Genomic DNA, 115,343 nt, shown 5'->3' with positions numbered 1-115,343 from the left:
TCAACAGCAGTGGCGTGTTGACCAACATCGACAACAAGCCGAAGCTGGAAAAAGAATAACCAACAAAAAAGGTGCCGAAAGGCACCTTTTTTTTGGCTACTGATGAGCGGTTACTTCTTAGCGGCTTGTTCTGCTCGCTGGCGTCTTAGCTCTTTCGGATCTGCAATCAGTGGACGATAAATTTCTACCCGATCCCCCTCATTCACCGTGTCGGTCAATTTTACCGGACGACTAAAAATACCCACTTTATTCTTCGCCAGATCGATATCCGTGCGCAGTTCAAGAATGCCTGACGCGGTAATGGCCTGCTCAACCGTCGTCCCCTCAGCAACTCTGACCTTGAGCAAATACTGCTTTTCAGGCAGCGCGTAAACCACTTCAACCTTGATATCAGGCGACACTGTAGACCTCTTTGGCACGAACGGTAAACGCCTGAACCATGTTCCCGGCTAACTCTTTGAAGATACGGCCAAACGCCAACTCGATAAGTTTATTCGTAAACTCAAAATCGAGCTGGAACTCAATACGACAGGCTTCGGCACTCAGCGGCGTAAACTTCCAGCCTCCCATCAAAGACTTAAATGGCCCATCGACAAGATGCATCAGAATGCTTTGATTACTGGTAAGCGAGTTACGGGTAGTGAAAGTTTTGCTGATCCCCGCCTTGGAAACATCGACCGCCGCCGTCATCTGATCCTGCGACGCGTCAAGGATCCGACTGCCCGTGCAACCCGGTAAAAAGTCAGGGTAGGATTTCACATCGTTAACTAATTGATACATCTGCTCCGCGCTGTAAGGCACTAACGCAGTACGGGTAATCTGAGGCATAGCATTTCCTGAGAGTCACAAAACACGCAAATAATACCATTTATCATCAAGCAAAGAAAAACTCTTAGCCCTGAGCCGTGCTAAGATATGCCTTCATCCTCGCAGCGAAGCGGGGTGTATTTGAACTCCTGGATTACTTATACTGAGCAGCACTATGACAAAGAAAAAAGCATACAAACCAGGTTCAGCCACCATTGCGCAAAACAAACGCGCCCGCCATGAATACTTTATCGAAGATGAGTTTGAAGCGGGACTCGTGCTACAAGGCTGGGAAGTAAAATCTCTGCGTGCCGGCAAGGCCAATATCGGTGATAGCTACGTCATTTTGATTGATGGCGAAGCCTTCTTGTTTGGCGCAAACTTTACCCCGTTAAACGTGGCTTCAAGTCATGTGGTCTGCGACCCAACCCGTACCCGTAAACTCCTGCTGAACCAACGGGAGCTGGATAATCTTTATGGGCGTATTAACCGTGAAGGTTATACCGTTGTCGCTCTGTCAATGTACTGGAAAAATGCCTGGTGCAAAGTGAAAATCGGCGTGGCAAAAGGTAAGAAACAGCACGACAAACGCAACGATTTGAAAGACAAAGAGTGGGCAGTAGATAAAGCGCGTATCATGAAACACGCGGGTCGCTAAGCACTTCTTATCCCCCCAAATAGCTTTATTGGTCCTTCTTGCGAAGGGCCAATAATCAAAAAATAGTTCAATATTTAATTAATAACTCTTCTAATTAATATTAATTAGTTTCGGAAAGTAATTCTCAGATAATATGACCTTCCTATTTATTAAACTTCTGCTACTCGCTAAAAAAAATTAAAAAGATTAGGTATCTTTCACAATCACAGATCCCACACACCTTCACAATATAAGAATATTTTGTATGATTTTTGGCGAAACTGACGTATCAAGCGTATGGCTTTCGCCCATAAAACCATAGCTAAAAATGAACTAAAGCCTATTTATATCTGACAACTCTACCCCTTCAGTGATATTTCTTTATTCCCGATAATTTATTTATAATCAAGCAAATAAACCCAAATTACATTCACTGCTGGTCATAACAAAAAATTATGCATCAACACTGATTTAACGGGCTCCATCCCTGCTCTCCTGTCACTCTGCACCCGATTTGCGCTTTTGTGCTTTCCTGTCTATATCTTCAATATCCTAAAAGAGAAATCATAAGAAAGTATGAATTTGACCTTCTTATAAATTGGCTCCGAAAGAGAAAACTCAACACTAATCATAACGTAAATCATCAGGTTTATCTGATGTCGGCATTCGCTCGCTTGAAATTCGTTAAATGCTTTAGGTTATTTAAATATTTCACAACTTCAAAATAGTTGGGATCTATTAACACTTTATTCCGGGGATTATTTGAACATTTAAGTACTGCTAACGACTACACCCACGTTTATACCGAATGGAGTGATAATTATGCGTTCAATATCAATCATCTCAAAACTGACCGGCGTAACCAATAATGTAGAAACATCTGTAGTCACACTGAATTCTCCTTCCATAGTTGAACTCAGAGCTGACCGCACGGATATCGCCAGTATTGTTCGCACAAATAACGATATGGTTATCACTCTTCGCGATGGTGAAGTGATTACCGTTAAAAATTTCTATGCATACGCCGACCAGGGCGGCAGCCAGTTGGTACTCGAAGATGATAATGGCGCGTTATGGTGGGTGCAGGATACAGACTCTGCTTTCCACTTCGAACACATCGCCAATATTGACGAGTTGATGGCTGCGACGGGTGCGCAATCCGATGGCGGCGGCGCGATTTGGCCATGGGTGTTAGGTGGTGTCGCCGTGGCGGGGGGGATCGCCCTTGCAGCAGGTGGCGGTGGTGGCGGAGGTGGTGGCGGAGACAGTTCTAATGACAATGGTAACGGCGGCTCTGGCAATCCCGCACCACCGACTGGCGACAACACGCCACCAGCAGCACCAACCAATCTGAGTGTTGCAGCAGATGGCAAAACCATTACCGGCAGCGCTGAACCCGGCAGCACTGTGACGATTACTGACGGCGCGGGTCAGGTTATCGGAACGGGAACGGCAGACGGCAACGGCAATTTTTCTATCCCACTGACTAACCCACAAATTAACGGCGAAGAACTCACAGCGCATGCGACCGATCCGGCAGGAAACACGGGCCCCGATGCTACGGTCACCGCGCCGCTTATTCCAGAGCCTGTTGAACCGGTGGTGACCAGTGTCAACGATGACGTAGAGCCGACCACCGGCCAGGTGCTTTCCGGGGAATCTACCAACGACAATACCCCGACCATTGAAGGCTACGCGCTCGAGAATTCCATTATCCGCATTTTTGATAATGGGCAAGAAATTGGCACCGTTGTCGCGGATGCCACTGGTCACTGGAGCTTTACGCCAGCCACTCCCCTTTCTGATGGAACGCATGATTTCACTGCCACCGCCTCGAATATAAAAGGGGAAAGTGAGCAATCCGGCAGTTATACCGTCACGATTGATACTCAAGGCCCAGCCGCCCCTGAAAATCTGGATACGTCAGCTGACGGCGCGACAGTCACCGGCTTCGCCGAAGCGGGCTGCACAGTGATTATTAGTGACGCCAATGGCAGTCAGCTTGGCGTGGGAACGGCAGATGCCACTACGGGCGCCTTTACCATCACCATCTCTCCGGCGCAAACCGCAGGTGAAACGCTCGTCGCGGTTGCCATCGACCCCCTGGGGAATATCGGTGTACAAGCGCAGTTCACCGCTTTCGACGCCCTTCCACCATCGGCACCGGTAATTACCAGCGTGGTGGATGATGTTGAAGGCATCACTGGTAACCTGACAAACAGTCAGCTGAGTAATGACCCTCGTCCGACCATTAATGGCACCGGCGAAGCCGGCAGCACCGTAACGATTTTCGATAATGGAACCATACCGCTCGGCACAACACAGGTTAACGCCGATGGAACATGGAGTTTCACGCCCGGTGCAAATCTGAGTGATGGGATCCATATTCTCACTGCCATCTCCTCAGATGCCGCAGGCAATCAGGGCGGAGCATCGTCAGATTTTGAAGTGCAAATAGACGCAACAGCGCCGGAGTTACCGTCAATTACCAATGCCTATTACGATAACGGCACGCTTCAAACGCCTATTCTTGCCGACCAACAAACTAACCATGATCGCCCATCTCTCAATGGCTTAGCGGAACCTAATACCACGCTAACCCTGAAAGATAACGGTGTTGAGATTGGTACGATTACCGTTGATGGAAGTGGTAACTGGAGCTATACGCCCACCGCTCCGCTGGGAAATGGCAGCCATAATTTGACCCTTACCGCGACGGATGAAGCGGGCAACGTCAGCCAGCCGTCCGCAGGTTTCGCCTTTACGATTGACACCATACCTCCTGACGCTCCGGTCATTTTAAATGCCGACGATAACGCAGGCGACCTTCAGCAATCGGTGACGAGTGGTGATGTGACAGACGACACCACGCCAACGTTCCACGGCACCGGTGTCGATGGCGATATTATCAATCTTTATAACGGCGCCACCCTGCTTGGCACCACCACGGTGTCAGGGGGAGTCTGGAGTATTACACCAACCACGCCGCTGCCCGTCGGTACACTCAATCTCACCGCCACCGCAACAGATCCTGTAGGTAACGTCAGCGATCCTTCGGCTAATTTCGCCTTAACCATTTACACCACGCCGCTCACCGAACCGGTCATTACGGGGATTGCGGATGACCAGGGGGCGATCCAAACGCCGCTTACCGATGGCAGTGTGACGGACGACAAGACGCCAACCTTTAACGGCACAGGCACCGCTGGCAGCACCATCAATATTTATGATAACGGCGGGACCACGCCGATTGGCACAACCACCGTTGCCCAGGATGGTAGCTGGTCCATTACGTTGCCAGAACTTAGCGAAGCGCAGCATTCACTGACGATTGGTGCGACCGATCCCGCAGGTAATTCCGTCGGGCCATCGGCACCGATTTTGATTACTGTCGATAACACGCCGCCGCCTGCGCCTGATATCACTGAACCCGTTGAAATCACAGGAACGCGAGTCAGTGGGACAGCCGAAGCGGGCAGCACGGTCATTATTAAAGATGCAGGTGGGGTCGAAATCGGCAGAGGCGTTGCGGACAGCAGCGACGGTTCGTTTACGATTGTTATTTCCCCGGCGCAAACCGCTGGGGGAACGCTGACTGCCATTGCTCAGGATCCTGCCGGCAACGCCAGCGGTGAAACTGGATTTACCGCCAGCAATTCTGGCCTGCCGCAGCCACCTGTTATTCTGCTGCTGGTGGATGATGTGGACCCGGTCAGTGGGAATGTCACTAACGGGCAATCCACCAATGACGCACTACCAAACGTTCACGGAACCGCCACTCCGAATGCCACCGTGAATCTCTATGTGGATGACAACCCGGTTCCGATAATCATCCCGGTGGGGCCTGACGGCACCTGGACTTACCAATACCTGCTGCCATTGCCAGAAGGCCAACATACCTTCTCAGCAACTCAGACAACCGGTGGCGAAACCAGCGGATTTACCGCCGACTTCACCGTCACTATTGATATCACCTTGCCGGACGCCCCCGTCATTTCCAACGCGACGGATGATGTCACGCCAGGAGTTGGTGAGCTGACAGGCGGCGCTACCACCAACGACTCGCGCCCAACCCTCAACGGCACCGGTGAAGCCGGAACCACCGTAACGATTTTTGACAATAACAACCCGTTGGGTACCGCGGTCGTCGCGACCAACGGAACATGGACTTTCACGCCAGGCAGTGATTTGCCTGATGGCCCGCACTCCTTTAGCGCCAGCGCCACAGACTTAGCGGGTAACGTCGGCCCTGTATCGCCTGGTTTTGTGATAAATATTGATGCGACAGCCCCTGTTGCACCGCTAATTACCGGTGCGGTTGACGATGATGGTACAACGCAAACCCCGATTTTATCCGGCCAGTCAACCAACGACACCCAACCGATAATCAACGGAACGGCAGAGCCAGACTCCATATTGACCATCACTGATAATGGCACCGTACTTGGAACGATCCCGGTCGATGGATCAGGTAACTGGAGCTATACGCCAGGCACACCGCTTGGCGAAGGCAGCCACGAATTTACATTTACCGCAACGGATGCACTGGGCAACCAAAGCCCGGTATCCAGTACCTTTACCGTGACGGTTGATACCCAGGCCCCGGCAGCACCTGGCGGCCTGCAAGTTTCCGCCGACGGCCTGCATGTCACCGGCACGGCGGAACCGGGTAGCCTTATCACCGTCACCGATGCCAATGGTGTGATACTGGGAACCGGAACGGCGGATACCGGCGGAGCATTTGATGTCACCCCGCTGACCACCGCACAAACTAACGGTGAAGCGCTACTGGTCAATGCAACCGATGCGGCGGGTAACGAAGGTCCGAATACTGGCGTGCTCGCCCAGGACAACACCGACCCTCTTGCGCCAACGGATGTGGATATTAATATCGAAGGCACCGTCGTCACGGGTAACGCTGAACCGGGTAGTACCGTGACGGTCAAAGACAGCGACGGGGATCCGCTTGGCGATGGGAAAGCGGGAGATGACGGCAGCTTTAGCGTGACCATCACCCCACCGCAAACCAACGGCGAAACGCTGAATGTCTCGGCTACCGACAATGCAGGTAATACCGGTCCGGACGCACCAGTTGTGGCCTATGACACCACTGCACCTGCGGTTCCGGTTATCAGCGAGGTGATTGACGATACCGACAATCCTGACGAAAATCTGAACAGCGGCGATACCACTAACGACGATAAACCCACGCTTCAGGGCACAGCCGAACCCGGTTCAACCATTAACATCTATGACAACGGCGGGACTACGCCAATTGGCACCGTCAATGCCGACCCTGACGGCAACTGGAGTTTCACGCCTGGTACAGCGCTGGGGCAAGGACTGCATAACCTGACGGTCACCGCGACCGATGCCGATAACAACACCAGCCCTGCTGCAACATTTACGCTGACGGTGGACTCCGTCGCTCCGCTCGCGCCGACGATTACCCTGGTGAGCGATGATGTCGGAACTCTGACCGGCCCGATTGCGAATAATGGCGTGACCAACGACACGTTGCCGACCCTAAACGGAACAGGTGAACCAGGCTCGACGGTCACGCTGACTCTCGATGGCACGAGCGATCTGACGACATTCACCGTCGACTCATCCGGCACCTGGAGTTATACGCTGACGACGGAACTCGGCGAAGGCGATCACAGCTTCACAGTCACCGCCTCCGATGCCGCCGGAAACGTCACCGCCACGTCTGACGAATTCGTGATTAAGGTTGATACCAGTGCGCCGAATGCCCCCGCCTTTAGCAATGCGAATGACAATATTGGCAGCATCACCACCGATCTGGGCAATAATTCTTCGACTGATGATACCCAGCCACAATTGAACGGAACCGGGCCAGTTGGCTCGACCATCACGCTTTACGATGGCGCTATCGCCATCGGGTCATTTGTCGTTGGTAACGATGGTCTGTGGAATATTACGCCAACACAGCCTCTCACCGAAGGAACGCACGCGCTGCGGGCGGTGGCCACTGATGCGGCGGGCAATGCCAGTACAGACGCCACCTTTACGCTGACGGTAGACACCACGCCGCCACCAGCACCGTCGATTATCAACGCGCAAGGTGTCGTCGGTGAAGCACCCGCAACACTCACCAGCGGTGGCAGCACGCAAAACGGCACGCCAACACTGTCAGGAACCGGGGAAGTTGGGGCGACCATTAACATTTACGATAATGGCAATCCGACGCCGATTGGCACAGTGACCGTTCCGGATGGCGGCAACTGGACATTTACCCCAGCACCGGCATTAGCGGAAGGTGCTCACAGCCTCACCGCCGTGGCGACCGATCCGGTCGGTAACGTCGGTCTGCCTTCTGCTGTATTTACGTTGACTGTGGACACGATTGTCCCGGTAGCGCCTGGCATTCCAACAGTCACCGACGATCAAACGCCGGGCCTGGGCACTATCGCCAATGGCGGCAGCACAAACGACACCACGCCAACTATCTCCGGTACCGGAACAGCTGGCGATACCATCACGATCCTCGATAACGGTGCACCACTGGGCACCACCACCGTCAGGGCTGATGGCAGCTGGAGTTTTACGCCAGCAACAGAACTCACCAAGCCAGACCATTCGATTACCGTCATTGAAAGCGATGCAGCAGGCAATAAAAGTGCGCAATCCGGTGCCATCGAATTCACGCTGGATACCGAAATCCCCGATGCACCCACCATTGATTTTGCAGAGGATGACGTAGGCGCTAAGACAGACCCGCTTGTTAGCAACGATGTGACCGATGACAACATTCCTGTCTTCCACGGCACCGGTGTTAATGGCGATACCATTACGCTGTACAACGGCAACACCGTGCTTGGCACCGCTGTCGTCGCCGGCGGCGTGTGGACAATTACGCCAACCGCAGCATTGCCGAATGGCACGCTGAATATTACCGCCACCGCGACCGATCCGGCGGGTAACGTCAGCGATCCGACCACAGCCTTTACATTAACGGTTAATAACACCCCACTTACGGCTCCGGTGGTGACGGAAATCACAGACGACGTCGGCGTCATTCAAACGCCGCTCACCAGCGGCAGCGTCACTGACGATACAACGCCAACCGTCAATGGCACCGGTACCGTGGGCAGCACGATTAATATTTATGATAACGGCGGCACTACGCCAATTGGCACGACGACCGTCGATGCTGATGGCAACTGGTCCATTACCCTGCCCACACTGGATGAAAATGGTCACTCGCTGACGATTGGCGCGACCGATGCGGCGGGTAACTCGGTTGGTCCGTCCGCGCCAATTCTGATTACCGTTGACACGAGTGTGCCATCCGCACCGACTATCGCCACACCGCTTGAAGAGACAGGGACATTGATCAGCGGGACGGCTGAAGCAGGCAGTACGGTAATTATCCGTGACGCAAACGGCGTTGAAATTGGCAGAGGATTAGCCGATGGCACGACTGGCGCGTTTACTGTCACTATCTCGCCTGCACAAACTGCTGGCGAAGCATTAACCGCAATTGCCCAGGATACGGCGGGCAACCAGAGTCTCCCGGCGGATATTATCGCCACCTCGTCAGGCATTCCTCACCCGCCAACGATTGAAGTGCTGGATGATATCACGCCAAATACTGGCAATCTGACGAGCGGGCAAAGCACCAACGATAACTTGCCAACGCTCAGCGGCCAGGCTGCCGACAACGCTATCGTCACGCTTTATATTGACGGCATCCCGCAAGCACCGATTACCGCCGGGGTGAATGGGGCATGGAGCTACCAGTTTACTGCGCCATTAGACGATAACCTGCATACCTTCGCCGTCAGCCAAACTGTCGGCGGCGTCACGAGCGGCATATCACCAAACTTTGTTATTACCGTCGATACCACGTTGCCGACAACACCAACCATCACCACTGTCACCGACGATGTTGGATCGGTCACGGGTGCCGTCAGCAGTGGCCAGGTGACCAACGACGCGCGTCCAACCATGACGGGTAATGGCGAAGTGGGTTCGACGATCACCATACTTGATAACGGCTCGTCCATCGGCACCGCCGTGGTCGGGGCAAATGGCACCTGGACATTTACGCCAGGGGCCGATTTGGTTAGCGGCATCCATCCGATTACCGTCACCTCTACCGACGCTGCCGGCAACGTCAGTGCGCCGTCCGCTGGATACTCGCTAAACCTCGATACCCTCGCGCCGAATGCACCCGTTATTACTACCGTGACCGACGACGGCACTACGCCGGGAGCCGTGACATCTGGCGTACCGACGAATGACACCACGCCAGTCTTTAACGGAACCGTTGAACCGAATACCACGCTCGTTATCAGCGATAACGGTACGGTGGTTGCGACTATTCCGGTTGATGCAACGGGGAACTGGACATGGACGCCAAACCCGGCACTGACCGAAGGCAGCCACACGCTGACACTCACCACCACCGATTTGGCGGGGAACGTCAGCCCAGTCACCACCTTTAATGCCATCGTCGATACCAGTGCGCCGATACTTCCGGCGATCACCCTGGTGGTCGATGACCAGACGCAAGCGAATACCGATTTGCCGTTAACCAGCGGGCAATCAACAAAAGACACGCTGCCAACGTTAAGCGGCACCAGTGAAGCCAATGCCATTATTACTCTCAGAGATGGCAATACGATTATTGGTACGACGACGGCGAATAGTGCTGGCGAGTGGTCACTGGATCCGACTACCGCACTTGGCCAGGGCAACCACAATCTGACCGTCACCGCTACCGACGCTGCCGGAAACGTCAGCAATCCATCCGGGGTGTTCGCGGTGGTCATCGACTCGGTTGCCCCGACCGCGCCGCTGATTGTGACCGTAACCGACAACACCGCGCCAAACATTGGCCCCATTACCAGCGGGCAGCCAACCAATGAAACGCGGCCTGTCATTACCGGTACCGGCGAAATCGGGTCAACCATTACCGTTTCTGACGGCAATCAGGTGCTTGGCACCACAACCGTTGGCGCTGGTGGAACCTGGAGCTTTACGCCGGGAACACCGCTGGGAATCGGCTCGCATAACTTAACCGTCACCGCCACGGACACAACAGGTAACGTCAGCGCACCATCCGCAGCCTTTAACGTGTTGGTGGATTTAGCCGCCCCAACCGCACCGGTGATCACCACTGTTTCTGACGATATAGGTTCAACAATCGGTGATTTGGCTAACAACCAGGTGACGGACGACACGCGTCCGGCGCTAAGTGGCACCGCAGAAGCAGGCTCAATCGTCAATATTTACGATAACGGCACCTTGATTGGCACCGTGACGGCAACGGGCGGCGTGTGGAACTTCACCCCACCGGCCATCGCGCCACTGGGTACCGGCAGTCATGCGTTTACGGTGACCGCCACCGATGCCGCAGGCAATGTCAGCGGCGTGTCTAACACGTTTAATATTGTTGTCGATACCACCGCGCCAAGCGCACCTATCGTGATTCAGGCGTTCGATGATGTCGGCCCGGTCACAGGCGCCCTGGTTAGCGGGCAAACAACCAACGACAACCAGCCATTGCTGAGTGGCACTGCGGAAGCCAACTCGATTGTCAGTATTTCCGACAATGGCGTATTCCTCGCGACGGTCACTGCCAGCCCGACCGGAACCTGGAGCTACACACCGCCAGTCCGGCCTGATGGAAATCACGTCTTTACGGCAACGTCTGCCGATGCGGCGGGTAACGTCGGGGCGGTATCAGGCACCTTTACGCTGACTATCGATACCGGTACGCCGAATACGCCAGTGCTCACGTCCGTGGTGGACGATGTGGCAGGTGGCGTATTTAACACCCCCCTCGGCAACGGGCAAGTCACCAACGACACACGCCCTACGCTGAACGGCACGGCAGAAGCGGGCAGCACGCTGGCCATCTTTGACGGTGCTACACAAATTGGTACCGTCACGGTGCCTGTTGGCGGCAACTGGTCATTCACCCCCACCACTCCTCTGGGTGCGGGTTTGCATACCTTCACGATTACCGCCACCGATGCGGCGGGTAACGTCAGCACCGCCACCGGCGGATTTGCCATCACCGTTGATGCGACCGCGCCGAACGCGCCGGTTATTACCTCGATTGTTGATGATGTTGCCGGAGGCGTATTCAACGGTTCGCTCGCGAATAACCAGGCCACTAACGACCGGCTGCCAACGCTTAACGGCACGGCTGAAGCCAACTCGACGGTGAACATTTATGACAACGGCGTGCTGTACACCACGGTGAATGCCGACGCGAATGGGGTCTGGACATATACACCAACCGCGCAACTGTCCGAAGGCACTCATTCCTTCACGGCGACGGCGACCGATTTAGCAGGGAATATCAGTACCAATTCGCTGCCTGCGGGGATTGTTGTGGATGTCACTGCGCCAACGCCGCCAACCGGGCTTGCCGTTAACGCAACCGGCACCTCCGTAACGGGAACCGCCGAAGCGGGTAGCACCGTCACCATTACCAACAGCGGCGGAACGGTGCTTGGCACCGCGACGGCTGATGGTACAGGTGCATTCACCATCGCCATTTCCCCGGCGCAAACCAACGCGCAAATCCTGCAAGCCTTTGCTCAGGATGCTGCGGGCAATACCGGCACATCAGCAAGCGTAACCGCACCTTCCACCGCGTTGCCGGGCGTACCGGTTATCACAAGCGTCGTGGATGACTTCGCCGCCATAACCGGAAACGTGGCAAACGGGCAAAGCACTAACGATGCCACACCAACCATCAACGGCACGGCGGATGCGGGCGCGACCGTCAACGTCTACAACAATGGCGTCCTGATGGGCACCACGGTTGCGGGCATCGGCGGCGTCTGGAGCTTTACGCCAACAGGCTTGTTGAGTGAAGGTTCCCACGCGTTTACCGCGACGGCGACCAACGTCAACGGCACCGGCGGCTTCTCCACTCCAGCAACGGTGATTGTGGATACCATCGCACCGCTTGCGCCAACAGCCACCATCAGCGGCGATGGCACAACCATCAGCGGCACGGCTGAAGCCAATAGCACCGTCACTATCACACTGCCTGGTGGGACAACCGTCACCACCACCGCCACCGCTGGCGGCACTTATAGCCTGACGTTACCGACCCGTGAAATTGGCGGTGAAGTCCTTTCCGTCAGAGCCACGGATGCGGCAGGCAATAGCTCGCCAACGATTACGGCTACCGCGCCGGTGCTACCGCTGGCGGCAGACGACAACGTGGTGAACCTCGCGTTAACCACCGACGCGCAAATCACGACGTCGCATGTCAGCGACTATGGCGTGCTGCTGGTCGGCGCACTGGGCAATGTGGCGTTAGTTCTCGGCAATGACACCGCGCAGGTCAGCTTTAACATCGCCACAGGAGGAAGCGGCAATATCACTATTGATGCCTCCGCCACCGGCGTGGTGCTTTCGCTGCTCAATACCCTGGAAGTGGCGGTTCAGAAATACGATTCAGCGACCGGGACATGGAGCACCATTATCGACTCGTCGATGCCGCAGTTTGCCAACTTGCTTACGCTGGGTGCCAGCGGCGTCACGATGAATATCACCGGGCTGGCGGAAGGCTCATATCGTGTTCTGAGTTACAACACCAGCCTGCTGGCGACCGGGTCGCTGACGAACCTTGATGTTGCTATCGTGCAAACCAGTGCGGGAACCATCACCGGCGGCACCACGCAGCCGGGGAACGTGATTACCGATCCAGGCCCGACAGGCAGCGAAGATACGGCCCCAGCAGGTACGGTGGTGAGTTCCATCACCAATGCACAGGGCGTCACCACGCCGATTGGTGCGGGCGGAGCGGATATTCAGGGTCAGTATGGCGTGCTGCATATCAACCCGAACGGCAGCTACACCTACACGCTGACTAATACTTCCGCCACCGTGCTTGGGCATACGGAAAACTTCACCTACACCATCACCCAGAACGGCGTGAGCAGTTCAGCGCAGTTGGTCGTCACGCTGGGCAATGGCGCTGCGGCCAGCACCGTCACCGCCACAGATAACACGGCGGCACTGACCTACAACACCGATGTGGAAGCGATCAATCACGGGGCATCGTCGCAAAGTGGCTTCTCGGTAGTGGGCGTCGGCCTTGGGCAGGTGTTGAATCTCAATGTGCTGGCGAACATGTCGAACCCAATCATCTTTGATGTTGATGACGGTTCGACGCGCACCATGACGTTGCAGGCAAGCGTTGGCGGCGTGGCGCTGCTCTCAACGTTCGACCTGTATATCTACAAGTTCAACGATGTCACCCAGCAGTTTGAGCAATATAAAGTGGTGAATACCTGGCTTACCGCGCCGCTGTTGGGCGGGACTTCCGGGCAATTAACCTTAACGCTGCCGGGCGGCGAGTATCTGTTCCTGCTCAATAATGCCAGCGGTGTGACCGTGCTGACGGGCTACACGCTGAACATTTTGCAGGATCATACGTATGCCGTGGAAAGCACAACCGCCACCACCAACGGCAATGTTCTGGCAGACGATGTGGCTCCGGTTAACAGCCATATCACGCAGGTCAACGGTGTTTCTGTTGCGGCCAGCGGAACCACCACCATTGTTGGCGAATACGGCACGCTCACCATTGATGCGAACGGTAACTACACCTACAAATTGAATGCGGGTTTGGGCGCTGACAGCATCAAAACGCCAGACAGTTTCGTCTATACCGTGACCGCGCCAAATGGCGATACCGACACCGCCTCGTTGAATGTCACCGCGACGCCAACCCCGGTTAATGCGATTGACGATGTCAGCACGGCGATGGCGATAAGCACGGTGCAAACGACCGCGAACTACTCCGATATCACGGTGGGTTCTGCTGTCTGGAACGCCGCTTTGCTTGCATCGACCTCGAAAAGCGGCAGCGGGACATTTGTCGTCGGTGCGAATGACGTTTTGCACAATCCAGTTCTGCATTTCACCGTGAATTCAGTGCTTTCACTGGGTGGATTAAACGTGACGTGGAATATCACCAATGAGGCGGGAACGGTTATCAGAAGCGACTCGTTCAATGGCGGTTTATTGCTCGGTGGGTTAGTGAATATTAATTTGAGTGGACTGGATCTTCAGGCGGGGACCTACACCCTGAACTACACCGGAAGCATGGGGCCGCTGGGGCTGGGGCAAATCAGCATCACCCCAACCGTCACCGGTACCACCATCGATCTGGATAATTACTTAATGCAAAGCGCCAGCACCGTTCATGGCAATTTGTACGATGGTACGGACTCATCGGGTGCCATTGACCAGTTGGGAACGGTTCACACGCTGTTAAGCATTACTGGCTTTAACGGCAGCACCGCGACGCTTGATCCACTGACTAACAGCAGCGCCTCCGCCACCATTCAGGGGCATTACGGCACGCTGCAAATCGGCATCGACGGAGCGTATACCTATACGCTCAACAGCGGGATTAACCCGGCGTCGATAACCACCAAAGAAACCTTCACCTACAGCCTGAATGACCAGAACGGCCATACCGACAGCGCAACCTTAACCATCAATATGAATCCGCAGTTTGTCAGCACCGCGCAAAGCGATGTGATAACCGGTTCGGCGTATGGCGATACGCTGGTTTATGACCTGCTCAACAATGCCAATGCGACAGGCGGCAATGGCGCAGATACCTGGAAAAACTTCTCGCTTGCGCAGGGCGACAAGATTGATATCCACGATTTATTGGTGGGATGGAACCCGGCAAGCTCGAACATCGCCAACTACCTGAACGTCACCACCAGCGGTAATAACACGGTGATTTCCATCGACCGGGATGGCACCGGCACGACGCACAACCTAACCCCACTCGTGACTTTGGAGAACACGCACGTCACGCTCGATGAGTTGGTTCAGCAGAATCACATTATTACCTGATAGATAACTAAAAAACGGTGGATGACGCTGGCGCTTATCCACCCTACAAAATCAAAACAAATGTCGGAAAAATGAGGGGTCATCCGACATAAGCAACAACCGTAGGTCGGATAAGCGCAGCGTCATCCGACATAAACAATAACCGTAGGTCGGATAAGCGCAGCGTCATCCGACATAAGCAACATCCGACATTTTCAAGACGGCAATTACAAGACCTGTATGAACGTAGTGACATTTAAAAGGGATAAAATATGGGAAAATTACAGCCGTTTGCTCTATGGCTGGCATGCAGCCTATGTGTAGCCCAGGCGCATGCCGACGATACGCCACAGTACATCTCGACTGAGGGACTCGCTCAACAAGAGCTTCCCTCGCTTGATGGCTCATCTTCCCTGCCGTTAAACGCACCTGCGCCCGGCACGCTCACTTTCAACGATGCGGTAAACCGCGCGGTGAACTGGCACCCGAGCATTCATGAGGCCATCGGCAAACTTTACGGCCAGTCTGAACAGGTCAATGTCGCTAAATCGAAATACTATCCGCAAGTCACGGCGGGCGTGAATAACGGCTACAGCAACAGTTATACCGACAGCGGCTTTAGCCCGTCGATCGTGTTATCCATTTCTCAAATGCTTTACGACTTCGGCAAAGTTTCAAGCCAGGTTCGGGCCGAAAGCGCGGGTGTCGCGCAGGAACAGGCCAACGTGCTGGTCAGCATCGATAATGTCGGTCACGATACCGCCGTCTCCATGGTGCAGGTGCAGATGTGGCAGCAAATGGTGGAGGTCGCGAAAGAGCAACTCGATGCCCTGAGCGCCATTGGCCGTTTGACGCAGCAGCGTAACGATGAAGGTGCGACGTCGATGTCAGACGTGGTGCAAACCAACGCGCGTATTGAATCCGCACGCTCACAGTTAATTCAGTATCAGGCCAATCTTGACAGCGCTCAGGCCACGCTAATGAGTTGGTTAGGCTGGAATAACCTCAACGGCATCAGCAATGACTTCCCGAACAAACTCGCAAAAAGCTGCGATATCGAAAAGCCCGACGACCGCCTGGTCCCGGCAGTACTGGCTTCGTGGGCGCAAGCCAGCGTCGCACAGGCGAATCTCGATTACGCCAATGCGCAGATGACGCCGACGATTTCGCTCGAGCCGCAAGTCCAGCACTACCTGAACGATAAATACGCCAGCCATGAAGTGCTGGATCGCACGCAATACTCCGCCTTTATCAAAGTCGAAATGCCCCTCTACCAGGGTGGAGGATTAACCGCACGCCGCAACGCCGCAAGCCATGCGGTTGAAGCCGCGCAATCCGGTGTTCAGCGCACCCGTCTTGATGTACGCCAGAAATTGATGGAATCACGCAGCCAGGCGATGAGCCTGGTCGGTGCGGTACAGGTCATGAAACGCCAGGAAGAGTTAAGCGCGCGCACCCGCGAACTCTATCAACAGCAGTATCTGGACCTGGGTTCTCGTCCGCTGCTGGATGTTCTGAATGCGGAACAGGAGGTCTTTCAGGCTCGTTTTGCCCAGTTGCAAACCATCAGCCAGCTTCATCAACTGCAACTCAACTGCCTGTATAACAGCGGCCGGTTGCGTAACGCATTTGGCATGGAGCATCGCTCTATTCAATCACTGGAGATCCAGCCATGAGCAAAATCCCGCCTCCTGTTGATGAGCATCTGACCGAACAATCGCTGAGCCAGTGGGCGCAGCTCATTAGCCACGTCGCCGCGCATTACCGCGTGGTCTGCTCGCCCGGCACCATTCAGGCCAACGCGCCGTGGTTTAAAGACAAAAACATGCTTTCGGCGCTGACGCAGTTATCGCGCCAGGCGGGACTGTCATTTCATATCTTAAACGCCCCGGAACTGGCGATTGGACAATGGCGGTTGCCCATCGCGGCCAGTCTGAACAACGGGCAACTGGCGGTTATCGAGCATTTCGACGGCGACGATACGGTTGATATTTGTGTGATTGACGGCGAGCGCCAGACCAACCGCGTGTCGCTCAGCTCGCTGCTGCCAGAAATCCGTTTTGTGGCTGCACTTCGCCCGCTATCGGCGCTCAAAGACAGCCGTGTTGATAAGTATATTTCACGCTTCAGCCCGGACTGGCTAAAAGAACTGGTGATGCAGGATGTGCGCCCGTACGGGCCGGTGATGCTGGCGGCATTTTTGATCAACGTGCTTTCGCTTTCCGGCATACTTTTCTCCATGCAGGTTTATGACCGCGTGATCCCGGCGCAGTCCTACCCCACGCTGTATGTGCTGGCATCCGGCGTTATGCTGGCGGTGATATTTGGTTTTGTACTGCGCGTGGCGCGTGGCCATATTATGGACGTGCTCGGCAAGCGTGCGGATATGCGTGTTTCCGATCGGGTATTCAGCCACGCATTACGCCTGCGTAACAGCGCCATCCCCCGCTCCACCGGCAGCTTTATTTCCCAGCTTCGCGAACTCGAACAGATCCGCGAAATGATCACCTCGTCAACGATCTCGACGATCGTCGATTTACCGTTCTTCTTCATGTTCATCATCGTTCTGGGCATTATTGCCCCGCAACTGGCGTGGATCGCCCCCGTGGCGGCAGTATTAATGATTTTGCCCGGCCTTTTGCTGCAAAAGAAACTGGCGATGCTCGCCAACCAGTCGGCGCACGAAGCCACGCTCCGCAACGCCGTATTAGTGGAAAGCGTGCAAGGGCTGGAAGACATCAAGCTGATGCAGGCGGAAAACCGTTTTTTGCAGCAATGGAACAGCTACATCCGTATTACGGCGGAGTCCGGCCTGCGCACGCGCCAGCTTTCGCAAGGGCTGATCAGTTGGGGCATGACCATTCAAAGCCTGGTATATGCGGCGGTGATTTTGTTCGGCGCGCCGCTGGTTATCGAAGGCGATATGACCACCGGTGCGATGGTTGCCGCATCCATGCTGGCGTCACGCATGATTGCCCCGATGGCAAACCTGTGCGGCGTGCTGGCTCGCTGGCAACAGGTCAAAGCCGCGAAACAGGGGCTGGACAGCATTATGCAGTTGCCGGTGGAAACCCAGCGCGATGAAAGCCTGGTGCATCAGGATATTTTCCACGGCCACTATCTGTTTGAAAATGCGCAGTTTCGCTACCACAGCGAAGACCAGCGCATTCCTTTGCGCATTGCTCACCTCGAGATTAAACCAGGTGAACGCGTGGCGGTTTTAGGGCGCAACGGCGCTGGAAAATCCACGCTCCTTCAGGCGTTATCCGGCGGCGTCGATTTAATTAGTGGCGATGCGCGGCTCGACAACCTGAGTATGGCGCAAATTGATATGGCGGATTTGCGGCGCAACATCGGCTTTATGAGCCAGAACGCCCGCCTGTTTTACGGCACACTGCGCGAAAATCTCACGCTTGGTGCACCGAATGCCAGCGACGAAAATATCTTCGAAGTGCTCGAAATCAGCGGCGCGGGCAACTTTGTGAAGAGTCTGCCAAAAGGACTCGACCACGCGATTATGGAAGGCGGAGCGGGTTTATCCGGCGGGCAACGCCAGTCAATTTTGCTGGCCCGTATGCTGATGCGTTCCCCCAATATTGTGCTGCTCGATGAACCGACAGCCTCACTTGATGACCATACCGAACGCGAGTTCATCCAGCGCCTGGGGCTGTGGCTGGGTAATCGCACATTGATTGTCGCCACCCACCGCGTGCCGATGCTTGAGCTGGTGGAACGGGTGCTGGTTCTCAAGGAAGGGCAACTGGTGATGGATGCACCGAAAGCTCAGGCGCTGAGTAACAGTAACAACAGTCGCGCCACCGTGCAGCCAAACGGACGGGAGTGGAAAAATGAAAACCAATCAGCGTGATATCGCTATGGACGACCCGGATATTCGGCGCGAGCGCGAGTTTTCCGGTGCCAGCCGCATCATTATGATAAGCGTACTGCTGTTTATTTTACTCGGCGTGTGGGCATGGTTTGGCACGCTCGATGAAGTCTCAACCGGCACCGGGAAAGTTGTCCCAAGCTCGCGCGAACAGGTGCTGCAATCGATGGATGGCGGCATCGTCACCGAAGTGCTGGTACACGAAGGCGACAAAGTTGAAGCCGGACAAATCGTCGCCCGCCTCGACCCGACTCGTTCCGAATCCAACGTGGGCGAAAGTGCCGCACGTTACCGCGCATCCCTTGCCTCCAGCGTGCGACTTAACGCGGAAGTGAACGACCTGCCGCTCGTTTTCCCCGACTCGCTCAAAGCCTGGCCGGAACTCATCGCCTCCGAAACGCGCCTGTATAAAAGCCGCCGCTCACAGCTCAATGACTCCACATCAGACATCCAGGACGCGCTAGTTTCGGTCAATAAAGAGCTGGGGATTACACAGCGTCTGGCAAAAAGTGGCGCTGCGAGTCATGTGGAAGTGCTGCGTTTACAGCGGCAAAAAAGCGATCTGCAACTCAAAATCACTGACCTGCGCTCGCAATATTACGTGCAAGCTCGCGAGGCGCTTTCCAAAGCCAATGCAGAAGTGGATATGCTTTCGGCGATTATCAAAGGGCGCGAAGACTCAGTGACCCGCATGACCGTGCGCTCGCCGATGCGCGGGATCGTGAAAAATATCCAGGTGACGACGATTGGCGGCGTTATCCCGCCCAACGGTGAAATGATGGAAATCGTGCCGGTTGACGATCACTTACTGATTGAGGCTCGCCTCTCTCCGCGCGACATTGCATTTATTCACCCTGGCCAGCGCGCGCTGGTGAAAGTCACCGCCTACGATTACGCCATTTATGGCGGGCTGGAGGGCGAAGTTGAAACCATCTCACCGGACACCATTCAGGACAAAGTTAAACCTGAAATCGTCTATTACCGGGTATTTATCCGCACTCAGCAGGACTATCTGGTGAACAAAGCGGGGCATCATTTTTCGATATCGCCGGGGATGGTCGCCACCGTTGACATAAAAACCGGGCAAAAAACCATCGTCGATTACCTGATTAAACCGTTCAACCGCGCCCGTGAAGCGCTGCGTGAACGTTAGCGCAGATGAGGGGTAGTAAGTGGCGCTACAACTCTGTTATACTTACAAAACACTTGTGGGGCTGATTCTGGATTCGACGGGATTCGCGAAACCCAAGGTGCATGCCGAGGGGCGGTTTGCCTCGTAAAAAGCCGCAAAAAAATAGTCGCAAACGACGAAAACTACGCCCTAGCAGCTTAATAACCTGCTAAGAGCCTTCTCTCCCTAGCTTCCGCTCTTAAGACGGGGATCAAAGAGAAGTCAAACCCAAAAGAGATCGTGTGGAAACCTTGCCTGGGGTTGAAGCATTAAATCTAATCAGGATAGTTTGGTAATGGCGTGTCTACCCGCAGTTGCCCGGCGAATGCAAAGATAGACTAAGCATGTAGTACCGACGGCGTAGTAATTTCGGACGGGGGTTCAACTCCCCCCAGCTCCACCAAAATCTCCGTCAATGGTTACCAGAGCCACTTGATGAAGTCGAAAGCCCGCTTAACGAAAGTTACGCGGGCTTTTTTGTGTCTGTTATTTGGTGTGAGACGCTGAGAAAACCGCCTGAATTCAGTTAGTTGTAGGGCGGATAAGCGCAGCGTCATCCGCCGAAAATGTAGGGAACCGATGCCATTGCTGGGTAGGAAATGTCCAGGCAGGGGCTGTCATGCTCTAAGAGTACCGGCTGGACTATAAGAATTGGCACACGAAACAGGGAGCACAGACCAACCTGATGCTGACAAACGAGAGGAACTCCGACTCGCTACCCTGGTGCGATGACACCCTCACGATTTAATCTACATAACCGGCGCAAACCGGTTCTTTACGCCTGAACATGGTCGGGGTAAACAATCGACTGTTCACCCTTAACCGCATGCTCACCATCTAGCATCATGATTTTCTATAACAAAAATGCAGGGTGAACAGAGTGAGTATTTAGACGGAAAAAGAGATATTTTCTCGACGCACTTATTAGATTTGGTTAGATATCTTCCAATAGAATATTGAGAGCAAATTTCATACAGCCAATCAAATGTGAAGGCGTATATCAAAGCAAATCTTGACCATAAAAATATATAAAATTCATGAGATTAATGTTCAATCAACTCCTGAAGCCCGTACCAACATATATACAAATTGAAGCCCAATAATAATCGTATTAAATCAGCGCTTTAATTGGTAACTTGTTAAATCTGATTTTTTAACGGTATTACCAAGAGGATTAGTTTTGCTTTCTGATAATCAAAATCAAATTAAAACAATACTTAAAGATGCTAAAAATGTTGCTTTGAGGTATTACAAACTGACCAAGAAACCACTCGGTATCACAGGTGAAATTGCAGAGTATGAAGCAGCGACTCTTCTTGGGTTGTCTCTATGCGAGGCGCGACAGTCTGGATATGATGCGATCGAGGTTCTAAACGGAAAGGAATATAAAATCCAAATCAAAGGTCGTTATATGCCTGATCCAAAAAAAGTTTCTGCAAGGCTGGGGGCGATTGATATATCTAAACCCTTTGATTCCGTTCTTTTAGTCTTACTTGATGAAAATTATGATGCTTTGGCGATGTACGAAGCGCCGCGAGAAAAAGTCATTACAGCCTTAGAAGCACCAGGTTCAAGATCAAGAAACGAGAGAAGTCAGTTAGGTATAGCTAAATTCAAATCTATCAGCACTCTTCGCTGGTGCAAAACTATTAAGCCAAAGATCATTTAATTGGTATACGCTTAGGTATACGTTTGATAGTTGAATTAATAAAAAATCAATATAAACAATTAATTGAGTGAATTATTCAGCCCCCCTATCCCCAAAATCCTCCGTCAATGGTTACCAGAGCCACTTGATGAAGTCGAAAGCCCGCATAACGAAAGTTACGCGGGCTTTTTTGTGTCTGTGATCTCGACTCCTGCAACGTCTGCAACTCTAAAAAATTCTTTGGAAAACAACTCGCATTCCGACTATTAGCGGGTTGGTTAACACTTCCGATTTGCGTTATAGTCGCCACCGCTGCGGCAAAATCCGCAGCCGGGATTTGCACCCCGCCGAAAACTACAAGGATTCACTTAATGTTCATAATTAAGTGTTACGCCTCTGCACACCCGCTGTTTGAACAGTTTAAAAACTGTACTCACAACTTCAATGGTGGCTCAGGCAGGGCAATCTTCGGATTGGCCGGTTTCCTTGTAGCCGGTAGTGCAAACCCTGTCTGGGCTACCACCAAGAGATTTGCACCTCCGGTGGTAGTCGTTACCATTACAAGGAGATGTAAATGAAATTACCGCACAGCCCCACCTTCCTGCCTTTTCAACAAGACTGGCATCCAGCCGATATCATCGCCGCGCTAGGTAAAAAAGGCACTTCGCTGGCAGCCGAATCACGTGCTGTGGGTTTGAGTTCCTCAACACTTGCCAATGCGCTGACACGCCCGTGGGCAAAAGGTGAAATGCTCATCAGTAAAGCGATTGGCGTACCCGTCGAAGAAATATGGCCGAGCCGTTATTTTGATGCACAGACGCATGAGCCAATAGTCAGGCAGATGCGCAGGCGTAAGCCAAAAGCCGATACGCACGTATAAGCGGGATTAACAGGTGGATGACGCTGGCGCTTATCCACCCTTTAAAATATCAGTCATCCATAAACGGCAGCTTTCTGCGCGGTCTGAGTGCGGGCTTTGAAATGGCACTCGCTATAGCCGCACCAATATCTGCGCAAACGGTGAGACCCTGAACGAATGGCTGGTCGTGCATCAGATACGGCAACGCGCCAAAACCGATATGCCCGCGAGCGATAGACGGTTCCAACAAAATGTAATCGTGGCCGACATCAGGAATATCATCGCCATTAGCCTGAAGTTGCTGGCGCAAAGTTGGGAACGGCAGGTCTTTGGTCTTCAATGCTTTTTGCCCGCGAGCATCGATAAACACATCAAACTCATGTCTGTGGCCCTGGGCGGTAATCACGGTCTGATGCTCCTGCACATCCAGCTCATAATCATGCCCAAGCGTAAGAATGCTGATGATCCCCGCCTCGCGTAACGCCAGTAATCGACGAATCGATTGTGAAGGAATGGCGGCGTAATTATCGATAAATACACGTGCCAGCCCCGCGTCGAACCGCTTGCTGTCGGCCTCGTCGAGATGTGGAACAATCTCCTGCACCGCTTCATGTAAGCGAAGGATGACGTAGCGCCAGCGGACAGTTCGTTTGTCACGTTTGTTGTGTTCCACTTCCTGCAGATTGGATTCGGCCCAACTGAACGGGTTGTTTTGTTTCCTGTCGGCAAACCAGGTTTTGGTGAAACTGTCGGCATCCAGCGTATTCAGGGATATGCGTTCGCTCCAGGCCGGATCCGCCCGTTCGATTTCCTTAACCATCAGGCTGAATACTCTGTCGAGCAGGCCGTCTGAACCGGCCGCGATTTCGTTATTAATCGCCTGTTCGGTGGCAATCTCTAAAGGTTCATACGGAATCGGGCAGTAGAAATCCGCTTCTGGCAGGATACCTGAGCGCGACATCAGCACAATTTTCAGCCCGGCACTTTTTTCATCAAGATTGAACCGGCAGTGTTCCCCATCGTTTTCAATAAATTCACCATGCTGGATAACCACCGCCATGGCTGCGTCCAGGCCGCTTAATGACGTCCCCATAATTCCAACTTTGCTTGCAGGAATATGAGCCTCCATCAGTCCTGACCACGGGCTTGGAAAATAGCTTTGTGTCGAGGCATCTTCGTCAGGCCAGACGTGCCCCGTTGCGATGACAGCCAGATCAAACAAGTCAGGCACCGCCTCTCCTTGCGCCCATAACCTCACACCGTCGGGCGTTGCTTGCAGGTCAGTGACCTGACAAGACTCATGCACCTCAACCTCAAAACCTTGTTTTTTCGCCTGCTCTACCAGTTCCAAAAACTGGTCACGAAAATATTCGCCAAGAAGGATGCGCGGCAGGAATTGACGGACATGAAGCGAAGAATACTCGACACCATAACGCGCCAGATGCTGTTCGCTTTGGCGACGCAGCCAGTCAATATAGGTCGAAAAAATGGGCGGAATTTCGATGCTGGCAATATTCGCCAACATCATTCGCGAGTTGTCTTCATTGCTGTAAGGCATGCCGATGCCCGCTTCACGGGCTTGCTCATAGATAGAAACTGAAACAGGTATCTTGTTCTTCAGAAGGGAGAGAAAAGTATAAATCCCTGTTGGCCCTGCGCCGATAATTGCCACTTTTTTCATTACTACTCACCCTTTTGCTCACTTAGTCCATCTATTGAGATTAGGTTGAGCCAGCGAGTTCTGGCAACTTATGTGCGGTATTTCGGGATCCTGCCTCCTTTATTTTACGGTCGGTTACGCAAAGCGTGAGCCATTACCCTGTATGAGAACGCAGGACGTGGTTAATAGATAACTTCGCCAGAAATCAGGCTTATCTAACAGGATGCGGTATGGAAAATTACGCCAACAAAAGCGGTGATTCACAGGTCGTCAGCTTCCAGATTGATGCCAACTCGATAAAAGTCCGTTTTAAGAACAATCACGTCTATCTTTACGACATCTTCCACCCGGGGCCGGACCATCTGGAAAAAATGAAAGAGCTGGCACGTGCCGGATGGGGTCTGAATACCTATATCGAAAGTGAAGTTAAAAACGATTTTTCATCGAAGGTATTTTAAATTTCAATTCCTGACCTGGGGCGACAACCTCGCAAGGTGCGGGTACAAAACCTGTCTGGGCTACCATCACGAGATACACACCTCCGGTGGTAGCCGTCACGAATACAAGCAGTTGTTGAAAAAACTTCCCCCCCACCCCACCTTTAATCCCTGCTGCCTGGCTGGTATTTTGTATAACGCGTGCACAATCAAAAGTTGAGTTGATGACAAGCGATTAAATACATACAGTTACGTTGTTCATGCAGATTCCAGTAAATATCTTGCCCCTTAATCCGTGCATCCCCATCTGTGTTATTGGTACGAAAAGCGACTGAAATAAGGTATAAAGCCGCATGAAAATTCCAAATCGAATCCAACCTCTGGTTGATGACGGCCTGGTTGACGATGTGCTCCAGCGGCTGAAAAGCGGCAAAGAAGCCGACGTTTACACCGTTTTATGCGGTGACAAGATCCAGTGTGCCAAAGTGTACAAAGAAGCCATGCAACGCAGCTTTAAGCAGGCGGTGCAGTATCAGGAAGGGCGTAAAGTCCGTAATACGCGTAATACCCGAGCCATGCAGAAAGGCTCGAAGTTCGGGCGCAAGCAACAAGAAGAGACCTGGCAAATGGCAGAGGTCGAAGCGCTGTTCCGTCTGGCTAACGCCGGGGTACGTGTCCCGCAGCCTTATATGTGTATTGATGGCGTGTTATTGATGGAGCTGGTCACTGATGCTGAAGGTGCGGTTGCGCCACGTTTGAGTGATGTCACTTTAACGGAAGAGCAGGCGGTTGCTGATTTCCAGACGATGATCCGCAATATCGTGCGCATGTTGTGTGCAGGCCTTGTGCATGGCGATTTGTCGGAGTTTAACGTGCTGCTCGATGCCGAAGGGCCGGTGATTATCGACCTGCCGCAAGCAGTAGACGCTGCCGCAAACAACCATGCTGAAACCATGTTTGAACGCGATGTGAATAACATCACCGCGTACTACGGCCAGTTCGCGCCACAATTACTGAAAACACGTTATGCGAAAGAGATCTGGGCCATCTATGAAGACGGTAAATTAACCCCAGAAACGCCGCTAACCGGTGTTTTTGTCGAAGAAGTGCATGACGTGGATATGGATTCACTGATGGATGAAATCATCACGGCAGAAGATGATTATTACGAGCGTCAGCGTGCGGCAAGAGAGCGCGAACAAGAATAACAACGATAAGATAGAAAGCCCGCATCATAAAAGTGATGCGGGCTTTTTTGTGTCTGGATTACGCCCGGGAGATAAACGAACGGATGGCGATGCCGTGCGTTTCAAGCAAGCTGCGGATCTGGCTCGCCATGGTAATCGCCCCCGGACTATCGCCATGTACGCAGATAGAGTCGGCCTGAATCGGGGTGAATTTACCCTCGATTGATTGCACGCCACCTTCGGTAATCAGTTGCAGCATTCTTTCTGCCACCTGCCGGGCATCGTGCAGCACCGAGCCCGCTTCACGACGGGAAACCAGCGTGCCATCGGCGTGGTAGGCGCGGTCAGCGAACGCTTCTGAAATCGTCTTCAATCCTTTTTGCTGCGCCCATTTCAGCACCGGAGAACCCGCCAGCCCCACCAGCGGCAGATTTGGGTTAATCGCCAGAATCCCGTCGATAACTGCCATCGCCTGGCGCTCGTTATGGGCGATGGTGTTATACAGTGCGCCGTGCGGTTTGACGTATCGCACTTCGGTTCCTGCCGCCTGCGCCAGTCCTTGCAACGCACCAATCTGATAAATCACATCGGCGGTGAGTTCATCGCTTGCGACGTCCATGTTGCGGCGGCCAAATCCCACCAGGTCCGGATAAGCAACGTGCGCCCCAATCGTGACGCTCTGTGCGTTGGCGGCTTTCAGAGTTTCGAGAATGCCCGCAGGGGAACCGGCGTGGAAACCGCAAGCCACGTTAGCGCTGCTCACCAGTTTGAGGATGGCGGCGTCGTCACCCATATTCCACTGCCCGAAGCTCTCGCCCAAATCGCTATTGAGATCAATCGTTTTTAACATCTGTTATTCCTCAGACAACTTTTCAGGAAATCGAAAATAGCACCAATGCAGACATAAGATAGTCGCTATATTACGCGGCCTCGCCGTCATTTTCTTTTATATACTGTCATACATCTGCCGGAAGTGTAGGCTGCCACGCACCAACAATCATCCTGATATTCCATAATAAAGTGATGCCAATAGGGATAGTATTGGCATGTTAAAAGCCATTTTTTGTCTGTAAGGAGCAGCATGTCTATTCAGAGTATTTCCCCAGCCGAAGCCAAAGTTCTGGTGGCGAAAGGTGCCGCATTGATTGATATCCGCGAGCGTGACGAATATGCGCGTGAGAATATTCCCGAGGCTCATTTACTGTCGCTTTCAGCAATCGAACTTGGCGACAGACTTGGTCCCTTCGATCCTTTCGATACGGTGATTTTTTACTGTCAGTCCGGCACGCGTACCGCTCAAAATGCGCAAAAGCTGGCGGATGCGGTGGCACCAGCCAAAGTCCTGCTGCTTGAAGGAGGATTAACGGCCTGGAAGAAAGACGGGCAAGAAATACTCGCTGATAAATCACAGCCGTTACCGATAATGCGCCAGGTACAGATTGCCGCAGGGACACTGGTTCTCGCAGGCGTGGTATTAGGGTTTGCTCTTCACCCAGGGTTCTTTTTACTGTCGGGATTTGTGGGTGCGGGTTTGCTGTTTGCGGGTATCAGTGGTTTTTGCGGCATGGCTCGCTTACTGGCCATTATGCCGTGGAATAAGCGCTGAATCGCAGGTATAAAACCCGCCGCTTTGGGCTATGGTTAACGGTATACGTTGTTCATTTTTCTCAATTGAATGAGGCTCATTATGTTCAAAGTAGGTGATCTGGTGCAACCCAAGAAAGGTGGCCCAAAATATGAAGTGCTGGATATTCAAGGGGATATGCTGTTCTGCACGCCCCGGAATATTTTGTCCGGTGAAAAGGTCACGTTAAAAGCCGAAGACGTTGTGTTGTATAAAGAAGACGATGATTTTGGTGTGTGCTAATGCGTTTGTATTCAGGCGGGAAAGTATCACCCGCCTTGAAGCCCTTCAATAAGGTTCGCCCATTCTTGTAATCCCCCGCCCTCACCAACTGGTGAAACCAACCCCATGATTTACTTATAATTATCAATAGTGAACAGACAAAATCAGGAAACTCTGCCTGTTCTGTCTCATTTAGCGGATTTTATTGATAAATTGTCAGTAAATAAAAATTTATCACTAATTGTCCAATTTCAAGCAGCGATATAATCTAGTCGAATAAAATTAAGCCATTTATTAGCGCTGCCACAGACTCTCATTGGCAGTGTATATATCTAATTTTCATTCGGAGTCGGAATAATGTTTTCTCCTGAGTCACGTCTGCGCCATGCAGTCGCAGATACTTTTGCGATGGTAGTTTATTGCTCGGTCGTGAACATGATGATAGAGATCTTTCTCTCCGGCATGAGCTTCGAGCAGTCGCTCTCTTCGCGTCTGGTCGCTATCCCCGTCAACATTTTGATTGCGTGGCCTTACGGTTTTTACCGCGACGCATTTATGCGTTTTATTAAACGTTATAGCCAGGCTAACTGGACTAAAAATCTTGTGGACGTACTGGCTTACGTGACTTTCCAGTCACCGGTGTACGTCGTGATTTTGTGGTCGGTCGGTGCGGACTGGAACCAGATAGCGGCGGCTGTCAGCTCGAACATTATTGTGTCGATGCTTATGGGTGCAGCGTATGGCTATTTTCTGGATTATTGCCGTCGCTTGTTCCGCATCAGTGGGTATCGGAACGCGAAAGCGGGGGTTTGAGCTCGTTCAAAGGGGTTAGCGTTGCGCCGTGACGTGCAACAACGCCGGTTTCGATTAATGCTCGCCAAACAAACCAGACAAATAACGTTCCAGCGCAATGCGTGAACTAAAGCCGTGCGGAATACCGTAATGCTGGTGAATTTCCCCAGCCAGGTAGAGTGGAAATTGTTGGTAATGATCGCAAGTTTTAACGTCCGTCGCGGGTTCTGCCAGGGTCTGGCTTCTTTCTTTAAGCGTCGGGTGAATAATCAGCGCAGTTCGCCCCATACGCGCTTCGCGATTGACATAAACGTAATTATCGCCACGGCGATATCCGTACGTTTTCGGTGTGACAACATCCATGGTAAAACCGGCTTTTTCAAGAACGCGGGCCACCTCATCGGGTCGTAAATACATAATTTTTCCTCGTCATCTTCTATTGCAGCGCAACCTTACATTAACCAGCATTAGCAACGCTTTCAGATTAGTCCATAAAGACCGCGAAAGAGAGTGAACGCCCTCATTACTAAAAATTATGGTCTACACTGAGTAGTACATCGCAAAAAGGGAGAAACAAATGTTTAACCGCGTAAATCGAAATGATGTAGATGAAGGTGTTGATGATGTTAACCGTGACGTGAACCAACTGGCGGACACGCTAGAAGAGGTTCTTAAATCGTTCGGTAGCGATGTTAAAGAAGAAGGGGAAGCTGCCCGCAAAAAAGCGGAGTCTCTGTTAAAAGAGACGCGTGCTCGCCTTCAGGGTCGCACCAGAGTAAAACAAGCCGCTTGTGATGCGATGGGTTGCGCCGACACTTATGTGCGCGACAAACCATGGCAGAGCGTAGGTATTAGTGCCGCTGTGGGTATTTTCATCGGGGCGTTGTTAGCTTCCCGACGTTAGTCATAAAAGCGTAGTGATAACAAATATGCGTCTGACCCCGGAATTAATTCCGGGGTTTCTTGTTTTTAGGGGGATGAGCGAAAACGTCATCCAGTATTTACGCCTGTTGTGTCGGATGACGCTGTGCTTATCCGACCTACGGCACAATTATCCGACCTACGGTACTATCGCTTCACGCAGTTGTTTCGCGGCTTTCAAGGCCATTGCCTGCGAAGTCAGATTAGTAAAACTCATCAGAATCCCGCCTTCCCCTGTTGACTCCATACGCCAGTCACTGAGTGCCTGCACCGCAAGCCCGGCTTCACGAGCTTTCGCGACCCATGCGCGATCGTCGCCACTGACACGCATCACCAGTTGAATGCCTCCCGCTTGCGGAACAACATCAAAACCCTGCTCTCGCAACGCCTGTTCCAGCCAGACTCGTCGCTCGCTATAGCACAAACGCATTTTTTTCAGATGACGCCAAAAGTGGCCTTCACGAAGAAAATCGGCAATGGTTTGCTGAATCAATAGCGGTGCGGTGCAGGGCAAGAAATGAGTATGGCGTGAGAATGCCTCGACCTGCTGTTGCGGCACCACCAGCCATGCGACGCGCAGTGCCGGAAAAAGCGATTTGCTGAACGTTCCGGCGTAGATAACGCGCTGCGGACCATCGAGACTTTTTATCGGCGGTAAGGGTTTCCCGTGATAGCGAAACTCGCTGTCATAATCATCTTCAATCACCCAGCTTTGATTAGCTGCCGCCCAGTCGAGCAATTGATGGCGGCGTGCCAGCGATAACGCCACGCCGAGCGGGCTTTGGTGCGCGGGAGTCAGGAGCGCAAAACGCGCGTCAGGAAAATGTTCGATTCCGTAATCAATTTGCATCCCTTCGCCATCGACGGGCACAGGCTGCAACGTCATTCCCGCCTCGGCAAATGCCGGACGCACATAGCGGTAACCGGGATCTTCGAGCCAGATTCCGTCGCCCGGTTTTGCCAGCGTATGCACCACAAGGCGCATGGCGGCCTGAAATCCGGCGGTGATAAATATCTGCTCCGGCTGGCAGTCGATACTGCGCGAAAAACGTAAATAGTCGGCAATGGCCTGGCGCAGTGTCGATTCCCCGTTCGCTTCTGGCATCAGCAGGTCATAACGGGTTTGCAGGCGTAAGCGCCGCCCCATTACCCGCGCCCACAACGCACGGGGGAAGGCATCAAGTGCGGGCAATCCCATCTGAAACGGACGCGGCGCACCCTGTGGTTGGCTCAGGGCATTGGCAACGTTATTCGCCCCAGAAGTCACGGAAGGAGTGACGAAAGTTCCCGCCTGGCCACGTCTTTCCAGCCAGCCTTGTGCCACTAATTCACCATAGGCGTTTTCTACTGTCGCCCGCGCGACACCGAGCTCCAGCGCCATGGTGCGGCTCGACGGTAAACGGCTCCCAGCCATCAGCTCACCATCACTGATGGCCTGTTTGAGTTGCCTGGCGATTTGTTGATAACGCGGGATGGCGTGGTGAGCACTGACTACCAGTTCATTTGGCTTTGCCATTATGGTCTGCTTTATTAGTTAATTTATGGCTCTCTTGAGTGGTCCATCATAGTGCTAAATTGCTCGCACACCAATATGAGGAACCAAACCATGATCGAATTACGCCAACCCTATTTTGACCTGTCCCCTGCTGTGTTTAAGCCAATGCTTCAGGCGCTGAAAGGTCTGGAATCCAGCTCGCTGGGTTCAACAATGATTGAACTGGTTTTCCTGCGTGTCTCGCAAATTAACGGCTGCGCCTATTGCCTGGAAATGCACTCAAAAGCCTTACGCAAAGATGGTGTTGACCAGACCAAACTGGATGCGTTGGCGGGCTGGAAAGTAAGTCATCACTTCAGCGACAAAGAGCGCGCCGCACTCGCCTGGGCCGAAGCCGTGACGCTGATTACCGAAGGTGGCGCAGAAGATGCGGTGTACCAGCCGCTGCTGCAATTCTTCACCGCACAAGAGATTAGCGATTTGACGTTTACCGCGAGTTTGATGAATGCGTTTAACCGTCTGGCGATCAGTATGCGGATGTAGTATCTGCGCTTTCCCCTCACCCCAACCCTCTCCCCCAGGAGAGGGAGACATGAAGATTCCCTCTCCCTCAGGGAGAGGGCCAGGGTGAGGGTTGTTTACATCCCCGCCGCACTCATCACCTTTTCTATCCTTATCTAAAAATACTATATCTTGTATGGTTGATAATTTTCTCACCCACATCTAGTATTCATATTCTCAACCACAGAGAGAATAAGAATCATGCGCATTACCATATACACACGAAATGACTGTGTCCAATGCCACGCAACTAAGCGCGCAATCGAAAGCCGTGGATTCGCTTTTGACCTGATTAACCTCGATGTAAACCCTGAAGCAGCGGACGATTTGCGCGCTCAAGGATATCGCCAGTTGCCGGTCGTGATCACCGATGAGGAAAGCTGGAGCGGGTTTCGTCCGGATATGATCAACCGCCTGCGCGCTCGAGTCAGCGCATGAGCAATCTCGTCTACTTCTCGAGCGCATCGGAAAACACCCTGCGTTTTGTCGAACGCCTGGGACTACCCGCCGTGCGTATTCCGCTTGAAGTGAAACAGCGGCTTGAAGTGACGGAACCCTACATTTTGATCGTGCCAAGTTACGGCGGCGGCGGGATTGCTGGCGCAGTTCCCGCTCAGGTGATTCGATTTTTAAACAACCCGGCCAATCGGTCATGGTTGCGCGGGGTGATAGCCAGCGGAAATCGTAACTTTGGCGAAGGTTTTTGCCGGGCGGGCGACGTGATAGCCCAAAAATGCCAGGTACCGTACCTCTATCGTTTTGAGCTACTCGGCACCGAGCAGGACATCGAAAACGTGCGTAAGGGAGTCAAAGAATTTTGGCAAAGACAGAAGCTATCAGCGTAATGGCGACGGAAAGTGCGGATTATCATGCGCTCAACGCCATGCTGAATCTTTATGATTCGGAAGGACGCATCCAGTTTGAGAAAGATAAACTGGCAGTAGAACAATTCCATCAACAGCATGTGCTGCCCCGTTCACGCCACTTTCCCCATCAGCAGGCACGCCTCGAGTGGCTGGTGGCAGAAGGCTATTACGACAACGCGGTGCTACAACGTTACGAAAGTCGCTTTGTAGAGACGCTGTTTGAAAAGGCTTATCACAGTGGTTTCAAATTCCAGACGTTCCTTGGCGCGTGGAAGTATTACACCAGCTACACGCTGAAATCCTGGGACGGCAAAGAGTACCTCGAGCACTTCCCTGACCGGGTTTGCATGGTGGCGCTCACCCTTGCACAAGGTGATGAAAAGCTGGCAATTCAGCTGATGGATGAGATGCTCAGTGGCCGTTTCCAGCCTGCAACGCCGACTTTTTTGAACTGCGGAAAAATGCAGCGCGGCGAACTGGTTTCCTGCTTTCTGCTGCGCATCGAAGACAATATGGAGTCGATTGGCCGCGCAGTGAATTCTGCGCTTCAACTCTCCAGGCGCGGTGGCGGCGTGGCATTTTTGCTGTCTAATTTACGCGAAGTCGGTGCGCCAATTAAACGCATTGAAAACCAGTCATCCGGCGTTATCCCGATAATGAAAATGCTGGAAGATGCGTTTTCTTATGCCAATCAGCTCGGTGCGCGTCAGGGGGCGGGAGCGGTATATCTGCACGCCCATCATCCCGATATTTTACGTTTCCTGGATACCAAACGTGAAAACGCGGATGAGAAAATCCGCATCAAATCGCTCTCGCTTGGCGTGGTGATCCCGGATATCACTTTCCAACTAGCGAAAGATAACCAGCCGATGGCGCTCTTCTCGCCTTACGATGTCGAGCGTATTTACGGCAAGCCGTTTGGCGATATTGCGGTCAGCGAGTTGTACCATGAGATGCTGTCAGACGAACGCATCCGTAAGACTTTTATTAATGCGCGCGATTTCTTCCAGACCCTGGCGGAAATCCAGTTTGAATCCGGTTATCCGTACATCATGTTTGAGGATACGGTTAACCGCGCAAATCCGATTGCCGGTCGCATTAATATGAGCAACCTGTGCTCAGAAATTTTGCAGGTGAACAGCGCATCAAGCTATGACGAAAACCTCGATTATCAGCAGGTAGGGCACGATATTTCCTGCAATCTCGGTTCACTGAATATCGCGCACGCCATGGATTCTGCCGATTTCGGCCAGACTATTGAAACGGCTATTCGCGGGCTGACGGCGGTTTCCGATATGAGCCATATTCGCTCCGTACCCTCTATTGAAGCCGGAAATGCCGCCTCGCACGCTATTGGCCTCGGGCAGATGAATCTACACGGTTATCTGGCTCGCGAAGGCATTGCATATGGCTCCGCTGAAGGGCTGGATTTCACAAACTTCTATTTCTACACCGTGACCTGGCACGCCATTCGCGCCTCAAATTTGCTGGCTCGGGAGCGCAAACAGCGCTTTGCCGGTTTTGAACAGTCACGTTATGCGAACGGCGAGTACTTCCGCCAATATCTGCAAGAAAGCTGGCAGCCGAAAACCCAAAAAGTGCGCGAGTTATTCGCCAGCGCGGGTATCGATATTCCCACTCGCGAGCAATGGCAGCAGTTGCGTGACGATGTGATGGAGTTCGGTTTGTATAACCAGAATTTGCAGGCCATCCCGCCGACCGGCTCTATCTCTTATATCAATCATGCGACCTCGAGTATTCACCCGATTGTCTCGCCTGTTGAGATCCGCAAAGAGGGTAAAACCGGGCGCGTCTATTATCCGGCGCCGTTTATGACCAATGAAAATCTGGAGTTTTATCAGGACGCCTACGATATTGGCCCGGAAAAAATCATCGACACTTACGCGCAAGCCACACGTCATGTCGATCAAGGTCTGTCGCTGACGCTATTTTTCCGCGATACCGCCACCACTCGCGATATTAACAAAGCGCAGATTTACGCCTGGAAAAAAGGCATCAAAACGCTCTATTACATTCGCTTGCGTCAGATGGCGTTGGAAGGAACAGAAGTTCAGGGCTGCGTGTCCTGCGCTTTATAAGGAGAGAACATGATTCAGTTAAGCCGCGTAAGTGCCATCAACTGGAATAAGATCGAGGATGAGAAAGATCTCGAAGTGTGGAACCGTCTGACCACTAATTTCTGGCTCCCCGAGAAACTGCCGCTGTCGAATGATATTCCGGCGTGGCAGTCACTGACGCACGACGAACAGCAACTCACGATTCGGGTGTTTACCGGACTGACGCTGCTGGACACCATTCAGAATACCGTCGGTGCGCCGGTGTTGATGGCGGATGCTATCACCCCGCATGAAGAAGCGGTGCTGTCGAATGTCAGCTTTATGGAAGCAGTGCATGCCCGCTCCTATAGTTCGATTTTCTCCACCCTTTGTCAGACTAAGGATGTTGATGCCGCCTATGAATGGAGCGAACAAAACGCCGCGCTGCAACGCAAGGCGCAAATCATCCTTGCCCATTATCATGCCGATGACCCGCTGAAGAAGAAAATCGCCAGCGTATTTTTGGAGTCGTTCCTGTTTTACTCAGGCTTTTATTTGCCGATGTATTGGTCAAGTCGCGGTAAATTGACCAACACGGCTGACCTTATCAGGCTGATCATTCGCGACGAGGCGGTACACGGTTATTACATCGGATATAAGTTCCAGAAATCACTGGCGCAGCAAAGTGCAGAACGCCAAAGCGAATTGCACAATTTCGCCTTCGAGTTGCTGATGGATCTTTACGATAATGAAGTGGCCTATACCGATGCGCTGTACGGCGATGTGGGCTGGCAGGAAGAGGTCAAAACGTTCCTTTGCTACAACGCCAATAAAGCGTTGATGAATCTCGGTTATAGCGCCCTCTTCCCGCCTGAAATGGCGGAAGTGAATCCGGCTATTCTTGCCGCGCTATCGCCAAACGCGGATGAAAACCATGACTTTTTCTCAGGCTCAGGCTCTTCGTATGTGATGGGGAAAGCGGTGGAAACGCAGGACGAAGATTGGAATTTTTAAATTAGAAATTCACCTTAATTTAAGGCGGATAAGCACCGCGTCATCCGCCTTAAATTAACACAAAATTTGGTGGATGACGCTGTCGCTTATCCACCCTACATATTATTGAAGATCGCCTGCCATTCAGCCAAATTACCCATCCGCTTACAAAAAATATCATCTTTCTCTGATTTGCTCTCAGCCCTTTACTCACGGGAAATTTCGACCACATCCCCGGCGCGGATATTGCATATATCAGAAATCGAGGGTTGTCTCAGATTCTGAGTATGTTAGGGTATATGCAGTGAATATTTCCATCAGGAATTGTGTATAAATATATAAATACAGGAATAACTTTATTGCATGGCAATTAAACTTGAAGTAAAGAATTTATATAAAGTATTTGGTGAGCATCCACAACGCGCATTCAAATATATAGAAAAAGGTATTTCCAAAGCAGAATTACTGGAGAAAACAGGGCTGTCGCTTGGCGTAAAAGACGCCAGTCTGGCCATTGAAGAAGGCGAGATTTTTGTCATCATGGGGTTATCGGGTTCCGGTAAATCCACCATGGTTCGCCTTCTCAATCGCCTGATTGAACCAACCCGTGGACAGGTACTGATTGACGGCGTCGACATCGCCAAAATATCAGAAGCGGAACTGCGTGAAGTACGCAAAAATAAGATCTCCATGGTATTCCAGTCCTTTGCTCTGATGCCTCATATGACGGTGCTAAATAATACCGCTTTCGGTATGGAATTAGCTGGTATTCCGTTGAAAGAACGTCAGGAAAAAGCGCTTGATGCATTGCGTCAGGTTGGGCTTGAAAATTATTCCCACGCGTATCCCGATGAGCTTTCTGGTGGTATGCGTCAGCGTGTTGGTTTGGCCCGTGCTTTGGCAATTAATCCCGATATATTATTGATGGATGAAGCCTTCTCTGCCCTCGATCCATTAATTCGTACTGAGATGCAGGATGAATTAATTAAATTGCAGGCAAAACACCAACGTACCATTGTATTTATTTCCCACGATTTGGATGAAGCAATGCGTATTGGCGACCGAATTGCCATTATGCAAGGTGGTGAAGTTGTGCAAGTCGGTACACCGGATGAAATTCTGAATAATCCGGCGAATGATTATGTTCGCACCTTCTTCCGTGGTGTGGATATAAGCCAGGTGTTTAGCGCGAAAGATATTGCCCGTCGTAACCCGGCTGGCCTGTTGCGTAAAACTGCCGGTTTTGGCCCGCGTTCGGCGCTCAAGCTGCTGCAAGATGAAGACCGTGAATTCGGTTATGTCATTGAACGCGGACAGAAATTCCTCGGGATTGTCTCAACAGATTCTCTGAAAGCCGCATTAGCGGCAGGCCAGGGTCTGGACAATGCTTACCTCGAATCTCCAGCGGCAGTTTCCGCTGATACGTCACTGAGCGATCTGCTCACCCATGTTGGCCAGGCACCGTGCGCGGTTCCGGTTATTGGGGAAGAGAGTCAGTACGTGGGCATTATCTCGAAAGGGGTTCTGCTGCAGGCGTTAGATCGTGAGGGGGTAAGTCAATGAGTGCATCAAATCCGTGGGATACCGGCAGTGCTGCTGCCGACGCAACAACCAATCAGGCTGCATCTACCGCAGATGCGTGGGGTGGCCCGGCATCGACACCGGCGACAGGTAGCAGCGCAGACTGGCTGAATTCAGCTCCTGCACCGGCACCAGAGCATTTTAATATTTTGGATCCGTTCCATAAGACGCTTGTGCCACTCGATAGCTGGGTGACACACGGGATCGACTGGGTGGTCACACACTTCCGCCCGGTATTCCAGGGTATTCGTGTGCCGGTGGATTATATCCTCAGTGGCTTCCAGCACTTCTTGCTGGGGATGCCAGCGCCGGTGGCGATCATCCTGTTCGCGCTGATTGCGTGGCAGATGTCCAGCCTCGGAATGGGGATTGCGACGTTAGTGTCGTTGGTTGCGATTGGCGCGATTGGCGCATGGTCGCAAGCGATGGTGACGCTGGCGCTGGTTCTGACCGCCCTGCTGTTCTGCATGATTATTGGTTTGCCGCTGGGTATATGGCTTGCCAGAAGCGAGCGCGCGGCGAAGATAATCCGCCCGCTATTAGATGCCATGCAGACCACGCCGGCGTTTGTCTATCTGGTGCCTATCGTGATGCTGTTCGGTATCGGTAACGTGCCGGGTGTGGTGGTGACGATTATCTTTGCTCTGCCACCGATTGTGCGTCTGACAATTCTGGGGATTAAGCAGGTTCCGGAAGATTTGATTGAAGCATCACGTTCGTTCGGGGCAAGCCCGCGTCAGATGTTGTTCAAAGTTCAGTTACCGCTGGCGATGCCAACCATTATGGCGGGCGTAAACCAGACGCTGATGCTGGCACTTTCCATGGTCGTTATCGCATCAATGATTGCCGTTGGCGGTCTTGGACAGATGGTATTGCGTGGTATTGGCCGTCTCGATATGGGTCTTGCGACCGTCGGCGGCGTCGGGATTGTTATCCTGGCCATTATTCTCGACCGTTTAACTCAGTCCATTGGCCGCGATTCACGCAGCCGTGGCAACCGTCGCTGGTTTAACACCGGCCCAATTGGTCTCCTGACCCGTCCCTTCATCAAATAAACATGATGGCGGCATTCGTGCCGCCTCACGCCCCATCACCGAAAAGGAAGAATAACGATGCGACACACAACGCTACTCGCTACAGCCCTTGCGACTCTCGTAACCACCAGCACTTTTGCCGCAGATTTACCGGGCAAAGGCATGACGGTTCAGCCTGCACAAAGCACCATCTCAGAAGAATCATTCCAGACTTTACTGGTGAGCCGGGGCCTGGAAAAACTCGGTTATACCGTGAGTAAACCGAGTGAAGTGGATTACAACGTGGCTTACACCTCCATGGCCGCTGGCGATACCACGTTTATTGCCACCAACTGGAAACCACTGCACGACGATATGTATGCTGCTGCAGGGGGTGACAAGAAGTTTTACCGTGAAGGGACCTACGTTCAGGGTGCCGCACAGGGTTATCTGATTGATAAGAAAACTGCCGAACAATACAAAATCACTAATATCGCGCAGTTAAAAGATCCGAAGATCGCCAAATTGTTTGATACCAACGGCGACGGAAAAGCAGATTTAACCGGCTGTACGCCAGGCTGGGGTTGCGAAGCGGTGATTAATCACCAGATTGGCGCCTTTGGTCTGACCAACACCGTGGAACATAATCAGGGTAACTACTCGGCGATGATTGCCGACACCATTACGCGCCACAAGGAAGGTAAGCCGATTCTGTACTACACCTGGACGCCATATTGGGTGAGTGACGTGATGGTGCCGGGTAAAGATGTGGTGTGGCTGCAAGTGCCATTCTCTTCGATGCCTGGTCAGCAGAAAGATATGGACACCAAACTGCCGAACGGCGCGAATTATGGCTTCCCGGTGAACACCATGCATATCGTGGCCAACAAAGCCTGGGCGGAGAAAAATCCGCAAGCGGCGAAACTGTTTAGCCTGATGAAACTGCCACTGGCGGATATCAATGCCGAAAATGCGATGATGCATAACGGTAAAGCCTCAGAAGCGGATATTCAGGGTCACGTTGATGGCTGGATTAAAGCGCACCAGGCTGAGTTTGATGGCTGGGTGAACGAAGCGCTGGCAGTTAAGTAAGAGTTCATATTTAGCTAAGGACGCCCTCATCCCGGCCTTCTCCCCCAGGAGAAGGAGAAAACCGGACAGTTCCCTCTCCTGCGGGAGAAGGAGAAAACCGGATAGTTCCCTCTTCTGCGGGAGAAGGAGAAAACCGGACAGTTCCCTCTTCTGCGGGAGAAGGAGAAAACCGGACAGTTCCCTCTTCTGCGGGAGAAGGAGAAAACCGGACAGTTCCCTCTCCTGCGGGAGAAGGAGAAAACCGGACAGTTCCCTCTCCTGCGGGAGAGGGTTAGGGTGAGGGCGACCCAACCAAAACAAAACGCACAATCCGACTCCCACCTACATTAATTTTCGCTATTATTCCGGTTCTCTCATCACAAGCCGAAGAATTAGAATGAAAAATTCCACTCAAGGACTTAGCCCCGCGCTGATCGTCCTGATGTCCCTCGCGACGGGTTTAGCCGTTGCCAGTAACTACTACGCACAACCTCTGCTCGACACGATTGCGACTGCCTTTAACCTTTCGATTAACCAGGCCGGATTTATCGTTACCGCCGCACAGCTGGGCTACGCCGTAGGTTTGCTGTTCCTCGTACCTCTGGGGGATATGTTTGAGCGCCGTGGGCTGATTGTCTTTATGACGCTGCTGGCCGCCGGAGGAATGGTCATTGTGGCCCTGAGCCAGACACTGTGGATGATGATTCTTGGCACCGCCCTGACGGGTTTGTTCTCGGTAGTGGCACAAATTCTCGTGCCGCTCGCCGCAACACTTGCGGAGCCGGAGAAACGCGGCAAAGTCGTCGGCACCATTATGAGCGGCTTGTTGCTAGGGATTTTGCTGGCACGTACCGTGGCCGGGTTGCTTGCAAGCCTTGGCGGCTGGCGCACCGTTTATTGGGTCGCGAGTGTGTTAATGGTGATGATGGCGCTGGCCTTGTGGCGTGGTTTGCCAAAAGTGAAATCTGAAACCCATCTAAATTATCCTCAACTGCTCTCCTCGGTATTCGGCCTGTTTATCAAAACTCCGCTACTGCGTACCCGTGCGTTGCTCGGTTGCCTGACTTTTGCCAACTTCAGCATTCTCTGGACGTCGATGGCATTTCTGCTGGCGTCACCGCCGTTTAACTTCTCCGAAGGGGTGATTGGCCTGTTTGGCCTCGCGGGTGCGGCGGGTGCTTTGGGTGCGCGTCCAGCGGGCGGGTTTGCCGATAAAGGCAAAGCGCATCTCACCACGACTATCGGGCTGGTGCTGTTGCTGTTGTCGTGGATTGCCACCGCGATGGGGCAGTATTCCGTTATCGCGCTTATCGTTGGGATCCTGGTACTCGATTTAACCGTTCAGGGTGTCCATATCACCAACCAGACGGTTATCTATCGCATGATGCCGGAAGCGCGAAACCGTCTGACTGCCGGCTACATGACCAGCTACTTTATTGGCGGCGCGGCAGGTTCAGTGATTTCCGCAAACGCCTATCAACATGCTGGATGGAATGGTGTGTGTGCTGCGGGTGCGATAATGGCACTACTAAATTTAGTAGTGTGGTGGCGTGGTTATCACCGCCAGCCGTGATACCACTAATCCTTTACAACCATCAGGGATAATTTGGGGGTATTAAGGGTCGTACCAGTCTGTTAAGGTTATCCCTGTTGGTTCCTTCGAGTGATATTAACGTCAGAAATATATAAATATTCAATATGGATAGTCCTGCAACTGTTTCATCAGAAAACGATCAAAGCGATGCTACCTGGGCTGAAGGGCTGAAAGACAGTTTACCGATTGTCATCAGCTACATTCCGGTCGCATTTGCGTTTGGGCTTAATGCCACTAAGCTGGGATTCACTCCTCTCGAAAGCCTGTTTTTCTCCTGCATTATTTATGCTGGTGCCAGCCAATTCGTGATCACGGCTTTACTGGCTGCCGGAAGCTCTTTGTGGGTCGCCGCTTTAACGGTGATGGCGATGGATGTGCGCCACGTCTTGTATGGCCCTTCCCTGCGTCAACGAATTACACGCCAGTTGAGCAAACCTAAAACCGCAATCTGGGCATTCGGCCTGACCGACGAAGTTTTCGCAGCCGCCACCGCCAAACTGGTGCGTGATAACCGGCGCTGGAGCGAAAACTGGATGATAGGTATTGCCTTTAGCTCGTGGTTCTCTTGGGTTTTAGGCACCGCGCTGGGTGCATGGTCGGGTAACGGTTTGCTGGATAAACTGCCCGCAGTTGAGGCAGCGTTAGGGTTTATGTTGCCTGCGTTATTTATGAGTTTCCTGCTGGCGTCGTTCCAGCGGAAACAATCCTGGACAGTTACCGCCTCCCTTGCGGGTGCCTTGTTGGGCGTCACGCTGATTTCCATTCCCGCGTCCATTCTTGCAGGGATCGTTTGTGGCTGTCTGGCGGCATTAGTGCAGGCGTTTTATCAAGGAGAGCCCGAATGAGTACTCAGGTACTTTTGCTGGGCCTGCTGGTCGGGTGTGCCAACTACCTGTTCCGCTATTTACCCCTGCGTATCCGGGCAAACTCGACGCGTCCGGCCAAACGAGGGGCGACAGGCGTGCTACTCGACAGTATTGGCATCGCATCAATTTGTGCGTTGCTGGTGGTCTCGTGTGTGCCTGAAATCATGCACGACGCCCAGCGTCTGGTCCCGACGCTAATGGGCTTTATCATTCTCGGGCTGAGCTTTTATAAGACTCGCAGCATCATTATCCCGACACTATTAAGTGCTCTGGGTTATGGATTAACCTGGAAACTCATGATGGTGATATCAGTCTGACGAATAAAAAAACGTACAAACAATACATTTACTTTATTTGTCACCATCGTTATTATATCGACCGCAACTAATGAGGTTATGCCAAAATGGATAGTTCGTTTACGCCCATTGAACAAATGCTAAAATTTCGCGCCAAACGCTATGAGGAGTTCCCTTACCAGGAAATTCTTCTGACGCGCCTGTGCATGCATATGCAAGGCAAGCTTTTGGAAAACCGCAATAAAATGCTGAAAGCTCAAGGGATTAACGAAACGCTGTTTATGGCGTTGATCACTCTTGAATCGCAGGAAAATCATAGTATCCAGCCTTCAGAGTTGAGTTGCGCATTAGGTTCTTCACGTACCAATGCAACCCGAATTGCCGATGAGCTGGAAAAGCGTGGCTGGATTGAACGTCGTGAAAGCGAGAACGATCGCCGCTGCCTGCATCTGCATTTGACCGAAAAAGGTCAGGAATTCTTGCGTCAGGTGTTACCACCGCAGCACCACTGCTTGCATGAACTGTGGTCCTCGCTGAGTGGTTCGGAAAAAGAGCAGCTGGAACAGATCACCCGCAAATTGCTCACCCGCCTTGATGAAATGGATGAAAACCAGACGGTACTTGAAGCCGTGCGCTAAGTGCTGTCAACGCGTTATCGTCGTGTCACAAAGAAAAAAACACTGACAGGCCAGCAACTTACCTTGCTGGCCTGTTGGGTCTAACAGGTCGGCTCAGCCGATCACTATAATAAAAAAGTGTGGAGATAAGCATGAGCGCACATGCGGAGACTCAAACCCCGCAGCAGCCGGGAAACAAGAAAGGCAAACGTAAAGGTGCCTTGATTGTATTGACCTTGCTGTTTGTCATTATTGCTGTGGCATATGGGATTTATTGGTTTCTAGTGTTACGTCACTACGAAAATACGGATGATGCGTATGTGGCTGGTAATCAGGTGCAGATAATGTCCCAGGTTTCCGGAAGCGTAACCAAGGTCTGGGCAGATAATACCGACTTCGTTAAACAGGGCGATGTGTTGGTGACGCTGGACCAGGCGGACGCTGAACAAGCATTTGAGCAAGCACAAACGGTGCTGGCTTCAAGCGTGCGTCAGACTCGTCAGTTAATGATTAACAGTAAGCAATATCAGGCCAATATTGAGCTGCAAAAGACCTCTCTTGCACAGGCTCAAAGCGACCTTAACCGTCGCGTGCCGCTGGGTAACGCAAACCTGATTGGCCGTGAAGAATTGCAACACGCCCGAGATGCCGTCGCATCGGCTCAAGCGCAACTGGATGTTGCTATTCAACAATACAATGCCAATCAGGCAATGATCCTCGGAACCAAACTCGAAGAGCAGCCAAGTGTGAAACAAGCGGCAGCTGAGTTGCGTAACGCCTGGATGGCACTGCAACGGACTAAGATTGTCAGCCCAATGACCGGCTACGTTTCACGTCGCGTGGTGCAAGTGGGTGCGCAGATTAGCCCGACGACGCCACTGATGGCTATCGTGCCTGCGAGTGGTTTATGGGTTGATGCGAACTTCAAAGAAACCCAGCTTGCGCATATGCGTATTGGCCAACCGGCGACCATCGTCAGTGATATCTACGGCGATAAAATCGAGTACACCGGTAAAGTCGTGGGCCTCGATATGGGCACAGGTAGCGCATTCTCACTGCTGCCTGCACAAAATGCGACGGGTAACTGGATCAAAGTCGTTCAGCGTTTGCCAGTGCGTATTGAACTGGATGCAAAACAGCTTGAACAACATCCGCTGCGTATCGGGCTTTCCACGTTAGTGACGGTGGATACCAGTAACCGCGATGGCAGTATGTTGGCGAATGCAACGCGTAGCTCTCCGGTCTATGAAAGCAACGCGCGCGAGCTGAACCTTGCGCCAGTCAACGAGCTTATCAATAACATCATCCAGGCCAATGCGGGTTAACAAAGCGGAGCTTGTATGAAACAGCAAAAACCGCTGGAAGGGGCTCCACTGGTCATCATGACCATCGCCTTGTCATTGGCGACCTTTATGCAGGTGCTGGACTCCACCATCGCCAACGTGGCAATACCGACGATCGCCGGTAACCTTGGCTCATCACTGAGCCAGGGAACCTGGGTTATTACGTCGTTTGGGGTGGCAAACGCCATCTCAATTCCTATCACCGGGTGGCTGGCAAAGCGCCTGGGTGAAGTGAAGTTGTTCATGTGGTCGACGATTCTGTTCGTGCTGGCTTCATGGGCTTGCGGCGTCTCAAAAAGTCTGGAGATGCTGATTTTCTTCCGCGTTATCCAGGGGATTGTTGCCGGGCCACTGATTCCACTCTCACAAAGTCTGCTGCTCAATAACTATCCACCCGCGAAGCGAAGTATTGCGCTGGCGCTATGGTCGATGACCGTTATTGTGGCGCCCATTTGCGGGCCGATTCTCGGTGGTTATATCAGTGATAACTATCACTGGGGCTGGATCTTCTTTATCAACGTGCCAATCGGAGCGGTGGTGGTGTTGCTGACACTGCAAACGCTGCGTGGCCGTGAGACTAAAACCGAGAACCGTCGTATTGATGGTATCGGGCTTGCGTTGCTGGTTCTCGGCATTGGTAGCCTGCAGATCATGCTCGACCGCGGCAAAGAGCTGGATTGGTTTAACTCCACTGAAATCATCGTTCTGACTATCGTCGCGGTGGTGGCGATTAGCTTCTTGATTGTCTGGGAGCTCACCGACGATAACCCCATCGTTGATCTGTCGTTGTTTAAGTCGCGAAACTTTACCATCGGCTGTCTGTGTATCAGTCTTGCCTACATGCTCTACTTCGGCGCAATTGTTTTGCTGCCGCAGCTATTGCAGGAGGTATACGGCTATACGGCAACCTGGGCGGGTCTGGCGTCGGCACCGGTGGGTGTCATTCCAGTGCTGTTATCGCCCATTATCGGGCGCTTTGCTCATAAGCTCGATATGCGGCGGCTGGTGACGTTCAGCTTTATCATGTACGCGGTGTGCTTCTACTGGCGTGCTTATACCTTCGAACCGGGGATGGATTTCGGCGCGTCGGCCTGGCCTCAGTTTATTCAGGGCTTCGCCGTGGCCTGCTTCTTTATGCCACTGACAACCATTACGCTGTCCGGGCTCCCGCCTGAACGCATGGCGGCGGCGTCGAGTCTGTCGAACTTTACGCGTACTCTTGCCGGTTCGATTGGTACGTCCATCACCACGACACTTTGGACCAACCGCGAAGCCATGCACCATTCGCAGTTAACGGAGTCCGTTTCACCGTTTAACCCGAATGCGCAGCAGATGTACTCGCAGCTGGAAAATCTGGGGATGTCTACGCAGCAAGCCTCTGGCTATATTGCGCAGCAGATCACCAATCAGGGGCTGATTATTGCAGCCAATGAGATTTTCTGGATTTCAGCAGGGATATTTATTCTGTTGCTGGGTCTGGTGTGGTTTGCCAAACCTCCGTTTGGTGCCGGAGGCGGTGGCGGCGGTGCGCACTAAGTCAGAAATTTAAAGGGGCCGATTGGCCCCTTTTCTTTGTCTGTCATCTGGCGGTTTCACAGCACACGTTGTCAGTTTTGCGCCAGTACACCCGGCCTAAAGTCGTCACGATAAAGACTGACCCACGCCGAGGAAAACCAACATGCTGCACGATCCGTCGCAAAAATACCTGCCCCATCCCCCGATTCACCTGCCTGACCGCCAATGGCCAAACAAACATCTTACGCATGCCCCACGCTGGCTTTCCACTGACTTGCGCGACGGTAACCAGGCGCTGGCTGAACCCATGGACGGCCTGCGAAAACTGCGCTTCTGGGAACTGTTGATCCAATGCGGTTTTAAGGAAATTGAAGTGGCTTTTCCGTCAGCGTCTGAAACGGACTTCCAGTTTGTACGCCAGTTGATTGAAGAGCAGCGGATACCGCACGACGTCACAATCCAGGTGCTGACTCAGGCACGTAGCGATCTGATTGAACGCACTTTTGCTGCTCTTGAAGGTGCCAGTCACGCGACGGTGCACTTGTATAACGCCACTGCCCCACTTTTCCGCCGCCTGGTATTCCGCCAGAGCAAAGAGGAGATTATCCAGTTGGCCGTCAGTGCGACGCGCAGGATCCGCGCATTGTGCGAGGCAAACCCGCAAACACAGTGGAGCTATGAATACTCTCCGGAGACCTTCTGTTTCACCGAGCCTGATTTCGCGCTGCAAATCTGCGAGGCGGTGGCCGATGTTTGGGAGCCTTGCCGCGAAAGGCCGATGATTATCAACTTACCTGCGACCGTCGAAGTGAATACTCCGAACGTCTATGCCGACCAAATTGAGTACTTCTGTGGCCATTTCTCACGGCGCAGCGCAGTGTGTATCAGCGTCCATCCTCACAATGACCGGGGAAGCGGTGTGGCCAGTGCTGAACTGGCGATACTTGCGGGAGCCGACCGTGTAGAGGGCTGTTTGTTCGGCAACGGTGAACGCACCGGCAACGTCTGTCTGGTAACCATGGCGATGAATCTCTACAGCCAGGGGATCTTACCGCAGCTCGATTTCAGCGACATGAAGCATGTCGTCGAAGAGGTGGAGCAATGTAATCAGTTACCGGTGCACCCTCGCCATCCCTATGCCGGGAAGTTGGCATTTACCGCCTTTTCAGGCTCGCATCAGGATGCTATCAAAAAGGGTTTCACCGCCCGGCAGCAATCTTCTTCTCCGCTTTGGGAGATGCCATATCTCCCTGTAGACCCGAACGATATCGGCTGTAGTTACGAGGCGGTGATCCGCGTTAACAGTCAGTCTGGTAAAAGCGGCGCGGCGTGGATGCTCGAACAAAACCACGGGTTGGTATTGCCACGTGGGTTACAGCAAGACTTCAGCCGCCACGTTCAGGAACAGACCGACCGGGACGGTAACGAAATGACTCTTACCGCCCTCTGGCAGTTGTTCCGCAAGTTGTATGGGCCGCATCAACTCGCTGAACGGCAACTACTGGATTACCGCAGTGAAAGTCAGGCAGAAGGCGGACTTTCACTACAGGCGCGCATCCAGACACCAGGAGGAATATTGACGTTGCAGGGCAAAGGTAACGGGCTTCTTTCTGCCACCGCTGATGCTCTGGCATCACAGTTCAAGGTCGTTTTTTCTATCGAGGACTACCATGAGCATACGCTTGGAAGGCATAGCGAGAGCCGATCAGCTGCCTATATACGCTGTACTTTTGCCAATGGTGAAAGTCGCTGGGGGGTTGGTATAGACAATGATGTTGCGCGGGCTTCGTTACAGGCTTTGCTTAACGCCTTGCCGATACACGCCTCGAACTAGAAGTATTCACTTGGGGATACGCCCAAAGTCCGTCGGAACATGGCGCTGAATGCACTGTGGCTTTCATAGCCAAGATCCAGCGCCACCCGCAGAACCGATTGCCCTTGAGCCAGACGATTTAGCGCTTCCATTAGCCGTGCGCGTCGTACCCATTCGCTGAATGCCATACCTGTTTGCTCGCGGAAATGACGCAGTAAGGTTCGTTCACTCACGTTGAGCTGAGCGGCAGCCACTGCGGTGGTCCATGATTTGCCGGGTTCAGCCTGAACCTGACGGCATAACGCTTGCAGTGTGAAAGCCTGCGGTTCCGTGAGATTAAAAGGCAGAACTGTCATCACGCGGATTTCATCGAGGATCAATTCGTAGATCCTCTCCGCCCTGCTCCCTGCTTCGTACCATTCTGGTAGCGTCAGCGAGCATATGATCAACTCACGCAGTAACCCAGAAACCTGCACTACCTGACAGATCGAGGGTAAATCCGCGCGAGCAAAAGGATCGATAAACAACGTTCTGGCCGCGACATGTCCCGTGACCTGCAAACGATGACGTGTTTCCGCTGGAAGCCATACACCACGACTGGGGGGCACAATCCAATAACCTTGTTCCGTTTCTACTCGCACTACGCCACTTAAAGTATGCAGCAGTTGCGCGCAGTCATGGCTATGCCAGGGCTCCGTCGCGCCATGCGGATAATCATGGGCAAAGGGAACCAGCGGACGCGTCGCGAAGTTGAACTGAAGAGTGGTAGACATAGGATTATTTATGAGCGAAAAGATGAAGATAGCATAGCGCAGGAATAAAAAAAGGAGCCGATGGGCTCCTTTTTATAAGGCTACAGACTAGATGTGCAGCTCTTTAAGTGTCTCTTTTGGCAGAGCTAACTCTTCGTTGCTGTTCACGCTCACGCCATGCTCAAGGATATGACGCGCAATGTCTTGAGCTTCTTGCAGCGAGTGCATGTGGTACGTCCCACACTGATAAACATTCAGCTCTGGGATCTGGTTTTGCTCTTTCACCTTCAGAACATCTTCCATTGCCGCTTTCCACGCATCAGCAACACGAGTCTCTTCTGGCACGCCAATCAGGCTCATGTAGAAACCTGTACGACAACCCATAGGTGAAATATCGATAATCTCTACGCCGTTCCCATTCAGATGGTCACGCATAAAACCAGCAAACAGGTGTTCAAGAGTATGAATCCCTTTTTCTGGCATCACTTCCTTGTTCGGGATACAAAAGCGCAGATCAAATACAGTGATAGTATCGCCATGGGGCGTATGCATCGTTTTGGCCACACGCACTGCTGGTGCGCCCATGCGGGTATGGTCAACTGTGAAGCTATCCAACAACGGCATCTGATCACCTCCGATAAGTGATTTTTTTAAAAATAAAATGAACCTTTCTTTCCTACACCACTCTGAGTATATGAAAGACGCGCATTTATTATCATCATCCCTGATTCAGAGATGTATATTTTGGCCACACTGATTGTGGCCTTTTTCTTTTGTACTAAGAGTGACTTGCGAGCCAGACATCGAACGGCTCGGTATCCTTAGCTTCAATTTCCCGCTGACGTTGCCACGAAGCGTCATGCTCCTTCTGCAATACATCCTCGGTCAAAATCTCTAAAGGCTCTTGTATCAGCATCTGACGATATTGCTCAGCCAACGCAAGTCCTGTACCGCCAATGCCATTATCAATCATAGACCGCAGAATTCGCGCTGAGTACGTTAATTCAGGATTATCGAAACAGGCAACCAGTTGGTCACACACATCCTGATACTCTGTATTACCCGCAATACCATCCAGCGTTTCAGCAACACGACGCAAATCGGTAAACAAATCTTTGCCCACTTTTGCCAACGGATACTGCGCAGTTTCGCAACCCATACCCAGCGTCAGGCCAGGCTTACGCCCTTCCAGAATCACACGATTCCAGTTTTTGCGGGTGCAAAGCAATTCATCACTGCTCATTTCTGGAGCATCAGCCAGCACGCACCAAATCATGAACAGGTCGAGGAAGCGCACTTGCTGCTCATCCACACCGACCGGTGAGAAAGGGTTGATATCCAGTGAACGCACTTCGATATATTCAATTCCACCGCGCATCAGGGCGTCAGAAGGCGACTCACCTTCTGCTGTGACACGTTTAGGACGAATCGGAGCGTAGAGTTCGTTTTCGATTTGCAATACGTTGGTGTTGATTTGCAGACGCTTACCGTCTTTCTCAACACCCATCTTCGCGTACTCTTCCGATGGCGTTTTAATGGCACGTTTTAGCGCGGCGACGTAAGTTTCCAGGTCGTTAAACGTAATGCCCAGGTTGCTCTGAGATTTGTTGGTATAACCCAGGTCACTCAGACGCAATGAAGTCGCGTACGGCAGGTAATTCATACCGCATTCGGTTTTTTCGAACGGCAGAGAGCTCTCTTTCCCTTGCAAGAAAGATGAGCAGATTGCAGGCGATGCGCCGAACAAATACGGAATAATCCAGCCAAATCGGTAATAGTTACGAATCAGACGGAAGTACCCTGCTGAAATCGCTTCTTTACCGCTCTGGGCATCTTCTACGCCCAGACGTGCCTGCCAGAACTCCAGCGGCAACGAAAAGTTGTAATGCACGCCGGAAATGGTTTGCATCAACGCGCCGTAACGATTTTTCAATCCTTCACGGTATAGCGTTTTTAAACGCCCGTTGTTGGATGAACCATACTGCGCCAACTCAATATTCTGACCATCATCGATATAGCACGGCATGCTGAGAGGCCACATGCGCTCCTCACCCAAATTACGGGCGACATGGCGATGAATATCGCGCATGAATGTCAGCATGTGGTCAATATCGCCATCAACCGGAGTAATAAACTCTAGCAGCGCTTCAGCGAAATCCGTTGTTATCCATTTATGTGCTAGCGCTGAACCAAGGACTTCCGGATGACCTGTTGTTGCCAACTGACCATCTGGTGTGACTCGTAGCGTTTCACGCTCAAGACCACGTTTAATACCTTTTACTACTTGAGGATGCTGTTCCAGCCAGGCTAGCGCCTGTGATACGTTCGGGATCAAATTGACCTCCCGCCTGTCGATTTCATTTTTATTAAGCATAATTGTTTTAAATGGCGATGATAATTATACCCTTTAGATTTCGAGCTGCAGGAAGGCGGCAAGAGAGCAAATCCCCAGGAGCTTACTTGAGTAAGTGACTGGGGTTTGCGATTGCAGCCAACACACCTGCAGCTAGAAAGAAAATGGGTATATCAGTCCAATCAATTAGTGCCACCACGCCATGCCTTGTACCGTTGCAGCCGCTACAACGATATAGCGTAGCGCTTTACCAAGGCATAAAAAAAAGATTACCGGTCCCCAGCTCATGCGTAATAAGCCAGCTAACAGGCACAGCAGATCGCCAATCAAAGGCATCCAGCTGAGTAATAAGGTTGCCGGGCCGAAACGAACCAGCCAGGCGGTTGCCTTTCCTTGCCAACGCGACTGTTCTCGCAATGGAAAAAAACGCCCCAGAATAACGTTAGTTAAGCCACCAAGGCTATTACCCATTGTTGCTATTAAAATGAGTAACCAGGTTGGCCCTGTACCCGCCACTAACAATGCGACGAGGACTGCTTCTGAACTTCCCGGGAGCAACGTTGCGCTGAGAAAACTACTGGTAAACAGTGATAATAAGGAAAGCGTTTCACTCACAACAAACGCACATCCACACCATCCATTCCTGCTGCGCGAGCGGCTTCCAGGCCAAAATCTGCATCTTCAAACACCACACACTTATTCGCAGCCACACCCATTAATTCGGCGCATAGCAAAAATGTGTCAGGAGCAGGTTTATGGTTTTTGACATGATCAGCTGCAACAACGGCTGAAAAATACTGACGTAAGCCAAGATGGTTCAGCAGCGCTTCGGCGATATCGCTTTCGCTACCGGTACCTACCGCCATAGGACGACGCCCATGCCAGGATTTAACGACATCAATGAGAGGAAGCGGACGCACAGTATCAAGAAGCATAGCCCTTACGGCTTGCGTCTTTTCCTTCGCCAGACAGTGAGGGTCAAGATCTGCACCATTAAGATCGATAATCGCCTGCGCAATACGCCAGGTTGGGGAGCCGTTCAACGCAACCATCGCTGTTTCGTCAAATTGCATGCCATAACCCGCAAGCGTCTCACGCCACGCCTTACGATGTGTTGGTTCGGTATCGAGGATGGTTCCGTCCATATCGAAAATCAGACCGTCGTAACGTTCGTACATCACATCCCTCACATCACTCAATATTGAGGTGTTACTTTATCGTAAACCAATAATATTGTCGCTTATTGTAATTGAGATAGTTAAGAAGGTGACTAATTGGTATGCAGGGTGTTACAGGGTAGTTTAAGCGTTACTTTTTGAGGGGATAAAACAGGGAGAGAAGAATGGTGCACCCAGGAAGATTACTCGCCAAAGGCTCGCCCTTCAGGCCGTTGCTGAAGCAACGTTATCTTCCCTTGTGCAAGCTGAGAAATTTAATTTCTCTGGCACATTATCATTGCTGATAACTGAGGGGAATATGGTGCACCCAGGAAGATTCGAACTTCCGACCGCTCGGTTCGTAGCCGAGTACTCTATCCAGCTGAGCTATGGGTGCACAGGATTACTTCTTTTACTGCTGACTTAATGCTGTTTGTTGTTCTAAACAACATCAAACAAGATGGTGCATCCGGAGTGTTACTCGCGGTGCTTGCCCTGACGGGCCGTTGCTTAAGCAACGTTTTTCTCCCTGTTGTTCGCTAAGAAATTATCTTTCTTTGGAACACTACCGGTGCAAAGTGGTAGTAGGAAGAATGGTGCATCCGGGAGGATTCGAACCTCCGACCGCTCGGTTCGTAGCCGAGTACTCTATCCAGCTGAGCTACGGATGCAAAATGGCGGTGAGGCGGGGATTCGAACCCCGGATGCAGCTTTTGACCGCATACTCCCTTAGCAGGGGAGCGCCTTCAGCCTCTCGGCCACCTCACCACACGCCTCTTTCGAGGTGCACCGCTGAACTTGTTTCTGCTCATCGGCACTGCGTGGCGCACATATTACTTTCCTGCACTTATAAGTCAAACAATTTTTCCCAACTCATTTTCAATTGCACACTTCACGCACAATTCGGGCGAATTGACAGCAAAAAGAGTATTTTATCAACAGGCAAGATAGGATTTATGCAGATAAGAAAGCATTACGGATGAATAAGAAATGTTGGTAATGGCGGAAGATATAAGAGGTATTGCGAGGTAAAGCGAAGAAAATGGTGCCCTAAAGGAAGCGTCTCGCCAGTAGATAGCGAGACGCAGTAACTTTAGTAACTCGTTTGTTGCGATTTTTCAGCCTGGATACGTTGGTAGATCTCTTCGCGGTGTACAGAAACTTCCTTCGGGGCGTTAACACCAATACGAACCTGGTTACCTTTTACCCCAAGTACTGTCACGGTCACCTCATCCCCAATCATGAGGGTCTCACCAACTCGACGAGTTAGAATCAGCATTCTTTGCTCCTTGAAAGATTAAAAGAGTCGGGTCTCTCTGTATCCCGGCGTTCTCCATCATATACGACAAAAAGTAAGTAGCTACAAACACATAATGTGTCACTAACCACGACATTACATTCTGTTATGAATAAGTCTAGCCGATATACGCAACTTTAACCTGACTTTATCATTATTGAGTGTGTGCAAATTTAAGAAGGCGCTATAACCTGAATGAGTTATAGCGCCTGTCTGCACTTTATTTTTTTACTTAGAGCTTATCCGATACCCAAGCTTCAACACCGGCCAGTGCGCCCGGCAATGCTGCAGCATCTGTACCGCCAGCCTGAGCCATGTCTGGACGACCGCCCCCTTTGCCACCGACTTGCTGAGCGATAACTCCAATCAGTTCTCCCGCCTTCACGCGGTCGGTCACATCTTTAGAGACACCTGCAATCAGAGAAACCTTACCTTCTGATACAGTCGCCAGAACGATAATTGCCGAACCGAGCTGATTTTTCAGGTCATCGACCATCGTACGCAGCAATTTCGGTTCAACGTTGGCGAGTTCACTCACGAGGAGCTTAACGCCTTTCACATCGACAGCCTTGCTGGAAAGATTTGCACTCTCCTGCACTGCCTGCTGTTCTTTCAACTGCTGCAACTCTTTTTCAAGCTGGCGGGTACGCTCCAGAACTGAACGCACTTTCTCATTCAGATTCTGGCTGTCGCCTTTGAGCAGTTGAGCAATATCTTGCAGTTGTTCGCTCTGAGCATGCAGGTTTGCCAGCGCACCTTCACCAGTCACGGCTTCAATACGACGCACACCTGCAGCGGTACCGGATTCTGCCACGATACGGAACAGGCCGATATCGCCAGTACGGCTCGCGTGAATACCGCCACACAATTCGGTAGAGAAATCACCCATGCTCAGAACACGCACGTGGTCATCATACTTCTCACCAAACAGTGCCATAGCACCTTTAGCTTTCGCCGCTTCCAAATCCATTACGTTGGTTTCGATTGGCAAGTTGCGACGAATCTGGGCGTTGACGATATCTTCAACCGCACGGATTTCAGTCGGTTTCATGCCTTCAAAATGCGAGAAGTCGAAACGCAGGCCTTTGTCGTTAACCAGAGAGCCTTTCTGCGCAACATGCGTACCAAGTACCTGGCGCAGTGCAGCGTGGAGCAAGTGAGTTGCGGAGTGGTTCAGACGAATGCGTGAACGACGCGCTTCATCAACTTCAGCTTTGACGCTGTCGCCCACTTTCACAACACCTGCGACTAATTTGCCAAGATGACCGATTGCCTGGCCATACTTCTGCGTATCGCTAACGGCAAAGTCGACACCGTTGCCTTTGATGGCGCCTTTGTCACCAACCTGACCACCGGATTCTGCATAGAATGGGGTTTCGTTGAGCACGACAACTGCTTCCTGGCCCGCATTCACTTGTTCAACGGCTTTACCGTCAACAAACAGTGCAGTGACTTTCGCGGTCAAATCAGTGTGATCATAACCTTTGAAAGCGGTAGCTGAATCTACGCGGATCATGCTGTTGTAGTCCGCGCCAAAACCGCTGGACTCACGCGCACGACGGCGTTGTTCTTCCATCGCTGCTTCAAAACCAGCTTCGTCGACTTTCAGGTTACGCTCACGGCAAACATCCGCAGTCAGATCAACCGGGAAACCGTAAGTGTCGTACAGACGGAAAGCAGTTTCGCCATCCAGCGTATCGCCCTTCAGATTCGCCAGCTCTTCATCTAACAGAGCTAAACCACGCTCAAGCGTACGAGCAAACTGCTCTTCTTCGGTTTTCAGAACCTGTTCAACCAGCGCTTGCTGACGTTGCAGTTCTTCACCCGCCGCGCCCATCACTTCAACCAATGGGCCAACCAGTTTGTAGAAGAAGGTTTCTTTAGCACCCAGCATGTTGCCGTGGCGAATGGCACGACGAATGATACGGCGCAGCACGTAGCCACGACCTTCATTGGATGGCGTAACACCATCAGCAACCAGGAATGCACAAGAACGGATATGGTCAGCAATAACACGCAGCGATTTGCTGGTCAGATCGGTTGCACCAGTAACGTTGGCAACAGACTTAATCAACTGGCTGAACAGATCGATTTCATAGTTGGAGTTGACGTGTTGCAGAACAGCGGCAATACGCTCCAGACCCATACCAGTATCAACTGACGGCTTAGGCAATGGCAACATGGTGCCATCTTGCTGACGGTTGAACTGCATGAAGACGAGGTTCCAGATTTCGATGTAACGGTCGCCATCTTCTTCAGCGCTCCCCGGAGGGCCGCCCCAAATGTGGTCGCCGTGGTCGAAGAAGATTTCGGTGCATGGGCCGCATGGACCGGTGTCACCCATCTGCCAGAAGTTATCAGATGCGTAAGCTGCACCTTTGTTATCACCAATGCGGATAATACGCTCGCGCGGGACACCAACTTCTTTTTCCCAGATTTCAAACGCTTCGTCGTCAGTCTCGTAAACCGTGACCCACAGACGATCTTTTGGCAGGTTAAACCACTGTTCGCCGGTCAATAATTCCCATGCGAAGTTGATGGCATCATGTTTGAAATAGTCACCGAAGCTGAAGTTACCCAGCATTTCAAAGAAAGTGTGGTGACGTGCAGTGTAACCGACGTTCTCCAGATCGTTGTGTTTACCACCGGCGCGAACACAACGTTGAGACGTTGTTGCACGGGAATAGTTACGTTTGTCGAGACCAAGGAACACATCCTTGAACTGGTTCATCCCGGCATTGGTAAACAGCAAAGTAGGATCGTTATTCGGAACCAGGGAGCTGCTCGCTACAACCTGGTGACCTTTACTATGGAAAAAATCGAGAAACGCCTGACGGATCTCAGCGGTGCTCTTGCTCATAATTATCCTGAAATCAAGCTAACGAGGAGTTGCAAACCTGACATAACCAATTTTGATGCTTTGGCCTTGACCTGTTTACCTGGAAAAAGTGGGAATAAGATAAGTTTTCTTATCAGGGAAGTAAAATCCCGTGTATGCCTAATCGGAAAAATTTCGGTATATGCCCTGGATATCTTCCATAAAGAAACCACGGTACTGTAGAAAACGCTGCACTTTGGCTCGTTCTTTCCATTCGGTAGGAAGGTGCTCACCAAATTTTCGCTCGGCGATTTCCCGAGCCATCTCCTGCCAGTCTATTTCACAATTGAACATTGCCGCTTCACCCGTCTCACGTTTGATACCTTTGCTTTGCAATTCCTGGCGGATTCGTTGTGGGCCATAGCCTTTGCGGGCACGGCTGGTAATGAAGCGTGATGCAAACTGGGCATCATCCAGCCAGTTGTGTTCATAACACCAGGCAATCACTTTTTCGATATCTTCAGGCGTAAAAGGATCTTCTTCAACTCGTGGTTTTCCAGGGAATGTAGGTTGTGCCACAAGTTTACGGCGGAGTTCTTGTTCGCTGTGGTCGCGCATGGCGAGAACTCGGGTTGCTTTGTCGAGTAAGCGAGAGTAGGCGCTGCGTTTAGAGGGGGAGGATTCAGACATAGATTATAAACTGCGGCAAGTAAGGGCTAAATGCAACAAGGGCCGCATTTAGCGGCCCTGAGGGTAATTAGAAGTCTTCGTTGGTTTCTGCGACGTCTTTGTCGTGGTCGTTAACGACGAAATCTGGCGTACCGTCCTGATTGTTCAGCAGCATCTCGCGGAGTTTCTTCTCTATTTCCACGGACATCGGCTTGTTCTCTTTCAGGAAGTTACTGGCGTTTGATTTGCCCTGGCCAATCTTCTCACCGTTGTAACTGTACCAGGCGCCCGCTTTTTCAATCAGCTTGTGCTTCACGCCTAAATCAACCAGCTCGCCGTAGAAGTTGATACCTTCGCCGTACATAATCTGGAATTCAGCTTGTTTAAACGGTGCTGCAATTTTGTTTTTCACTACTTTAACGCGGGTTTCACTACCCACCACGTTATCGCCATCTTTTACCGCACCGATACGGCGGATATCCAGACGGACAGAAGCGTAGAACTTCAGTGCGTTACCACCAGTCGTGGTTTCCGGGTTACCGAACATCACACCAATTTTCATACGAATCTGGTTAATGAAGATCAACAGCGTATTAGACTGCTTGAGGTTACCCGCCAGTTTACGCATTGCCTGGCTCATCATACGTGCCGCAAGACCCATATGAGAGTCACCGATTTCGCCTTCAATTTCAGCTTTCGGTGTCAGAGCGGCAACGGAGTCAACCACGATAACGTCAACGGCGCCAGAACGTGCCAGTGCATCACAGATTTCCAGAGCTTGCTCGCCTGTATCTGGCTGAGAACACAGCAGGTTGTCGATATCGACGCCCAATTTCTTAGCGTAAATCGGATCCAGAGCATGCTCGGCATCGATGAACGCACACGTTTTACCTTCACGTTGAGCGGCGGCGATAACTTGCAAAGTCAGCGTCGTTTTACCAGAAGACTCTGGTCCGTAGATTTCAACGATACGACCCATTGGTAAGCCACCGGCTCCCAGAGCAATATCCAGTGAAAGTGAACCGGTAGAGATCGTTTCCACATCCATGGTACGGTCTTCACCCAGACGCATGATGGAGCCTTTACCGAATTGTTTTTCAATTTGGCCAAGTGCTGCCGCTAACGCCTTCTGTTTGTTTTCGTCGATAGCCATTTTTACTCCTGTCATGCAGGGTGATACACGAATGCGCCACGCTGCTTACTATGCTGTTTTGTTGTGCCAATTATACTGTATGGTCATACAGTATCAAGCTTATTTTTGAGAAATTCTTCCCATAGGGTTTGCAGCGCATATTCAGTGGCCTGGCGGCGAACAGCGTCACGCTCACCCTCAAAAAGTTGATGGCGAGCGACAGTGCCCTCAAGCTTTGAGCTGAAACCAAACCACACAGTGCCAACCGGTTTTTCTTCGCTGCCACCATTTGGCCCAGCGATACCACTCACGGCAATCGCGTAGTCTGCAGAAGCGGCATATAACGCCCCTTGCGCCATTTCGCGCACCACGGCTTCGCTTACTGCGCCATGGGTTTCAAGCGTGCCGCTATCAACACCAATCATCTGGTGTTTAGCCTCATTACTGTAGGTAACAAAGCCACGTTCATACCAGGCGGAACTGCCTGAAACATCGGTAATCACTTTTGCAATCCAGCCGCCAGTGCAAGATTCTGCCGTCGTGAGAGTAGCACCAAGCTGCCCAAGCGCTTCGCCCACCTGATGACTTAATTGACGCAATGTTTTCTCTGTCATATTGGCTCCGATTGTAGACATATCGCAGAGTGACACGATAGCACTTAACGAGACTTTCAGAGGATTACATTCAATAACGCGAGGGAGTTCCAGAGAATAGAACGGCCAGCGGATGCTGGCCGATTAAATCACTTCATGCTGTTGGCGATAGTTTCGACGTTATGCTTGAAAGCCATTTCGTAAGTGCTGGCGGGGCCGCTTGCGTCGGAAAGTGCCTCAGGGTACAACTCTCCGCCAGGTTGTGCGCCACTCGCTGCCGCGATTTGTTTGACCAGGCGAGGATCGGTCTGGTTCTCAATAAAGTATGTTTGGATATGCTGGCTTTTGAGCTGTTTGATGAGCCCTGCGACATCACTGGCATTCGCTTCGGCTTCCGTCGAGAACCCCACCGGAGCCAGGAAAGTCACGCCGTATTGCTGGCCAAAATAACCAAAGGCATCATGGCTGGTCAGCACTTTACGGTGCGATTTTGGAACAGACTCAAAGCGTGTTTTTGCCCAGCTATCCAGGAGTTTCAGGCGCGTAACGTACTCGGTCCCGCTTTCACTGATTGCCGTAGCGTCTTGTGAGTCAGCGGCCATCAGCGCTTTCATGATATTTTGCGCGTAAACGGCACCATTCTCGGCGCTGTTCCACGCATGCGGGTCAGTAATTTGTTTACCTTCATCCATCATACTGCGGGTGGAGATACCCTCAGATGCAACAATAATTTTGCCTTTATAACCTGATGCACTCACCAGGCGGTCCATCCATCCTTCCATTCCCAGGCCGCTAACGATAACCACATCCGCCTGACTTAAAGCCACGCTGTCTTGCGGTGAAGGTTCAAAGCTATGGGGATCGCCGTTTGGCCCGACCAGGCTTTTAACCGTCACATGCTCACCACCGACTTGCTTAGCCATATCGGCGAGCACCGTGAAACTTGCCACCACATTGAGGTTCTTCGCCAATACCGCCTGGCTGGAACAAGCCAGCACCAATGACATCATCATCCCAAAACGTTTCATTTAATCCCCTTGCTTGTTGTTATCCAGCCTCTACAAAGGCTTCGAGCCAGCCCGCTGCGCGAACCGAAAAGTATTGAGATAAAGAAGCCAACGCTTGCCGTCAGGACAATCGCCGGGCCTGCGGGCAGTGCGGCTGCAAAAGACCATGCCAGCCCAATCCACGCCGACAACAAACCGCAGACCACGGCGATAAACATCGCGCCGGGCAGTGTTTTCGCCCAACAGCGCGCCGACACCGCCGGTAACATCATCAGCCCAACCGACATCAACGTACCGAGGATTTGAAATCCAGCGACCAGGTTAAGCACCAGCAGCGCGAGAAATACACCATGAATAAGATGGGGAGCATAGCGGTTATTGACCTGTAAAAAGCTGCGGTCGAAAGTTTCCATCACCAGGCCACGATACAATCCCGCAAGGATAAGTAACGTTACGCTGGCAATCACGCCGACAAAGATCGTCGCCTGGCTGTCGACTGCCAGAATGGAGCCAAACAACAGATGCAACAGGTCAACGCTGGAACCGCGAAGCGAAATGAGCGTGACGCCTAAAGCCAGCGAGCCAAGGTAAAAACCCGCAAAACTGGCATCTTCTTTAAGTTTGGTTCGGGAACTTACCAGCCCGGAAATTAACGCGACCAGCACGCCTGCGACAAACCCGCCAATCCCCATCGCCACCAGCGACATACCTGCCAGTAAATAGCCCACCGCAACACCAGGTAAGATGGCGTGAGAAAGCGCATCCCCCACCAGACTCATGCGTCTTAGCAGTAAAAAAATCCCCAGGGGAGCGGTGCTCAGTGATAACGCCAGGCACGCGACGAGCGCACGGCGCATAAAACCGTAATCAATAAACGGTTCAAAGAAGAAGTGATAAATCATGCGGATAGCGCCAGATTATTACCGATTTGCGAATAACGAGGTAACACTTGAGCAGCATTCCCCCAATGGAAATGATCCTGTGTGAGTAATAACACCTGTGGGAAATGTCGGCTGACGCGCTCGTTATCATGCAGTACTGCCAGCACCGTTTGCCCTGCCTGATGCATCTGGCAGATTAGCGACATCAGGAAATCACTGGTTTGGGCGTCGACTCCGGTAAAAGGTTCATCCAACAAAACCAACGGCGCGTTTTGCACCAGTAAACGCGCGAACAACATTCTCTGGAACTGTCCGCCAGAAAGCATTTCGATAGGTTGTTTGCTATAAGCACTCAAGCCAACGCGTTCAATGGCATCGGCTATCCGCAAGCGGTTCTGGCGATTCAATGCTGAAAACAGATTGCGGGCCGGCCAGGCTCCCATGCACACCACATCGTAAACAGTAGCAGGAAACTGTCTTTCCATTTCAGCGAGTTGTGGCAGCCAGGCAATGCTTGGTGCACTCCCGTCGGTAAATTGTAGCTGCCCCGAAACAGGCGCCTGTAGTTTCAGTATCGTTTTGAGTAACGTCGATTTCCCTGTGCCGTTCGCGCCTATAATGGCAGTCATACTGCCTTTCACAATCTGCCCCGTTAATGCAGGCGTCACCGCCCTTCCCTGATAACCCAACACCAATTGATTCAGCGTGATCATGGCAGTGCAATCGCCCAACGAATAGCCAGCCATAGGCCGGCGAGCAGAATTAAAACTGCGCAAAATCGAACTGGCGCAGCCACTGTTAAAAGTGTCCGTAAAGGAAGCATTGCGGGGAAAACCCTTCAACTTGATTTGTTATAACATAACATAAATGAAATTGAGTGCGATGTAAATTCCTGATCGACGATCAGGAAAAACCTTCAAGTGAGACATTGAAGAAAGAAGTGCGGGAGAAAGCAGACCCCGCCTCAGAGCAAGGCGGGGAAAAGATTACTGAACGCGAGCCAATGAAACCGCCTGGCCTAACTGCCAGACCGCCATCGCATAATGCGTGCTGTGGTTGTAACGGGTGATGGTGTAGAAGTTCGGTAAACCGTACCAGTACTGATAACGATCGCCCATATCGAGTCGCAGTAAACTGGCTTCCTGATGGTTCCCCAGAGAAGCCGTTGGGCTCAGACCGGATTGCGCCAGTGCAGAAACGGAATACTTGGTTTTAAAGCCATTGGCTAATCCCGGCACCTGGCCGTTGGCAGGAACCGCTACCAAATCACCTTTCACCCAGCCATGACCTTTGAAATAGTTCGCCACGCTGCCGATGGCATCTTCGGGATCCCACAAATTCACATGGCCGTCGCCATTGAAATCAACCGCATATTCTTTGAATGACGAAGGCATAAACTGGCCGTAACCCATCGCTCCGGCAAATGAACCTTTCAGAGCCAGCGGGTCATCGCCTTCATTACGCGCCATCAACAGGAAGGTTTCCAGTTCGCCAGAGAAGTATTGCGCACGACGCGGATAAGCAAAGGATAACGTCGCCAGGGCATCAATGATGCGTGTTTTGCCCATCACGCGACCCCAGCGGGTTTCCACGCCGATAATCCCAACAATAATTTCAGGAGGAACGCCATAAACCTGGAAGGCACGTTTCAACGCATCTTCGTATTGGTTCCAGAAAACGACGCCATTTTGCACGTTATCTGGCGTAATGAACTTAGCGCGATAACGTAACCATGCGCCATTTGGACCCGGAGGTGGCGCGGTGGTTGGAGCCTGTTGGTCCATTAAACGCAACACGTAATCCAGTCTTTTCGCCTGAGACAACACTTCATGCAGTTGCTGGCGGTCAAAGCCATGCTCACTCACCATTTTATTGATGAATTTCTCGGCTTCCGGATTATTGGCAAAATCCCCCGTCTGCATAAACACATCATGCTGTGGCTGAAGCAAGAAACCACCCGAAGGCGTGCCAGCTTGCTGTGGCTGAGTTTCAGTTTTCGGTTTGCTGCTACATGCGGCAAGCAAGACAACAAGCGGAAGTAACGCGGCGGAATAACGCATGTGTTGGGATATCCATATGACTGACGACGAATGTGTATTCCTTATGGTAAATCAAAATCAATAATCAGTGATCCCCCTTTCTAACTCCTTTCATTTCATCAACACATTTTTCAATACAAACCTCACAACCTTTCAAATTAATAGATTTATGTTTCACAATGAGATCTAAATAACATATTTAAAGGTTTCAAAGTGATTATCATGAACTGCCACTGAACGCAGAGTGAGCATTTACCCTTCAGGAGATAACAATGATCGACATGATTACCCATGGAGCTGAATGGTTTATTGGCCTGTTCCAAAAAGGGGGAGAAGTTTTTACCGGCATGGTGACCGGTATTCTTCCGCTGCTGATAAGCCTGCTGGTGATAATGAACGCGTTAATTAATTTCATCGGCCAACATCGCATCGAACGTATGGCCCAGCGCTGTGCCGGCAACCCGGTTTCCCGTTACCTGTTACTGCCTTGCATCGGTACGTTTGTGTTCTGCAACCCGATGACGCTAAGTCTGGGGCGCTTTATGCCCGAGAAATACAAACCGAGCTATTACGCCGCCGCTTCATACAGTTGCCACTCAATGAATGGCCTTTTCCCTCACATCAATCCTGGCGAGCTATTTGTTTATCTGGGGATCGCCAGCGGGCTGACCACGCTCGGTCTGCCGCTCGGCCCACTCGCGGTGAGTTATCTGCTCGTCGGCCTGGTCACTAACTTCTTCCGTGGTTGGATAACCGACCTCACCACCTCGATTTTCGAGAAGAAAATGGGTATCGAACTTGAACGCCAGGTGCGACTTTAGGGAAAAATCATGATGCAAAATATTCGTATTGATAAAGGCCAGGGTGGTTGGGGCGGCCCGCTCATTCTGCCGGTCGAACCTGGAAAAAAAATCGTCTATATCACCGCAGGAACTCGCCCGGCGATTATCGATAAGCTGAGTGAAATGACGGGCTGGCAAGCGGTAGATGGCTTTAAAGAAGGCGAGCCGCCGGAAGCAGAAATCGGCGTGGCGGTGATCGACTGTGGCGGAACACTGCGCTGCGGGTTGTATCCGAAACGCCGCATTCCGACCATCAATATTCATGCCACCGGAAAATCCGGGCCAATGGCGCAGTATATCGTTGAAGATATTTATGTTTCCGGTGTGCGAGAAGAAAACATCAGTTGGGAGACAAATGAAACTCAGCCCGTCGCGAAAGCGCCGGTTCGTGAATATGACACCAGTAAAAAAATTACCGAACAAAGCGATGGTTTGCTGGCAAAAGTCGGCATGGGAATGGGTTCTGCCGTGGCGGTGCTGTTTCAGGCTGGACGCGACACCATCGATACCGTGTTAAAAACTATCCTGCCGTTTATGGCGTTTGTCTCGGCGCTTATCGGCATCATCATGGCTTCAGGATTAGGCGACTGGGTTGCTCATGGCCTGGCTCCGCTGGCCAACAACCCCATCGGGCTGATAACCCTGGCGCTGATTTGTTCATTCCCACTGCTCTCACCTTTCCTTGGCCCTGGGGCGGTTATCGCTCAGGTGATTGGGGTTTTGATTGGCGTACAAATAGGCCTCGGCCATATTCCACCTCATCTGGCGCTGCCCGCGCTATTTGCTATCAACGCGCAAGCAGCCTGTGACTTCATTCCGGTTGGCCTCTCTCTGGCTGAAGCCCGACAGGACACGGTGCGCGTCGGCGTGCCATCGGTATTAGTCGGCCGCTTTTTAACCGGTGCGCCTACCGTCCTCATCGCCTGGTTAGTCTCCGGCTTTATCTATCAATAGGGTGAGTTATGCGAACTATCTATCAAACGACCATCACGTATATCGGCCAGTCCGCTCGCGACGCGCTGGAGGACAACATGCTGATCACTTTTCGGGAAGGCGCTCCCGCAGATATTCAGGATTTCTGTTTTATTCACTGCCACGGCGCATTGAACGGCACGCTTGAAGCCGGCATCAGTTTTGAGCTGAACGGGCAACATTACGATGTCACCGCGGTTGGCAATGTCGCCCAACAGAACTTACAGGAACTGGGACATATCACCCTGCGTTTCGACGGCGAAGCGCAGGCCGAATACCCGGGAAACGTCCATGTTAACGGGCCGCTACCACAGAATATTGAAACCGGCTGCCAGTTGAAGTTTTTAGCCTAAATACATTAAAGGAGTAGAGCATGAACCAAGTTGCCGTTGTCATTGGGGGAGGACAAACCCTCGGAGCATTTCTCGCCCATGGGCTTGCGAAGGAAGGTTACAAAATTGCCGTGGTGGATATCCAAAGCGAGAAAGCTGCCCGTGTCGCGCAGGAAATTAACGACCAGTACGGTACCGGCATGGCCTGGGGGTTTGGTGCGGATGCCACCAGCGAACAGAGCGTAACTGCACTGGCAAACGGAGTAGATGAGATTTTCGGTCAGGTTAATTTACTGGTGTATAGCGCCGGAATTGCCAAAGCCGCATTTATTGGTGATTTCGCGCTGGGTGATTTTGACCGCTCGTTGCAAGTCAATCTGGTGGGCTATTTTCTGTGTGCCAAAGCGTTTTCAGCACTGATGATTCGCGATGGCATTCATGGCCGCATTATCCAGATCAACTCAAAATCCGGGAAAGTGGGCAGTAAGCATAACTCCGGCTATAGCGCGGCAAAATTTGGCGGCGTAGGGCTGACACAATCACTGGCGTTGGATTTAGCTGAATATGGCATCACCGTTCATGCCCTGATGCTTGGCAACCTTTTGAAATCGCCAATGTTTCAGTCATTACTGCCACAATATGCCGAGAAACTGGGCATTGCGGCAGATGAAGTCGAGCAATATTACATTGATAAAGTCCCGCTCAAGCGCGGTTGCGACTATCAGGATGTACTGAATACCCTGCTGTTTTATGCCAGCGAAAAAGCATCGTACTGCACCGGGCAATCTATCAACATTACCGGCGGCCAGGTGATGTTTTAACAGTTGATGTTTTAACACCACGGCTGGATAGCCGTATCGCAGCATACGCGCTATCCAGCACGCTAAAGAGAGAAAAAATGATCAATGCACTTATCGCCATCGCGGTTATCGCCTGGCTAAGCCAACTTGTCCTGGGCGGCTGGCAAATACGCCATTTCAATCGCGCGTTTGAAAAGTTATGCCAGAAAGGAGCCGTGGGTATCGGGCGCTCGGGGGCGCGCTTCAGGCCTCGCGTGGTTATTGCGCTGGCATTCGATGAACATCAAAACATCTGCGACAGTTTAATGATGAAAGGGATCACTATATTTGCCAGACCCATACCTTTGTCACAAATACATGGGATGAACCGAAAGGAATTACAACCTGATGTGATCTTCCCCCATGATCGGAACTGTCAGAATGCTCTATCATTAGCGATTAAAGTGAAACATGGATAATTTCGTTTCGAACGCTTATTGCTTGCGAAATTATCAAACTAAAAATTAGCGCAAGGTAATAAGAGCTTATGAAACCACGCCAGCGGCAGGCCGCAATCCTGGAGTATCTGCAAAAACAAGGAAAAAGTTCCGTTGACGATCTCGCGCAATATTTTGCCACCACGGGTACGACTATCCGTAAAGATCTGGTGCTATTGGAAAATGCAGGCACGGTTATCCGTACCTATGGTGGCGTAGTGCTCAACAAGGATGAACCCGATCCGCCTATCGACCACAAGACGTTGATCAATACCCATAAAAAACAACAAATCGCAGATGTGGCAGTCACGTTCATCCATGATGGTGATTCGATTATTCTGGATGCCGGGAGCACGGTGCTGCAAATGGTTCCCCTCTTACAGCGCTTTAATAACATCACCGTCATGACCAACAGCCTTCATATTGTGAATGCGCTTTCAGAACTGGATAACGAGCAAACAATCCTGATGCCAGGCGGCACCTTCCGTAAAAAATCAGCCTCTTTTCATGGTCAGCTGGCCGAAACCGCTTTTGAACAATTCAGCTTCGATAAACTGTTTATGGGCACCGATGGCATCGATCTGAATGCCGGTGTCACCACATTTAATGAGGTGTATACCGTCAGCAAAGCGATGTGCAATGCAGCGCGTCAGGTGATCCTGATGGCTGACTCGTCTAAATTTGGCCGCAAGAGCCCGAACATTGTTTGTGGGCTGGACAGCGTCCACACCATCATTACCGACAGCGGCATCAGCGAGGCGTTTTTGACGGCGTTGCAGGATAAGGGAATCAACGTGATTATCACGGAGGAAAAACATGACTGAAAGAATGATACGCATCGCGCGCGAAACGCTGGAATTAGAACTCTATGAAGCCAGCCGTTTAGCCGACAGGCTGGGCGAACCATTCGTGAGTGCAGCCCGTGCAATGCTTGCCTGTGAAGGCAAAGTGATTGTTTCAGGTATGGGTAAATCAGGGCATATTGGTAAAAAAATTGCCGCAACGCTTGCCAGCACTGGCACCCCTGCTTTCTTCGTTCATCCTGCGGAAGCCCTTCATGGCGATTTAGGGATGATTGAGAGCCGGGATATCATGCTGTTTATCTCCTATTCTGGCACGGCCAAAGAACTGGACTTAATCATCCCGCGCCTTCAGGAAAAAGCAGTCACCTTGATTGCCATTACGGGTAAACCCGACTCCCCGCTCGCCAAAGCTGCACTCGCTATACTCGACATCTCTGTTGAACGCGAAGCTTGCCCTATGCGCCTGGCCCCAACATCCAGCGCGGTGAATACACTCATGATGGGTGATGCACTCGCCATGGCGGTTATGCAGGAGCGTGGCTTTAATGAAGAAGACTTCGCTCGCTCCCATCCCGCTGGGGCTTTGGGCGCGCGCTTGTTAAACCGCGTGCATCACCTGATGCGCACAGAGGAACAGCTTCCGGCTGTCGCGGACACAGCAACAGTCATGGATGCCTTACTCGAACTGAGCCGCACAGGGCTTGGCCTGGTGTGCGTGACCAACACTCATCATCAGGTTGTGGGCGTGTTCACTGATGGCGATCTACGTCGTTGGCTGGTGGGAGGCGGTAAACTTGAAGCGGGCATTTGTGATGCCATGACCACTCAATGTTCCGTACTCCAGACCGAAATGCGAGCGGCTGAGGCCAAAGAAATACTCATGAAAAAACGCATCAGTGCGGCACCCGTCGTCGATGAAACCGGTCAACTGGTTGGCGCGATTAACCTGCACGATTTCCACCAGGCTGGGATTATGTAAACGCGAGTTTTCGATCCGGCTCGTAACCTTTTCGATAAGATGTTAACCCCCTCTCTCATTGTGATACGCTTTGCCCCATTCTCGATCCTGAGCAGGACGTTCAGGATCGTTTCTTCATTTTATCGTGAAGTTGGTTAATAAAATCAAATGACTACTACTGAAAACCTCGACAGCCACACCCCCATGATGCAGCAGTACCTGCGCCTGAAAGCGCAGCATCCTGAGATCCTGCTGTTCTATCGGATGGGTGACTTTTACGAGCTATTTTATGACGATGCGAAACGCGCGTCGCAACTGCTCGACATTTCCCTGACCAAGCGTGGCGCATCCGCTGGTGAACCGATTCCCATGGCAGGCGTGCCGCATCATGCCGTCGAAAACTATTTAGCTAAGCTTGTGAACCTCGGTGAATCGGCTGCTATCTGCGAACAGATTGGCGATCCGGCCACCAGCAAAGGGCCGGTTGAGCGCAAAGTTGTGCGCATCGTTACACCCGGTACCATTAGCGATGAAGCACTGTTGCAGGAACGTCAGGACAACTTGCTGGCGGCAATCTGGCAAGAGGGCAAAGGTTTTGGCTACGCCACGCTCGATATTAGTTCGGGTCGGTTCCGTCTGTCAGAGCCAGAAGATTTCGAAACGATGGCGGCTGAGCTTCAACGCACCAATCCTGCAGAACTACTGTATGCAGAAGATTTTGCGGAAACACGTTTAATCGAAGGTCGTCGAGGCCTGCGTCGTCGCCCGCTGTGGGAATTTGAAATCTCAACCGCTCGCCAGCAGTTGAACATGCAGTTTGGTACCCGTGACCTGACCGGTTTTGGTGTCGAAAACGCCCATCATGCGTTGTGCGCAGCCGGTTGCTTACTGCAATACGTTAAAGATACACAGCGCACATCACTGCCACATATTCGCTCCGTTACCATGGATCGCCAGCAAGACAGCATCATTATGGATGCGGCAACGCGACGTAATCTGGAAATTACCCAGAACCTGTCTGGCGGCTTTGAAAATACGCTGGCTTCTGTGCTGGATTGTACGGTGACGCCGATGGGCAGCCGCATGCTGAAACGCTGGCTGCATATGCCAATCCGCAATGTCGATGTCCTACAAAAACGCCAGCAGACCATTGCCGCGTTACAAGACAGAACTGCTGAAATCCAACCGGTGTTGCGTCAGGTGGGCGACCTGGAACGTATTCTGGCGCGCCTGGCCTTGCGTACCGCTCGTCCACGTGATTTAGCGCGAATGCGCTATGCCTTCCAGCATCTCCCTGAACTGCGCGAACTGCTGAGCGATGTCCCCACCGAATATGTCCAGACGCTGCGTGAAAACATGGGTGAGTTCACTGAGTTGCGTGAGCTTCTGGAACGCGCCGTGGTGGAAACACCGCCTGTGCTGGTCCGTGATGGCGGCGTCATCGCGCCTGGCTATAACGAAGAGTTAGACGAATGGCGAGCGCTGGCTGATGGCGCAACGGATTATCTCGACCGACTGGAAATACGTGAGCGTGAAAAACTCGGTCTGGATACGCTGAAGGTCGGATTCAATGGCGTGCATGGTTATTACATCCAAATTAGCCGCAGCCAAAGCCATCATGCACCGATCCACTATGTTCGTCGCCAGACGCTGAAAAACGCCGAGCGCTATATCATTCCCGAACTGAAAGAGTACGAAGACAAAGTACTGACCTCAAAAGGGAAAGCGCTGGCGCTGGAAAAACAGCTCTACGATCAACTGTTCGACGCGCTGTTACCGCATCTCGAAGCATTGCAGCAAAGTGCCACCACCCTTGCAGAACTCGATGTGCTGGTGAACCTTGCGGAACGGGCTTACAGCCTGAATTACACTTGCCCACAATTAACAGATAAAGCTGGCATCAAGGTCGTTGGGGGTCGTCATCCGGTTGTGGAGCAAGTGCTTAGCGAACCGTTTATCGCTAACCCGTTAAGCCTTGCACCTCAACGACGTATGTTGATTATTACCGGGCCGAACATGGGCGGTAAAAGTACCTATATGCGCCAGTCCGCGCTTATAGTCCTGTTGGCTTACATCGGCAGTTTTGTTCCCGCGCAGCAGGCTGAAATCGGCCCAATCGACCGTATCTTCACCCGCGTGGGTGCGGCAGATGACCTGGCTTCCGGGCGTTCAACGTTCATGGTGGAGATGACCGAAACGGCAAATATTCTGCATAACGCTACGGAAAATAGCCTGGTGTTAATGGATGAAATTGGCCGTGGCACATCAACTTACGATGGGTTGTCGCTGGCCTGGGCGTGTGCCGAAAGCCTGGCAAATCGCATCAAAGCGCTGACGCTGTTTGCCACCCACTATTTTGAGCTGACCACCCTTCCAGAAAAAATGGAAGGCGTCGCGAATGTGCATCTGGATGCCATCGAACACGGTGACACCATCGCATTTATGCACAGCGTGCAAGACGGTGCCGCGAGCAAAAGTTACGGCCTGGCAGTAGCGGCGCTGGCGGGTGTGCCAAAAGAGGTGATTAAACGTGCGCGTCAGAAACTACGTGAGCTTGAGACATTGTCTAACAATACAGCGGCTACTCAGGTCGATGGTACGCAGATGTCGCTGCTGTCAGTTGCGGAGGAAACCTCTCCTGCAGTAGAAGCACTGGAAGCGTTAGATCCCGATTCGCTGTCGCCACGTCAGGCGCTGGAGTGGATATATCGTTTGAAGAGTTTGGTCTAGTTTTCGGCGCTGGGTCGACCTCATCCCGACCTTCTCCTCCAGCAGAAGGAGAAAAGCACGAACACAAAAAAAGCGGTGACCTGGGTCACCGCTTTTTTATTTGAAGAGTCGATTACTCGCGAAACATTTACTCGCGGAACAAAGCTTCGATATTCAGCCCTTGGGTCTGCAAAATTTCACGCAGACGACGTAGACCTTCAACCTGAATCTGACGAACACGTTCACGAGTCAGGCCGATTTCGCGACCTACATCTTCCAGTGTTGCAGCTTCATAGCCTAACAGACCAAAACGACGAGCCAGCACTTCACGCTGTTTTGCGTTCAGTTCAAACAACCACTTAACGATACTTTGTTTCATATCGTCGTCTTGCGTGGTGTCTTCCGGGCCGTTGTCTTTTTCGTCAGCCAGAATATCCAGCAGCGCTTTTTCAGAGTCGCCACCCAATGGGGTGTCAACTGAGGTAATGCGCTCGTTGAGACGCAGCATACGGCTAACATCATCAACCGGTTTATCCAGTTGCTCGGCAATCTCTTCCGCACTCGGCTCATGGTCGAGCTTATGGGAGAGTTCACGCGCAGTTCGCAGATAAACGTTAAGCTCTTTCACGATATGAATCGGCAAACGAATCGTACGGGTTTGGTTCATGATTGCCCGTTCGATGGTCTGACGAATCCACCAAGTTGCGTATGTTGAAAAACGGAACCCACGTTCTGGGTCAAACTTCTCAACAGCACGAATTAGCCCAAGATTCCCCTCTTCAATCAAGTCCAGCAAAGCCAGACCACGATTGCTATAACGACGGGCAATCTTTACCACCAGACGCAAGTTACTTTCGATCATGCGGCGGCGGGAAGCGATATCACCACGCAGTGCGCGGCGGGCAAAATACACTTCTTCTTCGGCTGTTAAAAGTGGGGAATAACCAATCTCCCCAAGATAAAGCTGAGTCGCGTCAAGCACACGCTGCGTGGCACCCTGTGACAACAACTCCTCTTCGGCTATGTCGTTATCACTGGGTTCCTCTTCTACGAGGGCTTTCTCGTCAAAGACCTCAACTCCATTCTCATCATATTCCGCGTCTTCATTTAACTCGTTAACTTTCAGCGTATTCTGACTCATAAGGTGGCTCCTACCCGTGATCCCTGGGCAAAGCACCTTGCACTTCGTTCTTTAAGCGGTATCTGCGTTGGTTGCCTTCATTCACCCCAGTCACTTACTTAAGTAGGCTCTTGGGGTTTCACTCAGTTGCCGCCTTGATATCACTTAACGACTTTGTGCATATAAAGTACTTTGCCGGCCTATCGCTGCGGTAAATAACGCAGCGGGTTTACGGATTTCCCCTTGTAACGAATTTCAAAATGTAAACGTGTTGAACTGGTTCCGGTACTACCCATGGTAGCTATCTTTTGCCCCGCCTTGATTTCTTCTTGTTCCCGGACCAGCATTGTATCGTTATGGGCGTAGGCACTCAGGTAATCATCATTGTGTTTGATGATGATTAAATTACCGTAACCACGCAGCGCGTTACCGGCATACACCACTCGCCCAGAGGCGGTAGCAACAACAGCCTGGCCTTTGCTGCCTGCGATATCGATCCCTTTATTGCCACCTTCGGTAGCAGAGAAGTTCTCAATAACCTTGCCTTCAGTCGGCCAGCGCCAGGTTGAAATTGGCGCACTATCGGACGTACTGCTGGCAGTTGGTACAGTAGTAGTAGAGCTAACCACAGGTGCCGTAACCGGTGCTGTGACAGTTGTCGCAGTACCCTTATTATTCGGCAACATTTTGTTAGCACTCTGTTCACCTGAATCCTCAGAATACGTAATTACCGGTTTAGAAGCAACCACCACGGCGGTTTTTTGCGCAGCGCCAGGCGTGACGCCTTGCGCGCTGGCATCGGCCGCAGTCACGGCGTTTTCACCGGTGATTGGCGTGCCAGATGCATTACTAATTTGCAGAGTTTGACCGACGTTCAAGCCATACGGCTCGGGGATATTGTTGCGTTGGGCTAAGTCACGGAAGTCGTTCCCGGTTATCCACGCAATATAGAAAAGAGTATCACCGCGTTTAACGGTGTAAGTGCTGCCGCCGGTATAGCTACCTTTAGGAATAGCGCCATATTTGCGGTTATAGACGATGCGCCCATTTTCAGTCTGTACCGGTTCGGAAACCACCGGCTGCGTTTGCATTGGCTGAATTGTCGGCTGCTGTTGCACCGGCTGAATTTGTGGAGTCTGGCTTTGGGTGGACATTTTCGGTGGAGGAGTCACCAGCATGCCACCTGAAGAACTGCTGCTGGCATTGCCGTTACCGCCTACCGAACTGATAGGTGCCTGAGTGTCATTGCTGGTGCATCCTGCTAACCACAGGCTCACCAACGATAAAGCTGCAATACGGCGTAAAGTAAAAGTTGGGCTTCCCGCGCTCATTTATCCCCCAAAAAAACAATCATATGCTTATGAAAATACGGCAGAACTGGCGCTGACGGCCAGATGTCAAAATCTCGCTGCGCGTAACGTTACGCCAAAACTCTTAGAAAAAAACAAGATAGTTCCAGGTTATGCCAGTTCACCCTTAACTAAGGGTACAAAACGAACGGCTTCTACCGTATCAATGACAAATTCCCCACTCAGTCGACGAACGCGCTTCAGATACTGTCGATCTTCGCCTACCGGGAGGACTAAAATTCCACCTTCGTCCAGTTGCGACAATAAAGCGCTCGGGATCTCCGGTGGTGCTGCCGTAACAATAATAGCGTCAAATGGACTGCGCGCATGCCAGCCCTGCCAGCCATCACCGTGACGGGTGGATATATTGTGCAGATCGAGCTGTTTTAAACGTCGCCTTGCGTGCCATTGCAGGCCTTTGATGCGTTCAACTGAACAAACATGATGCACCAGGTGCGCCAGAATGGCAGTTTGATAACCAGAACCGGTGCCGATTTCCAACACCCGGGATTCAGGTGTCAGTTCAAGCAATTCGGTCATTCTGGCGACCATATAAGGTTGTGAGATGGTTTGGCCTGAGCCAATAGGTAACGCTGTGTTTTCCCAGGCTTTGTGCTCAAACGCTTCATCAACAAATTTTTCCCGCGGCACCTGCGCAATCGCATCCAGAACTTTTTCGTCCTTAATGCCCTGAGCGCGCAGTTGTATGAGAAGAGCTTCTACGCGTTTGCTTACCATTGCTCATCCACTCCTGATTTACTCAACCAGTGACTGACTACCTCACGCGCGCTGTGAGCTGTAAGGTCAACATGCAATGGTGTTACCGAAACATAGCCTTCATCGACAGCGGCAAAATCAGTGTCAGGGCCCGCATCGAATTTGTCCCCTGGCGGTCCAATCCAGTACAGCGTATTGCCGCGCGGATCTTCTTGCGGGATAACTTTATCTGACGGGTGGCGACTGCCGCAGCGCGTAACACGAATGCCCTTGATTTGATCAAGCGGCAAGTCGGGAACGTTTATATTTAAAATACGTCCGGTGCGCAGCGGTTCGCGTGATAAAGCACGCAAAATCGAACAGGTCACTGCGGCCGCCGTTTCGTAATGCTCATAGCCATTTAACGAAACAGCCAGCGCAGGAATGCCTAAGTGCCGCCCTTCCATCGCCGCCGCAACGGTACCGGAATAGATAACGTCATCACCGAGATTCGGCCCGGCATTAATACCGGAAACCACGACATCGGGCGCAGGGCGCATCAGAGCATTCACACCAAGATAGACGCAGTCTGTTGGCGTGCCCATCTGCACGGAAATATCGCCGTTCGCCAGAGTGAAAGTGCGCAATGAAGATTCGAGCGTCAGTGAGTTTGATGCCCCACTGCGATTACGGTCAGGGGCAACAACCTGCACATCAGCAAATTCCCTTAGTCGGGCCGCCAGAACTTGAATGCCCGGCGCATTGACCCCGTCATCGTTACTCAAAAGTATTCTCATAATGGATTTACAAAGCTTCTTTTTATATGAAAAAGATAAAACCACATGTTGGTTCCCGGCATAACGACTTTACGCGTTCTTTTAACCTTCAAAAATCCACCCAACCTGTTGTTTTATCCCATTCAGCTGATTTTAGTGCACCCGTAATGAAATTGTTGCAGTTTTTGTAACATTCACCACAAAGCCCTGTCCAGGTGACACTATACAATCCCAGGATGACTAAATCACCCTCTGTGGTCTGAGGTTAACGTAGTTAACAAAGCGTTACAGCTAAACGGCAGTACAAAATTTAGAGCAAAAAAAAGCGGGTAAGATTATTACCCGCTTCGAGTGATGAAGGTCTCTTTGTCGGTCGGATTAGCGCAGCGTCCTCCGACCGACATCTGTTTAGTGAACTTTGTCAGCCGTTACTCTGCGATATCGGCGTAATTGCCCGGTGCGTTCATTAGTTCGCGCACTACACTTGTCGCAAAACTGCCGGCTGGTAGCCAGAAATTCAGTTCAACCGTCATGTCATCCCACCAGTTCCAGCTGAGATCTTTTGGCATCAGCAACATGGCACGGCGTGCCGCTTCTACACGCTCGCGCACCAGCAGCGACTGCAAATCGGTTTCCCCGGCAACGCATTGCTGCTCAAACTCCAGCGCCGCATTTTGCGTGCCCCAGGAGCCATCACCAGGTAGTGGCGCAGTAATCAACAGCTCACCGTCATCGACGCGTTTTTGCAAATCCGGCAGCTCTTCTGGGGTGGCAACAAACCAGCTGCCCCGTCCTGCTAACTGTAACGCATCACCATCGATAACCTGGTTAAAGTCAGGCTTCTTCAGGCGCTCGCTGACGATTTGGTTAAACATCGCGCTACGTGCGGCTGAAAGATAAAAGCTACGTTTATTACGGTCACGGATTGGTGCATTGCTTTGCGCCCAGCGCACGGCCTGGTGCAGGTTATTGCCACCCATTCCGAAACGTTGGCTACCAAAGTAATTCGGCACACCATGATGCAGAATAGTATTCAGCCGTTGTTCCATTTCCGCACGGTCACTGACGTCGCGCAGCACCAGGGTAAAACGGTTTCCCTTCAGCGCACCCAGACGTAATTTACGGCGATGACGGGCGTATTCCAGCACCTGGCACCCTTCGAGTTGAAAAGCGCTCATACCCGGCATTTCTTTTCCCGGCAGGCGCACGCAGAACCACTGTTCGGTGACAGCATGCTTGTCTTTCTGACCCGCAAAACTGACTTCACGCGCAGGGACGTTGAGAAACTTAGCCAGCGCATCGGCCACAAAACGGGTATTGCAGCCGTTTTTCAGGATGCGTAACAGCAGATGTTCGCCATCGCCATCCGGCCCAAAACCCAGGTCTTCGATAACCACGAAGTCTTCTGGATTGGCTTTGATTAAACCTGTGCCTTGTGGCTTACCATGCAACCAGGTCAGATTATGCATGTCCATTATTTACGTGCCTTATGCAACAGCGCCACCGCTTCGCAAGCGATACCTTCACCACGACCGGTAAAGCCGAGTTTCTCAGTAGTGGTCGCTTTAACGTTCACATCATCCATATGGCAGCCCAGATCTTCGGCGATAAACACGCGCATCTGCGGGATGTGCGGAGCCATTTTTGGAGCTTGCGCAATGATAGTCACATCGACATTACCCAGGCTGTAGCCTTTCGCCTGAATACGACGCCAGGCTTCGCGCAGCAGTTCGCGGCTGTCAGCGCCTTTAAATGCAGGGTCGGTGTCAGGGAATAATTTACCAATATCCCCCAGGGCAGCAGCCCCCAGCAGAGCATCAGTTAATGCGTGCAAAGCGACATCGCCATCAGAGTGTGCGAGCAGCCCTTGTTCGAACGGTACGCGCACACCGCCAATGATAATTGGGCCAACGCCTCCAAAGGCGTGTACATCAAAACCATGTCCAATACGCATTATTCTTTCTCCGTTTGGGTTAACCGCGTGAGGTAAAACTCCGCCAACGCCAGGTCTTCAGGACGAGTCACTTTTATATTATCGGCGCGGGCGCTAATTAATTCGGGATGGAAGCCACAATACTCAAGCGCCGAGGCTTCATCAGTAATGGAGGCGTGTTCATCGAGTGCGCGTTGCAGGCAACTGCGCAGTAATTCCAGAGGGAACAGCTGAGGTGTTAACGCATGCCAAAGGTCTTCACGATCGACCGTATGAGCAATCAGGTTTTTACCCGGTTCGCCACGCTTCATGGTGTCACGCACAGGTGCTGCCAGAATGCCGCCAATTTTGCTGGTGTGGGTAATCGCTAACAAACGCGCCAAATCATCCGGATGTAAACAGGGACGTGCCGCGTCGTGCACCAGAACCCATTGCGCGTTATGCACCACGTTTAAACCGGCGAGTACCGAGTCAGCACGCTGGGCGCCACCCTGGATTACCGTCACATTGGGATCTGAAGCGAGAGGCAACGAGGCAAACCAGCTATCAGTGGGACTGATAGCAATAACGACATGAGCCACGCGTGGATGAGCCATCAGGCTTGCCACCGCGTGTTCAAGAATAGTTTTATCGCCGATTTTTAGATATTGCTTAGGACATTCCGTTTGCATGCGGCTGCCGATACCTGCTGCCGGCACCACGGCAATTACGTCCGGGGAGGAGTCTGCCATGTAGATTCACTTACGCGTTATTGTCGATTGTTCTGCCCTGCATTATTGCTATTGCCCAGGCGCTTAGAGCTATCGGGAACCAGGCGGTAGAAGGTCTCTCCCGGTTTGGTCATACTTAATTCGTTACGTGCACGCTCTTCAATAGCTTCCTGGCCGCCATTAAGATCGTCAATTTCTGCAAACAGCTGATCGTTACGCGCTTTGAGTTTGGCATTCGTCGCTTGCTGTGCAGCAACGTCGTCATTGACCCGCGTCCAATCGTGTACACCGTTTTTTCCAAACCACAGCGAATACTGCAGCCAGACCAACAAGGCCAGCAATAGTAGCGTTAGTTTACCCATCCTGCCCCCTGAAAAACGGCACAATCATCGCACAAAATTTTATCGGGCTCCGCTCTGGGTACAAAGCGCGCCTTCATATTTGCGGCAGAATTTATCACAGATTGCGACGACATGCGCGTTTGCAGGTGAGTTAGCGAATTTAGAGCCATAAACAGTCTGTTACGGTTAGCCCATAAGCCACAAAAATAAGATGCCGAACATCAGCGCCACGGCCAATACGGTCGCGATGCAACTAAACAGCAGTCGTCCACGCAGTAGAGAATGCAAAGCAATCCCCACGATGACAGCGACGGGTAATAGCGCAAGGAAGAATGGCCACGTATACAGGAAGAAAAACAGGGTATTAGGACCGTAGATCAGGAAGGGTATGCCCAGCGCCAGCAGCCACGACAAAAAGCCGATAAACGCCCCAGTCAATGACCAGGTCGTCTCTTCGGTACTGGGGCTAGCTTCAGCCGATGTAATAACCAGGTTGGTGCCATTGCGCATAACGAATCCGTAAACCCTGCAAGCCAGGCACATGACGCGCCAGGCAATGTCTTAGGTTTTGATAATAACGTCACGACGCAACAGGTCTAATAATTGGGCAATTAAATTTGTTACTAATTGTTCGCCGTCTAAGTGTATTTCCGGGCTCACTGGCGCCTCGTAAACCGAGTCAATTCCGGTGAAATTCCGTAGCTCTCCAGCGCGGGCTTTTTTGTACAAACCTTTGGGGTCGCGAGCTTCACAAATAGAAAGTGGTGTATCAACAAACACTTCGATAAACCGCCCTTCTCCTACACGGTCACGAACCATCTGGCGTTCTGCACGATGAGGCGAGATAAAAGCGGTTAACACCACAAGGCCTGCATCCACCATTAAGTTGGCAACTTCGCCAACACGACGGATATTTTCTTTACGATCGGCATCGCTAAAACCAAGGTCGGCGCACAAACCATGGCGAACGTTGTCGCCATCAAGTAAATAGGTGCTCACACCAAGATGATGGAGCGCCTCTTCCAGCGCGCCTGCGACGGTGGATTTACCCGAGCCAGAAAGCCCGGTAAACCACAGCACCGCACCGCGATGCTGATGGAGTTTTTCACGTTGCTCGACCGTGACAGGATGCGCATGCCAGACGACGTTTTCGTCGTGGTCAGCCATTATTTGCCTCCCAACAAATCACGCGCGCCCCAGTGTGGGAAGTGGCGACGCACCAGCGCGTTCAGTTCCAGCTCAAAGGCACTGAATGCTGACGGCTCCTGATAAACCTCTTGTTGCGGTTCACGCACCATTCCGGCACCCACCGTCACATTGGTCAGACGGTCGATGAAAATCAGCCCGCCAGTAACCGGATTGTCCTGGTATTTATCCAGCACCAAAGGTTCGTCGAAAGTCAGATCAACCAGGCCAATACCGTTGAGCGGCAGGCTTTCGACAACGCGCTGAGTCAGGCTGTTAATTTCCACCTGATAATGGATATTGTCGACGCGAGCACGGGTTTTCTTGCCTGCGACTTTAATGTCATAACTTTGGCCGGGCACCAGCGGTTGTTCCGCCATCCACACCACATCGACTTTCGCCGTTTGCACCGCAGGCTGCGCATCGCTGGCATCAACCAGCAAGTCACCACGGCTGATATCGATTTCATCTTTCAAGACTAAAGTGATGGCTTCGCCCGCGGCGGCTTGTTGCAAATCGCCATCAAAAGTGACGATTCGTGCAATGGTGGATTCCACGCCCGACGGCAACACTTTTACCCGTTGCCCAACGTTCACTACGCCCGATGCCAGCGTTCCCGCATAACCACGGAAATCCAGATTCGGGCGATTCACATACTGCACCGGGAAACGCATCGGCTGCTGTTCCACAGTCCGTTTCACTTCCACTGTTTCCAGAAGCTCCAGAAGTGTAGGGCCGGTGTACCACGGCATGCTGCTGCTTTGAGTCGCCACGTTATCGCCTTCCAGTGCCGACAGCGGTACAAAGCGAATATCCAGATCCGCTGGCAGTTGCTCAGCAAAGGTCAGATAGTCTTGTTTGATCTGCTCAAAGGTCTCTTCGCTGTAAGCCACCAGATCCATTTTGTTGACCGCAACCACCAAATGTTTGATCCCCAAAAGTGTGGAGATAAAACTGTGGCGGCGCGTTTGATCCAGGACGCTTTTACGCGCATCGATCAATAAGATCGCCAGATCACAGGTTGATGCGCCGGTGGCCATGTTGCGGGTGTACTGCTCATGCCCCGGCGTATCAGCAATAATGAATTTACGTTTTTCAGTAGAGAAGTAACGGTAGGCCACATCAATCGTGATGCCCTGTTCGCGCTCAGCTTGTAAGCCGTCCACCAGCAACGCGAGGTCCAGTTTTTCACCCTGCGTACCGTGGCGTTTGCTGTCGGTGTGCAGCGATGTGAGCTGATCTTCATAAATCTGGCGCGTGTCATGCAACAGGCGGCCAATCAGGGTACTTTTACCGTCATCGACGCTGCCGCAGGTCAAAAAGCGCAGCAGACTCTTGTGTTGTTGTGCGTGCAGATAGGCTTCTACGCCACCTTCATCGGCAATTTGTTGTGCAATCGTGGTGTTCATCTGGCGGCTCCTTAGAAATAACCCTGGCGTTTTTTAAGCTCCATGGAGCCAGCCTGGTCGCGGTCAATTGCCCGCCCTTGACGTTCACTGGTGGTCGAAACCAGCATCTCTTCGATGATTTCCGGAAGCGTCTGCGCTTCGGATTCCACTGCACCAGTCAGCGGCCAGCATCCCAGGGTACGGAAACGTACCATTTTCTGCTCGATCACTTCGCCCGGCTGTAAATCGATGCGGTCATCATCCACCATCAGCAACATGCCATCACGCTCCAGCACAGGGCGTGGTGCGGCCAGATACAACGGAACGATTTCGATGTTTTCCAGGAAGATGTACTGCCAGATATCCAGCTCGGTCCAGTTAGAAAGTGGGAACACGCGAATGCTCTCGCCTTTGTTAATCTGGCCGTTGTAGTTGTGCCACAGCTCCGGGCGCTGGTTTTTTGGATCCCAACGATGGAAACGGTCACGGAACGAATAGATACGCTCTTTGGCACGTGATTTTTCTTCATCACGACGCGCGCCACCAAAGGCGGCGTCAAAACCGTATTTGCTCAGCGCCTGTTTCAGGCCTTCGGTTTTCATGATGTCGGTATGTTTGGCGCTGCCGTGCACGAACGGGTTAATCCCCATCGCCACGCCTTCTGGGTTCTTATGCACCAGCAATTCAAAACCGTAATTCTTCGCGGTACGGTCACGGAAATCATACATTTCGCGGAATTTCCAGCCGGTATCAACATGCAGCAGCGGGAATGGAAGTGTGCCTGGATAGAAGGCCTTACGAGCCAGGTGCAACATCACCGATGAGTCTTTGCCGATGGAATACATCATAACCGGATTGGAAAATTCAGCGGCTACCTCACGGATGATATGGATGCTTTCTGCCTCCAGTTGCCGTAAGTGTGTAAGTCTTTTCTGGTCCATAACCTTCCCTTAACCGAGGTTAGTACGGTGGGTCATAGAATCTTGCCCGCCGTTTAAAAATTCATTGGGTGACTATACGGCTGTGGTTTATTTGATATGAAATTACGAATTGGAATGAGATGTTCCACAAAGGAATAACGTTATGGGAATGTAAATTACAAAATGTGCTTAACCAGCGGGATAGCGAGGGTTTCAGAGGATTTGAAATTGTGTAACGTCCATCACAGTTTCATACTATGCGGGCAAAAATTTTTCCCATTTAAAAAGGACCCACTATGTTTTCCGCATTGCGCCACTCGCTTACCAGCCTGGCGTTAGGGATTGGCTGCACCTTACCGGCTTATGCCGTTACGTCGCCAATGGGCGAAATTGCCGGACAACAAACGCGTCACATTGCAACGGTGTTTCCAGGGAGAATGACAGGCAGTCCTGCGGAAATGATGGCCGCGGATTACCTTAATCAACAATTTATACAGCTTGGCTACCAAAGCGATATTCGCCGTTTTAATACCCGTTACCTTTACACCACTAAAGATGGTCATAAGAACTGGCATAACGTCAGTGCAAGCTCAGTGATTGCTGCGCGGGAAGGTATTGAGCCCCAGCAAATCATTATCATGGCGCATCTCGATACTTACACGCCGCTCAACGATAACGATGTGAATAACAATCTTGGTGGTTTGACGCTACAGGGCGTGGATGACAATGCTTCAGGCCTTGGCGTGATGCTGGAACTGGCCACCCGCTTGAAGGATATTCCGACACGCTACGGCATTCGTTTTATCGCCACCAGCGGTGAAGAAATTGGCACCCTGGGCGCGGAAGATGTGCTGAAACGGATGAGTGCCAGCGAGAAGAAAAATACCTTGCTGGTGATTAACCTCGATAACCTGATTGTCGGCGATAAGCTTTACTTCAACAGCGGTAAATCAACGCCAACCGCCGTCAGCAAAATGACGCGCGATCGTGCGTTAGCGCTGGCCCGTCAGCTGCATGTTAGTGCTACGACCAACCCAGGCCTGAATACCAGCTATCCAAAAGGTACCGGCTGCTGTAGCGATGATGACGTATTCGATAACGCCGGGATCCCGGTATTGTCAGTGGAAGCCACCAACTGGTCACTCGGCAAGAAAGATGGTTACCAACAACGCGCCAAAAGCAAAGCGTTCCCTGATGGCACCAGTTGGCATAATGCTTTGATTGATAACCAGCAGTATCTGGATAAATGGTTACCGCATCGCATAGAAAAACGTAGCCGCGACGTCGTGCGCGTCATGTTGCCACTGGTGAAAGAGCTGGCAAAAGCGAAGCATTAATTCTGCCATAATCAGGCCGTGGAGTTTTGTAATCCACGGCCTTTAGTATGACTAATAAAAGTCCTCCCCTGTGACCAACACAACAAAAATCACCTTCCAACAACCAAATTTACGCTTTGATCTGGACAATTCTCAAGTTGACCCACTTAAATAGTCATACTAATAAGTATCAGAGAGAATGCTATGTCTACCTGTTCCCCACTCTTTATCGATAACGACGATGCCACAGCTCTGCGCGCCCATTTAAAGTGCAACACGTTATTGGGCCACACCTTGCGTCATCAGCAACAGCAAGTAGAGCAATGGTTGAAGACTCCGCTATCGGTACCCGGACACGGTGAAGGTGGCGGACCGGAACATATGCAGCACAAATTCAATTACCAGATGATGAATCTGGCGGGTCGTCTGTGGCTGATAACACAAGACCGAGGTTATAAAGATGCCGTGATTGAGATCCTCAGCGCTTATGCCGACCGCTATCCACAACTAGGCGATGCCATCAGCCATGACAGTAATCCGCCGGGCCGGTTATTTCACCAGACGCTCAACGAACATATGTTTTTACTGTATGCCGCAGAAGCCTGGCACTGCGTAAAACCCGAATGCACATCTGAACAAATCAGGCATATCGAAAGCAATTTACTTCGCCTGATGGCGCACGATGCCATGCACACTCATGCCGCGACCTTCGATATTGTGCATAACCATGGTATGTGGTCAGTTGCGGCGGTGGCGATCTGTGGCTACGTGCTTGACGATAAAGAGATGGTGCTGAATTCTCTTTATGGTTTGGCGCGAAATAGCAAAAGCGGCGGATTCTTCGCGCAACTCGATCAGCTTTTCTCCATAGATGGCTACTACATCGAAGGACTTTACTACCAGCGCTTTGCTCTGCGTCCTCTCTTACTGTTAGCCGAAGCGATATCCCGTCGCCAGCCTGAACTCAATATCTGGCAATATCAGGAGTGCCTGATTAAGCGCGCCTGCTACACCTTATTTGCCCTGGCATTTCCGGACGGCACACTCCCGGCTTTAAATGACGCCTCTAAGACAATGGATTTACGCGATGAAGGCGCCGTTATGGCGGTAAGTCTTTGCTGGCAACATTACGGCGCAGACTCCCATCTGGCTGAATTAGCGCGCTTCCAGGCAACCGTCTGGCCGGGTCGAGGGGCTTTGCTCCTGGCAGACCATCTGGAAACGGCGCAAGTTCAGGCTTCGCCCTGGCCGAGTCAATTAATCAGAGACGGCCAGCACGGGGAACGCGGTGCAATCGGCTTGTTACGCGTGCAGGATAACCAGCAGGATGACAATATGGCGCTGCTGTATTGGGGTGGTCACGGCAATATCGCTGGCATGCATTCGGCGTTAAATCATGGGCATTTCGATGGGCTACATCTGAGCTTATACAATCGCGGTCGTGAGTTCCTGCGCGATTACGGTTTTGGTCGCTGGGTCAACATTGAACCTAAATTTGGCGGGCGCTACATCCCGGAAAACAACAGTTACTGTAAGCAGACCCTCGCCCACAATACCGTCGTGGTGGATGAAGGCTGCCAGCATCAATTCGATAAAGACCAGGCAGCGTTGCACCACGGTGAAACGCACTTCTTTATTACCAACCATCCATTCGGACAGGGCATGAGTGCACGTTGCTTTAATTACTGGCCAGACGTGAATCAGCAACGCACGGTGCTGATGCTCAACATACCGCAGTGCGAAAAACCTCTACTCCTCGATCTGTACAGTTTAAGCAGCGCCGGGCAACATCAGTATGACTATTGCCTGCATGGGCGTGGGCAGCTCATCAATACTTCTTCACCGTTGGATTATGCGAAATCATGGCATCCATTAGGCAAAGCTAACGGGTATCAGCATTTATGGGATTGCGCACGCAGCCAAATTGAAGCAGGTGAAAATGCGCAGCTGACCTGGCTTGATGGCGATACTTTTTACAGCGCGACAGGAGCCATGCCAAACGGAGGCGAGTTGATTGTCGCGCAAACGGGTGCCAGCGATCCGCAGTTTAATTTACGTGTTGAACCGGCGTGGTTATGGCGCACTCATGGCAATGACGTGCTGTTCGCAACCGTGATTGAAAGCCATGGCTATTTTGATGAGGCGACTGAAATATCGAGAAATGCACGTGGGCATATGAAACGAATCGAGGTGCTTGAGCACGATATGGCTGCCCAAACCAAAGTGGTTATCAGTTTCGTTGACGGTGAAGCGCTGGAGATAAGCGTGGATAACCGCCCAGGACAAGGGCAGTTTACCGTGAAAGTTTTATAAACGGTGCTTACTGGCAGTCATCAAGGCCAGGGACGCTTCATAGGCGGCGTCACCGTCGCCAATCATAATGGCACGATAGATGCGGTGGTGGTCTTCCAGACACATGCCGCCTTCTTTAGACGAGTGGCTGATAAACCACTTAAACACGGTCGTCAGAACATTGCCAAACGGGGCATAAAAGCAGTTACCCGACGCGAGGAAAATCGCCCGGTGGAAACGCGTATCCACATCAACCCAATGATCCGGGTCGAAGTCCTTCGCTACGGTACACATCTCTTCATGGATACGGGAAAGCTCAATACGTTGCTCGCTAGTCGCATTTATCGCGGCAAGCCTTGTAGCATGCGGCTCAATCACGCGACGGAACTCGAGAAACTGGTGATACATTTCCAGTGTGCCTTCCATGCCATTCATCCACTCAAGCAACTGGACATCAAGAATGTTCCAGTTATTACGCGGACGAACGCGTGTCCCGACTTTCGGACGAGACTCCAGCAATCCTTTCGATGAGACGAGTTTGAGCGCCTCACGTAATGCCGTACGGCTCACACCAAATTGTTCACAAAGCTCCACTTCGCTGGGCAAAATATCACCTGGCAACAGTTGCCCGGAAAGAATTTTGCGTGCGATATCGCTGGCAATAAGTCCATCCAGACCGCGTTGCGTTGTGGCAATGGTTGTGAATTGCATGCTTTTGTCATACCTGAAAAAAGGAAGGGAGTTAGTGTACCACTAATCTAAAGAGCGGCTAAGTGGGACATTCTTTGTCAGGCGGTTAAGCAGCTGGCTCCGCCAGAACGGCAATCAAAGGGGGATGCGTTAAGACATCCCTCCCCTGCAAAACACGCTTAGGACATCACGGTGCCATCTGTCCGCCATTCACATCCAAAATCTGCCCGGTGATGTAGCCGCTCATCTGGTGAGAAGCGAAGAACAAGAAGCTCGGTGCAACCTCTTCGCTGCGGCCAAAGCGCCCCATCGCGATAGAACCGGCAATCTTGTCGCGTAACTCCTGCGGTTTATCTTCATGGAAGGCGGTATCAATAGTGCCAGGCGAGACAATGTTGAACCGGATATTGTCTTTGGTGAACTCTTTTACCCAGTTGCGATGAATGTCGTGTAACCAGGCTTTCGATGCTGCGTAAATCCCGGCACCGATACCCCCACCTTCACGCCCTGCAATTGAGCCAGTGCTGATGACACAAGCGGTTTCACCGCTGGATTTTGCGGACTCACGAAGATGAGGAATCGCATATTTGGTCATCATTAATGCCGAACGGGCATTGAGATCCATCACCATGTCGTAGAACTCATCGTCAATGCCTTCGAGCCCAGAGCGCCCACCTAATCCACCGGCATTGTTGATAAGCACATCAAGGCCACCAAACTGTTCGACAAAAGAGCTGACCAACTGCTGGCAGGCAGAAGATTGGGTGAGATCGGCCTGAAAATAACTGACTTCACCTCCCTGTGCGCGCAGCTCGAGCAGTTGCTTCTCCATTTCCTGCGGTGAACGACGGCCGTTGATACCCACTTTCGCGCCACAGCGCAAAAAAGCTTCTGCCGCTGCCAGACCAACACCCGCTGATGCACCAGTGATTAACACTCGTTTGTTCCGTAAATCAGAAAACATCGGATCACCTCTATTTGTCATTTAGTATTACAAATACTACCAATCAAATCTCAACATGAAAACTAAAAGCGCCTGGCGAAAGGCGCTTTTGCGAGTCAGAATGGATCTTTAACCTGTTGCGGCGAATCCTGTTGAACACGACAACTCAGGCGTAATAAATAGCCCACCAGGAATACCGCGGCGGCGCAGCCCAGGAACAATAATCTTCCCCACATCGGGTTAGGGATCAGCACCATCAACAGCATCCCACCACTCATCAGCATCGTAATGAAGCCGATTTTTTCGCGTTGCAGACGATCAAACCCTTGCTGTTCCTCATCTTCCACCACTTCGGTTTCGATGTTTTTAAAGAAGGTTTGAATCTGATGCTGCTCTTTTGCGGAGTAGGACGTTTCGCGGTAGAACAATTTAGTGAAGATAAAGAATCCACCTGTCAGCACCAGATGCGCGATGATGTTAATAATGACATTGATTTCGCTCAGTTCACGCTTGGTAAACGTAATGCCCAGTAACTGCCCCAGCGCTTTCGACGTCAGCACATCCATACACATCCATGAAACAAAGATGCCGAATACCACCGTACCCCATGCCGCCCAGGGCGGAGTCCGTTTGATGAACATACCGAAGAATAGCGGCACCAGCAGTGGAGCCTGAGCAAGCGTCGACACCGACATCATCAGATCAAACAAGCTCATTCCTTCAAGATGGCTGAAGAACAGTGAAACGATAATCACCAGCAAGCCATTAACAATACAGAACATTTTCCCGGCAAAAAGCTCAGCACGGTCGCTTATCTTCTTGTGTCGACAAACCACTGGCACCCAGAAACTGCGCACGAAAATGCCACTATTGCGATTCAGCGCAGGGTCCATCGTGGACATGGTGGCCGCAAATAAACCAGCCACTAATAAACCGACAGTCCCGGCAGGCATTGCACGTTCGACAAAGCTTAAATAGATGGTATCGGAGGCTTTATTACCTAATGCAGCATATTGAGCGGTAGCATCCGGATAAAGGCTCGCGGATACCCATGGTGGAATAAACCAAATTAACGTCCCGACAGCCATTAATATCATGGCAAAGAATGCCGCTTTTTGCGCATTCTTAGAGTCTTTCGCATTAAGAAAACGATAAGAGTCCTGCATATTATTAATATTCTGCAACTGCTTAACAATAAAGAAAATCACCGAGCCTAATATGACAACACCATAATTCATATTCGGCCCCATAACGAAACCGGAAGGGAAATGGGTTACCATATTTACCGGACCGCCGATTTTAAACAAGGCAACAATGGCACAGGCAATAGAAATTACGGCGACAATTAATGTTTGCACAAAGTCAGAGGCAACCACACCCCAGGCACCACTCAACAATGAGATCATTAACACTACAATCCCGGTAACCCAAATTGTTATCGAGAGATCCCATTTAAATACCGTGCTGACAAATATTGCCAGCGCGTTCATCATTACCGCACCGCTCAGAATACTGAGTGGAATAATCACCCAGGTAAAGAAGTGTTCATTCTGCGCGCCAAAGCGATGGCGAATAACTTCTGTTGCCGTATCGACGCGAGCCTGGCGAAAACGTTTAGCAAACCATAACCATGAAATCCCATAGGCAATGGTGTTTCCAAGGAATATTGCCGCGACCATAAAGCCATCACTGAAGGCTTTCCCAGCGGCTCCGGTAAATGTCCAGGCACTGAACTGGGTCATAAACGCAGTGGCACCTACCATCCACCACAACATTCGGCCACCGCCACGGAAATAGTCACTGGAGGATTTACTGGCCATCTTTTTAAATATAAAGCTGATCAACACCATTAAGATAAAATAACCACAAATTACAGCGGTATCATAGATCATAATCGTACCCTTAGGTCAGAGGTTTACCAGTTCCAGAGTGTTCCATCTTCCAGGCGGCTAACAGGAAGATAAGATCTGACATAGGGATAATTCCCCATCGCGTCTTCATCTATATCAATTCCTAAACCTGGTTTATCAGAAACCAATAACATTCCATCCTTGAGGGAGTATTCATATTTGAAAATTGCATTTAATTCTGGCGTACCAAAACCTACAAATTCCTGAATACCAAAATTCGGTGCCCAACTATTAAGATGCAGATGAGCCATTGTTGATATCGGTGATAAATCCGGTGCACCATGCGGTGCCATTTTTACGTGATAAAGATCTGCGAAAGCACTGAGTTTACGCATCGGGGTAATTCCACCACCATGCGATACCGCCGTACGGATATAGTCTATCGACTGAGTTTCAATTAACGCTTTCGCATCCCAAATGGTGTTAAATATTTCCCCCACAGCCAACGGCGTGGTGGTGTGTTGGCGAATGATGGAATATCCCGCCGGGTTTTCTGCAGTAACCGTGTCTTCCAAAAACAGCAGATCATAAGGCTCAAGCAATTTCCCGAGACGTGCTGCTTCAATCGGCGTCAGGCGGCTATGAACATCATGTAATAAATCAATACCATAACCAAAGCGCTCACGAGCAACTTTGAATAATTCCGGTATGAAATTCATATACTTTCGCGTTGACCACGTCTGTTCTGGCGGCAACGGGCGATTTCCCTGTAGCTCGAAGTAATTCTTCTTCCCTTCCAGCGTACCGTAAGTGCCTTTGGTTGAAGGGATAGCACATTGCAGGCGAATCGCTTTGTAGCCCTGCTCGATAAAATTCGCCGTGTTATCCATCACTTCGTCGATGCTTTCACCATTTGCATGGACATAAACTGTCACACCCTGGCGGCTTTTGCCTCCCAACAGTTGCCAGACCGGCAATTCTGCGTGTTTACCTAAAATATCCCACAACGCCATATCTATCGCGCCAATTGCCGTCATGGTGACCGGCCCTTTGCGCCAGTAAGCTCCACGATACAGGTATTGCCAGATATCTTCGATGTTGCGCGGATCCTTGCCGATTAAACACGGTGCAATGTGTTCTTCAAGGTAGGCGGCGACAGCCATTTCCCTGCCATTTAATGTGGCATCACCCACACCATAAATTCCTTCGTCCGTTTCGATTTTGACCGTAACAAAATTTCGTCCAGGCCGGCTCACCAGTACTTTTATACGTTCGATCTTCATAGTGACTCTCGTAGGGTAGAGAAAAGACAGGTCTGTGGGCTGCTCTATTTGTATTACTATAGTATTTATGCCTGGTGCATTTTGTGAACAATGTCGTAATTTTAAAGTAAACAAAAAGGTGGTATTTTGTTGCCAAAAGGTAAACTTAAGCGCATTTAATGGAACAAAACGGCAGATAAACCACTAACACATTGATTAAAATGAATGAATTAAAAACAAAAAAGAACCAACTGGGTGGGATAATTTGCAGATTGGTGAAGCGCCGCGAATCAATTAGTATGACTAATGAGAATTTTATTTTTCCTGCACCAATAAAAAAGCCCTTCACAATTACGTGAAAGGCTCATTCATTCTCAAACTTTCAGAAATTTATTCGTGCAACCCGCATTCACGTTTCAATCCAAAGAAGCGGGTTTCTTCTTCTGCCATGCCTTCTTCCCACTTACGTGTGGTATGGGTGTCGCCCACCGAGAGATAGCCCTGATCCCACAATGGGTGGTATTTCAGGCCATTGGCAGTCAGATACTGGTAAACGGTGCGGTTGTCCCAGTCGATGATCGGCAGGATTTTAAACACTTCACGCTGAATCGCCAGCACCGGTAAATTCGCCCGGCTACCTGACTGTTCGCGGCGCAAACCCGCAAACCAGGTTTGGCCATTTAGTTCACGCAGCGCACGATTCATAGGTTCGACTTTGTTGATGTCATTGTATTTTTCAATGCCTTCAACGCCCTGCTCCCACAATTTACCGTAGCGCGCTTCCTGCCAGGCCGCACTTTCCTTAGCACTAAATACTTTCAGGTTCAGCTTCAGTTTGTCGGTCAGTTCATCGATAAACTGGTAGGTTTCCGGGAACAGATAACCGGTATCGGTGAGTATCACCGGAATATCCGGAAACTGTTGGGTCACCAGGTGCAGCGAAACCGCCGCCTGAATGCCAAAGCTTGAGGACAGCACAAATTCGCCCGGCAAATTTTCCAGCGACCAGGTTACACGCTGCTCAGCAGTGAGTTTTTCGAGCTGGCTATTGACCTCGGCCAACGCCATCACGCGCTCAACTTTTGGCAGATCATTTAACGCTTTTAGATCGAGTACGGTCATACGTTCCTCGCTTTTTTCTTAAATCATGGTGGATGACGCCTGCGGCTTATCCACCCTACAATTGATTTTAGTCGGTCGGATAAGCGTAGCGTCATCCGACAATAACGGTAACGTTAGTCCCACAAGTCCCGAGCGGGATCCAGCACCGGACGGATAATCCCGGCACGAATGGTGAAATCGCCGAAGCCTTCATCCCCTTCGCGCTCCTTCGACCAGCGTCCAACCAGTTCATCAATGGATGCAAGAATCTCTGGCTCAGTAATATTTTCACGATACATACGCGGGATACGCGTGCCGATACGGTTACCGCCGATGTGCAGGTTGTAGCGTCCAGGCGCTTTCCCTACCAGGCCGATTTCCGCCAGCATTGCACGGCCACAGCCGTTCGGGCAGCCGGTTACGCGCGTGACGATGTGTTCATCCGGCACGTGGTGTTTTTCCAGCACTTCTTCAACTTTGGTCACAAACTGCGGCAGGAAGCGTTCAGCTTCAGCCATCGCCAGTGGGCAGGTCGGGAAGGAAACACACGCCATCGAGTTTTCACGCTGCGGTTTCACGGCGTTCATCAAGCCGCTTTCTTTGGCGATCTTCTCGATTGCTGCTTTTTCGGCTTCTGGTACTCCCGCGACGATCAGGTTCTGGTTCGCGGTCAGGCGGAAGTCACCTTTGTGGATCTTCGCGATCTCCATCAAACCTGTTTTCAGCGGACGATCCGGATAATCCAGAATACGACCGTTTTCGATAAACAGCGTCAGGTGCCATTTATTATCAACACCTTTTACCCAACCAATGCGATCGCCACGTCCTGTAAATTCATACGGGCGAGTCGGTTCAAAGGTGATGCCGGCACGACGTTCAACTTCGGCTTTAAACACGTCAACGCCAACGCGCTCAAGGGTGTATTTGGTTTTAGCGTTTTTACGATCGGTACGGTTACCCCAGTCACGCTGTGTGGTCACAACGGCTTCCGCCACCGCCAGCGTGTGCTCAAGTGGAATGTAACCAAACTCGCTCGCGGTACGCGCATAGGTCGCTTTGTTACCGTGTTCGATGGACAAACCGCCGCCCACCAACAGGTTGAAGCCCACCAACTTGCCGTCTTTTGCAATGGCGATGAAGTTCATGTCATTGGCATGAAGATCGACATCGTTCTGCGGGGGTACGACGACCGTGGTTTTAAACTTACGCGGCAAATACGTTTCACCGAGGATCGGCTCTTCGTCAGTGGTCGCAACTTTCTCTTGATCCCACCAGATTTCAGCGTAAGCACGAGTGCGCGGCAGCAAGTGTTCGGAGAGCTTTTTCGCCCACTCGTAAGCTTCCTGATGTAACTCAGACTCCACCGGGTTCGACGTACACAGTACGTTGCGGTTTACGTCATTAGCGGTCGCCAGCGCATCAAGTCCTACTTCATGCAGCATTTCGTGTGCCGGTTTCACGTTCTTTTTCAGAATGCCGTGGAACTGGAAAGTCTGGCGGTTAGTCAGACGAATGCTGCCGTAAATGGTTTTGTCTTCGGCAAATTTATCAATGGCGCGCCATTGCTCAGTGGTGATAATCCCACCCGGCAGACGGCAGCGCAGCATCATGGCGTGGCGCGGTTCGAGTTTTTGCTCCGCACGTTCAGCACGGATATCACGGTCGTCTTGCTGGTACATGCCGTGGAAGCGGATCAGCAAAAAGTTATCGCCTCTGAAGCCGCCCGTCAGCCCATCCTGCAAATCTTCTTTGATGGTGCCGCGCAAATAATTGCTTTCGCGTTTCAGACGCTCGGCGTCAGACAGTTTGCCTTCGACCACTAATGGTCCTGGGTGTTTTTCGCTCATTAGTAGACATCTCGCTGATAACGGCGCTCAACGCGCAGCTCACTTAAAAATTCATCGGCCGTTTCAGTGTCCATACCACCAAACTCGGCTACCACTTCCAGTAATGCATGCTCAACGTCTTTTGCCATGCGATTTGCATCGCCGCAGACGTAAATGTGGGCACCGTCTTTGATCCAGTTCCACAGTTCCGCGCCTTTTTCGCGCAGTTTATCTTGTACGTATATTTTATGTTCCTGGTCGCGAGACCAGGCGAGGTCGATATGAGTCAGCAGGCCGTCTTTGACGTAACGCTGCCATTCAACCTGATAGAGGAAATCGTCGGTAAAATGCGGGTTGCCGAAGAACAGCCAGTTTTTACCGGTTGCACCGTCGTTTTCACGCTGCTGCATAAACGCGCGGAATGGCGCGATACCCGTCCCAGGGCCAATCATAATGACCGGCGTTTCCGGATTAGCGGGCAGACGGAAGTTATCGTTATGTTCAATGAACACGCGCACTTCGCCATCTTCTTCAAGCCGGTCAGCCAGGAAACCAGATGCGCCACCGGTACGGGCACGACCTTCGATGTCATAACGCACCACGCCAACCGTAATATGTACTTCGCTTTCCGCTTCAGCCTGAGATGAGGCGATGGAATACAGGCGCGGGGTCAGCGGGCGCAGCAACTCAATCAACTGCCCGGCGGTCAATTCCGCTGGCGCGTAACGCACCATGTCGACAATTGGCGTGCTCTGGGCAAAGTGCTGCAGTTTAGTTTTATCGCCCACCAGATCCAGCAATGTGGCATTGCGCGTGAGTTGCGCGTACTTCTCAACAATGTTGCCGGTGTTAATCGTCAGCTCGAAATGCCACTCCAGCGCTTCGCTCAGTGACAACGTTTTGCCATCGACGGTGACGCTCTCATCACCTTTTAGCCATAGCAGTTCAACCAGCTCTTTCACTAATGCAGGGCAGTTTTGATACCAGACGCCAAGCGCGTCACCTGGTTGGTAGCGCAGACCTGAATCGCCAAGATCGATTTCAAAATGGCGCACGTCTTTTTCCGAGTCACGGCCAGTAATTTTCTGGTTCACCGCCAGTGACGCAACGAGCGGCGCTTCTTTTGTGTATGGGCTGGTGAAGATTTCGTTGGTCACGCCTGTTGCCGTCACTGCCGCTTGTGCTGGTGATTCAGTCGGCACGCGAGATTTGAGGACTTCAACAATGTTGGCGCGCCAGGTAAGTGCTGCTGGCTGGAACTCGACGTCGCAATCAACCCTGTCTAAAAGGCGTTCACCGCCTAATTCCGCGAGTTTAGTGTCAAAGTCTTTACCGGACTGGCAGAAGAATTCGTAAGAAGTGTCACCCAGGCTAAATACAGCAAAGGCTGTACCATTAAGTTTCGGTGCTTTTTTAGAGAACAAGAACTTGTGCAGCGCGACGGCTTCTTCTGGCGGCTCACCTTCACCCTGGGTGGAGGTCACGACAATCAGCAATTTTTCCTGGGCAATTTGTTTGAATTTATAGTCGCCCGCATTCACCAGGTTGACGTTTAATTTCGCCGCCAGCAAATCGTCGCGCAGTTGTTCGCTCACACGGCGCGCGTTACCGGTTTGAGATGCTGAAATCAGCGTAATCACCGGAACTTCAGCCGCAGCGGGCTGTGCCGCAGCAACCGTGCCCGGTTGTTGATTGATCATTCCCCAAAAATAGCCGGATAACCAGGCCAATTGAGTCTGTGAGAAATCTGTCGTCGCCGCCTGGAGGCGTGCCAGTTGCTCCGGAGTTAGCGGCAGCAATGCGGTCGGTGGAGCCTGAGTTGTCATGCGTTGTGAGTTCCAGTAGCAAAGGTCCGTTTTCAACGGATAAACGGCAATAAGGTAAGGTTAACCAGAGCGATAGTAACAATTAAAGAAGGGATAGAAATAACAAATAACCAAAATGACTAACCGCTTTTACGGGTAATTCATAACGTTAAAAGTGGTTAGCTAAGCCAATGAAAAACAAAAGATAAAATAGAAAATAAGAGGGGAGCCGGGGATTTACGCCAAGGGCATGATTTAAGTTAATGCGCAAAATAGTGGATTCCGGTACTATGCGGCGGTTTTTCGCCCTACAGAGAAAGTAATAATGACCACCACCCTGTTTAAAGATTTTACCTTCGAAGCCGCTCACCACCTGCCACATGTTCCTGAAGGCCACAAGTGCGGTCGCTTACATGGCCATTCCTTTATGGTGCGCCTGGAAATCACTGGCGAGGTTGATCCGTATACCGGCTGGATAATGGATTTTTCAGAGCTGAAGGCCGCGTTTAAGCCGACCTATGACCGTCTGGATCATTACTATTTGAATGATATTCCAGGTCTTGAGAATCCAACCAGCGAAGTCCTGGCTAAATGGATTTGGGACGAAATGAAACCGATTGTTCCGCTGCTGAGTGCGGTCATGGTCAAAGAAACTTGTACCGCCGGTTGCGTGTATAAAGGTTAAAAGAAAGGCACCGTAAAGGTGCCTTTTTTGTTTTAAGCGATATTCAAATACTTATGCGTCTGCATCGATAGCCGCCAGTTACGGGCGATACAGGTTTCGATACACAGGCGCGTTGCATCTTCTTTCTGGCTGATAGGCTGAAGCGCGATAATGCGTTTTTTATCATCCACCAGAGTGGCCAGCAATTCGTCGAGCGCTTCAATATCACGCATGCGACCCACTGGATGCTTAATCTCGTCTGCACGTTCCAGAGCCTGAGACAGCACATCGTAGCCACCACGCATATTCACTTTCGGGGAAACCGTTACCCAGGTTCCCGCAGTGCAACGCACTTCGTGCGTGCCGCTGGTTTCAATCTGGCAGCTATAACCGTGGTGCTCAAACAGTGATGTGAGCGGCGTGAGATCGTGAATGCACGGTTCCCCTCCAGTGATCACCACGTGGCGTGCGGTATAATCCTGACGCTGGAATATTGCCAGCAGATCTTCTGCGCTGGCATTACCCCATTTATCGCTCTCTTTCGTTTTAGCGAGAATACTGAACAGTGAGACTTCACGATCTGCGAGTTTATCCCAGGTGTGTTTGGTATCGCACCACGCGCAGCCCACAGGGCAGCCTTGCAGGCGAATGAAGATGGCGGGCACACCAGTAAAATAGCCCTCCCCTTGCAGGGTCTGGAACATCTCGTTAATCGGGTACTGCATAGTCATCTCTGATAATAGGTCTAAAGAGTAATTATCGCAGATGTGGCGGTTGAGATCATGCAAATGGCCGGGATTATCCCGGCCAATTTAAGTTATCTACAATGCTTACTTCTTCGTTTTAAAATCAATCACCATACGGCCTTTGATTTTACCCTCTTCCATTTCCTTGAAAATGGCATTGATATCTTCCAGTGGGCGCATGGTGACTTTAGGCACCACTTTCCCTTCGGCAGCAAACTGGAAAGCTTCCGCTAAATCATGGCGCGTTCCGACTAAAGAACCTACTACTTCGATACCATCGAGAACCAGGCGTGGAATGTTCAGGCTCATGGAATCAGATGGCAAACCTACCGCCACAATGCGCGCGCCTGCACGAACGGCGTCGACAGCTGAGTTGAATGCCTCTTTCGCCACGGCTGTCACTACCGCCGCATGTGCGCCCCCTACTTTCTCCTGGATGACTTTGGCCGCATCTTCAGTGCGTGAGTTGATGACTAAATCCGCCCCGGACTGTTTGGCGAAATCTAACTGAGCATCATTCACGTCAACGGCTATCACTTTGGCATTAAACACATTTTTAGCGTATTGCAACGCGAGGTTACCCAGGCCGCCTAAGCCATAAATCGCAATCCACTGGCCCGGTTTGATGTGCGAAACTTTCACCGCTTTATAAGTGGTGACACCTGCACAAGTCACACTACTGGCTGCAGCAGATTCAAGACCATCAGGGACTTTTACCGCGTAATCAGCGACAACGATACACTCCTCAGCCATACCACCATCGGCGGTATAACCCGCGTTAGTGACGCTACGACACAGGGTTTCGTTGCCGGTGTTACAGTATTCGCAATTTCCGCATCCTCGGAAGAACCAGGCAACACTTGCGCGGTCACCCACTTTCAGGGAAGTCACACCCGGACCAACAGTCTTCACCACGCCAATGCCTTCATGCCCAAGCGTAATGCCTGTTACGTCACCAAAATCTCCGTTTTTTACATGTAAATCGGTATGGCATACGCCACAACATTCCATTGTCAGCAATGCCTCGCCGTGTTGAAGGGCGCGAACGGGTTTATCAATGATCCCTACAGAGTGGTCTTTATTCACAACTGCTGCTTTCATGTCGGTCTCCTGACCTGTGAGTGAAAAGTCCCCGTAAGCCTGGTCGACAGGCCAGGGATCCGCAAACTCTACTGGTCAAAGGATACGTAAAGTGTTCAGGAGCCTACAAAAATAGAAATAAAAAAACCCGCCGAAGCGGGTTTTTTGTAAGAATTTAAAGCAGTAACGAATTACTGACCTTTAACTTCTTTCAGACCGTTGAACGGAGCTGGTGTGCCCTGTGCAGCCAGTGCTTCTTCGATACGAATCAGCTGGTTGTACTTAGCAACACGATCAGAACGGCTCATAGAACCAGTTTTGATCTGGCCTGCAGCAGTACCAACAGCCAGGTCAGCGATGGTAGCGTCTTCAGTTTCGCCTGAACGGTGAGAGATAACTGCAGTGTAGCCAGCATCTTTCGCCATTTTGATCGCAGCCAGAGTTTCGGTCAGAGAACCGATCTGGTTGAATTTGATCAGAATGGAGTTAGCGATACCGTTGTCGATACCTCTTTTCAGGATTTTGGTGTTAGTTACGAACAGATCGTCACCAACCAACTGGATTTTGTCGCCCAGAACTTTAGTCTGGTGCGCGAAGCCATCCCAATCAGACTCGTCCAGACCGTCTTCGATAGAAACGATTGGGTACTGTTTGGTCAGATCTTCCAGGAATGCAGTGAATTCTTCAGAGGTGAAAGCTTTGTTGCCTTCGCCAGCCAGAACGTATTTACCGTCTTTGTAGAATTCAGAAGCAGCACAGTCCATAGCCAGAGTAATATCTTTACCCAGCTCGTAGCCTGCAGCTTTAACCGCTTCAGCGATTACAGCCAGTGCTTCAGCGTTGGAACCCAGGTTTGGCGCATAGCCACCTTCGTCACCAACAGCAGTACCCATGCCTTTAGATTTCAGAACTTTTGCCAGAGTGTGGAAAACTTCAGAACCCATACGGATGGCTTCTTTCAGAGTTTTCGCGCCAACTGGTTGGATCATGAACTCTTGGATATCAACGTTGTTATCAGCGTGCTCGCCACCGTTGATGATGTTCATCATAGGCAGTGGCATAGAGAATTTGCCTGGAGTGCCGTTCAGTTCAGCGATGTGTGCATACAGCGGCAGGCCTTTAGAGGCAGCAGCAGCTTTAGCAGCAGCAAGAGAAACAGCCAGGATTGCGTTAGCGCCGAAGTTGGATTTGTTTTCGGTACCGTCCAGGTCGATCATGATTTTATCGATGTTTGCCTGGTCTTTCGCATCTTTACCAGTTACAGCCGCAGCGATCGGGCCGTTAACTGCAGCAACGGCTTTCAGAACGCCTTTGCCCAGGTAGCGAGATTTGTCGCCATCGCGCAGTTCCAGCGCTTCGCGGGAACCAGTTGAAGCACCTGATGGTGCAGCAGCCATACCTACGAAACCGCCTTCCAGATGAACTTCAGCTTCAACAGTCGGGTTACCACGGGAGTCGATGATTTCACGACCGATGACTTTAACGATTTTGGACATTAGATTTTCCTCAGTACAAGTTAAACTAAAACTCCAGACAAACAACGCGCGAAACATTCGCGCGTTGTCGTTCTAACTCTCTGCTTACTTCGCCTGACGCTTCTGGTACTCACCGGCAGCTTTAACAAAGCCTGCAAACAGTGGGTGGCCATCACGTGGAGTCGACGTAAATTCCGGGTGGAACTGGCAAGCAACAAACCACGGATGATTTGGCACTTCGATGATTTCTACCAGTTGGTCATCACCGGAACGGCCCGCAACGCGCAGACCTGCTGTTTCAATTTGCTTCAACAACATGTTGTTGACTTCATAACGATGGCGATGACGTTCAACGATTGTCGGTTCACCGTACATCTGGCGCACCAGACTACCATCGGTCAACTGACACTGCTGGCCGCCAAGACGCATAGTACCGCCCAAGTCGCTCTTTTCAGTACGAACTTCAACGTTACCTTCTTCATCTCGCCACTCGGTGATTAAGGCGACCACCGGGTATTTACAGTCTGGCACAAATTCAGTTGAGTTGGCGTTAGCCATACCTGCAACGTTTCGTGCAAACTCGATCAGCGCAACCTGCATACCTAAGCAAATACCCAGGTAAGGAATGTTCTGCTCACGAGCATAGCGCGCGGTGGCGATTTTGCCTTCCACACCACGGTAACCGAAACCGCCAGGGATAAGGATAGCATCCAATCCTTTCAGCACTTCTTCAGCACCGCGAGTTTCAACATCCTGCGAATCAATTAGCTTGATGTTAACGGTCAGGCGATTTTTCAAACCACCGTGTTTCAACGCTTCAATGACAGATTTGTAGGCATCTGGCAGTTCAATGTACTTGCCGACCATACCAATCGTAACTTCGCTTGTCGGATTCGCTTCTTCGTAAATAACTTGTTCCCATTCGGACAAGTTAGCTTCAGGAACGTTCAAGCTGAATCGTTTACAAATATAATCGTCCAAACCCTGTGATTTCAACAGGCCTGGAATTTTATAGATGGAATCGACATCTTTTAGAGAAATAACCGCTTTCTCCGGGACGTTACAGAACAATGCAATTTTCGCACGTTCATTTGCCGGAACAACGCGGTCAGAACGGCAGATCAGCACATCTGGCTGGATACCGATAGAAAGCAGTTCTTTTACAGAGTGTTGGGTCGGTTTAGTTTTCACTTCACCGGCAGCAGCCATGTACGGCACCAGAGTCAGGTGCATATACAGAGTGTGCTCACGACCCACTTCAACAGCCATCTGACGAATCGCTTCGAGGAACGGCAGGGATTCGATATCACCTACAGTACCGCCGATTTCAACCAATACGACATCGTAGCCTTCGCCACCTTCAAGGATGCGTTCTTTGATTGCGTTCGTGATGTGTGGAATAACCTGAACGGTCGCGCCCAGGTAATCGCCACGACGTTCTTTACGCAGAACTTCTGAGTAAATACGGCCAGTGGTGAAGTTGTTACGACGCGTCATTTTGTTGCGAATGAAACGCTCGTAGTGACCTAAATCCAGGTCGGTTTCAGCGCCGTCTTCTGTAACGAACACTTCCCCATGTTGAATAGGGCTCATGGTACCCGGATCGACGTTAATGTACGGATCGAGTTTCATGATGGATACGTTGAGGCCACGGGCTTCGAGAATAGCTGCGAGGGAGGCTGCGGCAATGCCTTTACCCAGAGAGGAAACGACCCCGCCGGTCACAAAAATATAGTTCGTTGTCATGCTGAACCTGAAGAGTTAGGTTTAAAGACGATGGAAGTACCAGGACGGGAAAGTAGTATACCCGAACAGTATCGGCGCCACAAACTTTCATTCTGTCTGCAAAGCCCTGACCTCGCGCTTTGTCAGGGCACTGAAAATAGCCCGTTTGGCGTAAATGTTTTTGACGTAAATCAAGCGCTTGTTAAATTGAAATTGCCATAACGTGCGCCTGAGCCAAAAAACACGTTAGATATCAGAATCCTTGCGTTTAACTTGCTGCCAGGCATTTTCCATCTGTTCGAGCGTTGCTTGCTCCATTTTCATCCCTTGTCCGGCAATAATTTGTTCCACTTCGCGGAAACGACGCTCGAATTTCAGGTTGGCTTTTTGTAATGCCGTTTCAGCTTTGGTGCCTAAGTGGCGAGCCAGATTGACGGTTGCGAACAATAAATCGCCGACTTCTTCTTCCAGTTTTGCTTCATCGACGACGGCTTGTTTCGCCTCATGCATCACTTCGTCGATCTCTTCATAAACTTTGTCTAAAACCGGGCCAAGTGTGGTCCAGTCAAAACCGACCGTGGAGCAACGTTTCTGGATTTTGTGCGCTCGCATTAATGCGGGCAAAGCATGAGGAATATCGTCAACGGCAGAATGCTGTGCTTTTTCAGCACGTTCATCGGATTTGATTTGTTCCCAGCGCGTCAACACTTCGGTGCTGTTTTCAGCGGTAGCATCGGCAAATATATGAGGGTGACGACGTTCAAGTTTGTCGCTTATCGCCTCGCAGATATCGTCGAAATTAAAGCGCCCTTCTTCCTGAGCCATCTGCGCGTAAAACACTACCTGAAACAGTAAATCGCCTAATTCTCCGCGTAGATCATCAAAATCTTCGCGGTTGATGGCATCAAGTACTTCGTAAGTTTCTTCCAGGGTGTAGGGAGCGATGGTGGCGAAGGTTTGTTCTTTATCCCACGGGCAACCTGTTTCCGGGTCACGCAGGCGCTTCATGATGCCCAGAAGGCGGGTAATTTGAGAGGACATGCTAGCTCTACTTTTTGGCAAATTTGCGGGTATCTATACCAAATAGTCGCTTCATGTTTCAAGGTTGATATCCCAAACGGTTCACTATTTTAGCCAATCTCTTTTTTTGTTAGCCAGCATATTCAGCAAGTAAAAAAAGGCGATATGCGTCAGTCCAAAAACCATTGCAATATCTCTTATCAGGGTATCAACATATAAATTCTGTTCCGATAGCAGTCCGAAGGGAAACTTACCATCCCGGGCTAAAGCTACTTGAAACGCAATAAAAATCACGCTAACTAATACATAGGTGTAGGTCAAAAGATTGCTTTTGCTGAATCGGATGGAATAAAAAAAACAAAGCGTCTGAATAGCTAAAAATGTCAACGATGTTAACAAATAGCATAATAGAAAAAGAATATTATTTGTCATCATCTACCTCACCACTGATGCCAGATAAAGTAATTGCATCATTAGCCAGTTCAATAAATAACTCCTTTTTCGTCATCTTTTTCCAGCCCATAATTTTATCGGCGTTTATATAATTAAAAATTCTTCTGGCATCGGGTTTGATAGCCTTTCCAAATAGCCCTTTAGCCGATAACCCAAGGTCAACCACAGCAAAAGCATTCTGGCCCTGTTTTTCAGTAAACCCCGCTTCTTTTGCAACGATCTGATACACTTGTTTCACATAACCGACTTTTTCTTTTCGATATAACAAATAATATCCATTTTCATACATATTATTTGTACCGTGGGCAATAAGAGTTCCTCCAAACGCTGCACAACCTAGCCCTAACGTCCCCGCACAAGCACCATATCCAGCTAGAATTTGCGTTCCACCTCCTACAAAACCAATCTGTTTAATAACTAATTTTTTCCACCCGTTACGCTCAACCTCAGCTTCTTTTTCAGCCTCAATAATAACCCACTGTTGCACTCGCTGAGCAGAGAGATCGTCACTGGCTTTTTTGAGATAGTTATACTCTTGCTGCAAGAAATACGTTGCAGCATTCAAATCTATTCGGCCCTCGACAAAAGCAGTTTCACTCTGAGATATTAATTGCTCAACTTCTGCCAAAAAGCGGCGTTTTATTAATAGTCCTCGCAGATAATTTCTCGCCATATGCTCAGCCAAATTTTTAAGCTTTAGCGATAACCGACGTAAGCTCTGTAAAGAGAAACTATTTTCGGCATTAAAGGACAAACTTGAAAGTATCATACCCGGTCTTCCCAGAAACTATACCCGCAAGTACCAGCCGCATGGTGTTCCCAGGTAATATCGTTATAGCGCAGCGAAATAACCTCCTCAGGCTGAACCTCGCTTTGCGTTACTGAGTGTGGATAATCAATATACATCTCAACAATGACTGCGCGATTAATTTTTATGGTGAAATATTTTTCCTGCCGTCCATGTGATGCCGTGCGATAAAAATCGATAACGAGCGTTAACTCTTCCTGATGAGATATTGCTACTCCCAATAACGGTGTCGCTTTATCAATGGCTTTTATCAGCGTGACAGGGAGGTGGTTAACATTTTCATCGCAAAGAATATGATGTTTGAAAGAAAGAAGTTGGATTTGATCCGCATGAGATAGCTGACATCTGTTACCAATAGATTCTACCGATGAACAACCTTGTGAAATAAGGCCCTGTTTATTACCTGACAGACTCATATAAATAGAATGTGCCATGGTTAATCCTTTAAGTGAACACGAAGCATTTACTTTACTCAGTTCATAAGAAAAAACAACGGCATAAAGATATATGATTAAGCATTTGAAATAAGCAGCGGAAATACTTCCGCTGCAATATTAAAATTTTATCAGCCGTGCAATCGCCTGGCGTCGATAATATCAGGCACCTGATTCAGTTTGCCTAATACCCTACCCAGCACCTGCAGGTTGTAGATTTCGATATTCATATCGATGGTCGCCAGTTGTTGTTTGGTATCGCTGCGACTGGCAACGCCTAGCACGTTCACCTTTTCATTCGCCAGAATGGTCGTGATATCGCGCAACAGGCCGCTGCGATCGTTGGCGGTGACACGCACCACCAGCGAATAACCGCTGGAGTAGCTTTCTCCCCATACCGCATCAACGATACGTTCCGGCGCGTGGGATTGCAGTTCGGCAAGCTGGTCGCAGTCTGCCCGGTGAATGGAAATACCGCGCCCCTGAGTAATAAAACCAACAATTTCGTCCCCCGGAATCGGCTGGCAGCAACGTGCAATGTGATGCATCAGGTTGCCAACGCCTTCCACCACTACGCGTCCGTTATCTTTGCTGCGCGATTGCGGCGTGTAAGACTTTTTCTCCAGTTGACGAAGGGCTTGTTCATCCTGTTCAGCCGCCGTTGGCTTGTTAAACTGCGATTGCAGGTAGTTGCTCATCTGGTTAAGACGAATATCACCGCCGCCAATCGCCGCTAATAATTCTTCAACTTCATTGAAGTTATAACGCGGCAACAGCGATTTCTCAGCCTCTTTCAGGCTGATACCCAGATGCTCAATTTCATCATCAAGGATTTGGCGTCCGGCCAGTATGTTCTTGTCCCGGTCCTGTTTACGGAACCAGTTGTGGATTTTAGCGCGCCCACGGCTGGTGGTGATGTAGCCCAGGTTAGGGTTCAGCCAGTCACGGCTCGGGTTCGGCTGTTTCTGGGTGATGACTTCAATCTGATCGCCCATTTGCAGCTGATAGGTAAACGGCACAATGCGCCCACCTATTTTCGCACCGATGCAACGGTGCCCGACATCACTGTGAATGTGGTAAGCAAAGTCCAGCGGCGTGGAGCCTGCCGGTAAGTCCACCACGTCACCTTTAGGAGTAAACACATACACGCGATCATCAAATACCTGGCTGCGGACTTCATCCAGCAACTCGCCGGAATCGGCCATCTCTTCTTGCCAGGCAATCAGCTTACGCAGCCACGCAATGCGGTCTTCATGGCCGGTACTACCGCTACGTGCGTTGCCCTCTTTGTATTTCCAGTGCGCCGCAACGCCGAGTTCTGACTCTTCATGCATCTGCTTGGTACGAATCTGGATTTCGATTGTCTTGCCGTTTGGCCCCAGCACCACGGTATGAATCGACTGGTAACCGTTGGGTTTTGGGTTGGCGACGTAATCATCAAATTCGTCAGGCATATGGCGATAATGGGTGTGTACGATGCCCAGTGCTGCGTAGCAATCCTGCAAACGTTCAGCCACCACGCGCACGGCACGCACATCAAACAGCTCATCAAAGGCGAGGGATTTTTTCTGCATCTTGCGCCAGATGCTGTAGATGTGTTTCGGGCGGCCATACACTTCAGCCTTCACGCCCTCTTCTTTCATCGATTTGCGCAGCGCGCTGACAAACTCATCAATGTAATGCTCACGGTCGATACGCCGCTCGTGCAGCAATTTTGCGATGCGTTTGTATTCCGCAGGATGCAGATAGCGGAAGCAGTAATCTTCCAGCTCCCATTTTAGCTGACCAATACCCAGACGATTAGCGAGCGGCGCATAGATATTGGTACACTCTTTTGCAGCCAGAACGCGCTCGTCTTCCGGCGCATCTTTTACTTCACGCAGGTGAGCGATACGCTCGGCGAGTTTGATCACCACGCAACGGAAATCGTCCACCATCGCCAACAACATGCGACGTACGTTATCGACCTGTTCAGCAGAAACTGAATCGGTATGCGCGGCTTTAAGCTGGCGGATTGCGGCCATATCACGCACGCCGTGAATCAGCGTCACGACCTGGCTATCAATGCTTTCGCGCATCACCTCTTCGGTGACCACGCCTGCGTCGGCAAGAGGGAAAAGTAATGCGGCTCGCAGGGTATCGTTGTCCATGCTCAGCATAGACAGGATTTCCACCATCTCGACGCCGCGCCACAACAGCAATTCCGCGTCTGGATGGCCTTTGGTCTGTTGCTCGCAATACCGCCAGGTTTCGGCTAAGCGTTCACATGACTGCTGGTTGGTGATCCCGAGGCTAGCAATCCATCTATCGGGCGCAAATTCGCCAGCTTTATTGAGATGTGCACTTCTTACCGCAACCATTGTCCTCTCCTGTGTATACCCTTCATCTTTCAAGCTGCAGGTGCGTTAGCTGCTCACGCTCACCCGAACCACTTACAGAAGTAAGCTCATCGGGATTGACTCGTTTGCCGCCTTCCTGCTCCTTGAAATCTATTAGGTATTAGTCATGCCGCACGGCCTGATTAACTGCTTAAACGCGCTCAAAGAGCGCCATTGACTCAAGGTGCCCAGTGTGGGGAAACATATCGAGCATTGCTAGCCGCTGAATTTGGTACCCCGCAGCTAACAATGCCTCACTGTCTCGGGCAAGCGTGGTCGGATTACATGAAACATAGACCACTCGCTTCGGTGCAAGTGCAATCACATGCTGCATAACGCCTGCTGCACCCGCTCGCGCGGGGTCGAGCAATATTTTGTCAAAACCCTGGGCAGCCCAGGGTTGACGAGTCACATCATCTTCCAGGTTTTCATGAAAGAATGTGACATTTTTCAGCGAATTACATTCTGCATTATATTCACCTTTCGCCACCAGCGCAGCAACGCCTTCCACCCCAACGACACTTTCAGCGCGTGTGGCGAGCGGAAGCGTAAAGTTTCCCATTCCGCAGAACAGATCCAGCACCCGGTCAGAGGGCTGAATATCCAGCCACTCCACGGCACGGGCAACCATTTGCTGATTCACGCCGTCATTAACCTGAATGAAATCACGCGGACTGAACGTTAAGCGTAGCCCGTCTGAGTGATAGCAGGGTTCATCGTCACTCAACGCGGTTAGTGTCTCACTGTCCGGGGCTAAAAACAGCGCGACGCCTGTAGAATGCGAAAAGCGTTCCAGTTTTTGCCGATCATCGTCATGAAGGGCATCTAAATGACGCAGCACCATCAGCGGACCATTATCTGCCAGCACCAGTTCAACATGGCCTAAACGACGCACCGCTTTTAATTCAGACAGACAATGGTGCAAGGGTTCCAGTAATGCCTCAAGTTGGGGCGCCAGAACCGGGCACTGGTGAATATTCACCAGTGCGCTGTCCTGGGATTTGCGAAAACCCATCTGTAAGGTTTGCGTTTTAGGCTGGTAATTCAACCCTAAGCGCGCGCGTCGACGATAACCCCATGGAGAACCAGAAATTATTTCGTCCACCACCGCTGCTGCTTCACGCGTTCCCATCATGCGCGCCAGCGCACGGGATTTTGCTTGCTGCTGCAATTCGACGCTGGCATGTTGCTGCTGGCAACCACCGCAAACGCCAAAGTGCGGGCAACGCGGAGCCACACGTTGCGGGCTATCATTTAAGCGTCGCTTCACCCGAGCCTGAGCAAAGTTACGTTTGTCTTCAGTAATCGTGACTTCAACCTGTTCGCCAGGCAGTGCGCCCTGGATAAAAAGCGCTTTACCGTTATGACGTGCGACGCCCTGACCAAACGGGTCAAGGTCATTAACGTTCACGGTTATGATTTGACGAGTCGTAACCCGTCGCTTTGCAGAGTAGAATTGCGCCATGAGCCTGAGTGCTCTCTCAAAAATATTAACTATTGCTTCAATTGTCCCATATCGGAACCCCATGACCAACTACAGCCTGCGCGCACGCATGATGATCCTGATTCTGGCCCCGACTTTAATGATCGGTTTATTGCTCAGTATCTTTTTTGTCGTCCATCGCTACAACGACCTGCAGCGTCAGCTCGAAGACTCTGGTGCCAACATTATCGAACCTCTGGCCGTCGCCAGCGAATATGGCATGAGTTTTCACAGTCGCGAGTCGATACGCCAGTTAGTCAGCGTGTTGCACCGCCGCCATTCCGATATTGTGCGGGCAATTTCGGTGTTTGATGAAAACAACAAACTGTTTGTCACTTCCAATTATCAGCTCAATGCTTCGGCTTTGAAGTTACCGAACAATGAAAAACCACCACACAGTTTAAGCATCACGCGGCATGGCGATTCAATAATTCTGCGCACCCCCATTATTTCTGAGAGCTATTCACCGGACGAGTCGGAAGTGACCGATGCGAAACCGGCAGGTAATTCGCTGGGCTACGTCGCGATTGAACTCGATCTGAAATCAGTGCGTTTGCAGCAGTACCGTGAAATTTTCATCTCGACTTTGATGATGCTGTTCTGCGTCGGTATCGCGATGCTCTTCGCCTATCGTCTGATGCGCGATGTGACTGGACCTATTCGTAATATGGTGAACACGGTTGACCGGATACGTCGCGGCCAACTCGATAGCCGCGTCGAAGGTTTCATGCTCGGCGAATTAGATATGCTGAAAAACGGTATTAATTCGATGGCGATGTCGTTGACCGCCTATCACGAGGAGATGCAGCACAATATTGACCAGGCCACCTCCGACTTGCGCGAAACGCTTGAGCAGATGGAAATCCAGAACGTTGAGCTGGATCTCGCCAAGAAACGCGCTCAGGAAGCCGCTCGTATTAAGTCTGAGTTCCTCGCGAATATGTCCCACGAGCTGCGTACACCGCTCAATGGGGTGATTGGTTTTACCCGTTTGACACTGAAAACAGATTTGAATGCCACACAGCGTGACCATCTGTATACCATTGAACGTTCGGCGAATAATCTGCTTACCATCATCAATGACGTACTGGATTTCTCTAAGCTGGAAGCAGGTAAACTGATTCTGGAAAGCATTCCGTTCCCGCTGCGTAATACGCTCGATGAAGTCGTGACTTTGCTGGCGCACTCCGCTCATGACAAAGGTCTGGAGCTGACGTTAAACATCAAAAATGACGTCCCGGACAACGTGATTGGCGATCCACTACGCTTGCAGCAGGTAGTGACCAATCTGGTGGGTAACGCGATTAAGTTTACCGAGAGCGGCAATATTGATTTGGTGGTTGAGAAGCGCTCGCAAGGCAACAACAAAGTTCAGGTTGAGATGCGGATCCATGATACCGGCATTGGCATTCCTGAGCAGGAACAGTCGCGTCTGTTCCAGGCTTTTCGTCAGGCGGATGCCAGTATTTCACGGCGTCACGGCGGTACGGGGCTGGGGCTGGTGATTACCCAGAAACTGGTCAGTGAAATGGGCGGTGATATTTCGTTCCATAGCCAGCCAAATCAAGGCTCTACTTTCTGGTTCTATATCAATCTGGATCTCAATCCTAACGCGGTGCTTGACGGTTATTCCACTGAGAATCTGGCGGGCAAACGCATTGCGTATATCGAGCAAAACGCTTCTGCGGCGCAAAGCACGCTCAATATTTTAGCCAATACGCCGCTTGAAGTGGTGTATAGCCCAACGTTCACCGCCCTCGCTGAAGCGCACTACGATATTATGCTGCTCGGTATGCCGGTTACGTTCCGCGACACGCTCTCTATTACCAATCCAAAACTGGCAAAAGCGGTCACCATGACAGACTGCCTGATTCTGGCGCTGCCAAGTCATTGCCAGATAGATGCGGAGTCGCTTAAAAAAGAGGGTGTTGCCGCCTGCTTGCTCAAGCCGGTTACCGCACCACGTCTGCTGCCATTATTGGCTGAGCACATATTCAATACCCATCCGGCTCTTATAGATAACGTTGAAAACAAAAAACTGCCACTTACGGTGATGGCGGTGGATGACAATCCGGCCAACCTGAAACTGATCGGCGCATTGCTCGAAGATCATGTGCAAAACGTTGAGCTGTGCGGCAGCGGCTTACAAGCCATTGAGCGGGCGAAGCAGATGCAAATAGACATCATCCTGATGGATATTCAAATGCCTGAAATGGACGGTATCCGCGCCTGCGAAGTTATTCGCCAGATGCCGCACCACCAGCAAACGCCGGTCATCGCCGTAACAGCGCATGCCATGGCGGGGCAAAAAGAGAAACTGCTGAGTGCCGGCATGAATGACTATCTTGCCAAGCCAATCGAAGAGAAAAAGCTCTATAGCCTGCTGCTACGGTATCAGCCGGGTGCCATCACCGCGCTCGCTCAGCCCGCAAACGTAGAAGTCACAACGCAAACCAGCAATCAAAACCAGACGCTCGACTGGGCGCTGGCGTTGCAACAAGCGGCCAATAAGCCAGATCTGGCGCGCGATCTGCTTCAAATGCTGTTGGCATTTTTACCTGAAGTACGTAACACCGTTGAAGAACAACTGGTCGGAGAAAACCCGGAGAAATTGGTTGATATCATTCATAAACTTCACGGCAGTTGTAGCTACAGCGGTGTGCCGCGGTTGAAAAACCTGTGTCTGACGCTGGAACATCAACTGCGTAATGGCGTGAAACCGGAAGATCTGGAACCTGAACTGTTTGAGCTACTTGATGAGATGAATAATGTGTCGAAAGAAGCCCAGCGGTTGTTCGGATAAGCGTGACGTTAAAATCGAATGACGCTGTGCTTATCTGACAAAAACATTTTTCGTAGGGCGGGCAAGCGCTGCGCCCCCGCCAGTTTTGTCCGGTGGATCAGCGCAAGCGGCATCCATGCCATGCTGATGCACCACGCCCACATCTGGCGTTAAGCTCCCGGTAATACCAATCAGGATGCTTTTCACGCCATCAGCAACGGGAACCTTCACATAACAGGCGTCCGGGAATATTTCCCGACAACCCGCTTTAATGTGTGTCGCGACCTCCAGAGCCGTCAGGCTCTTTTTGTATGAATCTGGTGCGATTACAATTTTCATGTGCCATCCGTCGCGATGTGGGGAGTGGTAAGGTTAAAGTTTATCTGACCATGCACGGACGCTTATTGTTAAAGGTCCATTCTGGGATCAGGTACTGCATTGCCATCGCATCATCACGCGCGCCCAGCCCATGTTGCTGATAAAGCTCATGCGCTTTCATCACGCGATCCATATCCAGCTCCACCCCCAAACCTGGCGTCGACGGCACTTGCACCATGCCACCTTTGATTTCAAACGGTTGTTGAGTCAGTCGCTGGTTACCTTCTTGCCAAATCCAGTGGGTGTCGATGGCGGTCACTTTGCCCGGTGCAGCAGCAGCCACGTGGGTAAACATCGCCAGCGAAACATCGAAGTGGTTGTTGGAGTGCGAGCCCCAGGTCAGTCCAAATTCGTGGCACATTTGGGCGACACGAACCGAGCCTTGCATGGTCCAGAAATGCGGATCAGCCAGCGGAATATCGACGGATTGCAGCGAAAGTGTATGGCCCATCTGACGCCAGTCGGTGGCAATCATATTGGTCGCAGTCGGCAAACCGGTGGCACGGCGGAATTCAGCCATAATTTCACGGCCGGAATAACCCTGTTCCGCGCCGCAAGGATCTTCGGCATACGCCAGCACGCCACGTAATTGTTTGCCGATGTTAATCGCCTCATCAAGCGACCAGGCTCCGTTAGGATCAAGCGTTACGCGGGCTTGCGGGAAGCGTTTTGCCAGCGCTGTTACCGCTTCGGCCTCTTCGCTACCGGCTAACACGCCACCTTTAAGTTTGAAGTCATTAAATCCATATTTTTCATATGCCGCCTCTGCCAGACGCACCACCGCATCCGGTGTCATGGCCTCATCATGGCGAATGCGATACCAGTCGCATTTCTCGTCAGGCTGGCTTTGATATGGCAGTGGTGTTTGTTTGCGATTGCCGACAAAGAACAAGTAACCGAGCATTTCGACTTCGCTGCGCTGCTGTCCTTCGCCCAACAAAGAAGCCACGTTCACGCCAAGATGCTGGCCAAGCAAATCTAACATGGCCGATTCAATACCGGTCACCACGTGAATGGTGGTACGCAAATCAAAAGTCTGTAAACCTCGACCACCGGAGTCGCGATCGGCAAATTCAGCACGCACCAGGTTGAGAATATTTTTGTATTCACCAAGCGTCTTGCCAATCACCAGCGCAGCGGCTTCTTCAAGCGTTTGACGGATTTTCTCGCCGCCTGGAATTTCACCCACGCCAGTGTGGCCGGAGTTATCTTTGATAATCACAATATTACGGGTGAAGAAAGGTGAGTGCGCGCCGCTGAGGTTCATCAGCATACTGTCGTGACCCGCTACAGGAATAACCTGCATAGCGGTGACTACCGGAGTTGAAGTGAATATCGTCATTTTACTTATTCCTTGTCATCGAGAATCTGTTAACCGCGACCGAATGCCGGACGTTTGCGATCAAACTTCCAGTTCGGCACCAGATATTGCATTGCCGTCGCGTCATTACGTGAGCCACCAGGAAGGGATTTATACACTTCATGGGCTTTCTGTACCTGTTCCCAGTCAAGCTCCACGCCTAATCCTGGCGCGTCTGGTACAGCAATTTTGCCGTTGATGATTTGCAGCGGGTTTTTCGTCAGACGCTGGTCGCCTTCTTGCCAAATCCAGTGGGTATCGATGGCGGTCGGTTTGCCCGGTGCCGCAGCCCCCACATGGGTAAACATCGCCAGTGAAATGTCGAAATGGTTATTGGAATGGCAACCCCATGTCAGACCCCATTCATCGCACAGCTGTGCAACGCGAACGGCCCCGCTAAGCGTCCAGAAATGAGGATCCGCCAGCGGAATGTCGACTGCATTAAGCATGATGGCGTGGTTCATTTCGCGCCAGTTGGTGGCAATCATATTGGTCGCAACCGGTAAACCCGTGGCGCGGCGGAATTCAGCCATCACTTCACGCCCCGAATAACCTTGCTCCGCGCCGCATGGATCTTCGGCATAGGTCAGCACATCGCCCATGCCTTTACACAGGGCAATGGCTTCATCCAGTAACCACGCACCATTTGGGTCCACGGTGATTCGTGCTTCTGGAAAACGTTTTTTCAGCTCGCGAGCGGCTTCAAGTTCTTGCTCGCCGGGCAATACGCCCCCTTTCAGTTTGAAATCTTTGAAGCCATAACGGTCTTGCGCCGCTTCAGCGAGGCGCACAATCGACTGGCTGTCGAGCGCCTGCTGGTGACGTAAATCGTACCAGGCGTGGTGAGCATGTTTGCCGTCCAGGTAGGGCAAATCGGTTTTGTTACGATCGCCGATATAGAACAGATAACCGAGTACAGTCACTTCATCGCGCTGTTTTCCCGGACCTAATAGCTCGCAAACCGGGACGTTCAGCGCTTTGCCAAGTAAATCGAGGAGTGCCGCTTCCAGTGCCGCCACCGCATTAACACGTAATTCAAAGGTCCATGCGCCTTTACCGAAGGTATCGAAATCCGCCGACTGATTACCTTTATGGACGTTTTGCACCACGCGATTCATACGCGCCACTTCCTGGCCGACCACCTGTGGAATAGCATCGACCAGCGTCTGATAAATCACTTCGCCGCCGGGCGCTTCACCCACGCCGGTGTTTCCGGCGTTATCCGTGAGCACCACAATATTACGGGTGAAAAATGCCCCATGCGCCCCGCCAATGTTAAGCAGCATGCTGTCATTGCCCGCAACCGGAATGACTTTCATATCTGTAATCACCGGGCTTGCCTGAGTATTCATGGTTAGCGCCCTCTCGCGGCTGAGTTGAGTGTCACTGGTTTCAACTCCACACGTTTGATATCGCCTACGATAACCAGGTAGCTTAAGACCGCGACAATCGCATGCACCCCAACATAAATCAGCGCGCCATTGAAGGAGCCAGATGTGCCGACGATGTAACCGATGGCAATGGGGGTCACGATACCGGAGACATTGCCGAACATATTGAACAGGCCACCACTAAGACCACTGATCTCTTTTGGCGCGGTATCGGCCATTACCGCCCAACCCAATGCCCCGATGCCTTTACCGAAGAACGCCATCGCCATAAATCCTACTACCATCATTTCTGATTCAACATAGTTACAGAACACCATGCTAACCGAGAGCAACATCCCCAGAACGATTGGCGTTTTACGGGCAATGTTTAGTGAACCGGTGCGGCGCATCAGCCAGTCGGAAATGACGCCCCCCAGAACCCCACCGACAAATCCACAAACCGCAGGCACCGAGGCGACAAAACCGGCCTTCAAAATCGACATACCCTTTTCCTGCACCAGATAAACCGGGAACCAGGTAATAAAGAAGTAGGTTAAGGCGTTAATACAGTACTGGCCGATATAGATCCCCACCATCATGCGCGAACCAATCAACTGTCTGATTTGGTGCCATTTCTGCGCCATCGGGATTTTTTCTTTGGTCTTCGCCTGATCCATGTTGATAAGCGCACCACCCTCGGCGATGTAATCCAGCTCTTTCTGGTTTACCCCCGGATGGTTATTTGGCTCATGAATCACTTTCAACCAGACAAAACTGATGATGATGCCCAGACCGCCCATAAAGAAGAATACGTGCGACCAGCCCACTTCGTGTGTCAACCAACCCATGATTGGCGCGAAGATAACCGTGGCGAAATACTGTGCGGAGTTAAAAATGGAAACTGCGGTACCGCGTTCTTGCGCCGGGAACCACGCAGCGACGATTCGACTGTTGCCGGGGAAAGAAGGTGCTTCGGCCAGCCCCACCAGGAAGCGCAAGGTAAATAGCGCGATGATGATGCCGAAACCATTGAAGATGTCGACGAAGCCTTGCAGCAAAGTGAACATCGACCAGATAAAGATTGACCAGAAATAGACCCGTTTTGAGCCGAAGCGGTCAAGCAGCCAGCCGCCAGGGATTTGCCCAATGACGTAGGCCCAGGAAAATGCGGAGAACACATATCCCATGCCGATGGGGTCAAGGCCGATATCTTTGGCCATTTCTGAGCCGGCAATGGAGAGAGTGGCGCGGTCACCGTAGTTAAACGAGGTGACGATGAAGAGCATTACTACTATCCAATAGCGAGCGTTGGTTCTCTTTTCAGCAACGCTCGCCGTCTGGCTAATTGTATTCATGTTGCACTCCTGAAACATAGCTTTTAGCTACAGTCCATTCTGTACTTGTAGGGATATCAGAATGAGGTATTGGCCGGTCCACAGTATTTTTGTGTGTCTGTATCTGCGGTTTTATATTTGGCCGCGGGAAAGTATATGAAGGGAGTTAAGCGGTCTCATCGTGCAAAGACCCAGGTTTACCGCGCGATAAATGAGCAGATTGTTGCGTCTGTCCAACAAGCTGGGGGATGGTTCACGATTTTTGAAACAAACTTATATTTAGGCGGGATTTGTGAGATGGCGGGCGACACTGAGGCCAACCCGCTCTAAAGCCATGGTATTACTTTAATAGCGTTTCCCACTGCTCGACCCATGGGTTCGAAACAGATTCGGGCTCTGGATGATCATTTGCATCAATCGCTAAAACGGTGCCAATACGTTGTGCGCCCTGCTCTTGCAGTAAGGTATCGAATTGTTTACCCCCGCCGCAAAAATGTTCATAGTTGCTGTCGCCTAACGCAATCAAACCGTAACGCAATTCAGGCTGGTAGCCGACTTCGTCTTTAATTGCCTGAAACAGGGGAACGATGCTGTCGGGCAAATCACCCTGGCCCGTCGTTGAAGTGACAATCAGTACATATTGGTCGCGATATTTCTGCCAGTCGGCAAGCTCAGGATCTTCGAATACTGTGGCTTTATGACCTTTCTTTTTTAAAATCGCTTCGGCTTCTTCCGCCACCAATAGCGAGTTTCCATACATCGTTCCTACAAAAATCCCCACTTCGGCCATCAGTTAACTCCTTGCGTTACGGCTGTATTATTCATCCTGGCCGTTGCTTGCCACAAACTCAACCTTTTCGATATCACTCAGCAATCCCCGCCAGCCAAACTGTGACATCATCTGCATCCACGTATCATCAAGGCTGGCACGTAAGCATAACGGTTCGCCGGTAACAGGGTGCGTGAGCGAAAGCTGGCTTGCATGTAGCATCAGGCGTTGGCAGCCAAAATGTTCTGCCGCTCCACGGTTTTGACGCAAATCGCCATGTTTTGAATCGCCAATAATAGGATGGCGTAAATGCGATAAATGGCGGCGTAACTGGTGTTTACGACCGGTTTTCGGTTCCAGTTCCACCAGGCTGTAGCGCGCGGTGGAAAACTTGCCCACCGGAACCGGCATTTCAACCGTTGCGAGCCCGCGATAATGTGTGACCGCTGGCTGCGGGGTTTTGTCTTGCGTGGCGTGTTTGTCCGCAATTTTATCCAGCTCTTCGACCAGTGGATAATCAAGCACCGCTTCATCTTCAAGCCAGCCGCGAGTGACCGCGTGATAACGCTTCTGAATCTGATGATTTTCAAACTGTTGCGAGAGCAAACGCGCAACGTCGCTGGAAAGGCCCATTAGCAATACGCCAGAAGTCGGTCGGTCGAGGCGATGAACAGTAAAAACGTGCTTGCCGATTTGGTCACGTACGGTTTGCATCACAAACACGGTTTCATGGCGGTCCAGCCAGCTTCGGTGTACCAACCAACCCGAAGGTTTGTTTACCGCCACCAACCATTCATCCTGATAAATAATTTCCAGCATCAGTTTTTGTCACTCGCGAACAGAGCATCAAGCTCTTGTAACGCTTTTAAGAGCGGCTCACGGCCGACATGTGCAGCATCGAGCGCCATTTCATAATAAGGCGCGATGGCGAAATCAACAGGTAAAGGAAGGCGCGCTTCTATCATGGCGTGCATGCGCGGGATCAAAACCCATTGCAGCCATTCAGTCGGTTGCAAAGTATCCAGACAAAAAGGCTGCGTACTTTCAAAGGCTTCGGCACCTGGCGCACAGCCCTGCCAATGATGATGGTCACGCAAAACCTGTTCGATGATGTTTAGATGCTGGCGTACCAGCGCGTGGCGTTCCATGAAAACCTCAGGCATCAGTGAAAAAGAAGCCGGCAAGCATACCACTTCTTACTTTCTTCATTTCTTACTGTGGGCGAAAAAAATGCATAAAAAAAGGGAGCACTGTATAAACAGTGCTCCCGGTTCGTTTCGCAGCTAATCCGGCTACTTTTGGTGCTCCCTGCTCGTCCGTGACAACTATGTCCTGTGGTCTCCTGACCTACATTCCGTCGTACTCGCGTCCTGCTACTCACATCCTCGAGTGTCCCGTATCGTCCTGATACAATATCCTTCGGTCTTCCAGACCCACCGAACGTCCTGGCTCGGTTCTCATTCTCCATCCTGGAGGTGTCCCTTACTCTTCCTGAGTGATCCTTGCTTCATCATGAAGCCTTCCTTGCAACACCATCCTGGTGTGTTCCCGTTCTTCAATGAAGTGACATCATCCTGACATCTCCTTCACCTCCCGACTCCCTGTCGA

General features: G+C 51.3%; 94 protein-coding genes, 3 tRNA genes, 1 other RNA gene and 2 pseudogenes (1 of these 100 cut by a window edge). 42 read left to right on the top strand and 58 right to left on the bottom strand.

All coding sequences use genetic code 11. The annotated features are described in order from the left end of the window. On the top strand, positions 1-59 hold the end of the coding sequence (bamE, locus tag WBL83_RS06880; RefSeq protein ID WP_424588434.1) for an outer membrane protein assembly factor BamE. Its footprint begins 283 nt before the window's first position; 59 of the gene's 342 nt are visible here — the last part of the coding sequence; its start codon lies off the left edge, out of view; its stop codon occupies positions 57-59. Between the two features lie 51 nt (positions 60-110). Here bamE and WBL83_RS06875 read toward each other — a convergent pair whose 3' ends face one another. Continuing rightward, complete coding sequence (locus tag WBL83_RS06875; protein ID WP_424588433.1) at positions 111-401, bottom strand: RnfH family protein; 291 nt, start codon at positions 399-401, stop codon at positions 111-113. Next, positions 391-828 (bottom strand): type II toxin-antitoxin system RatA family toxin, encoded by a 438-nt coding sequence (locus WBL83_RS06870; RefSeq protein ID WP_424588432.1) that lies wholly within the window; start codon positions 826-828, stop codon positions 391-393. Before WBL83_RS06870 ends, WBL83_RS06875 begins: the two co-directional genes overlap by 11 nt. Before the next feature lie 154 nt (positions 829-982). Between WBL83_RS06870 and smpB the strand changes: the two genes are divergently transcribed. The 8 genes and pseudogenes from smpB (at position 983) to WBL83_RS06830 (ending at position 22,880) form a co-directional block, all read left to right on the top strand. Then, positions 983-1,465 (top strand): SsrA-binding protein SmpB, encoded by a 483-nt coding sequence (gene smpB, locus WBL83_RS06865; RefSeq protein WP_324120451.1) that lies wholly within the window; start codon positions 983-985, stop codon positions 1,463-1,465. An 813-nt stretch (positions 1,466-2,278) separates the two neighbouring features. Then, a pseudogene (locus tag WBL83_RS06860) lies at positions 2,279-15,316 on the top strand (BapA/Bap/LapF family large adhesin); the annotation flags it as partial. A 251-nt stretch (positions 15,317-15,567) separates the two neighbouring features. Further along, positions 15,568-16,971 carry a TolC family outer membrane protein gene (locus WBL83_RS06855; protein WP_424588431.1) on the top strand — a complete coding sequence of 468 codons (1,404 nt, stop codon included), beginning with the start codon at positions 15,568-15,570 and terminating at the stop codon, positions 16,969-16,971. After that, a complete protein-coding gene (locus tag WBL83_RS06850; protein WP_424588430.1) occupies positions 16,968-19,163 on the top strand; it encodes a type I secretion system permease/ATPase in 2,196 nt (731 codons plus the stop codon). The genes WBL83_RS06855 and WBL83_RS06850 overlap by 4 nt, the downstream gene beginning before the upstream one ends. Positions 19,164-19,170: 7 nt before the next feature. Further along, positions 19,171-20,334, top strand: coding sequence for an HlyD family type I secretion periplasmic adaptor subunit (locus WBL83_RS06845; RefSeq protein WP_424588456.1), 1,164 nt, complete (start codon positions 19,171-19,173; stop codon positions 20,332-20,334). 57 nt (positions 20,335-20,391) lie between these two features. Further along, positions 20,392-20,755: a transfer-messenger RNA gene (ssrA, locus tag WBL83_RS06840) on the top strand. A gap of 777 nt (positions 20,756-21,532) precedes the next feature. Beyond that, a complete protein-coding gene (locus WBL83_RS06835; RefSeq protein ID WP_424588429.1) occupies positions 21,533-22,021 on the top strand; it encodes a DUF6998 domain-containing protein in 489 nt (162 codons plus the stop codon). Positions 22,022-22,574: 553 nt separating this feature from the next. Further along, a complete protein-coding gene (locus WBL83_RS06830) occupies positions 22,575-22,880 on the top strand; it encodes a helix-turn-helix domain-containing protein (protein WP_424588428.1) in 306 nt (101 codons plus the stop codon). Between the two features lie 49 nt (positions 22,881-22,929). Here WBL83_RS06830 and WBL83_RS06825 read toward each other — a convergent pair whose 3' ends face one another. Beyond that, positions 22,930-24,540: an FAD-NAD(P)-binding protein gene (locus WBL83_RS06825; RefSeq protein WP_424588427.1), complete on the bottom strand. Its 1,611-nt coding sequence runs from the start codon at positions 24,538-24,540 to the stop codon at positions 22,930-22,932. A 209-nt stretch (positions 24,541-24,749) separates the two neighbouring features. Here WBL83_RS06825 and WBL83_RS06820 point away from each other — a divergent pair, with 209 nt between their 5' ends. Both WBL83_RS06820 and WBL83_RS06815 read left to right on the top strand, forming a co-directional pair. Then, complete coding sequence (locus WBL83_RS06820) at positions 24,750-24,977, top strand: hypothetical protein (RefSeq protein WP_424588426.1); 228 nt, start codon at positions 24,750-24,752, stop codon at positions 24,975-24,977. A 332-nt stretch (positions 24,978-25,309) separates the two neighbouring features. Beyond that, positions 25,310-26,164, top strand: coding sequence for a PA4780 family RIO1-like protein kinase (locus tag WBL83_RS06815; protein ID WP_424588425.1), 855 nt, complete (start codon positions 25,310-25,312; stop codon positions 26,162-26,164). A 58-nt stretch (positions 26,165-26,222) separates the two neighbouring features. On the opposite strand, the gene WBL83_RS06810 is transcribed toward WBL83_RS06815, so the two are convergent. Beyond that, complete coding sequence (locus tag WBL83_RS06810; protein ID WP_424588424.1) at positions 26,223-26,993, bottom strand: LamB/YcsF family protein; 771 nt, start codon at positions 26,991-26,993, stop codon at positions 26,223-26,225. 231 nt (positions 26,994-27,224) lie between these two features. Between WBL83_RS06810 and WBL83_RS06805 the strand changes: the two genes are divergently transcribed. The 3 genes from WBL83_RS06805 to alaE all read left to right on the top strand — a co-directional run bounded on the left by WBL83_RS06805 (position 27,225) and on the right by alaE (position 28,802). Continuing rightward, on the top strand, positions 27,225-27,749 hold the full coding sequence (locus WBL83_RS06805) for a rhodanese family protein (protein WP_424588423.1): 525 nt from the start codon (positions 27,225-27,227) through the stop codon (positions 27,747-27,749). 81 nt (positions 27,750-27,830) lie between these two features. Further along, positions 27,831-28,010, top strand: coding sequence for a hypothetical protein (locus WBL83_RS06800; RefSeq protein ID WP_424588422.1), 180 nt, complete (start codon positions 27,831-27,833; stop codon positions 28,008-28,010). Positions 28,011-28,346: 336 nt separating this feature from the next. Then, positions 28,347-28,802, top strand: coding sequence for an L-alanine exporter AlaE (alaE, locus tag WBL83_RS06795; RefSeq protein ID WP_424588421.1), 456 nt, complete (start codon positions 28,347-28,349; stop codon positions 28,800-28,802). 54 nt (positions 28,803-28,856) lie between these two features. Here the strand turns inward: alaE and WBL83_RS06790 are convergent, their stop codons facing one another. Next, the gene (locus WBL83_RS06790; RefSeq protein WP_424588420.1) at positions 28,857-29,198 is read right to left on the bottom strand and encodes a DUF2002 family protein; all 342 of its coding nucleotides are present in this window, start codon (positions 29,196-29,198) and stop codon (positions 28,857-28,859) included. A 160-nt stretch (positions 29,199-29,358) separates the two neighbouring features. On the opposite strand from WBL83_RS06790, the gene WBL83_RS06785 reads away from it, so the two are divergent. Beyond that, positions 29,359-29,685 (top strand): DUF883 family protein, encoded by a 327-nt coding sequence (locus WBL83_RS06785; RefSeq protein WP_424588419.1) that lies wholly within the window; start codon positions 29,359-29,361, stop codon positions 29,683-29,685. A gap of 156 nt (positions 29,686-29,841) precedes the next feature. Here WBL83_RS06785 and WBL83_RS06780 read toward each other — a convergent pair whose 3' ends face one another. Beyond that, complete coding sequence (locus WBL83_RS06780) at positions 29,842-31,176, bottom strand: PLP-dependent aminotransferase family protein (RefSeq protein WP_424588455.1); 1,335 nt, start codon at positions 31,174-31,176, stop codon at positions 29,842-29,844. Between the two features lie 132 nt (positions 31,177-31,308). Between WBL83_RS06780 and WBL83_RS06775 the strand changes: the two genes are divergently transcribed. The 15 genes from WBL83_RS06775 (at position 31,309) to leuA (ending at position 47,404) form a co-directional block, all read left to right on the top strand. Further along, entirely contained in the window at positions 31,309-31,740 is a 432-nt protein-coding gene (locus WBL83_RS06775) for a carboxymuconolactone decarboxylase family protein (protein WP_183270389.1), read from the top strand. 219 nt (positions 31,741-31,959) lie between these two features. Further along, positions 31,960-32,196: a glutaredoxin-like protein NrdH gene (gene nrdH, locus WBL83_RS06770; RefSeq protein ID WP_424588418.1), complete on the top strand. Its 237-nt coding sequence runs from the start codon at positions 31,960-31,962 to the stop codon at positions 32,194-32,196. After that, positions 32,193-32,603 (top strand): class Ib ribonucleoside-diphosphate reductase assembly flavoprotein NrdI, encoded by a 411-nt coding sequence (nrdI, locus tag WBL83_RS06765; protein WP_424588417.1) that lies wholly within the window; start codon positions 32,193-32,195, stop codon positions 32,601-32,603. Before nrdH ends, nrdI begins: the two co-directional genes overlap by 4 nt. After that, entirely contained in the window at positions 32,603-34,723 is a 2,121-nt protein-coding gene (gene nrdE, locus WBL83_RS06760) for a class 1b ribonucleoside-diphosphate reductase subunit alpha (RefSeq protein ID WP_424588454.1), read from the top strand. Before nrdI ends, nrdE begins: the two co-directional genes overlap by 1 nt. Before the next feature lie 9 nt (positions 34,724-34,732). Further along, entirely contained in the window at positions 34,733-35,695 is a 963-nt protein-coding gene (gene nrdF / locus WBL83_RS06755; RefSeq protein WP_424588416.1) for a class 1b ribonucleoside-diphosphate reductase subunit beta, read from the top strand. 342 nt (positions 35,696-36,037) lie between these two features. Continuing rightward, the gene (gene proV / locus WBL83_RS06750) at positions 36,038-37,237 is read left to right on the top strand and encodes a glycine betaine/L-proline ABC transporter ATP-binding protein ProV (protein WP_424588415.1); all 1,200 of its coding nucleotides are present in this window, start codon (positions 36,038-36,040) and stop codon (positions 37,235-37,237) included. Then, on the top strand, positions 37,234-38,310 hold the full coding sequence (gene proW / locus WBL83_RS06745) for a glycine betaine/L-proline ABC transporter permease ProW (RefSeq protein ID WP_424588414.1): 1,077 nt from the start codon (positions 37,234-37,236) through the stop codon (positions 38,308-38,310). The genes proV and proW overlap by 4 nt, the downstream gene beginning before the upstream one ends. Before the next feature lie 57 nt (positions 38,311-38,367). Continuing rightward, positions 38,368-39,360, top strand: a complete 993-nt coding sequence (gene proX, locus WBL83_RS06740) for a glycine betaine/L-proline ABC transporter substrate-binding protein ProX (RefSeq protein WP_424588413.1) — start codon at positions 38,368-38,370, stop codon at positions 39,358-39,360. A 376-nt stretch (positions 39,361-39,736) separates the two neighbouring features. Next, on the top strand, positions 39,737-40,912 hold the full coding sequence (locus WBL83_RS06735; RefSeq protein WP_424588412.1) for an MFS transporter: 1,176 nt from the start codon (positions 39,737-39,739) through the stop codon (positions 40,910-40,912). Between the two features lie 125 nt (positions 40,913-41,037). Continuing rightward, complete coding sequence (locus tag WBL83_RS06730; protein WP_424588411.1) at positions 41,038-41,778, top strand: AzlC family ABC transporter permease; 741 nt, start codon at positions 41,038-41,040, stop codon at positions 41,776-41,778. Beyond that, positions 41,775-42,116 (top strand): L-valine transporter subunit YgaH, encoded by a 342-nt coding sequence (gene ygaH, locus WBL83_RS06725; protein ID WP_424588410.1) that lies wholly within the window; start codon positions 41,775-41,777, stop codon positions 42,114-42,116. Before WBL83_RS06730 ends, ygaH begins: the two co-directional genes overlap by 4 nt. Positions 42,117-42,202: 86 nt before the next feature. Beyond that, the gene (mprA, locus tag WBL83_RS06720) at positions 42,203-42,733 is read left to right on the top strand and encodes a transcriptional repressor MprA (RefSeq protein ID WP_424588409.1); all 531 of its coding nucleotides are present in this window, start codon (positions 42,203-42,205) and stop codon (positions 42,731-42,733) included. Positions 42,734-42,864: 131 nt separating this feature from the next. Then, positions 42,865-44,037 (top strand): multidrug efflux MFS transporter periplasmic adaptor subunit EmrA, encoded by a 1,173-nt coding sequence (gene emrA / locus WBL83_RS06715; protein WP_424588408.1) that lies wholly within the window; start codon positions 42,865-42,867, stop codon positions 44,035-44,037. Positions 44,038-44,052: 15 nt separating this feature from the next. Continuing rightward, entirely contained in the window at positions 44,053-45,591 is a 1,539-nt protein-coding gene (emrB, locus tag WBL83_RS06710; RefSeq protein WP_424588407.1) for a multidrug efflux MFS transporter permease subunit EmrB, read from the top strand. A 142-nt stretch (positions 45,592-45,733) separates the two neighbouring features. After that, positions 45,734-47,404, top strand: coding sequence for a 2-isopropylmalate synthase (gene leuA, locus WBL83_RS06705; RefSeq protein ID WP_424588406.1), 1,671 nt, complete (start codon positions 45,734-45,736; stop codon positions 47,402-47,404). On the opposite strand, the gene WBL83_RS06700 is transcribed toward leuA, so the two are convergent. The 17 genes from WBL83_RS06700 to mltB all read right to left on the bottom strand — a co-directional run bounded on the left by WBL83_RS06700 (position 47,401) and on the right by mltB (position 62,102). Beyond that, complete coding sequence (locus WBL83_RS06700) at positions 47,401-48,156, bottom strand: AraC family transcriptional regulator (RefSeq protein ID WP_424588405.1); 756 nt, start codon at positions 48,154-48,156, stop codon at positions 47,401-47,403. The two genes, leuA and WBL83_RS06700, sit on opposite strands and share 4 nt — an antisense overlap. 87 nt (positions 48,157-48,243) lie before the next feature. Beyond that, positions 48,244-48,759 carry an S-ribosylhomocysteine lyase gene (gene luxS, locus WBL83_RS06695; RefSeq protein WP_034457434.1) on the bottom strand — a complete coding sequence of 172 codons (516 nt, stop codon included), beginning with the start codon at positions 48,757-48,759 and terminating at the stop codon, positions 48,244-48,246. Positions 48,760-48,913: 154 nt separating this feature from the next. Next, positions 48,914-50,470: a glutamate--cysteine ligase gene (gshA, locus tag WBL83_RS06690; protein ID WP_424588404.1), complete on the bottom strand. Its 1,557-nt coding sequence runs from the start codon at positions 50,468-50,470 to the stop codon at positions 48,914-48,916. Positions 50,471-50,674: 204 nt separating this feature from the next. After that, positions 50,675-51,103, bottom strand: coding sequence for a YqaA family protein (locus WBL83_RS06685; protein WP_424588403.1), 429 nt, complete (start codon positions 51,101-51,103; stop codon positions 50,675-50,677). Then, positions 51,100-51,666, bottom strand: a complete 567-nt coding sequence (gene yqaB / locus WBL83_RS06680) for a fructose-1-phosphate/6-phosphogluconate phosphatase (protein WP_424588402.1) — start codon at positions 51,664-51,666, stop codon at positions 51,100-51,102. Before yqaB ends, WBL83_RS06685 begins: the two co-directional genes overlap by 4 nt. Positions 51,667-51,965: 299 nt before the next feature. Beyond that, positions 51,966-52,042 (bottom strand) — tRNA-Arg (locus WBL83_RS06675). Positions 52,043-52,239: 197 nt separating this feature from the next. Then, positions 52,240-52,316: transfer RNA gene (locus WBL83_RS06670), tRNA-Arg, on the bottom strand. Between the two features lie 4 nt (positions 52,317-52,320). Continuing rightward, positions 52,321-52,413, bottom strand: a tRNA-Ser gene (locus tag WBL83_RS06665). Between the two features lie 325 nt (positions 52,414-52,738). Continuing rightward, positions 52,739-52,924 (bottom strand): carbon storage regulator CsrA, encoded by a 186-nt coding sequence (gene csrA, locus WBL83_RS06660; protein ID WP_013574027.1) that lies wholly within the window; start codon positions 52,922-52,924, stop codon positions 52,739-52,741. Positions 52,925-53,174: 250 nt separating this feature from the next. Further along, a complete protein-coding gene (alaS, locus tag WBL83_RS06655; RefSeq protein WP_424588401.1) occupies positions 53,175-55,802 on the bottom strand; it encodes an alanine--tRNA ligase in 2,628 nt (875 codons plus the stop codon). Positions 55,803-55,940: 138 nt separating this feature from the next. Then, positions 55,941-56,450 (bottom strand): regulatory protein RecX, encoded by a 510-nt coding sequence (locus tag WBL83_RS06650; RefSeq protein ID WP_424588400.1) that lies wholly within the window; start codon positions 56,448-56,450, stop codon positions 55,941-55,943. Between the two features lie 67 nt (positions 56,451-56,517). Then, a complete protein-coding gene (gene recA, locus WBL83_RS06645) occupies positions 56,518-57,582 on the bottom strand; it encodes a recombinase RecA (RefSeq protein ID WP_424588399.1) in 1,065 nt (354 codons plus the stop codon). An 83-nt stretch (positions 57,583-57,665) separates the two neighbouring features. Further along, a complete protein-coding gene (gene pncC / locus WBL83_RS06640; protein ID WP_424588398.1) occupies positions 57,666-58,175 on the bottom strand; it encodes a nicotinamide-nucleotide amidase in 510 nt (169 codons plus the stop codon). Positions 58,176-58,303: 128 nt separating this feature from the next. Beyond that, positions 58,304-59,182 (bottom strand): metal ABC transporter substrate-binding protein, encoded by an 879-nt coding sequence (locus WBL83_RS06635; RefSeq protein WP_424588397.1) that lies wholly within the window; start codon positions 59,180-59,182, stop codon positions 58,304-58,306. Further along, positions 59,179-60,063 carry a metal ABC transporter permease gene (locus WBL83_RS06630; protein ID WP_424588396.1) on the bottom strand — a complete coding sequence of 295 codons (885 nt, stop codon included), beginning with the start codon at positions 60,061-60,063 and terminating at the stop codon, positions 59,179-59,181. Before WBL83_RS06630 ends, WBL83_RS06635 begins: the two co-directional genes overlap by 4 nt. After that, the gene (locus WBL83_RS06625; RefSeq protein WP_424588395.1) at positions 60,060-60,755 is read right to left on the bottom strand and encodes a metal ABC transporter ATP-binding protein; all 696 of its coding nucleotides are present in this window, start codon (positions 60,753-60,755) and stop codon (positions 60,060-60,062) included. The genes WBL83_RS06630 and WBL83_RS06625 overlap by 4 nt, the downstream gene beginning before the upstream one ends. A 273-nt stretch (positions 60,756-61,028) precedes the next feature. Continuing rightward, positions 61,029-62,102, bottom strand: a complete 1,074-nt coding sequence (gene mltB, locus WBL83_RS06620; RefSeq protein WP_424588394.1) for a lytic murein transglycosylase B — start codon at positions 62,100-62,102, stop codon at positions 61,029-61,031. 251 nt (positions 62,103-62,353) lie between these two features. Here mltB and srlA point away from each other — a divergent pair, with 251 nt between their 5' ends. The 8 genes from srlA (at position 62,354) to mutS (ending at position 69,994) form a co-directional block, all read left to right on the top strand. Further along, positions 62,354-62,902 carry a PTS glucitol/sorbitol transporter subunit IIC gene (gene srlA / locus WBL83_RS06615; protein WP_424588393.1) on the top strand — a complete coding sequence of 183 codons (549 nt, stop codon included), beginning with the start codon at positions 62,354-62,356 and terminating at the stop codon, positions 62,900-62,902. Positions 62,903-62,914: 12 nt separating this feature from the next. Further along, positions 62,915-63,877: a PTS glucitol/sorbitol transporter subunit IIB gene (srlE, locus tag WBL83_RS06610; RefSeq protein ID WP_424588453.1), complete on the top strand. Its 963-nt coding sequence runs from the start codon at positions 62,915-62,917 to the stop codon at positions 63,875-63,877. A gap of 8 nt (positions 63,878-63,885) precedes the next feature. After that, a complete protein-coding gene (gene srlB / locus WBL83_RS06605; protein WP_424588392.1) occupies positions 63,886-64,248 on the top strand; it encodes a PTS glucitol/sorbitol transporter subunit IIA in 363 nt (120 codons plus the stop codon). A 20-nt stretch (positions 64,249-64,268) separates the two neighbouring features. Beyond that, positions 64,269-65,048 carry a sorbitol-6-phosphate dehydrogenase gene (gene srlD, locus WBL83_RS06600; protein WP_424588391.1) on the top strand — a complete coding sequence of 260 codons (780 nt, stop codon included), beginning with the start codon at positions 64,269-64,271 and terminating at the stop codon, positions 65,046-65,048. Between the two features lie 77 nt (positions 65,049-65,125). Next, positions 65,126-65,485, top strand: a complete 360-nt coding sequence (gutM, locus tag WBL83_RS06595) for a transcriptional regulator GutM (protein WP_424588390.1) — start codon at positions 65,126-65,128, stop codon at positions 65,483-65,485. Positions 65,486-65,553: 68 nt separating this feature from the next. After that, positions 65,554-66,327: a glucitol operon DNA-binding transcriptional repressor SrlR gene (gene srlR / locus WBL83_RS06590; RefSeq protein WP_424588389.1), complete on the top strand. Its 774-nt coding sequence runs from the start codon at positions 65,554-65,556 to the stop codon at positions 66,325-66,327. Beyond that, a complete protein-coding gene (gutQ, locus tag WBL83_RS06585) occupies positions 66,320-67,285 on the top strand; it encodes an arabinose-5-phosphate isomerase GutQ (RefSeq protein WP_424588388.1) in 966 nt (321 codons plus the stop codon). Before srlR ends, gutQ begins: the two co-directional genes overlap by 8 nt. Positions 67,286-67,432: 147 nt before the next feature. Next, the gene (gene mutS / locus WBL83_RS06580) at positions 67,433-69,994 is read left to right on the top strand and encodes a DNA mismatch repair protein MutS (RefSeq protein WP_424588387.1); all 2,562 of its coding nucleotides are present in this window, start codon (positions 67,433-67,435) and stop codon (positions 69,992-69,994) included. A gap of 127 nt (positions 69,995-70,121) precedes the next feature. Here mutS and rpoS read toward each other — a convergent pair whose 3' ends face one another. From rpoS to cysD, 12 genes are all read right to left on the bottom strand, one after another. Further along, positions 70,122-71,114 (bottom strand): RNA polymerase sigma factor RpoS, encoded by a 993-nt coding sequence (rpoS, locus tag WBL83_RS06575; protein WP_034497934.1) that lies wholly within the window; start codon positions 71,112-71,114, stop codon positions 70,122-70,124. Between the two features lie 179 nt (positions 71,115-71,293). Next, on the bottom strand, positions 71,294-72,424 hold the full coding sequence (gene nlpD, locus WBL83_RS06570; RefSeq protein WP_424588386.1) for a murein hydrolase activator NlpD: 1,131 nt from the start codon (positions 72,422-72,424) through the stop codon (positions 71,294-71,296). A gap of 129 nt (positions 72,425-72,553) precedes the next feature. After that, positions 72,554-73,180, bottom strand: a complete 627-nt coding sequence (locus WBL83_RS06565) for a protein-L-isoaspartate(D-aspartate) O-methyltransferase (protein WP_424588385.1) — start codon at positions 73,178-73,180, stop codon at positions 72,554-72,556. After that, positions 73,174-73,935, bottom strand: coding sequence for a 5'/3'-nucleotidase SurE (surE, locus tag WBL83_RS06560; protein ID WP_424588384.1), 762 nt, complete (start codon positions 73,933-73,935; stop codon positions 73,174-73,176). The genes WBL83_RS06565 and surE overlap by 7 nt, the downstream gene beginning before the upstream one ends. 407 nt (positions 73,936-74,342) lie before the next feature. Next, on the bottom strand, positions 74,343-75,389 hold the full coding sequence (gene truD, locus WBL83_RS06555) for a tRNA pseudouridine(13) synthase TruD (protein WP_424588383.1): 1,047 nt from the start codon (positions 75,387-75,389) through the stop codon (positions 74,343-74,345). Next, positions 75,389-75,868: a 2-C-methyl-D-erythritol 2,4-cyclodiphosphate synthase gene (gene ispF / locus WBL83_RS06550; RefSeq protein ID WP_424588382.1), complete on the bottom strand. Its 480-nt coding sequence runs from the start codon at positions 75,866-75,868 to the stop codon at positions 75,389-75,391. Before ispF ends, truD begins: the two co-directional genes overlap by 1 nt. Beyond that, the gene (gene ispD / locus WBL83_RS06545; protein ID WP_424588381.1) at positions 75,868-76,578 is read right to left on the bottom strand and encodes a 2-C-methyl-D-erythritol 4-phosphate cytidylyltransferase; all 711 of its coding nucleotides are present in this window, start codon (positions 76,576-76,578) and stop codon (positions 75,868-75,870) included. Before ispD ends, ispF begins: the two co-directional genes overlap by 1 nt. 17 nt (positions 76,579-76,595) lie before the next feature. Beyond that, on the bottom strand, positions 76,596-76,919 hold the full coding sequence (ftsB, locus tag WBL83_RS06540; RefSeq protein WP_424588380.1) for a cell division protein FtsB: 324 nt from the start codon (positions 76,917-76,919) through the stop codon (positions 76,596-76,598). 165 nt (positions 76,920-77,084) lie between these two features. Continuing rightward, positions 77,085-77,408 (bottom strand): DUF3561 family protein, encoded by a 324-nt coding sequence (locus WBL83_RS06535; RefSeq protein WP_424588379.1) that lies wholly within the window; start codon positions 77,406-77,408, stop codon positions 77,085-77,087. Between the two features lie 51 nt (positions 77,409-77,459). Continuing rightward, on the bottom strand, positions 77,460-78,065 hold the full coding sequence (cysC, locus tag WBL83_RS06530; RefSeq protein ID WP_424588378.1) for an adenylyl-sulfate kinase: 606 nt from the start codon (positions 78,063-78,065) through the stop codon (positions 77,460-77,462). Further along, positions 78,065-79,492, bottom strand: coding sequence for a sulfate adenylyltransferase subunit CysN (gene cysN, locus WBL83_RS06525; RefSeq protein WP_424588377.1), 1,428 nt, complete (start codon positions 79,490-79,492; stop codon positions 78,065-78,067). The genes cysC and cysN overlap by 1 nt, the downstream gene beginning before the upstream one ends. A gap of 11 nt (positions 79,493-79,503) precedes the next feature. Further along, positions 79,504-80,412, bottom strand: a complete 909-nt coding sequence (gene cysD / locus WBL83_RS06520; RefSeq protein ID WP_064543893.1) for a sulfate adenylyltransferase subunit CysD — start codon at positions 80,410-80,412, stop codon at positions 79,504-79,506. Between the two features lie 275 nt (positions 80,413-80,687). Between cysD and WBL83_RS06515 the strand changes: the two genes are divergently transcribed. Together WBL83_RS06515 and WBL83_RS06510 are read left to right on the top strand one after the other, a co-directional pair. Continuing rightward, on the top strand, positions 80,688-81,728 hold the full coding sequence (locus WBL83_RS06515) for an aminopeptidase (protein ID WP_424588376.1): 1,041 nt from the start codon (positions 80,688-80,690) through the stop codon (positions 81,726-81,728). A gap of 183 nt (positions 81,729-81,911) precedes the next feature. Continuing rightward, complete coding sequence (locus tag WBL83_RS06510; protein WP_424588375.1) at positions 81,912-84,020, top strand: heparinase II/III domain-containing protein; 2,109 nt, start codon at positions 81,912-81,914, stop codon at positions 84,018-84,020. Here the strand turns inward: WBL83_RS06510 and WBL83_RS06505 are convergent. The 7 genes from WBL83_RS06505 to cysJ all read right to left on the bottom strand — a co-directional run bounded on the left by WBL83_RS06505 (position 84,015) and on the right by cysJ (position 93,497). After that, positions 84,015-84,710 carry a FadR/GntR family transcriptional regulator gene (locus WBL83_RS06505; RefSeq protein WP_424588374.1) on the bottom strand — a complete coding sequence of 232 codons (696 nt, stop codon included), beginning with the start codon at positions 84,708-84,710 and terminating at the stop codon, positions 84,015-84,017. The two genes, WBL83_RS06510 and WBL83_RS06505, sit on opposite strands and share 6 nt — an antisense overlap. Positions 84,711-84,876: 166 nt before the next feature. Beyond that, positions 84,877-85,653, bottom strand: coding sequence for an SDR family NAD(P)-dependent oxidoreductase (locus WBL83_RS06500; RefSeq protein ID WP_424588373.1), 777 nt, complete (start codon positions 85,651-85,653; stop codon positions 84,877-84,879). 95 nt (positions 85,654-85,748) lie between these two features. Beyond that, positions 85,749-87,524, bottom strand: coding sequence for a sodium:solute symporter family transporter (locus WBL83_RS06495; protein WP_424588372.1), 1,776 nt, complete (start codon positions 87,522-87,524; stop codon positions 85,749-85,751). Between the two features lie 23 nt (positions 87,525-87,547). After that, a complete protein-coding gene (manD, locus tag WBL83_RS06490) occupies positions 87,548-88,765 on the bottom strand; it encodes a D-mannonate dehydratase ManD (protein ID WP_424588371.1) in 1,218 nt (405 codons plus the stop codon). A gap of 369 nt (positions 88,766-89,134) precedes the next feature. After that, the gene (gene cysH, locus WBL83_RS06485; RefSeq protein ID WP_424588370.1) at positions 89,135-89,866 is read right to left on the bottom strand and encodes a phosphoadenosine phosphosulfate reductase; all 732 of its coding nucleotides are present in this window, start codon (positions 89,864-89,866) and stop codon (positions 89,135-89,137) included. Positions 89,867-89,979: 113 nt separating this feature from the next. Beyond that, positions 89,980-91,692, bottom strand: coding sequence for an assimilatory sulfite reductase (NADPH) hemoprotein subunit (gene cysI / locus WBL83_RS06480; protein WP_424588369.1), 1,713 nt, complete (start codon positions 91,690-91,692; stop codon positions 89,980-89,982). Next, positions 91,692-93,497: an NADPH-dependent assimilatory sulfite reductase flavoprotein subunit gene (gene cysJ / locus WBL83_RS06475; RefSeq protein WP_424588368.1), complete on the bottom strand. Its 1,806-nt coding sequence runs from the start codon at positions 93,495-93,497 to the stop codon at positions 91,692-91,694. Before cysJ ends, cysI begins: the two co-directional genes overlap by 1 nt. A gap of 301 nt (positions 93,498-93,798) precedes the next feature. Between cysJ and queD the strand changes: the two genes are divergently transcribed. Further along, complete coding sequence (queD, locus tag WBL83_RS06470) at positions 93,799-94,161, top strand: 6-carboxytetrahydropterin synthase QueD (RefSeq protein ID WP_172588727.1); 363 nt, start codon at positions 93,799-93,801, stop codon at positions 94,159-94,161. Between the two features lie 32 nt (positions 94,162-94,193). Here queD and queE read toward each other — a convergent pair whose 3' ends face one another. From queE to rlmD, 9 genes are all read right to left on the bottom strand, one after another. Beyond that, positions 94,194-94,865, bottom strand: a complete 672-nt coding sequence (queE, locus tag WBL83_RS06465; protein ID WP_154152755.1) for a 7-carboxy-7-deazaguanine synthase QueE — start codon at positions 94,863-94,865, stop codon at positions 94,194-94,196. Positions 94,866-94,970: 105 nt separating this feature from the next. Further along, positions 94,971-95,987, bottom strand: a complete 1,017-nt coding sequence (gene adhP, locus WBL83_RS06460) for an alcohol dehydrogenase AdhP (protein WP_424588367.1) — start codon at positions 95,985-95,987, stop codon at positions 94,971-94,973. Between the two features lie 170 nt (positions 95,988-96,157). Beyond that, positions 96,158-97,462: a phosphopyruvate hydratase gene (gene eno, locus WBL83_RS06455; protein ID WP_183270441.1), complete on the bottom strand. Its 1,305-nt coding sequence runs from the start codon at positions 97,460-97,462 to the stop codon at positions 96,158-96,160. An 84-nt stretch (positions 97,463-97,546) separates the two neighbouring features. Next, the gene (pyrG, locus tag WBL83_RS06450; RefSeq protein ID WP_367594343.1) at positions 97,547-99,187 is read right to left on the bottom strand and encodes a glutamine hydrolyzing CTP synthase; all 1,641 of its coding nucleotides are present in this window, start codon (positions 99,185-99,187) and stop codon (positions 97,547-97,549) included. 225 nt (positions 99,188-99,412) lie between these two features. Continuing rightward, positions 99,413-100,207 carry a nucleoside triphosphate pyrophosphohydrolase gene (mazG, locus tag WBL83_RS06445; RefSeq protein WP_424588366.1) on the bottom strand — a complete coding sequence of 265 codons (795 nt, stop codon included), beginning with the start codon at positions 100,205-100,207 and terminating at the stop codon, positions 99,413-99,415. Between the two features lie 400 nt (positions 100,208-100,607). Continuing rightward, positions 100,608-101,408, bottom strand: coding sequence for a DUF4225 domain-containing protein (locus WBL83_RS06440; RefSeq protein WP_424588365.1), 801 nt, complete (start codon positions 101,406-101,408; stop codon positions 100,608-100,610). Further along, positions 101,405-101,881, bottom strand: a complete 477-nt coding sequence (locus tag WBL83_RS06435) for an Hcp family type VI secretion system effector (protein ID WP_424588364.1) — start codon at positions 101,879-101,881, stop codon at positions 101,405-101,407. Before WBL83_RS06435 ends, WBL83_RS06440 begins: the two co-directional genes overlap by 4 nt. Before the next feature lie 131 nt (positions 101,882-102,012). Beyond that, a complete protein-coding gene (relA, locus tag WBL83_RS06430) occupies positions 102,013-104,241 on the bottom strand; it encodes a GTP diphosphokinase (RefSeq protein WP_424588363.1) in 2,229 nt (742 codons plus the stop codon). A gap of 169 nt (positions 104,242-104,410) precedes the next feature. Further along, entirely contained in the window at positions 104,411-105,724 is a 1,314-nt protein-coding gene (gene rlmD / locus WBL83_RS06425) for a 23S rRNA (uracil(1939)-C(5))-methyltransferase RlmD (protein WP_424588362.1), read from the bottom strand. A 61-nt stretch (positions 105,725-105,785) separates the two neighbouring features. Between rlmD and barA the strand changes: the two genes are divergently transcribed. After that, entirely contained in the window at positions 105,786-108,545 is a 2,760-nt protein-coding gene (gene barA, locus WBL83_RS06420) for a two-component sensor histidine kinase BarA (RefSeq protein ID WP_424588361.1), read from the top strand. 186 nt (positions 108,546-108,731) lie between these two features. Here the strand turns inward: barA and WBL83_RS06415 are convergent. The 7 genes and pseudogenes from WBL83_RS06415 to WBL83_RS06385 all read right to left on the bottom strand — a co-directional run. Beyond that, a pseudogene (locus tag WBL83_RS06415) lies at positions 108,732-108,863 on the bottom strand (glycerate kinase); the annotation flags it as partial. 40 nt (positions 108,864-108,903) lie between these two features. Next, the gene (gudD, locus tag WBL83_RS06410; protein ID WP_424588360.1) at positions 108,904-110,244 is read right to left on the bottom strand and encodes a glucarate dehydratase; all 1,341 of its coding nucleotides are present in this window, start codon (positions 110,242-110,244) and stop codon (positions 108,904-108,906) included. Positions 110,245-110,273: 29 nt separating this feature from the next. After that, positions 110,274-111,614 (bottom strand): enolase C-terminal domain-like protein, encoded by a 1,341-nt coding sequence (locus tag WBL83_RS06405; protein ID WP_424588359.1) that lies wholly within the window; start codon positions 111,612-111,614, stop codon positions 110,274-110,276. A 2-nt stretch (positions 111,615-111,616) separates the two neighbouring features. After that, a complete protein-coding gene (locus WBL83_RS06400; RefSeq protein ID WP_424588358.1) occupies positions 111,617-112,987 on the bottom strand; it encodes an MFS transporter in 1,371 nt (456 codons plus the stop codon). Between the two features lie 319 nt (positions 112,988-113,306). Further along, positions 113,307-113,756 (bottom strand): flavodoxin, encoded by a 450-nt coding sequence (locus tag WBL83_RS06395; RefSeq protein ID WP_424588357.1) that lies wholly within the window; start codon positions 113,754-113,756, stop codon positions 113,307-113,309. A 27-nt stretch (positions 113,757-113,783) separates the two neighbouring features. Further along, positions 113,784-114,554 carry a tRNA pseudouridine(65) synthase TruC gene (gene truC, locus WBL83_RS06390; RefSeq protein ID WP_424588356.1) on the bottom strand — a complete coding sequence of 257 codons (771 nt, stop codon included), beginning with the start codon at positions 114,552-114,554 and terminating at the stop codon, positions 113,784-113,786. Then, the gene (locus WBL83_RS06385; RefSeq protein WP_424588355.1) at positions 114,554-114,883 is read right to left on the bottom strand and encodes a YqcC family protein; all 330 of its coding nucleotides are present in this window, start codon (positions 114,881-114,883) and stop codon (positions 114,554-114,556) included. Before WBL83_RS06385 ends, truC begins: the two co-directional genes overlap by 1 nt. Positions 114,884-115,343 lie beyond the last annotated feature (460 nt).

The organism is Buttiauxella sp., from assembly GCF_049686335.1.
Classification (GTDB): Bacteria; Pseudomonadota; Gammaproteobacteria; order Enterobacterales; family Enterobacteriaceae; genus Buttiauxella.
Note: the sequence above shows the minus strand (reverse complement) of the source record. Positions and strands in the feature narration are given on the sequence as shown.

Coding starts and splice junctions, on each gene's coding strand:
- WBL83_RS06625 (WP_424588395.1), bottom strand. CDS start 60,755: ATGATCACGCTGAATCAATTGGTGTTGGGTTATCAGGGAAGGGCGGTG.
- cysN (WP_424588377.1), bottom strand. CDS start 79,492: ATGAACACCACGATTGCACAACAAATTGCCGATGAAGGTGGCGTAGAA.
- eno (WP_183270441.1), bottom strand. CDS start 97,462: ATGTCCAAAATCGTTAAAGTCATCGGTCGTGAAATCATCGACTCCCGT.
- mazG (WP_424588366.1), bottom strand. CDS start 100,207: ATGTCCTCTCAAATTACCCGCCTTCTGGGCATCATGAAGCGCCTGCGT.
- alaE (WP_424588421.1), top strand. CDS start 28,347: ATGTTTTCTCCTGAGTCACGTCTGCGCCATGCAGTCGCAGATACTTTT.
- WBL83_RS06515 (WP_424588376.1), top strand. CDS start 80,688: ATGTTTTCCGCATTGCGCCACTCGCTTACCAGCCTGGCGTTAGGGATT.
- WBL83_RS06630 (WP_424588396.1), bottom strand. CDS start 60,063: ATGATTTATCACTTCTTCTTTGAACCGTTTATTGATTACGGTTTTATG.
- recA (WP_424588399.1), bottom strand. CDS start 57,582: ATGGCTATCGACGAAAACAAACAGAAGGCGTTAGCGGCAGCACTTGGC.
- WBL83_RS06810 (WP_424588424.1), bottom strand. CDS start 26,993: ATGTTAAAAACGATTGATCTCAATAGCGATTTGGGCGAGAGCTTCGGG.
- gutM (WP_424588390.1), top strand. CDS start 65,126: ATGATCAATGCACTTATCGCCATCGCGGTTATCGCCTGGCTAAGCCAA.
- WBL83_RS06400 (WP_424588358.1), bottom strand. CDS start 112,987: ATGAATACAATTAGCCAGACGGCGAGCGTTGCTGAAAAGAGAACCAAC.
- srlR (WP_424588389.1), top strand. CDS start 65,554: ATGAAACCACGCCAGCGGCAGGCCGCAATCCTGGAGTATCTGCAAAAA.
- pyrG (WP_367594343.1), bottom strand. CDS start 99,187: ATGACAACGAACTATATTTTTGTGACCGGCGGGGTCGTTTCCTCTCTG.
- WBL83_RS06440 (WP_424588365.1), bottom strand. CDS start 101,408: ATGATACTTTCAAGTTTGTCCTTTAATGCCGAAAATAGTTTCTCTTTA.
- WBL83_RS06805 (WP_424588423.1), top strand. CDS start 27,225: ATGTCTATTCAGAGTATTTCCCCAGCCGAAGCCAAAGTTCTGGTGGCG.
- WBL83_RS06870 (WP_424588432.1), bottom strand. CDS start 828: ATGCCTCAGATTACCCGTACTGCGTTAGTGCCTTACAGCGCGGAGCAG.
- srlE (WP_424588453.1), top strand. CDS start 62,915: ATGCAAAATATTCGTATTGATAAAGGCCAGGGTGGTTGGGGCGGCCCG.
- manD (WP_424588371.1), bottom strand. CDS start 88,765: ATGAAGATCGAACGTATAAAAGTACTGGTGAGCCGGCCTGGACGAAAT.
- WBL83_RS06830 (WP_424588428.1), top strand. CDS start 22,575: ATGAAATTACCGCACAGCCCCACCTTCCTGCCTTTTCAACAAGACTGG.
- pncC (WP_424588398.1), bottom strand. CDS start 58,175: ATGACAGAGAAAACATTGCGTCAATTAAGTCATCAGGTGGGCGAAGCG.
- WBL83_RS06800 (WP_424588422.1), top strand. CDS start 27,831: ATGTTCAAAGTAGGTGATCTGGTGCAACCCAAGAAAGGTGGCCCAAAA.
- WBL83_RS06845 (WP_424588456.1), top strand. CDS start 19,171: ATGGACGACCCGGATATTCGGCGCGAGCGCGAGTTTTCCGGTGCCAGC.
- ispF (WP_424588382.1), bottom strand. CDS start 75,868: ATGCGTATTGGACATGGTTTTGATGTACACGCCTTTGGAGGCGTTGGC.
- cysD (WP_064543893.1), bottom strand. CDS start 80,412: ATGGACCAGAAAAGACTTACACACTTACGGCAACTGGAGGCAGAAAGC.
- WBL83_RS06405 (WP_424588359.1), bottom strand. CDS start 111,614: ATGAATACTCAGGCAAGCCCGGTGATTACAGATATGAAAGTCATTCCG.
- WBL83_RS06435 (WP_424588364.1), bottom strand. CDS start 101,881: ATGGCACATTCTATTTATATGAGTCTGTCAGGTAATAAACAGGGCCTT.
- nrdE (WP_424588454.1), top strand. CDS start 32,603: ATGGCGACGGAAAGTGCGGATTATCATGCGCTCAACGCCATGCTGAAT.
- proV (WP_424588415.1), top strand. CDS start 36,038: ATGGCAATTAAACTTGAAGTAAAGAATTTATATAAAGTATTTGGTGAG.
- proX (WP_424588413.1), top strand. CDS start 38,368: ATGCGACACACAACGCTACTCGCTACAGCCCTTGCGACTCTCGTAACC.
- cysC (WP_424588378.1), bottom strand. CDS start 78,065: ATGGCTGACCACGACGAAAACGTCGTCTGGCATGCGCATCCTGTCACG.
- mltB (WP_424588394.1), bottom strand. CDS start 62,102: ATGCGTTATTCCGCCGCGTTACTTCCGCTTGTTGTCTTGCTTGCCGCA.
- srlD (WP_424588391.1), top strand. CDS start 64,269: ATGAACCAAGTTGCCGTTGTCATTGGGGGAGGACAAACCCTCGGAGCA.
- cysJ (WP_424588368.1), bottom strand. CDS start 93,497: ATGACAACTCAGGCTCCACCGACCGCATTGCTGCCGCTAACTCCGGAG.
- smpB (WP_324120451.1), top strand. CDS start 983: ATGACAAAGAAAAAAGCATACAAACCAGGTTCAGCCACCATTGCGCAA.
- adhP (WP_424588367.1), bottom strand. CDS start 95,987: ATGAAAGCAGCAGTTGTGAATAAAGACCACTCTGTAGGGATCATTGAT.
- barA (WP_424588361.1), top strand. CDS start 105,786: ATGACCAACTACAGCCTGCGCGCACGCATGATGATCCTGATTCTGGCC.
- relA (WP_424588363.1), bottom strand. CDS start 104,241: ATGGTTGCGGTAAGAAGTGCACATCTCAATAAAGCTGGCGAATTTGCG.
- nrdI (WP_424588417.1), top strand. CDS start 32,193: ATGAGCAATCTCGTCTACTTCTCGAGCGCATCGGAAAACACCCTGCGT.
- rlmD (WP_424588362.1), bottom strand. CDS start 105,724: ATGGCGCAATTCTACTCTGCAAAGCGACGGGTTACGACTCGTCAAATC.
- rpoS (WP_034497934.1), bottom strand. CDS start 71,114: ATGAGTCAGAATACGCTGAAAGTTAACGAGTTAAATGAAGACGCGGAA.
- luxS (WP_034457434.1), bottom strand. CDS start 48,759: ATGCCGTTGTTGGATAGCTTCACAGTTGACCATACCCGCATGGGCGCA.
- ftsB (WP_424588380.1), bottom strand. CDS start 76,919: ATGGGTAAACTAACGCTACTATTGCTGGCCTTGTTGGTCTGGCTGCAG.
- WBL83_RS06790 (WP_424588420.1), bottom strand. CDS start 29,198: ATGTATTTACGACCCGATGAGGTGGCCCGCGTTCTTGAAAAAGCCGGT.
- gudD (WP_424588360.1), bottom strand. CDS start 110,244: ATGACGATATTCACTTCAACTCCGGTAGTCACCGCTATGCAGGTTATT.
- WBL83_RS06535 (WP_424588379.1), bottom strand. CDS start 77,408: ATGCGCAATGGCACCAACCTGGTTATTACATCGGCTGAAGCTAGCCCC.
- WBL83_RS06510 (WP_424588375.1), top strand. CDS start 81,912: ATGTCTACCTGTTCCCCACTCTTTATCGATAACGACGATGCCACAGCT.
- queE (WP_154152755.1), bottom strand. CDS start 94,865: ATGCAGTACCCGATTAACGAGATGTTCCAGACCCTGCAAGGGGAGGGC.
- WBL83_RS06565 (WP_424588385.1), bottom strand. CDS start 73,180: ATGGTAAGCAAACGCGTAGAAGCTCTTCTCATACAACTGCGCGCTCAG.
- leuA (WP_424588406.1), top strand. CDS start 45,734: ATGCTGCACGATCCGTCGCAAAAATACCTGCCCCATCCCCCGATTCAC.
- truD (WP_424588383.1), bottom strand. CDS start 75,389: ATGGACATGCATAATCTGACCTGGTTGCATGGTAAGCCACAAGGCACA.
- proW (WP_424588414.1), top strand. CDS start 37,234: ATGAGTGCATCAAATCCGTGGGATACCGGCAGTGCTGCTGCCGACGCA.
- WBL83_RS06785 (WP_424588419.1), top strand. CDS start 29,359: ATGTTTAACCGCGTAAATCGAAATGATGTAGATGAAGGTGTTGATGAT.
- cysH (WP_424588370.1), bottom strand. CDS start 89,866: ATGACCGTACTCGATCTAAAAGCGTTAAATGATCTGCCAAAAGTTGAG.
- WBL83_RS06700 (WP_424588405.1), bottom strand. CDS start 48,156: ATGTCTACCACTCTTCAGTTCAACTTCGCGACGCGTCCGCTGGTTCCC.
- ispD (WP_424588381.1), bottom strand. CDS start 76,578: ATGGCAGACTCCTCCCCGGACGTAATTGCCGTGGTGCCGGCAGCAGGT.
- WBL83_RS06635 (WP_424588397.1), bottom strand. CDS start 59,182: ATGAAACGTTTTGGGATGATGATGTCATTGGTGCTGGCTTGTTCCAGC.
- WBL83_RS06735 (WP_424588412.1), top strand. CDS start 39,737: ATGAAAAATTCCACTCAAGGACTTAGCCCCGCGCTGATCGTCCTGATG.
- WBL83_RS06395 (WP_424588357.1), bottom strand. CDS start 113,756: ATGGCCGAAGTGGGGATTTTTGTAGGAACGATGTATGGAAACTCGCTA.
- emrA (WP_424588408.1), top strand. CDS start 42,865: ATGAGCGCACATGCGGAGACTCAAACCCCGCAGCAGCCGGGAAACAAG.
- nlpD (WP_424588386.1), bottom strand. CDS start 72,424: ATGAGCGCGGGAAGCCCAACTTTTACTTTACGCCGTATTGCAGCTTTA.
- yqaB (WP_424588402.1), bottom strand. CDS start 51,666: ATGTACGAACGTTACGACGGTCTGATTTTCGATATGGACGGAACCATC.
- surE (WP_424588384.1), bottom strand. CDS start 73,935: ATGAGAATACTTTTGAGTAACGATGACGGGGTCAATGCGCCGGGCATT.
- emrB (WP_424588407.1), top strand. CDS start 44,053: ATGAAACAGCAAAAACCGCTGGAAGGGGCTCCACTGGTCATCATGACC.
- cysI (WP_424588369.1), bottom strand. CDS start 91,692: ATGAGCGAAAAACACCCAGGACCATTAGTGGTCGAAGGCAAACTGTCT.
- WBL83_RS06385 (WP_424588355.1), bottom strand. CDS start 114,883: ATGGAACGCCACGCGCTGGTACGCCAGCATCTAAACATCATCGAACAG.
- WBL83_RS06825 (WP_424588427.1), bottom strand. CDS start 24,540: ATGAAAAAAGTGGCAATTATCGGCGCAGGGCCAACAGGGATTTATACT.
- WBL83_RS06650 (WP_424588400.1), bottom strand. CDS start 56,450: ATGTCTGAATCCTCCCCCTCTAAACGCAGCGCCTACTCTCGCTTACTC.
- srlB (WP_424588392.1), top strand. CDS start 63,886: ATGCGAACTATCTATCAAACGACCATCACGTATATCGGCCAGTCCGCT.
- WBL83_RS06730 (WP_424588411.1), top strand. CDS start 41,038: ATGGATAGTCCTGCAACTGTTTCATCAGAAAACGATCAAAGCGATGCT.
- mutS (WP_424588387.1), top strand. CDS start 67,433: ATGACTACTACTGAAAACCTCGACAGCCACACCCCCATGATGCAGCAG.
- WBL83_RS06815 (WP_424588425.1), top strand. CDS start 25,310: ATGAAAATTCCAAATCGAATCCAACCTCTGGTTGATGACGGCCTGGTT.
- WBL83_RS06855 (WP_424588431.1), top strand. CDS start 15,568: ATGGGAAAATTACAGCCGTTTGCTCTATGGCTGGCATGCAGCCTATGT.
- WBL83_RS06850 (WP_424588430.1), top strand. CDS start 16,968: ATGAGCAAAATCCCGCCTCCTGTTGATGAGCATCTGACCGAACAATCG.
- nrdH (WP_424588418.1), top strand. CDS start 31,960: ATGCGCATTACCATATACACACGAAATGACTGTGTCCAATGCCACGCA.
- ygaH (WP_424588410.1), top strand. CDS start 41,775: ATGAGTACTCAGGTACTTTTGCTGGGCCTGCTGGTCGGGTGTGCCAAC.
- srlA (WP_424588393.1), top strand. CDS start 62,354: ATGATCGACATGATTACCCATGGAGCTGAATGGTTTATTGGCCTGTTC.
- mprA (WP_424588409.1), top strand. CDS start 42,203: ATGGATAGTTCGTTTACGCCCATTGAACAAATGCTAAAATTTCGCGCC.
- WBL83_RS06495 (WP_424588372.1), bottom strand. CDS start 87,524: ATGATCTATGATACCGCTGTAATTTGTGGTTATTTTATCTTAATGGTG.
- WBL83_RS06505 (WP_424588374.1), bottom strand. CDS start 84,710: ATGCAATTCACAACCATTGCCACAACGCAACGCGGTCTGGATGGACTT.
- WBL83_RS06500 (WP_424588373.1), bottom strand. CDS start 85,653: ATGTTTTCTGATTTACGGAACAAACGAGTGTTAATCACTGGTGCATCA.
- gutQ (WP_424588388.1), top strand. CDS start 66,320: ATGACTGAAAGAATGATACGCATCGCGCGCGAAACGCTGGAATTAGAA.
- WBL83_RS06820 (WP_424588426.1), top strand. CDS start 24,750: ATGGAAAATTACGCCAACAAAAGCGGTGATTCACAGGTCGTCAGCTTC.
- alaS (WP_424588401.1), bottom strand. CDS start 55,802: ATGAGCAAGAGCACCGCTGAGATCCGTCAGGCGTTTCTCGATTTTTTC.
- truC (WP_424588356.1), bottom strand. CDS start 114,554: ATGCTGGAAATTATTTATCAGGATGAATGGTTGGTGGCGGTAAACAAA.
- WBL83_RS06775 (WP_183270389.1), top strand. CDS start 31,309: ATGATCGAATTACGCCAACCCTATTTTGACCTGTCCCCTGCTGTGTTT.
- csrA (WP_013574027.1), bottom strand. CDS start 52,924: ATGCTGATTCTAACTCGTCGAGTTGGTGAGACCCTCATGATTGGGGAT.
- nrdF (WP_424588416.1), top strand. CDS start 34,733: ATGATTCAGTTAAGCCGCGTAAGTGCCATCAACTGGAATAAGATCGAG.